The organism is Streptomyces sp. RGM 3693, from assembly GCF_050471125.1.
GTDB lineage: Bacteria > Actinomycetota > Actinomycetes > Streptomycetales > Streptomycetaceae > Streptomyces.
The window spans coordinates 916,575-1,031,917 of the sequence record NZ_JBMPPQ010000003.1 but is presented as its reverse complement, the minus strand read 5'-3'; the positions used below and the strand labels follow the sequence as shown (position 1 = coordinate 1,031,917).

The window sequence follows — 115,343 nt, the reverse complement described above, 5'->3', positions numbered from 1 at the left end:
GGGCTACCGCGGTTCGGCTCCGGTACGCGTCGGCAACGCCGCCACCGACCAACTGCAACTCGACATCTACGGCGAGGCGCTCTACGCCCTGTCAGAGGGGCGCGAGATCGCCATGCGGGCCGGCTACCACGGCTGGAAGAACCTCGCCCGGACCCTGGACTGGCTCGCCGACTCCTGGGACCGCCCCGACGAAGGCATCTGGGAGACCCGCGGCGGGCGCCAGAACTTCACCTTCAGCCGGATGATGTCGTGGGTGGCCTTCGACCGGGGACTGCGCCTGGCGGCCGCATACAGCCGGCCCGCCAACACCGTCGGATGGACCGCCGCCCGCGACGCGATCCTGGAACAGGTGATGCAGCGCGGCTGGGACCCGCGGCAAAAGGCGCTCGTCCAGCACTACGACGGCGCGGTGCTCGACGCCGCACTGCTGCTGCTCCCGCGCGTGGGCTTCCTGGCACCCGAGACGGAGAGTTGGTTGTCCACGCTGGACGCGATCGAACGCACCCTGGTGTCGGACAGCCTCGTCTACCGCTACGACCCGCTCGCCTCCCCCGACGGCCTGCGCGGCTCCGAAGGCACCTTCAGCATGTGCACCTTCCTCTACGTCGACGCCCTGGCCCGGGCCGGCCGGCTCCGCCAGGCGCGCTACGCCTTCGAGAAGATGCAGACCTACGCCAACCACGTCGGCCTGTTCGCGGAGGAAATCGGCCCCAGCGGCGAGCAGTTGGGCAACTTCCCGCAGGCGTTCACCCACCTGTCCCTCATCATGGCGGCCACCACCTTGGACGACGCCCTGGACCGGCAGCGTGACGACACGTCCGGGTGGGACGGCCCGCACGGACGGCTCAGTCCCTGACCCCGGCGATGGTGAGCGGCAGGTGCCGGGGACCGCGTAGGACCGCGTTCTGCCGGTACGGGGGCGGATCCTCGACCAGTTGCGGGTCGTCGAGCCGGCGGACGAGTTCGGTCAGCGCGAGCTGTGCCTCCAGCCGGGCGAGCGGAGCGCCGAAGCAGCTGTGCAGACCGTGGCCGAAGCCCAGGTGCTGGTTGTCGGGGCGGTCGGGGACCAACCGGTCGGGATCGGTGAAGCGCTGCGGGTCCCGGTTGCCGGAGGCCACCATGAGGTAGAGCGACGCGCCCTTGGGGATGACGGTCCCGGCGACGTCGATGTCGGCCAGTGTCGTGCGCTGCGGCAGCATCTGCACGGGCGGCTCGAACCGCAGCAACTCCTCGACCAGCGGCACCACCAGGTCGGGCTCGGCACGCAACCGCTGGAGCACATCCGGGTTCCGCATCAGCGTGAGCATCCCGTTGGTGATGAGGTTGACCGTGGTCTCGTGGCCGGCGATCAGCAGCAGCACCGAGGTGGTGATCATCTCCACCGGCGACATCTGTCCGTCCGGGCCGTGGTCGGCTGCCATGGCGGACAACATGTCGTCCCGGGGAGCCCGCCGACGCTCCTCGATCAGCCCGGCGAGATAGCCCGCGAGGTCGACCCGGGCCTGCCGGACGGCCTGCGCCCTGGCCGCGCGTTCCTCGGCCGTACCGACCGGGTCGAGGCCGGCGGCGATGGTGTCGGCCCACTCGTGGAAGTGCGACTCGTCCTCGCGCGGGACGCCCAGGATCCGGCAGATCACGGTGACGGGGAACGGGTAGGACACGTCGTCGACGAGATCGATCGTGTCGCGTCCGCGCAGGCCGTCGATGAGCCCGGAGACGATCCCGGCCAGCTCGCCGTGCATGTCGAACACCCGGCGCGGGGTGTGCGGCGGACCGAACGGGCGCATGGCCAGCCGGCGCAGCCGGTCGTGCTCCGGCGGATCGAGCCGGAGGAACGACGGCGGCAGGTTGGGATCCTGGTCCTGCCCGGTGGCCTCGGCCGCCTCGGGCGTCAGATTGCGCGAGTCGGAACTGACCCGAGGGTCGTGGAGCAGACCCTTGATCTCCCAATAGGTGCTGACCAGATAGGGACCCGCCGCATCGCGCACCACCGGCGTCCTGCGGAGCTCGGCGTAGAGCGGGTACGGGTCGGGACGGTTGGCGTAGTCGAGGATCCGGTGCAGGAGTGCGACCGACGTCATGGGGGATTCCTTCCAAGGTGCTGCGGCCGGAGGCGACGTGTCGGCGTACCCGGGTCAGGCGCGTCGCGGGGTGAACGAGACGCGCCGGTCGGTCGGGGAATACCCGCTGAGGGTGACGGTGGGCCCGTGGCTGGGCTGCGAGGGGTCCGGGAAGCCGGCCGGGACCGGCTGGAGTCCTTCCGGGCGCCGGTCGACGGTGGCGAACGCGGGCGGGAACGGCGCGGCCTGCTCGATCTGCCGTTCGTAGAAGTCCAGCCACTTCGCCTGGTCGAAGGTGACCGCGGCGATGACCCGCCCCTGGTGGCCGTAGGCCGCGGTGAAGCGGTGCTCGGCGAGTGACCCCTGGGTGACGATGATCTGGTCGGCCATCGGCGGCACGCCGACGGACTTGATGTTCACCCCGAACTGCGCGGACCAGAAGGACGGCATCCACAGATGCGGTCGCCGCTCTGCACTGGCACTGACCATGTTGTGGGCCGCGACCTCCGCCTGTGCGACCGCGTTGCCCCAGTGCTCCAGCGACAGGAACTGGTAGCCGAAGAGCGGATGCGGTGAGCGGGCCACGTCACCGGCGACGAACACGTCGTCCGTGACGATGCCCCGTACGTCGAAGGCGCGGCACCCGGCGTCGCAGGCGATACCCCGCGGGCCGGCGCCCAGCCCGGAGTCCGCGAGCCATTCGGTGTTGCGGGTGGCGCCCAGCGCGACGACCACGACCTCCGCCTCGACCGCGCTGCCGTCCGAGAAGTGCGCCTTGCGCACCCGGCTGGCGGAGTCCCCTTCCAGCCCGGTGACCTGGACCCCGCACCGCAGGTCGACGTCGTGCGCGCGCTGGAGTTCCGCGGCCACCTCGCCGACCACCCCGCCGAGCGCGCCCACCAGCGGGGCCGCCCCGCGTTCCGCCACGGTGACCGGTACGCCCCGCTCACGGCAGGCGGACGCGATCTCCGAGCCGGTGAAGCCGGCCCCGATCACCAGCACCCGGTGCGGACCGGCCGTCAGCCGGCGGTGCAGTTGCACGGCGTCGTCCTGGGTGCGCAGCACGAACACCCCGTCCAGGTCGGCCTCCAGCTCGTGCGGCCACGGGCGGGCCCGGACCCCGGTCGTGATCAGCAGCCGGTCGTAGTCGAGCGCGTCGCCGTCGGCGAGCCGCACCCGCTTGCCCGCCAGATCGAGTCCGGTGGCCGCTGTCCCGAGCCGCCACTGCGCGTCGATCGGGCGCCGCCTCGGCAAGCGTGTGTGATCGGCCGGCACCTTGCCCAGCAGGACCTGCTTGGACAGCGGCGGCCGGTCGTACGGCTCGTGGGACTCGTCGCCGACCATGATGAGCGTGCCCGCGAAACCCTCCGCGCGCAGCGTCTCGGCGGCCCGCAGGCCGGCCAGCGACGCACCGACGACGACGATGCGCCCCTCGCGCCGGAACGCCTCCAGATACCCGTTAATCGACACGGGACGCACCCGCTTTCCCCTCGGCCCCGTCCAGGTCCGCGTAGTCGAGGGTGATGGCCTTCACGGGGCAGGCGTCCGCCGCCCTCCGCACGTTTTCCTGCTGCGCGTCATCGGCCTGCGGGTCGTACATCAGCGCCTCGTCTCCGTGCATGGTGAACACGTCCGGTGCGAGGAAGGCGCACTGGGCGTACCCCTGACACCGGTTGAGATCAACGACAAGCCTCATGAACTCCCCGCTCCTCCGCGACGTGATCGGGCGCCCGGTCGCCGTGCGTGCGGGTGCACCACCGGATCGTGGGCCGGCCCCGGTCCAGCATGGGTAGCGCCGCGGCGCGGCGCACGCCCACCCGGCCGTCGGGGTGAGTCGCGAGCCGTCGCGGCGGGCGCGCACGGGGCACGCAGGGTCGCCGGGGGCTTGCTTGCTCAACTGCCTTGAGAGGGAAGGGTGTTGAGTGGTTGCGGGACGTCAGGGTGGTGGGGGCTACCGGGCGGGGGACCCGTCGGACCCGGCGGGGCCGTTCGGGGGCAAGGGTTGCTCCGCCCAGATGACCTTGCCCTGCGGGGTGTAGCGGGTGCCCCAGCGCTCGGTGAGCTGGGCCACCAGGAACAGACCGCGCCCGCCCTCGTCCGTCGTCGCCGCGTACCGCAGGTGGGGCGAGGTGTTGCTGCCGTCGGCCACCTCGCAGACGAGGCTGCGGTCGCGCAGCAGCCGGGCCTTCACCGGCGGCGAGCCGTAGCGGATCGCATTGGTGATCAGCTCGCTGATCACCAGCTCCGTCGCGAAGGCGAGCTCGTCCAGACCCCACTCGGTGAGCTTGTCGGAGAGGCTGGAGCGCATCCTCGCCACGGCCGCGGGGTCGAACGGCACGTCCCACGTGGCGACGCGGTCCGGGCCGAGTACGCGGGTGCGGGCGATCAGCAGCGCCACGTCGTCCCGCGGACGGTCCGGGAGCAGGCGGTCCAGCACCGCCCGGCAGTTCTCCTCCGGGGACCGGCCCGGATGGGACAGCGCCCCGCGCAGCAGCTCCATGCCCACATCGAAGTCCCGGGTGCGTTCCTCGATCAGCCCGTCGGTGTACAGGACGATCTGGGTGCCCTCGGGCAGGCGCAGCTCCGTGGTCTCGAAGGGCACGCCGCCCAGCCCCAGCGGCGGGCAGGCCGGCAGGTCCGGGAACTCGACGGTGCCGTCGGGGTGGACCAGCGCCGGCGGCGGATGGCCGGCCCGGGCCATGTCGCAGCGCCGGGAGACCGGATCGTAGATCGCGTACAGGCAGGTGGCGCCGGTGATGCCGGTGTCGCTGCCGGTCTCCGCCTCCTCCTGGTCGATCTGGTCGACGAGGTCGTTGAGGTGGCCCAGCAGCTCATCGGGCGTGAGATCGAGGGTGGAGAACGTGTGCACCGCGGTGCGCAGCCGTCCCATGGTCGCCGCGGCGTGCAGTCCGTGGCCGACGACGTCCCCGACGACCAGCGCGACCCGACTGCCGGACAGCGGGATGACGTCGAACCAGTCGCCGCTCACCCCCGACTGGGCGGGCAGATAGCGGTGGGCCACCTCCATGGCGCTCTGCTCGGGCAGGGTGCGCGGCAGCAGGCTGCGTTGCAGCGTCACTGCCAGTGCGTGTTCCCGCGTGTACCGCCGGGCGTTGTCGATGCTCAGCGCGGCGCGCGCCACCAGCTCCTCGGCCAGCGACCGGTCCTCGTCGTCGAAGGGCTCCGATTCCTGCGCGCGCCAGAAGTTGGCCACGCCCAGGATGTTGCCGCGGGCCTTGAGCGGGGTGGTGATCAGCGAGTGGATGCCGCACGCCAGGACGTTCCGGGCCCGTTCCGGGTCCTGCAACTGCCACGCGGGGGTCGTCGACAGGTTCGGGACGACCTGGGAGTGGCCGTTGGCCATCCCGCGGGCCTGGGGCGTGTCGTCCACGAACGTGATCGACGTGCCGGCGGGGAGGAAGGGGTGGTCGGCGCGGATGCCGTGTGCGGCGGTGCGGCGCATCTGCTGGGTGCCGCTCCCGGCCGGCTCGTCGCCGCGCAGGACCGGGGCCGCCAGATCGACGGTGACGAAGTCCGCGAACCGCGGGACCGCGACCTCCGCGAGCTCCTCGGCGGTCCGGGCGACGTCGAGGGTGGTGCCGACGCTCACGCCGGCCTCGTAGAGCAGCCGCAGGCGCTCGTGGGCGACCTCGGCGCGGCCGGAGAGCAGCCGCAGTTCCGTGGAGTCGCGAATGGTGGTGACCGTCCCCATGCCGGCGGCGTGCCGGTCGGTGGGCCGCTGGTTCACCGCGAGGAGCCGGCCACCCGCCTGGTGGATCTCGTCGGTGGCGGCCCGGCCCGACGCCAGGAGACCGGCCAGCCCGGGGGCGAGGCCGGGCAGCTGGGACACCTCCTGCCCCTCGGCGTCCTCGGGCAGCGTGAGCAGCCGTCTGGCCTCGTCGTTGGCCAGCAGCACACGGCCGGTGGCACTGACGATGACCACGCCCTCCCGCACGGCGTGCAGCACCGCCTCGTGGTGTTCGTACATGCGGCTCATCTCGACGGTCCCCAGCCCGCGGGTCTGGCGCCGCAGTCTGGTGGTGATCACCGCCGTTGCGGCCGTGGCGAGCGCCAGTGCCGCGCCGCTGATGCCGAAGATCACCGGGAGGTGCCCGGCGATCGCCCGGCTCACGCTCGCCACCTTCATGCCCGCGGAGACCAGGCCCACGACCGAACCCCGCGAATCGGTGATCGGCACGATGGCCTGCACCTCGTGGCCGAGCGGCCCGTGCACGCTCTCGACGCGGACCCGGCCGGCCAGCGACGGGCCGATGTTGCCGACGAACCGGTGGCCGATCTCCTGGGGCTTGGGGTGGGTGTAGCGGATGCCGTGGGTGTTCATCACCACGATGAAGTCCACGTCAGCCCGTTTGCGGGCCGTCTCGGTGAGGGGCTGCAAGATCTTCGACGGATCCGGGGCCTTCAGCGCGGTCTGGACGCCGGGGGAGTGGGCGAACGTCTCCGCGACGGCCACCGAGCGGTTGCGGGCCTCCTCCTCGGCGTCGTGCCGCGAGGTCAGCAGCAGCGCCGCCAGCGCACCCAGGACGAGCAGCAGTCCGACGGTGAGTTGCAGCAGGAAGACCTGCCCCGCGAGACTCTGCGGGCGTCGTTCGGTCAGTGACCGTACTGTTGCGCGCCGGTATCGGCCGGACCCTGCGGCCATGCTGCTATTTCTAACACTCCCCGGGCAGTACCGCTGCCCTGCCGCCCCTCGTGTCCGTCGTCGGCGCCGCTCGGCCGCCCCGCGCCGGCCCGGAACGGCCCGTCACCCACCGTGACCGCACCGGGACCGGTGGGCCCTCGTCGACGTTGTCGGCACGGGCCCGCCCGGGGAGGACCGTGTCTCGGCCGGCCCGTCACCAGGCGCCTTCTGGGCGGGGGCGTACGTTCGCCACCCGCACCGTGCCGTTGCGGTGGCGGAGGACGGGGGCGCGGGTTCGGGGTTCCAGGAAGCGTTGGGCGCCCCACGGCTTCCCGCCCAGGTTGATGAGTGCGAACGCCGCGGTGCGCCCGCAGGGTTCCAGCCGGCTGACCCATCTGGCCGTCCGCTCCTGACCGGGGGCGATGGTCTCCCAGCCGCCGAAGGGCAAGCCGCCGCTGCCGACGCGGCCGCGCACCTCACGGACGCGCCTCACGGACGTACCTCACGGACGTACCTCTGGGCGAGCTGGTCACCGCGCCTCGTGATCTCCAGCCAGCCGTCCCACCGCACACCGGCGTCGGCCCCCTCGGGCCCGGGGGCCGTCCGTGGCCACCCGGCCACTCGCGGCGCGGGCCACCAGGCCAGGATCCGCCGGATGCGGACGATGACGACCGGGGTGACTTCGCGGCACAGCACCGCAGCTCACCAGCCGGTGCGCACAGCGAGGTGCACCAGCGGGCCCCGATCTTGGTGAGGGCTGGCATGACCCCGGCCACGCATGAGGCCGTCAAGCACGCCGGAATCGACATGACGTCTGGCTGACCAGCTCCGGTTTGACCACCTGAGGCATCTGGCGTGGACGGTGTGGACGGTCAGGCGTGAAACCGAACCCGGTGGCTCCGAGCCCCACTGTCCATGAGTAATGACGTAGAGCTGCGCTTGGTGGTGGTGGTGTGTCCCGCGCTCTGCGTGCGACTTCCGGATAAATGGAGGAGCCCTCCGGTAAGGTTGGTGAGGACTCGTGATGCCTCGGACGGTGGGGAGCAGGATGATTCTTGTAACGGGTGCGACCGGCACCATTGGCCGGTACCTGGTGCGGGAGCTCGCGCAGGCGGACGTGCCGTTTCGAGCGCTGGTCCGGGACGCGCGCAAGGGCAAGGAGTTGGGCTGCGAGTTCGTCGTGGGGGACTTTGACGAGCCAGCGTCAATAGCGACCGCCTTTCGAGGAGTTGATCGCCTTCTGCTCAACAGCGGTGGCGCGCTCCCTGTGCCTGGGCGGCAGCCGATGGTTCGACAGCAAACCGCAGTCATCGACGCGGCACGGGCCGCCGGGGTCTCATGGGTGGTGAAGGTATCGGCGTGGCATCCCGGTCCGGACTCGAAGCTTTCCGTACGCGCGCACTGGGAGATCGAGCGGCACCTCAAGGCGTCCGGGCTGAGGTGGTCGTCGCTCCAGCCCACCGGCTACATGCAGAACTTCTTCACCGGCAAGGGCGGCTTCACCCACAGCCGCGCCCTGACAGGCCCGTATGGCGCGGGACGTGTGGCGTACATCGACGCCTACGACATCGCCGCCTGTGCCGCCGTGCTACTGACAGGCCCGATCAGGGACGGCGAAACCTATGCCCTGACCGGACCGGAGGCACTGACCCACGAGGAGATCGCGGCGAAGCTCGCCGTACCCTTCCACGATCTGACGCGCCGGCAGGCGGCTGAGGGGCTACGGGCGGAAGGGCTGCCCGGCTGGTTCGTGGATGACCTTCTGCAGCTCTACGCAGACATGGCAGCGGGCTTGATGTCCGGGGTGACGACGGTGGTACGGGACCTGATCGGACGTGCACCGCGTACGTTCGACCAGTTCTTGGCGAACGGGTAGTACACGTTCGCTGAGTCGTGGACCCCGGCCTGCCGGTGCCAGCCGTCCGGCGTCGAAAAGCCACGGACACGATGGTCACGCGGCTTGCCGCAGGCGGCTGACTCTTCGGTACCCGCAGCAAGGGTGTCCAACTTTGTCCCGCAGGGCGTACCTGCCGTGCTGGATCCGTCCACGCGCCAAGTGCCGTCCGGCACGGCATCGTTGATCGCCACGGCCGTCAGATCGGGCCCCTGGAATCGAACCGGGATCGGCCGGTCGGAGGTCTGGCGATCGTTGGGGCCGCGGGTATGGAGACGGCGGGTAGGGCGGCTGTCGAGGCACGGGCAGGTGTTGCTCCGGGGCGGCGGCCGTAGCCTGCCGCTGCCCCGGAGGGTGGAGTGGACGGTCGGCGACTGCTTTTAGGCGCCAGGTCTCCGCCGCGCGGGTGGGAGAGGTCGAGACCGCCGGTGGTGAATGCCACGCGGTCCGTGCCCGCCCGGCGCGGCGGGGAACGCGGTTGCCGCGCCCGGCCTCAGGGCCGGTCGAGGGTGATCGAGTTGATGGGTGTCAGGTCGGCCCAGACGCCGTTCTGTGCGGCCATGTCATAGTTGCAGCCAGCGCCGTTGGAACCGGTGCACAGGCGGGCGTGCGCGCCGTCCGACTGGTTGTTGAGGATCCAGTGCCAGCCGTATTGGTTGCTGAGGTTGTGCGCGCCGTAGCTCCAGAAGACGTCGGTGGGGGTGGCGGCCGGGTCTTGGTTCTGCGGATAGACGCAGACCGCGCCGTACGGGCAGCCGGCCCACGGTCCGGATGCGGCCTTGGCGTCGGCGGTGCCGACCGCCAGCGCGGTCAAGGTCACGCTGGCGATCGCGACCGCGCTGACGCGGCGGATCATCGTGCGCATGGTTGTCTCCCTCCCCTGGTGACTGGCTTCGCCAGCCGCGAGCATCGTAAGAGGGGACGAACAGCCTCCGCTGCGTACTTTCGGCCGTATAGGCGTGAATATCGGACCTTGGGGGTGCTGCCGGTGACGGGTCGGCGGCCTATGCCGCACGGCCCGGGCGGCCGTGGGCCAGGACTTCCGCGGCGGCGACGCCGGAGGCGGCGGTGGCGCCGTGTGTGAAGATCCGGACCGCTCCGGGGAGGGAGTCGCTCGGCAGGCCCATCTCGACCACGACGGCATCCGGGCGGGCGGCGGTGAGGTCGGCGAGGGCGCGGCCCATCCACGCGTGCCGGGCGGCGTCCCGGACGACGACGACCAGCGGGCGCCCGGCGGCGGGCGCGAGAGCGTGGTTCGCCAGGGCCGTGGGGCGGGTGGCGAGTTGGTGGTGCGGGACGCGCACGAACGTGGTGCCGGGCAGCCGTTCGCGCAGCGGTGCGGCGACACCCCACGGTGTCTCCTCGCCGATCGCGAGGTTCGTCGAGGGCACCAGCTCCACCACGTGCGGCGGGGCGGTCAGGGGGAGGGTGTCGTCGACCGGGCCGTGGGTCCGCAGGGCGCGACGGGCGGCGACGAAGCCGATGTCGCCGTGGACCGGATCGACCGGGACGTTCAGGCCCAGTTGGCGCGACCACGTGGCGAACGCCCGGACGTGGTCGGCGGCTTCGGCGAGACGCTCTTCGGTGAGCTCCCCGCGAGCGGTGGCGTCGGTGAGTGCGTCGGTGAGGAGGGCGACGGTGGACTCCTCGGCGTTCTCCCCGCCGACGCAGACCGCGTCGGCGCCGGCGGCGACGGCCTTGACCGCGGCGCCGCCGATGCCGTAGCGGTCCGCGACGGCGCCCATCTCGATGGCGTCGGTGACGATGAGGCCGTCGAAGCCGAGCTCCTTGCGCAGGAGGTCGTGGAGGATGCGGGGGCTGAGGGTGGCCGGCAGGTGCGGGTCGTGGGCGGGCACCAGGAGGTGGCCGCTCATGATCGCGCCCACGCCCGCTTCCACAGCGGCCCGGAACGGGGGCAGTGCCTGCGCGGCGATCTCGTCGAGGTCGGCGTCGTAGCTGGGCAGGCCGTGGTGGGAGTCGACGGCGACGTCTCCGTGGCCGGGGAAGTGTTTGGCGCAGGCGGCGACGCCGGCCGACTGGAGTCCCCGGATCCATGCGGTGGCGTGGCGGGAGACGAGGGCGGCCTCCGCGCCGAACGAGCGGACCCCGATGATGGGGTTGTCGGGGTTGGAGTTGACGTCCACGCTCGGCGCGTAGTCCAGGCTGACGCCGGCGGCCCGCAGTTGGCGTCCCAGGTCGTGGGCGACGGATGCGGTGAGTTCGGGGTCGTCCACGGTGCCGAGGGCGAAGTTGCCGGGCCGGGTGGCGCCGGTCGCGGACTCGATGCGGGTGACGTCGCCGGCTTCCTCGTCGATGGCGACGATCAACTCGGGGTTTTCGGCGCGGAGTTGATCGGTCAGCCGGGCGATCTGTTCGGTCGAGACGATGTTGCGGGCGAAGAGCACGACGGAGGACAGGCCGTCGCCGATGTCGCGCAGGACCCAGTCCGGTGCCTCGGTGCCCACGAATCCCGGCTGGAGGACGGAGAGTGCGAGTCGGCGCAACTCCTTGCTGTGCTTGCTGGAGGACATCGACGGGGCCTTCCGGGTCGCGGCGACGCATGGATCGGTGCCTTGGTGTAGACCAGCGGATATTGGCCTAGGCCAATCCGGGATGTCAAGGGATGGCTGGCCCGTTCCCGATCGAGCGGCTTCTGTTGGTGGATCCGATCCGTGACTCCCGTCAACTCCGCCCTTGACACGGCCAGTTGGTCTAGTCCACTTTGTTGGGGCGTGAGTTAAGCAAGTGGCCTGAGTTGCCTGAGGGGCGAATGCGACCGTCCTCGGGGGATGCGCGGGCCGATGTCGAACTCGCCAAGACCATCACTCCTCCGCGGGTGACTGGTGGGCGCATGGACGCGCTCCCCTCACTTCTGGTCGCCCCGACCCTCGTTCTTGTTCACCTCCGGCAACGACATCCGCCGCAGCGCGGATCCACGCTCCCACCGGCAGCGCACTGCGACGGCGCCGTGCCCTCCTCGCTGCGCTACGGGTACCGCTGCGTACGGGCACCGCTGCGTACAGGCACCGCGGCGGGCGGGCGCCGTTCGCGGTGCCGGGCGCACCGGCCCCGGCGCCACCGAGGCGTCCCGCGGCAGCGGACCCGACCAGGAGCCCTCCGCGCCGGCACCCATCGATTCGACCTTTGGAGCGCTGCATGCCAGCGACTGACGGATATCTGCACCGAGCCGCCTCGGACGTGCCGTACTTCAGCACGGACGGCGAGACCTACCTGGCCCGAACACCCCTGCGCGAACTACCCAAGACGCGGAAGCTCCGGGTGCTGTCCGAGGAGGAATTCGCCTTCTGGCAGACCTACGGCTACGTCATCGTCAAGCAGGCGATTCCGGCGTCAGCGGCCCGGCGCCTGCTGGACTTCGCCTGGGAATTCCAGGGCCTCGACCCGGACCGGCCGGACACGTGGTACCAGGACCGGGAGTTCCGCTCGGACCTCGACCGGGACCTGCACGTCTACGGATTCGTCGAGGCGTACCACCACCAGTTCCTCTGGGACAGCCGCCAGACACAGCGGGTCTACGACGCGTTCGTCGACGTGTGGGACTGCGAAGAGCTGTGGGTGACCCTGGACCGGCTCAACCTGAACCCGCCCAACATCAAGAACCGCGACCGATCGCTCATCGCGCCGACGGAACGCGGCTTCGACATCGCGCTCCACTGGGACGTCGACACCTCCCTCGGGGCGCTGCCGCAACGGGTCCAGGGCATCATCGCCCTGAACGACACCGAGCCCGAGTGCGGTGGATTCCAGTGCGCGCCCGAGCTGTTCCGCCGGTTCGAGCGGTGGCGGGCCCTTCAGCCGGCGGACCGGGACCCGATCCGACCCGCCTTCGACCGGACGGAACTCCCTGTCATCCAGCCGGAGTTGGCGGCCGGGGACCTGCTGATCTGGAACGGCCTGCTGGCACACGGGGTCGCGGCCAACACGTCGCAGGACGGAGTCCGCGCGGTCCAGTACCTCTCCATGATGCCGGCGCTGGAATCGCACCGGGAACTCAAGGACTCCCGGGTCGATTCCTGGCGGCACCTGCGGACCCCGGACTGGAACACGACGCTGCTCGGCGACGCGATCCGGTACGAGTCCCTCAGATACGGCACGCCCGACTTGACCGCACTGGGCGCCAGACTCCTGGGTCTGGAGTCGTGGCACGGGCGGGAACTCGCGGAGCCCATAGGAGCTGGCGCATGCGCAGAATCTGTCTGACCCTGCCCACCAACCGGGCCTGCACCGCGATGATCACGGCCATCTGCGCCGAGGCCGCCCACGCGGCCGAGCACTTCGACGTCGAGGTCCACCTGGTGATCCTGGATTCCTGCGCCGCCCCGGTGTTCGCCGAGCACGCACAGGCCGTAGGCGGGGCGCGCCCGGTGCCGCACGTCGTCGTGCACCACCTCGGCGAGGCCGCACAACGGGACTTCCTGCGGCGGGTGATCCGCGACGCCGGTATCGCGAAGCCCGAACTGATGCTGGACCTGATGCTCCCGGCAGAGCCCTCCTACGGGGCCTGCACCAACCGTGCGTTCCTGATCGCCGCCGCCCTCGGGTGCGAGTCCGTCCACCGCCGGGATTCCGACAGCCGCTACCAGACCCTGAACGGGACGCCGGTCTTCCCGATTCACCACGAACTCCGCTCGCTGGGGAAGCGCGCGAGCGACGCCGCGCACGGCGTCTCCACGACCACGCTCGATCCGCGGCACGCCTACAAGTCCGTTGCCATGGTGGGCAGTTCCTTCGTCGGCGAGCTGTCCGTGGACATCGCCGAGATCCACCGGACCGACCCCGATGTCTACACCGACGTGGTCGGTCTGTGGGCGCCCGGTCAGTGGTCGGCCCAGGCCAAGCAGCAGCTCGTCGACGAGTCCTTCCGGGGTGCCGGCACGGAAGCATTCACCCACGACCACTCCGTCCTGACCCTGGTCGACCCCATGCGGGTGGACATGTGCAACATCAGTTTCCACCAGGTGCACGAACGCGTACCGCTGCCGCCCGCCACCAACACCATCGGCAGCGACTACTTCCTCATCCACCTGGTGCACGACGCCACGTTGCCCGGCGTCCTCCACAACCGCAACATCGTCAACTTCTACACCGGCGAGCGCCGGACCGGTCCGGGATTCCTGGCGTACCAGACACGGTTCGCGAAGTTCTTCCTCTCGATGCTCTACTTCTCCTTCGTCTACGACCGGATGGCCCGCGCCAACCAGGCACTGCTCGACGACCACCAGCAGGTCCGGGCCGCGGCGATTGCCGAGATCGTCCGGGAGAGCACCGGACTGGACCCGGCGGAGAACATCGAGCGACTGGACATCCTGGACGCCTCCTACCGCAAACTCGGCGGAAAGTACGCCGCGTTCGCCGACGTCCTGGCGTCCCGCCGCGAGCACCTGCTCCACGAAGCCCGGCAGGACATGGCGGACTTCGCCCTCCTCATCGAAGCCTGGGCGCCACTGACCGGGGCGAGCCGGGCCGCCGGCCCGCCCGGGTGCCGGCGGCAGCCGGACCGAGCACGCCGATGATCAACGACAACGCCGCCCTGCGCGCCGCCCTGGCCGCCGCGACCGAGGACCAGATCGTCTTCGACCTGGCGGGCATCGCGGACAACTGCGCAACCCTGCAACGGGAATTGCCCGGGGTCGCCGTCCGCTTCGCCATGAAAGCCTGCCCCATGGACGCCGTACTCGCCTGTCTGGCCGAGCGGGGGGCGGGCGTCGACGCGGCCGGTCCCCGCGAGATCGCCCAGGCCCTCCGATCCGGCGTACCGGTCGAGCGGATCCACTACGGCAACACCGTCAAGTCCGACCGGGACCTCGCCGAGGCCCACCGGCTCGGCGTCCGGGACTACGCGACGGACAGCCTGGAAGACGTGGCGGCGATCGCCAACCATGCCGCCGGCGCCCGGGTGTTCTGCCGGCTGGCCACCGACGGGGACGGGGCGCTGTGGGGGCTCAGCAACAAGTACGGCTGTTCGCCCGCCGATGCGGTTCGGGTGCTGGCCGCGGCACGGGACGCCGGGCTGACCCCGTCCGGACTGTCCTTCCACGTCGGCTCGCAACAGATGACGGCCGATGCCTGGCACAGGGCCTTCGACCGCACGGCCGCAACCCTGGCGGCCCTGCGCCGACGGGCGATATCCGTGGATCACGTCAACCTCGGCGGCGGTCTGCCGGCCCTCGGCTACACCGACCGGCACGGCAGACCGCTCGACCCGCCGGTGGACAAGATCTTCGCCGTGATCCGGGAGGGCATGGCGCACCTCCGGGAAGTCTGCGGACACCACCTGGACTTCCTGGTGGAACCGGGCCGCTACCTCGTCGCGGACCACGGCGCCATCCGCGCGCAGGTGACCCGGCTGACCAGCCGGGAGCAACCGGACGGCACCCGGGCGCACTGGTTGTACCTGAGCGTGGGGAAGTTCAACGGCCTGTACGAGATGGACCAGTTGCAGTACCGGCTGGTCTTCCCCGCGCACGCCGGTAGCGGGTGTCTGCCGGCCGTCGTCGCGGGCCCCACCTGCGACAGCGACGACGCCTTTGGGTCGGAGCACGGCCTGGTCCAGGTGCCCACGGACCTTGCCTCCGGTGACCCGGTCTGGGTGCTGTCCTGCGGCGCCTACGCCATCAGCTACCTGACCCAGGGCTTCAACGGCTTCCGCCCGCTCCCGTACACCTGGATCCACGGTGCGGGCACCGGACTCGACCGGGCACGGCGACCCGGGCCGCCGGCGCGTGCCCGGGCGTCCGCGGGAGGTGGGCGGTAGATGAGCCACGACGCCCGCATACGACACATAGCGGATGGTGACTGGGACGGCATCACCGCGCTGGAGTCCCGGGCCTATGCCGCCCTCGGCCTCTCGGAGGAGCCGGCCGTGCTGCGGTCCCGCGCCCACGCCTCGCCGGCGACGTGCTTCGCGCTCGCCCTCCCACAGCGGCTCGCGGGCTACCTGTTGGCGCTGCCCTACCCGATGTTCCAGTACCCGGACCTGAGTCGCCCGGAAGGGACCGCGGAAGCGCTCGCCGTCCCGTCGCGCAACCTCCACCTGCACGACCTCGTCATCGCCGCGCCACTCCGCGGCCGGGGGCTCGCCAGGCGGCTCCTGCGCCAGCTGACGGCGACGGCCAGGGCCGGCGGGTACGAGCAGATCTCCTTGGTCGCCGTCGCCGGCAGCGAGACCTTCTGGGGGGCGAACGGATTCGCCCCGTACCACGGGGTGGTCCCCCCGGGCGCCTACGGCGGGCAGGCCGTCTACATGTCCAGGCCGGTGCGGGCGGACCGCGCCGACGGGCCGAGGCCGGCCGGCGCGGCGTTGCGCGGTCCGGCACCACACGACGACAAAGGGGAATGATTCCGGTGTTCCGCGTGCACGATCCGTTCCTGCGGGCGCAGTTGGCGATTGCCGCGCTGTTCTGCTCGCTGGGATTCCAGTACGCCACCTGGGCGGCACGGATCCCTACGATCAAGGCGCACCTCGGTCTGACCGCCGCGGAAGTGGGGGTGCTGCTGATGGCCACCGGGGTGGGCGCAGCGGTGTCGTTCCCCCTGGTCACGATGTTGATGAGCCGGTTGGGGGCGAAGCGCCTGGCGCTGCTGTCGGCGCTCGGCCTGACCCTGTTGCTGTTCGCGTTGGCGGCGGCGCCCAACTACCCGACCGCCCTGGCGGTCATGGGCGTGGACGGCGTTCTCGTGGGATGTCTGAACGTGGCCATGAACGCGCAGGGCGCCGCGCTCGAAGCCAGGCACCAGCGCCACGCGATGGCCAAACTGCATGCGACCTTCAGTGGTGGGTCGTTGGCCGCGGCCGTCCTCGCTTCCGGGATGACCGCGGTGACCTCGGCCGTGGCCGCGCACTTCGCGGTGGCCGCGGCCGTCCTGCTGCTGTTGGTGGGATACGCCGGGCCGGGGCTGCTGACCGATGAGCGGCCCGCGGCGCACAAGGAGCCGAAGCGTCGCGGCCGATGGGTGTTGCCGTCCCGTATGACGCTGTGGATGTGTTGCGCCATGGCGTTCGGCACGGTGACCGAAGGTGCCATGAACGACTGGTCGGCGCTCTACCTGAAGGACGTCGCCCGGGCATCGGCGGAACTGGCACCCATGGGCATCGCCGTCGTCTCGGGCGTGATGGTCCTGGCCAGGCTGTTCGCCGACGGCTGGCGGGGCCGCTGGGGAGATGGGCCCCTGGTCCGTGCCGGCAGCGCACTGGCCGGGGTCGGCCTGGCGCTCGCCCTGTTGAGCGGTGGCGCGGTGCCGGCCCTGATCGGCTTCGCCTGCGTCGGTCTGGGCGTCGCGGCCGTCACCCCGTGCGTCTACGTGGCCGCGGCCGGGCAGGGCGCCCAGGCGCTGACGCTGGTCGCCGCGATGGGCACGCTGGGCCTGCTGGCCGGACCGCCGTTCATCGGCTTCATCGCCAACGCCGTCGGCCTGGTGTGGGGGATGGGCGCCGTCGCCGCCTCGGCGGTCGTCGTGGCGCTGTGCAGTACGCAGATCCGCTGGCCGTCCCGGACGACGCCGGCTCCCGCAGCATCCGGAGAACCCGCCTGATCCGCTCCACCGCGGCCGCGGTCGCACCCCGCCGGGGGCGCGACCGCGGCTGTCCACGGGCTCGAACGCGACCGGCCCGTAGGGCGGTTCAGCAGCTGCCGAGGTCCTGCCAGGCACCCCAGTCACCGGTGGTGCCGGGCTCCTCGCCGGTCGTCCACCACTTGGCCTTCCAGTTGTGTCCCCGGTACGAGACCTGCTGGCCGCCGGTGTAGACCGTGCCGCTGGCCCACGGACTGGCGGTGCACTGGTTGCCGCTCCCGCCGGTGATGGTCAGCGCGTACGCCGTGCTGTGGCTGCCGGACGGACCGGTACCGGTGACGGTGAGGTGGTAGGTGCCGGAGGCGGCGGCCGCGGTGGTGGTCACGGTGAGCGTCGAGGAGCCGCCCGCCGTCACCGAAGTGGGGCTCAGTGCGGCGGTGACACCCGCGGGGGCCCCGCTGACCGTGAGGTCCACCGGCTGCGCCGCGCCGGTCGTCACCGCGGTCCGCACCGTTGCGGTGGCGCGGTCGCCCGCGGCCACCGAGCCGGTGCCGGGACTGGCCGTCAGTGAGAAGTCGTTGGCCGGTGCCGTGCTGCCGCCGGTGAACGGTTCGAAGACGTGGCTGAAGTCCCAGGTGTTCTGCGGGATGCTGGAGCAGGTGTCGCCGGACGGGGCGCCGGGGCAGCTGCCGTTGTCCCGCTGGAGTGCCCAGAACGACAGGGTGCTGATGCCCTTGGCCACCGCCCAGTTGTAGACCTCGGTGGCGTTGGCCGGGGTGAACGTCTCGGCCGGGCCGAAGTCGTCGACGCCGGGCATCTCGATGATGCCGACCATGGCCCACAACTGGGCCGGGGTCTTGTTCGGGTAGAGCGGTGCGAGCTGGTCGTGCAGTCCCTGGGCCGCGGTCTGGGTGTCCTTGGCCATGTCGTGGGTGGCGTTGTCGTAGTAGTCGAACGTCATGATGTTGGTGACGTCCACGCGTGCGCCGTTGCGGACCGCGCTCTGGAGTACGGCGAGTCCGCTGTCGGTGAGCCCGTGGGTGGTCGTCGGCAGGGTGTAGGAGATCTGGACCGTGCGTCCGTTGGCCGCCGCCCAGTCCTGGACGAGCTTGATGGCTTTGTTCCGGCGGTCGACGGCGGCGGTGTTGTCCAGTGAATCGGCCTCGATGTCCATGTCGAGCCGGGTGACGTCGTAGGTCGTGATCACCTTCTCGTAGGTGGCGGCGATCTGGTTGATGTCGGTACAGCTGTCGGCGATTTCGGTGCCGGTGGTGTCCGCGGTGTACCCGCCGAAGGAGGGGATGACGTCACCCCCGTTCGCCTGGATGGTCTTGATGTCGTTGCCGAACGAGGCCGCGGAGATGGGGGTGTCGGTGCTGCCGTTCCAGTAGGCGGTGCAGGAGCCCTTGGTGGCTGTCTGGACGAACGCCATCGTCAGGTGCTTGGCACCGGACTGGGCGGAGAGTGCGGCGGGGCTCTCGCCCGTCCACGACTCGAAGTAGGGAGCGAACACGTGGGCTGGGAGCGGGGTCGCCGCGTGGGCGGCGCCACCGCCCAGAGCGGTCAGGCCGGCCGTGGCCACAGCGGTGACGGTAGCGGTGAGGACTGCTCGGAGGGTGCGCCTGCGTCTCATGACTGTCCCGGGTGTGAGGAGGTTGACCGCCAATTCCCCTTGTAAGCAGCGGTATTGCCTCTGGGATAACCCCGGGGTCAGGGGCATGTCAATGGACTGGACCAAGATAGGACTAGACCAATACCAGCCGGGAATCGCCACGGTCCTGTCCAGCAGCCGCTCGCCGCGCTGGACCACCCACCCGCGCAGGACGGCACGTGGATCGCCTCTCGGGCACGCCGGCCGAGCGCGCCGGACGCACGCACAGCCCGACCCGGCCCGACCCGGCGATCGGGAACGTCGGGTCACACCGTCCGCTCGGGGCGGACGAGGACGGGGAGGGACTGGTGGCCGTTGGTGAGGAAGGACGGCAGGGGGACGAGACGGTCGACGGGCACCGCGAGGGAGAGGTCGGGGAAGCGGGCGGTGAGCATCCGCAGGGCGGTGGTGGCTTCGAGTCGGGCGAGCGTGGCACCGAGGCAGAGGTGGACGCCGTGGCCGAAGGAGAGGTGGGTCTTGTCGGTGCGGGTCGGGTCGAACCGGTCCGCGCTCGGCCCGTGCAGCGCGGGATGCCGGTTGGCGGCGGAATAGGCGGCGAGGATCGCCTGCCCCTTGCGGATGAGGGTTCCGTTCGGCACCGGGATGCCGGCGGTGGCGAACCGCATCGGGAGGAGGGGGACGGGCGCCTGCCAGCGCAAGGTCTCCTCGACGACGTCGCCCCAGGACAGCGCGCCGGACCGGGCGGCGGCGAGGTGCGCGGGATGACTGAGCAGGGCGACCAGCGCCTGGCCTATGAGGTTGACGGTGGTCTCCCGGAGAGTGCCGTAGACCGGCCACGGGCGCCCCTCGACGCCCGACGGTGAGCCCAGGCAGCGGCGCGCGCCAACCACCCGGTACGCGATGGAGTATCGCGCCAGTCACCGGTGCACCGAACCGAGCCGGGGCCACCGCGCGACCGCGGTGGCCCCGGTGGGCCGGCTCGTGCGCCGCGGGATCAGTCGGCCGAGTAGACGCGTGCGCCACCGACGTAGGTCTGGAGGACGCCGGCCCGGGCGATCTCCTCGGTCGGGGCGGTGAAGATGTCACGGTCCAGGACCACCAGATCGGCGAGGTGGCCGACCTGGAGCGTGCCGGCGTCGTCGAGGCCGTTGACGTGCGCCGAACCGGCTGTGTACGCGGCGACGGCGGTGGTGAGGTCGAGGCGCTGCTCGGGGAGGAAGATCCGGTCGTCGGTGCTGTCCGGTTCCCTCCGGTTGACCGCGACGTGCAGGCCGGCGAGCGGATCGGGGCTGCTGACGGGCCAGTCGCTGCCGGCCGCCAGGGTGGCGCCGGCCCGCAGCAGGGAGCCGAACGGGTACTGCCAGCCGGCGCGTTCGGGGCCGAGGAAGGGGATGGTCAGCTCGTCCATCTGGGGCTCGTGGGCGGCCCAGAGCGGCTGGATGTTGGCGATGGCGCCGAGTCGGGCGAAGCGTGGCAGGTCGTCGGGGTGGACGACCTGGAGGTGGGCGAGGTGGTGCCGGGCGGTGCGGCGGCCGTTGGTGGCGCGGGCCGCCTCGATGGCGTCCAGGGCCTCGCGGACCGCGCGGTCGCCGAGGGCGTGGAAGTGCACCTGGAAGTCCAACGCGTCGAGTGCGGTGACGTACTCGCGCAGCGCCGCCGGATCGACGAAGCTCAGTCCGGTGTTGGCGGTCGCACAGCCGCAGGCGTCCAGGTAGGGGCTGGTCATGGCGGCGGTGAAGTTCTCCGCGATGCCGTCCTGCATGATCTTGATCGAGCCGGCCCGGAACCGGCCGTGGGTCAACTCGGCCCTTCGGACGGCGAGTTCGGGGATCTGCTGGGCGTCGCGCTCGCGGTCCCACCAGAGCGCGCCGGTGACCCGGGCGGTCAGGCTTCCGTTGCGGGCGGCGGTCACATAGGCGTCCGAGGGGTCGGCCTGACCGTGGAAGGAGCCGAGCAGGGCGTCCTGCCAGCCGGTGATGCCGAGGGAATGCAGCAGTTCCTGGGCGCGCAGCAGGGCGGCCAGGCGGTCGGCGGCGGTGCGCTGCGGCACCAGCCGGGTGATCAGGCCGGTGGCGCCCTCTTGGAGGACGCCGCTCGGCGTGCCGTCGTCCTCGCGCTCGATCCGCCCGTCGGCCGGGTCGGGGGAGTCCTTGGTGAGGCCGGCCAGTTCGAGGGCGCGGGTGTTGACCCAGGCGCCGTGGTGGTCGCGGTTGGGGAGGTAGACCGGGCGGTCCGGCACCACGGAGTCGAGCAGTTGGCGGGTGGGCAGTCCGCCGGCGAAGCTCTCCAGCGACCAGCCGCCACCGGTGATCCAGGAACGCTCGGGGTGCGCGTCGGCGAACTCGCGGATGCGCCGCAGGTATTCGTCGACACCGACGGTTCCGGTGAGGTCGCACTCGGCGAGCTCCAGGCCGCCGAAGACGGCATGGATGTGCGCGTCCTGGAAGCCGGGCAGCAGCAACTTGCCGGTCAGGTCGACCACTTCGGTGTCGGGCCCGATCAGCTCCCGGACGTCGTCGTGGCCGACGGCCGTGATCCGTTCGCCCGTCACGGCGAGGCTGCTCGCACGGGTACGGGCCGGGTCTCCGGTGTGAATGGGGCCGTGGGTGAAGAGGAGGTCGGCCTTGGTCATAGGGGTACTCCCGTCAGGTCGGGGTCCGCGAACGATCCGCGGGGGCAGGGGGCAGGGGGCAGGGGCAGGGGACGTGGTGGTCGGTCAGGTGCTCGGTATCGTCGCGTCCTCGTCGGAGCGCGGCAGGAAATATGGTGCCCGCCGGCGCCAGCGGGCCCACGCGGCGACCAGCAGACCGGAGACGAGCATCAACGCGACCACCGCCAGCTCGAACCAGCCGTTGTCCGCGGCGAGTGCGAAGTGGTCCGTCGACCGGTAGAAGTCCCAGGCGAGGTATCCGCCGACGGCGAGCAGGACGAGCGCGCCGAGCAGCGGCGCGACGACCACCCGCAGCGCCTCGCCGGGCGCGGTACGCAGCAACGAGCGGAAGCGCACCGCGGCCGCGATCGCGGTGAGGGCGTAGTACAGCGCGACGACGATGCCGATGGCGTTGACCGCGGCGGAGATCAACGCGCCGACGGTGGGGATGACCAGCGACAGCAGGGCCAGGAGGATGGCGATCGCGGTGATGAGCAGGGTGCCGACGGCGGGGGTCCGGTGGCGGGGATGGAGCCGAGTCCACACGGGCCCCACTGTGCCGTCACGGCCCATCGCGTACATGCCGCGTGCGGTGGGGATGACCGAGGCTTGTAGGGACGCCGCCGCCGAGAAGGTCAGGGCGATCAACGGCAGGGCGGCGAGCGGCTGGTGGGCCAGTTTGGTGCCGAAGTACGTCAGCCCGTGCGCGCCGTTGTCGGCCAGTTCGCCCAACGGGAGCACCCGCTGGAAGGCCGTTCCGGCGAAGAGGAAGAGCAGCATCATCAGGGTGAGGGCGATGAAGCCGCCGCGGGAGGCGTCGCGTGCGTCGCGGACCTCCTCGCCGACGCTGAAGACCGATTCGAAGCCCCAGTAGCAGAACACCGCCAGCACCATGCCCTGGGCGAGGGCCGACAGCGAGGGGATGGCGAACGGGTCGAACCACGCCAGCGACCACGGCTGGTCGCCGGCGAACAGGCCGTAGCCGCAGAAGCCGAGCAGCACGGCGTACTCGAAGACCAGCAGGTACTGCTGGAGCCGGGCCGCCAGTTCGAGCCCGCGGACCGCGACCAGGGCGGCGGCGATCAGGACGGTCAGACCGACGAGGGTCGACTGGAGGGTGGAGTCCGGGTCGAGCGTCAGCCCGCCGATGCGGTGGACGGTGGCCTCGCCGAGCAGTTGGAGAACGGCGGAGCCGGTCACCGCGGTGGTGTAGGCCATGAAGACGACGGTACCGACGACGTTGACCCAGCCGGTCAGGAAGCCCAGCCAAGGGTTGAGGGTGCGGCCCACCCAGCGGTAGCTGCTGCCAGCATCGGGTTCGACGCGGTTGAGGCGCCCGTACGCGCCGGCGATGGCGAGCACCGGCAGGAAGGCCACCAGCATGATCGCCGGGAGGTGCAGGCCGACGACCCCGGCCATCAGCCCGAGTCCGATGCCGATGCTGGAGGTGGCCGCGGTGCTCGACGCGGCGATCACCACCGCGCCGCCGACCCCGACCGACCTGGGCAGGCCGGACGGGGGGTGCCCGTCGGCCATACCCGGATGTGTGCTCGTGTCCTTGACCTTGGCTGCCAATGGATCACCGCCGTACTCGTGAGGAATCCGACCGGATGGCCGGTTGGCTCGACATGAAAGCCCCCGCACACTTCTCAGGTCAATGAAGTTGTCGTAAGGTGCGGATCCATGGCCGAACGAGTGGTTCCCGAGCCGCAGCGGCGGCGCAGAAGGCCGACCAAACAAGGCGTCGTGCTCTCCCGGCAATTGATCGTCGAGACCGCACTTCGCCTGGTCGGCCAGCACGGCTCCGAAGCGCTGACGGTCCGGCGGTTGGGCGCCGCGCTCGGCGCCGACCCCAGCGCCGTCTACCGGTACTTCCGCAACACCGACGACCTCCTCCTCGCCCTCGCCGACGAACTCATCGGACGCGCCCAGCACGGCTGGCAACCCACCGGTGACTGGCGCGCCGACCTGCGCGAGATCGGCCTGCGCATCCACCGCGCGTACCAGGCACACCCCCAGGCGGCACTGCTGGCCGCCCACCGGACCACCGGGCGCACCCACGAGACCCGCGCCGTCGAGGCGATCCTCGGCGTGCTCCGCGGGGCCGGTTTCCCGGACCCGGAAGCGGTCCGGATCTATCACGCCTTCGTCGACCAGAGCCTGGGATTCGCCGCCCTGGACGCGGCCGCGCTGGCCCTGCCGGCCGCCGCGCGGACCGCCGATCACCAGGTCTGGCAGGCCAGTTACGGTCGCCTGGCGGCCAGCACCCACCCCAACATCGCGGCCACCGCACCCCTGTTGGCCGCCGACATGCGCCGCAGCGGCTACCCGTACGCGTTGGAACTGCTGTTGGAGGCCACGACGGCCCGCCTACCGCGGCCGACCGAACCGCCTCAAGGGCCCTGATCCGGCCCGCGCCCCGGAGACGGGCGTACTGCGCGGAAGAGGAAGCCGGCCGAGGCGCCGTCCGCCGGTCCCGAACCGACCGTCCCTCAGCTCTCGGCCAGTCGGTGGAGCCTGAGCGCGATCTGTAGTTCCAGTGCACGCTCGGGACTGTTCCACTCGGGGCCGAGCAGGGTCTGGATGCGGTCGAGGCGTTGCACGACGGTGTTGACGTGGACGTGGAGTTCGTCCTTGGCACGGGTCAGGCTCCCACCGCAGCCGAAGTACGCCTCAAGGGTGCGCACGAGTGCGGTGCCGCGCTGGTCGTCGTACCGCAGCAGCGGTCCGAGGACGCTGGTGATGAACCCGTCCGCATCCTTCTCGTCACCGAGCAGCACCCCCAGGAAGCCCAGGTCGGCGGCGCAGGCACCGCCCACCCGCCCCAGCACGCGCAACGCCCGCAGGCAGCGCGCCGCCTCGGCGTGGGCGGCGGCCAGTGCCTGGGGGCCGGCTGCGGGTCCGGCCGCGGCCACCGTCACCGGCGCTCCGGTGAGTTGGGTGAGGTGCGCGGCGGCGGCCCTGGCGGCCTCGCCCGGCGGGGTGCCGTCGTCCATGAGCAGCACGACCACGGCTCCGGCGTGTTCGGCGCTGATGCGCTCGCCGGCGGAGCGGTAGCGCAGCGCGGCCGCGGTGAGCCGCTGGCGGGATGCGGCATCCGCCCCCGCGACCAGCAGCAGATGGGGGCGATCGAGGTCGAAGCCGAGCCGGCGGCCGCGCTCCGCAAGGCCGGCGGGATCGCGGTCCGGGGCGTTGAGGAGATCGGTGATCAGTTCGCCGCGGATCCGGTTCTCCGCCTCGGCGACGGAGCGCCGTTGCAGGAGGAGCAGAGCGGTGACCACGCCGGCCCGCTCGAAGAGCCGCTTGTCGGCGTCGTCGAGGTCGGGCCGGCCGTACAGGACCAGGCTCCCCAACACCTCCTGCCCGGCCAGCACGGCGCACGTCCAACGGCCGTCGTGGAACACCGTCCGGCCGGCGGTCCGGGCGTCCGGCACCACCTTGGCCACCGTGCTGCCGCCGGTGAACGTGGCACCGCCGGGACCCACGGCGGCCAGGGCACGCCCCTCGGGGTCGTGGATCGTGATGGGCCCGTCCAGGAGCCCGGCGACCGCGGCGGCCACCTCCGGCACATCGCCGCCGCGCAACACCAGATCGGTCAGCCGGTCGTGCGCGTCCTCGGCGCGTTGCATGGCGGCGGCGTGTTCCTGAATGACCTTGTTGGCCGCGGCCAGGTCGGCGAGGGCGGCCCGGGTGTGGGTGAGCGCCTCGGCGGTGTCGATGGCGATGGCGGCGTGCGCGGCCAGCGAGCACAGCAGGGCGACCTCGTCGGGGGAGAAGGCCCGGGGTGTGCGGTCGGCGGCGAACAGCACGCCGATGACCTCGCCACCGCCGCCGCTGCCGGACCCCAGGAGCAGCGGTACGCCGAGGATCGCCACCAGCCCCTCGTCCAGGACCCCGGCGTCGATGGTGCGGGTGTGGCGGAAGCGGTTGTCGGTGCGGTAGTCGGGTGTGACGTACGGTTTGGCGTTCTGCGCGACCAGGCCACCGAGGCCGTCGCCCAGTCCCAGTCGCAGCCCCTGGAAGAGCGCGGACACCGAACCGTCGGTGACCCGCATGTAGGTGTCGTCGGCCGCCGCGTCGGGGAGCGTGAGGTACGCGGTGTCGGTGCCGAGCAGCGTCCTGGCGCGGCGGACGATCGACTGGAGCACGGCATCGAGGTCGCGCAGTCCGGCCAGGTCGCCGGCCGTGTCGAACAGCGCGGCGAGCTCCGCCTCGCGCCGTCGGTGCTGGCGCAGCACGCTCCGGATCCGCAGGGCGGTGCGGGTGGCGCTCTCCACCTCCGCCAGGTCCCGCACGCCGACCCCCTCGACGCGCGCTTCGGCGGCGACCACGCCGATCTCCTCGGCGGGGGCACCCTCGCTGAGGAGATCGAGCAGGCGGCGCAGGTACGGAGCGGCGGCGGTGGTGTCTGGGGTCATGTGGCGAGCCATGGTGGGGAAGGAGTGCGACGGGCGACGGGAGGGGCCGGACTTCTCGTCCCATCCCGCCGCAGGATCTCAGGCGGACGAAGCAACTGTCTCCCCCGCAGGCGGAACTGACGAGCCGTCAGTGATCGCATCGACATCGGCCAGGTCACGCCCGCGGGTCTCCCGCGCGACCACCAGCGCACCCACGGTCAGCAGCGCAGCCAGCGTCACGTACAGCGCGATCGGCGTCGCGTTGCCGTACGACGACAGCAGCGCGGTCGCGATCAGTGGCGCCGGCGCTCCCGCCGCCACCGAAGCGAACTGGGCGCCGATGGACGCCCCCGAGTACCGCATGCGGGTGGCGAACATCTCGGAGAAGAAGGCGGCCTGCGGCGCGTACATCGCACTGTGGAACACCAACCCGACCGTCACCGCCAGGACAAGGGCCGGAAAGGACCGGGTGTCCAACAGCGCGAAGAAGGCCCACGCCCATCCATCGACGCCGACCGCCCCCGCCAGGTAGACGGGCTTGCGCCCGATCCGGTCCGACAACGCCCCGAACAGCGGAATGAGGCAGAACTGGATCGCAGAGCCGATCAACACGGCATTCAACGCGGCCTGCTTCTCGACCTTCAGGTGCTCGACGCAGTAGGCGAGCACGAACGTCGTGATCACGTAGTACGAGATGTTCTCGGCCATCCGCGCCCCCATGGCGACCAGCACATCACGCCAGTGGTGGCGCAACACCGCCAGCAGCGGCGGCTGTTCGGCGGTCTGCGCGGCCTTGCGCCGCTCCGCCTTGGCCAGCGCCTCCTGGAAGATCGGCGACTCGTCGACGGAGAGGCGGATCCGCAGACCCACCCCGACCAGCACTGCCGACAACAGGAAGGGAACGCGCCAACCCCACGCGGCGAACGTCGCATCGCTCTGCAGGGTCGTCATCAACGACAGGACGCCGACGGCGAGCAGATTGCCCGCCGGGGCGCCGCCCTGGGGCCACGAGGCCCAGAAGCCACGCCGTTCGGCATCGCCGTGTTCGGAGACCAGGAGCACCGCTCCACCCCACTCACCACCGAGGGCGAAACCCTGGATCAGGCGCAGCACGGTCAGCAGGACCGGCGCGGTGACCCCGATGGTGTCGTAGCCAGGCACGCAGCCGATCAACGCACTGGCCCCACCCATCATCAGCAGGCTGACGACCAGGAGTTTCTTGCGACCGATGCGGTCGCCGTAGTGGCCGAACACCAGGGCGCCCAGCGGTCGGGCGACGAACCCGATGGCATAGGTCAGGAACGAGAGCAACGTGCCCGTCAACGGATCCGACTCCGGGAAGAAGACGTGCCCGAAGACCAGGGCCGCGGCGGAGCCGTAGAGAAAGTAGTCGTACCACTCGATGGTGGTCCCGACGAGACTGGCGGCGACGACTCTCTTGATGCTGCCGGTGGTTGGGGAAGGTGTGGCAGAGGAGGCCATGAGTACCACTTCCGGACTGGGGCGGGGACGATCCGTGTCGCCACACCATAGGAACGCCCAGGTCAACGGCACATGTAGCCCGTCACCACACTTCCCACCCGCCGAATGTGCCCGCCGCCCACCCCACCGTCCAAGCGCGCCCCCTGGGGCCGCCCACGACCTCGCATGTCTGGCCGTCAAGAATGCCGCTTTTGGGTGCACTTTGACTACGGGCAGCAGCCGACGGCGGAACGCGGCCTCCGCCCGGCGGCCGATGTTCCCCGGGAGCCGGAAGGCGCACCAGCACGTGGCGAAGGGCATCCGGCAGTACGCGGCGGTCAGGAAGACCGGCTGGTACCCGCCGTGTCCCGTTCCTGCGAAGGCCCGTTCATCCGCGTCACACCAGCGGGGAGTCGAAGAACGTCTGGCGGCCCGCGATCAGCCCGCTGTCCGTAAGGGTGAAGAAGTCGGCGAAGCGCAGGGACGCGTCCCGCCCGTTCTTCAAGCGGCCCCGGAACTCGCCGTGCACGGCCACGTTCCGCCCGGAGGCGATCAGCTGGTCCAGGCTGTGCAGCCCGGACTCGATGACGCGTTCCTCCGTGTAGAAGCGCTCCAGCCCGTCGTGCCCGACGATGGGCTCGTAGCCGGGACGCAGGTACAGGGCGTCCGGGGCGAACAGGTCGACGAGCCCGCGGATATTGCCGGCGTCCACCTGCCGGTAATAGTCGAGCACCGTCCGCTCTGGGTTCGTGGTGACGGCCTCAGCCGGCAGCGAGACATGGGGGTTCCTTTCATCGTCGAGGGGGATGCCGGCGTGTGCGGACCCGGCGGCTGCCGCGGCCGCACGGGTTTCACCTGCGCGAGCCGGACGGCACAGCGTCGCGGTGCGTGCCCCCGCCGGCCAGGTGCCGTCGTGCGCCCACCGGCGCAGCGCGGGCTTGTCCGTCTTCCCGCTGCCGTTGCGGGGCAGGGCGGGAACGGTCACCAGGACCCGGGGGAGCTTGTAGCGGGCCAGGCGGGCCGAGAGTGCTTCGCGCACGGCGTCCAGCGTGGGCCTGCCGACCTCGGGCACGACCACCGCGGCCACCGTCTCGCCCCAGGTGGAGTCGGGTACACCGATGACCGCAGCGTCCCGGATCCCGGGGAGCTCGACCAGGTGACGTTCGACCTCGGCGGGGTAGATGTTCTCGCCACCGCTGATGATCATTTCCTTGAGCCGGTCGACGACCCACAGGTAGCCGTCCTCATCGAGGTGGCCGATGTCTCCCGTGCGGAACCAGCCGTCCTCGGTGAACGACTGGGCGGTGGTCTCCGCGTTGTTCCAGTAGCCCGGAGTGACGTTCGGTCCGCGGACCAGGATCTCGCCGCGCACCAGGGGCGCGGCCGGCCGCGCAGTGTCGGCGGGGTCGGCCACCCGCACCTGCGTATAGGGCATGGCCACGCCGGCCGAGCCGGTCCGCGCCTCCGTCTGCTCGGGTGGCAGGTAGGTGGCGAACGGAGCCGTCTCCGTCAGCCCCCAGGCCTGCTGGAGCAGCACCCCGTGCCCGGCGTACCGGCGGATCAGCCGCGGGGGGACCGGAGCTCCCGCGACCACCGCGCACCGCAGCCGGGAGAGGTCGGCCGCGGGGAACTCCGGCAGGTCCGCCAGCGCTGAGAACATGGCGGGCACCCCGAAGAATCCGGACACGCCGTGGGTCACGAGCGCGTCCAGGCACACGCGGGGATCGAACGCCCGGTGCACGACCACGGTGCCGCCGCGCAGCAGCGTCGGCAGGGTGAGCGCGTTCAGCCCGCCGATGTGGAACATCGGTGCCGCGACCAGCACCACGTCGTCCGGCCGCGTGTCCAACAGCGACCACACGTTCGCGCAGTTCCACCACAGGTTCCCGTGCGTGAGCATGACGCCCTTCGGACGGCCGGTGCTGCCCGAGGTGTAGAGGAGCGCCGCGAGCGTGTCCTCGCAGGCCGGGACGGACTCCGTGTTCAGCGGCGGCCACGCCCCGGGCGCCTGGCCGTCCTCGCCGACGGCCAGCACCGCCTTCACGGCGAGACCGGGTACGACGGCTTCGGAGAGCGCCCCCTGCCCCGCCTCGGCTATCAGGACCCGCGGATCACAGTCGGCCAGCACGTCCGCCACCTCGTCCGCGGCCAGCCGGTGGTTCACCGGGACGAACACCGCCCCCACCGCCGAGCAGGCCAGCAGTGTCGCGATCAGCGCCGGACTGTTGAGGCCCAGGTAGGCGACCCGGTCGCCGGCCCCGACCCCCGTTTCCAGCAGTGCGCGGGCCAGCCGTCCGCAACGGTCGTCCAGCTCGCGGTACGACACCTCCGTGGTCGGGGATCCCGGGCTACCGGAGGCGGTCGACCGGTAGGCGAGCGCGACGGCGTCCCCGCGGTGCACGGCATGGCGGCGGACAGCGGCGGCAGGACTGAGTTCGGCTCTGGTGCCGGCTGTGGAGGCGACGGTGTGCACGGAAGCTCCTGGGGCGACGAAAGGGGGCGGTGTGCGGCGAGGTCGTCCCGTCGGCGGTCCGCCCGGTTGGTTACGGAAGGTCGGCGACGGCGGCCTGCAGGTGACCGGACGCGATCAGCCCGGCCACCCGCTCGACGTCTTCGGCCAGCGGACGGTCCGCGTCGAGGAAGAGGGACACCTCGCGGACCGCTTCGTACGCCGCCCGGGTCGCCGGGCTCAGCCGCTGCGCGCCCCGCAGGTCGGCTGCCTGGCACAGGGCCAGCAGGTGGATCGCGGTCACCTGCTCGATCAGTCCGGCCACCGCGTACGCGTCCCTGGCGGCGATCGTGCCCATGCTCACCTTGTCCTGGTTGTGTGCCTCGGTGGAGCGTGAGAACGACGTCGCCGGCATGGTGTTCTTCAGGGCCTCGGCTACCAGGGAGGACGCCGTGATCTGCATGCCCTTGAAGCCGTGGAACAGGCCGGCCTGGCCGTCGCCGGGTTCGATCCACGGGATGAGGTTCGGGGTGAGCCCGTTGTTGAACTTCTCGTCCACGACGAGCTCCAGCTGACGGTCCAGCAGATCGCCCACGCTAGCGAGCGCCGTCTTCAGTGAGTCCATCGCGACACCGACGTGACCGCCGTAGAAGTTGCCCCCGTTGCGGGCCACCCCGGCCTCCGCATCGAAGAGCGGATTGTCGTTCGAGGAGTTGATCTCCGTCGTCATCCATTCAGCCGCCCACACCAGCGCGTCGGCGAGCACACCGTTCACGTGCGGCGCGCAGCGGATCGAGTACCGGTCCTGGATCGGCTTGTCCAGTTCCCGGAAGTCGACATCGCCCGGAATGGCTGCCTCCCGCTCGGTCTGCTGGTCGAACGACTGCGAGCCCTTCAGCAGCCGCCGGACCCGCGCCGCGCTCCCGCGGGTCCCGGCGTGCGGCTTCTGCTCGAACAGGAAGTCCGCGAAGTGCGCCGGATTGCCGCGCAGCACCTGACTGGTCAGTGCCGTGCACAGGTCGGCCGCGAAGCCGATCCGCGCTGCCCGGTCCATCGCCATGGCCGCGAAACCGGACATGAAGGAGGTGCCGTTCACCAGGGCCAGCCCCTCCTTGGCTTCCAACACCACCGGCTGGAGCCGGGCCGCCGCCAGGGCGGCACCCGCATCCGTCCGCTCGCCGCGGTGCAGTACCTCGCCCTCGCCGGTCATCACGCGGCCGATGTAGCTGAGCGGCACCAGGTCGCCGCTGGCCCCCACCGAACCCCGTTCCGGGATCAGCGGCAGGATGTCCTCAGCGAGGCAGTCGAGGAGCAGCCGCACGACCTCGGGCCGCACCCCCGAGTGACCGCGCGCCAGGCAGTTGGCGCGGATCAGCAGCGTGGCCCGCACCACGTCCGGCGGGGCGGCCGGGCCGACCCCGCTGCCGAGGAACCGCAGCAGGTTGCGCTGCAGCTCCTGGGTCTTCACCTCGGAGATCTGACGGGTGTTGCTGTCGCCGAACCCCGAGGTCACCCCGTAGATGGGGATGCCGGTGGCGATGAGTTCCCGCTTCAGCTCCCGCGAGCCGGCCATGCGCCGGTCCGCCTCCTCGGGCACGGAGGCCCGCAGGCCGGGCACGCCCCGGCCCACAGCGGCCACCGTGTTCAGGGACAGGGTGTGCCCGTCGACCAGTATGTCCGTCACCGGCGGGGGTGCCAGGGCTGCGGAGTCGTCCACGTTCTGCGTCCAATCGTGCGAGAGGGGGTGCGGTAGGGGAGGACCGGTCCGGTCAGGAGAAGTGCTTGAGGAGGGAGGCGTTCACCGCTGCCGGGTTCTCCAGGTAGCCGTAGTGGCCGCAGCCCGCCACCTCCTCGAAGGTGCACCCGGGGATCGCCTCCGCCACCTCCCGGCCCAGGTCCGGAGGGGCGATGACGTCGTCGGAGAACGCGATGACGTGGCAGGGCGTACTGATCCGGGCGCACCGCGCGAGGTGGTCGCCGTCCAGCTCCAGGTCCAGCTGCGCGCGGACACCGGGCCCGGCGGGCTGCGCGTACTCGAAGACGTCCAGCCAGTCTCGGACCGCCGACTCGTCGGCGAGCGTCGCACGGGACAGGTTCTCCAGCGCCGTGGAAACGGCCCTCTGCCGCGGCGGCACATCCACCTGCCGGTCGTACAGGAGGCGTTCCGCCTCGCGCATGGCCCGCCGCATCGTGTCCATGCGGCCCGTCGTGCCGATGAGCACGGCCCGGGACACCAGCTCCGGACGGTCCATCAGGAGCTGCTGTACCACGTGGGCCCCCATCGAGAAGCCGACCACCCGGCAGGGCCCCGGGGCGAGCTGCTCGAGCAGGCCCGCCACGTCACCGGCGAGGTCGTGCAGGGTGTAGGGCTCGGCGGCGCCGGTGCTCGGCGGGATGCCCCGGTTGTTGAACGTGATCGCCCGGTAGCCCGCCTCGACGACCGCGGGCACCTGGTGCAGGTGCCACGGCCGCCGGTCGGCGCCGGTCCCCATGACCAGCAGGACCGGCTCGCCGGCGCCCTGGACCTCGTACTCCAGGACAACCCCGTTGCTCTGCAGCAGAGGCACGTCAGCCCCGCATCGCTTCCACGAGGCTCTTGGGCCGCATGTCGGTCCAGTTCTCGTTCACGTAGTCCAGGCAGTCCTTGCGGTTGTCCGCGCTGAACACCACCACCCAGCCGGCCGGCACCTCGCGGAAAGCGGGCCACAGCGAGTGCTGGTTCTCGTCGTTGACCAGGACGCAGAAGGCGGCGCCGTCATCCTCGAAGGGGTTCGTCATGTCATGCTCCGTCACTCGGAATCGGAAAGGGGAGAAGGGGAGAAGGGGAGGGAGAGTGCGGCACGCGTGGCGCGTCATCCCTCTCCATCGATTCTGCGAGGCCGCGACCGGGCGTCCAAGAGATCTCGCTGGCAGGGGGTGGCGCCGACAGCAAACTGCCAGCCGGCGCCACCAACAGCCCTTGCCAGGCCGCATCGTTCAGATCAGGACGTGCCCGGCGTCCGACCGGTGGGACCGGGACCGGCGCAGGTCGGCGGCGACGAAGGTCCGCTGCAGCCAGCGGTCCGAACCGTCGTACCGCGGCGTGAACCGCGACCGCCCGTGCACCGCTACCCGGTTGTCCACGACGACCAGGTCCCCCGTCGTCAGCACCTGGGTCTGCCCGACCGACTCGAAGGCGTCCGCGAGCTCGGTGAGCGCCCGTTCCGCCCGGCCGGTCAGCGGCCGGGTCGCGGCCAGGTCCACCCGAAGGTCCGGATCCTCCACGGCACCGGTCAGCACGGCATGCGCCTGCGCCTGCTCGCCGCCACCGCCGAACGACGGTGGCGCCGCCGTCGTGAACTCCGCCGCGTGCAGGGCCTCCCGGCACTCCGCCGACAGCAGCGGAAGCACCTCGCGCACGCACGCCGTGCTGGTCCCCGCGACCCGGTCGTGATCGGGCCGCAGGCAGATCAGCAGCACGTAGTCCGGCCGGTGCGGATGGAATGCGTTCTCGTTGTGGAACGACAACCGGACCGAGCCCGCGTTCCCCTGGAACTTCTCCTGGCCGGCCACCGGGACGACGTCCTGCACCATCGCACCGGACTTCTCCGGCGCGAACGCGATCGGATCACCCAGACCCGACGCGACCGCCATGATCAGCGCGGCCGGCACGGTCGCCTGCCGCTGCACCGACGCGCTGTGGCCCGGCGTCACCGGAAGCTCCTCGACCGCCACTGGCAGCCCGCGCAGCAGCAGCGTGCCACGGCTTCCCGAATGCCGCCGGAACGTCCGCACGGCGTGCCGCAGCGACAGCGGCAGCTCCTCCCAGGCCGCCCCCGCGGCCGAGATCCACTTGTCGTCGTCCACCACCGCGTCGGCCGTGGCCACGAGGCGCAGCGCCACCTCGCGGGCCGCCGCGGCCTCCGCCGGGTCCAGTTCGTGCACACCGGTGCGGGCGGGGACAGGTATCGAGGTCGTCATGTGATGTCGTTCCTTAACTCGTGGTGGTGGGCCTGCGGCGAGGCGTGAGGGCGGGGCGCTTGGGGGCCCCGGCCGGGGCGGCCGCGGTGTGCGGGGCGATGCCTGCGACGGTCGGCGCATCGAACAGGGCCCGGATGGACAGCTCGGTACCGAGCCGGCTGCGGACCCGGCTGACCAGGCGCGTCGCCAGCAGTGAATGCCCGCCCAGCTCGAAGAAGTCGTCGTCGATGCCGACCTTCGCCAGCCCCAGCACCTCGGCGAACAGGTCGCACAGGACCTCCTCGTGCGGGGTCCGCGGCCCCCGGCCGCTGCCCGCCGCGGGCGCGTAGTCCGGTACCGGAAGCGCCTTGCGGTCGAGCTTCCCGTTCGCCGTCAGCGGCAGCCGGTCCATGACCACGAACGCCGCAGGCACCATGTAGTCCGGCAGGGTCCCCCGCAGCAGGCTCCGCAGATCCTCCGGGTGGGGGAGCGAAGGACCGTCCGTCAGTACGACGTACGCGGCCAGCCGCCGGTCCCCGGGCCGGTCCTCCCGCACGATCACCGAGCACTGCGCGACCGCCGGGTGCGCGCCGAGCGCGGCCTCGATCTCACCGAGCTCGATCCGGAACCCGCGTACCTTGACTTGGTCGTCGGCCCGGCCCAGGAACTCCAGCGTCCCGTCCGTGTTCCGGCGCACCAGGTCACCGGTGCGGTACATGCGGGCCCCGGGTGCCCCGAACGGATCGGCCGTGAACCGCTCCGCCGTCCGGCCGGGCTGGTTCACGTATCCACGGGCCAGGCCATCACCGGCGACGTACAGCTCACCGGCCACGCCAGCCGGGACCGGGCACAGCAGGTCGTCGAGCACGTACACGCGGGTGTTGCGCAGCGGCGACCCGAGCATCGGGCGGTCACCATCGGACGTGTGGTGCCCCAGCGAGTCGACCGTGCACTCGCTCGGCGCGTAGTAGTTGCAGCCGCACAGCCGCGGGTTGTCCCGCAGCTCCTGCCACAGGGTGTCACCGATCGCCTCGCCGCCGACCATCACCATCGAAAGCTCCGTGCGCCCCTCCTCCAGGAGCCCGTACTCCACCAGCTCGGCGAAGTAGGACGGGGTCACGTCGATGAAGTGCACCGACTCTTCGGCGATGTAGTCGACCAGCTTCTTCGCGTTCCGCGCGACGTCGGTGCTCAGCACGTGCAGCTGGTGCCCGCTGAACAGCCACATCAGCGGATCCCACGACGCGTCGAAGGAGATCGAGGCGATCAGCGCGGAGTTCACCTGACCCGGCTGCCGGTGGTGGGCCTCGGTGTGAAGGTAGTCCTGGTGGCTGTGGAACACGTTCGCGAGGGAGCCGTGCGTCACCATGACGCCCTTGGGGCGTCCGGTCGACCCCGACGTGTAGATGGTGTACACGGGGTGGTCGGGGTGGACGAGGACCCCAGGGTTCCCGGAGGGCAGGCCGCCGGTGTCGGGCAGCGAGGTCAGCGTCAGCAGCGGCTCGGTGTTGGCGAGCATGTACGCGATGCGGTCGGCCGGGTAGTCCGGATCGATCGGCAGGTAGGCCGCGCCGGACTTCAGGGTGCCCAGGAGACCGACCACCATGTCCAGCGAACGCGGAATGTTCAGCGCCACCGTCCGCTCAGGAGCGGCGCCCCGTCCGATCAGGTAGTGGGCCAACCGGTTGGCACGCTCGTTCAGTTCCTCGAAGGACAGCGTGACGCCCTCGAAGGTCACGGCCGGCGCCTGCGGCGTCCGCCGAACCTGCTCTTCGAAGACCTGCGCCAGCAACGGCACCGCGGCACCGGCAGGCGTGTTCAGGCCGGTACCCAGGCCGGTCAGCCGGATCAACTCCGCCTCCGGAACCATCTCCAGCGTGTGGAGGGGCGTGTCGGGGTGTTCGGCGGCGGCGGAGAGGAGCCGGGTGAGGTAGGTCGTGATCCGTTCGGCCGTGGCGCGGTCGAACAGGTCGGTGGCGTACTGGAGGCCGCCGCTGATGCCGGCGGGCGCGGTGCCGTCGTCGTGGGACTCGGCGATGTTGAACGCGAGGTCGACCAGCGCGGGAGCCTCGGCACCAGATGCGGCTTCGAGTTCCAGGCCCGGCAGTTCCAGGGTGGCGCGCGAGGTGTTGTGGTACGCGAGCATGACCTGGAAGAGGGGGTGGCGGGCGAGGGTGCGTTGGGGGTTGAGGGCTTCGACGAGGGATTCGAAGGGGAGGTCCTGGTGCGCGTAGGCGGCCAGATCCGTCTCCCGGACTCGGGCGAGGAGGTCGCGGAAGGTGGGGTTGCCGGTGGTGTCGGTGCGCAGGACGAGGGTGTTGACGAAGAACCCGACGAGGTTGTCGAGGGCGTCGTCGGTGCGTCCGGCGATGGGGATGCCGATGGGGATGTCGTTGCCCGCACCCAGCCGGGTCAGGGTCGCAGCGATGGCGGCCTGGAAGACCATGAACATGCTGGTGTTCGTCGACCGTGCCAGCGCCGTGAGCCGGGCGTGGGTGTCCGTGTCGATATCGAACAGGGCGAGTGCGCCGTCGTGGGAGGGCTCCGCCGGGCGGGTCCGGTCCACGGGGAGCGTCAGTTCTTCCGGTGCTCCGGTGAGGTTCCGCTTCCAGTACTCCAGCTGGCGTGCGAAGAGGGACTCGGGGTCGGAAGCCTCGCCGAGGAGGTCCCGCTGCCACAGGGTGTAGTCGGCGTACTGGACCGGGAGTTCCTCCCACCCGGGGGCACTGCCGTCCTGGAGACGTGCGGTGTAGGCGTGCCCGAGGTCCTTGAGGAACGGCGCGGTGGACCAGCCGTCCGAGGCGATGTGGTGCGTCAGTACCAGCAGCACCCACTCGCCCTCTCCGAGCTGGAAGAGGGTCACCCGCAGGGGGATCTCGGCCGCGAGGTCGAACACATACCGGCAGGACTTGGCCAGTCGGGCCGCCAGTTCGTCCTCCGAGCAGGCCACCGTGCTGAACGGGACGGGATGTCCGGCGGGGCGGATGTCCTGGAACGGCGCGCCCTCACTCTCGCCCATCACGGTCCGCAGCACTTCGTGCCGGTCCACCACGTCACAGACGGCGGCGGTGAGGGCGGTCTCGTCGAGCACGCCCTTCAGGCGCATGACGAACGGCATGTTGTACGCCGCAGCGGCGTCGCCGTACCGGCTCAGGAACCACAGCCGGCGCTGCGCAAACGACAGCGACAGCCGCTCCGGGCGCGACCGTGTCGCGAGCGGGATCCGCACCTTCGAGGAGCCGTCCAGCCGGGCCGCCAGCTCGGCGACCGTGGGCGCCTCGAACAGCACCCGCAGTTCGAGCTCCTGGCCCAGCACCGTACGGACGCGGCTGGCCAGCCGCGTCGCGAGCAGGGAGTGCCCGCCAAGGGCGAAGAAGTCGTCGTCGGCCCCGACGCCCTCCACGCCGAGCACCTGCGCGAACAGCCCGCACAGGATCTCCTCCAGCGGCCCGTTCGGCTTCTGACCCGAGCCGGCAGCCACCTCGGGCTTCGGCAGGGCCTTGCGGTCCAGCTTGCCGTTCGGGGTGAGGGGCAGCCGGTCCAGGGCGACGAACGCCGACGGGACCATGTACTCCGGCAGCACCCGCTGGAGGTGCGTCCGCAGGTCCGCGACCAGCGGTGCCGTGTCCACCGCCCGGTGCGGGGCGTTCGTCCACAGGTCCGGCCGGAAGGTGCCGGTCCCCACCTCCGCGGCCGGGCTGTACACGCCCGCCCACGCCCGGTCCAGGTCCCCGGACGCGCCGCTGGCGGCGTCCCCGGACACGAAGACCGCATCCAGCCGACCGGCGCCGCCCGTCGCGGACCAGGTGACCGCCACCCGGTACCCGTGGGCCGCCGCAATGGCCTCCAGCTCCGCATGCGTCGGTGCGGCCGGACGGTCCCCGGCGGCCTCGCCGTCAGTACCCTCCGGCGCGTTGCCGGCCTCCAGGGTCCGCAGCGCCGCGAGGTGCCCGACCAGCCGGGCGTTGGGCACGTCGACGACCCGCAGGGTCTCCGGCCGCCGGTCGGCCAGCACGGCCGCCAGCCCGTCGACACCACTCAGATCCCGGCCCCACAGCAGCTGCGGCGCCGAGTCCACCGCTACCGCGGCGACGCACTGCGGTCGCAGCACGACGTCGTACCGGTAGCGGGTGAGCTCGTTGTCGTACCCGCAGTCCTTGGTCCGTACGTCCACCACGGCCCCCGGTCCGGCGAAGCCCGCGAAGAACTCGGGGTCGACGAGCAGCTCCTGTTCCCGGGCCATGCCCTGCTCGACGGCGCGCAGCAGCGTCGTCGCGTCCGCCCCGGGCTCCGCGTGGTGCAGGGCCACGGAGGCGGCGAAGCTGCGGTGCAGACGCCGGTGGCGGACGTCACCGATGAACACCGAACCGCCCGGGGCGAGCAGGCGCGAGACGCTCTCCAGCACCTCGGCGAGGTAGGTCCCGCTCGGGAAGTACTGCACCACCGAGTTCAGCACGACCGTGTCGAAGTAGCCCTCCGGCAGCCCCGTCACGTCGTGGGCTGGCTGCGTGCGCAGCTCCACCCGCCCGGCCAGCGAGGCATCCCGCGCCACCTGCTCCCGCAGGGTGCCGATGACCACGGGGGAGATGTCCGTACCCCAGTACGCCTCGCAGTGCGGGGCCACATGGGCCAGGATCAGACCCGTGCCGACACCGATCTCGAGCACGCGGCGCGGCCGGAGCGCGCTGATGCGGTCCACGGCCGCGGCACGCCACTGCCGCATCTCGTCGGCGGGGATCGGGTCACCACCGTAGCTGTCGTTCCAGATCCCGAAGTCCTCGCCCAGCAAGGTCGACGCGGGGTTCTCGTAGTAGGCGTCGTACGCGGCGGACCAGTTCTCGATCTGCTGCTGCTCCTCGTCCTGGTCGCGTCCGCTCCGGCGGGGCACCACGTAGGCCGTGATGCGCTTGTCGCCGTCCTGGTCCTCGCGAACCACCACGGCGCTCTGCTCGACCAGACCGGAGCCCGACAGCACGGACTCGATCTCGCCCAGCTCGATGCGGTGGCCGCGCACCTTGACCTGGTGGTCGGTGCGCCCGAGGTACTCCAGACGTCCGTCCGTACGCCACCGCGCCAGGTCGCCGGTGCGGTACATGCGCGAGCCGGAGGAGCCGAACGGATCGGCGAGGAACCGCTCCGAGGTCAGGTCAGGGCGTTGGTGGTAGCCGCGGGCCACACCCGTGCCCGCGATGTAGAGCTCACCCGAGACTCCTGCCGGAACCGGGTGCAGCGACCGATCGAGGACGTAGACGCGGGTGTTGGCGAGCGGCGTGCCGATGGGCACGGCGACCGAGCCCTCGCCCTCGCCGGCCACGCGATCCGCCGTCGACCAGATGGTGGTCTCGGTCGGGCCGTAGACGTTGAGTACGTCGCCTTCGCCGGCCGTGCGGAGGTGGTCGGCGAGGGCGGGGGACAGGGCTTCGCCGCCGGTGAGTTTGCGCAGGCCGTGGAGGGCGTGCGGGGCGTGGGCGGTGAGCATCTGCCAGGTGGTGGGGGTGGCCTGCATGACCGTGATGTCGTGGGAGGTGATCAGGCTGGCCAGCGCAGCGGGGTCCTTCGCCTCCTCGGAGGCGGCGATGACCACCCGGGCACCCTGTGTGATGGGCCCGAGCAGCTCCAGGTGCGCGATGTCGAAGGCGACTGTGGTGACCGCGAGCCATCGGTCGGCGGGGGTGAGGGAGACACGCTGCCGGATGGCGGTCAGGAGGTTGGCGAGGTTGCCGTGGGTGACGACGACGCCCTTGGGGTGGCCGGTGGAGCCCGACGTATAGATCACGTACGCCGGGTCCGCCGGGAGCGGGGCCGTGCTCTGCACCGTCACCTCCTGCCCGGGTACGCCGCCCAGGCCGTCGAGGCCGTCGAGGAGGAGGTGGGCCGGCCCGTCGGGGCCGGGAGCCGGCAGGACCCCGCTGTCGAGGACGTCGCGGCAGGTCAGAACGGTCTGCGGGGTGGCGTCGGCGAGTACGCCCGCGATCCGCTCGGCCGGGTAGCCGGGATCCACGGGCACGTACGCGGCGCCGGACTTCAGCACCGCCAGCACGGCCACCAGCAGTTCCGGCGACCGCGGCAGCGCCACCGCCACCAGCCGCTCCGGACACGCGCCGAGCGCGGACAGGCGCCCCGCCAGCCGGCCCACCCGCCCGGCCAGCTCCCCGTAGGTCAGCTCACGGCCGCCGCACGACACCGCGATCGCGTCCGGCGTCGCCGCCGCACACGCCTCGAACCGTTCGGTCACCGATCCGGCGGCATCCGCCAGAGCCGTGTCGTTCCACCCCTCCAGAACCAACGACCGCTCCCGCGCCGTCAGCACATCGAGCCCGTCCAGACGGCTTTCGGGGGCCTCCGCGACCGTGCTCAGGATGTGGACCAGGCGCTCGGCCATGGCTTCGACCGTGGCGGCGTCGAACAGGTCGGAGCGGTAGTCCAGGCTGCCTTCCATGCCTTCGTGGTCGCCGGACTCCCCGCGGCGCTCGCTGATCGCGAGCGACAGGTCGAACTTCGACACCGTGAAGTCCAGCGGCTCCTGGCCCACGCGTAGTCCGGGGAGCGCCAGGGAAGCCCGGGCGTTGTTCTGGAACATGATCATGACCTGGAACAGCGGGTGCCGGTCGAGGGACCGCTCCGGGTTGAGCACCTCCACCAGGCGCTCGAACGGCAGGTCCTGGTGCGCGTACGCGGCCAGGTCCGACTCCCTTACGCGGCCCAGCAGTTCAGCGAAGGTGGGGTTGCCGGAGAGGTCTGTGCGCAGGACGAGCGTGTTCACGAAGAAGCCGACGAGATCGTTGAGCGCGTCCTCGTTCCGGCCGGCCACCGGCGTGCCGATGGGGATGTCCGTGCCCGCGCCGAGCTTGGACAGCAGTACCGCGAAGGCGGCCTGCACGACCATGAACATGCTGGTCCCGTTCTGGCGCGCCAGGGAGTCCAGCCGCGCGTGCATGTGGGCGGGCACGTGCAGCCGAACGGAGCCGGCCCGGTCGTACGAAATGCGCTCACCCCGCCGGTCCACGGGCAGGTCGATCCCTCCGGGAATCCCGTCGAGCTGCCGCTTCCAGAAGTCCAGCTGCGTGGACGCGAGGCTGTCGGGGTCGTCCTCGCTGCCCAGCAGCGTGCGCTGCCACAGCGCGTAGTCGACGTACTGCGCGGGCAGCGGCTCCCAGGCCGGCGCGCTGCCGCCGGCACGGGCGGCGTAAGCCGTGGACAGGTCGCGGGCGAGCGGGGCCATGGACCATCCGTCGGCAGCGATGTGGTGCACGACCAGCAGGAGGACGGCCTCCGAGGCGCTGGTCGTGAACAGCCGGGCGCGGACCGGTATGTCGACGGCCAGGTCGAATCCGCCGCGCGCCTCCTGCGCGAGCACCGCGGGCAGCTCCTCCTCGGACACCTGTGTCACCGGGAGAGTCGCGGAGACCTCGGACAGGACGTGCTGCCAGGGACGTCCGTCGGTCTGCGGGAACAGGGTGCGCAGGCTCTCGTGCCGCATGATCACGTCGGCCACGGCCGCCCGCAGCGCCTCGGCGTCCACGTCGCCACTCAGCCGCAGTGCCAGCGGAACGTTGTAGGTGGCGCTGGTGTGGTCCAGCTGGTTGAGGAACCACAGCCGCTGCTGGGCGAAGGAGACCGGCGGCGTGGCCGGGCGTTCGCCGACAACGACCGAGGGGCGGGCCGTCCCGGTGTCCGCGGCGGACTCGGAGATCAGACGTGCCAGCGCGGCGACGGTCGGACGCTCGAACACGGCACGGATGGAGAGGTCCGCCTTCAGTACGGAGCGGATCCGGCTGGTGAGGCGGGTGGCGAGGAGGGAGTGGCCGCCGAGACCGAAGAAGTCGTCGTCGACGCCCACGGCGGGCAGGCCGAGGATGTCGGCGAACAGGCCGCACAGGATCTCCTCCTGCGGCGTGCGCGGCGCCCCGCCCTGGCCGCCAGCCTGCTCGGGTGCCGGCAGCCTCTTCGTGTCCAGCTTGCCGTTGTCCGTGAGCGGCAGCGCGTCCAGCGTGACGAACGCCGCCGGAACCATGTACTCGGGCAGGAAGCCCTGCGCGTGCTCCCGCAGGCGGGCCAGGTCCACGGCCGGAGCCGACTCGCCCGGCACCACGTAGGCCGTCAGCCGCTTGTCGCCCGGCTGGTCCTCCCGCACGATGACCGCGACCTGATCGACGCCCTCGTACGACATCAGGGCGGCGCTCACCTCGCCGAGCTCGATGCGGAAGCCGCGGACCTTCACCTGGTCGTCGACGCGCGAGACGAACTCCAGGACGCCGTCGGCGTTCCAGCGCATGAGGTCGCCGGTGCGGTACATGCGTGTGCCGGGCTCGCCGAACGGATCGGCGACGAAGCGCTCGGAGGTCAGGTCGGGGCGGCCGGTGTACCCGCGTGCCAGCAGGTCGCCGGCGATGTAGACCTCGCCCGCGATGCCGATGGGGGACGGCCGCAGGTGCTTGTCGAGGACGTACATCCGGACGCCGTCCATGGGGCGGCCGATCACCACGACACCGTCGTCGATGGGGTTGTCGGGGTTGATTTGGTGGGTGGTGCAGCCGACGGTGGTTTCGGTGGGTCCGTATTCGTTGAGGATGGTGACGTTGGGGTGGTTTTGGCGCCAGTTGCGGAGGTTGGTGCCGTGGAGGGCTTCGCCGCCGAGGACGATGTGGTGGGTGGGGGAGTGGGTGGGGGGGAGTGTGGTGAGGAGGTCGAGGTGGCTGGGGGTGGCTTTGAGGAAGGTGGTGGGGGTGGTGGGGGTGGTTTCGAGGTCGGTGATGTGGAGGTGTCCGCCGGTGGTGAGGGTGCCGTGGAGGACGGTGACGGTGAGGTCGAAGGTGAGGGGGGAGTGGAGGGTGGTGGTGTGGTTGAGGCTGGGGTAGAGGGTGCGGCAGTTGTGGAGGTAGTGGGTGAGGTTGTGGTGGGTGATGGTGACGCCTTTGGGGCGTCCGGTGGAGCCTGAGGTGTAGATGGTGTAGGCGGGGTTGTGGGGGTGGGTGGGGATGTTGGGGTTGTGGGTGGGTTGGTGGGTGGTGTTGGGGAGGGTGGTGAGGGTGAGGAGGGGGTTGGTGTTGTTGAGCATGTAGGTGATGCGGTCGGTGGGGTGGTCGGGGTCGAGGGGGAGGTAGGCGGCGCCGGTTTTGAGGGTGGCGAGGGTGGCGGTGATGAGGTCGATGGAGCGGGGGAGGTTGAGGGCGATGTGGTGTTCGGGGTGGGCGCCGTGGTGGATGAGGTGGTGGGCGAGTTGGTTGGCGCGGGTGTTGAGTTCTGCGTAGGTGAGGGTGGTGTTGTTGTGGGTGAGGGCGGGGGCGTCGGGGGTCCGCTCGACCTGAGCCTCGAACAACGCCATGAGCGTCAACTCGCCCTTGTCCAGGCGGATCTCACCCGTGACGTCCGGCTCCGTCGAGCTGCCGGCACTCCACTCACGCGTCAGCTTCAGCTGTTCTTCGGGGGTGAGGGGGGTGGTGTGGGTGAGGGGCTGTTCGGGGTGGTGGGCGATGGTGGTGAGGAGGTGGGTGAGGTGGTCGGTGATGCGGTGTGCGGTGGCTTCGTCGTAGGTGTGGGGGTTGTAGATGAGGCGGAGGCGGAGGGTGTCGTCGGTGGGGTTGTGGGCGGCGACGAGGTTCAGCGGATAGTGCACGCCGTCATGGGCTTTGGTGCTGGTGACCTTCAGACCCGGCGCCGGCGAGGACAGGGCATCCGGCTGGGTGGGGTAGTTCTCGAAGACGAGTGTGGTGTCGAAGAGTTGGGGGTGGGGGGTTTGGTTGGTGATGGTGGTGAGGCTGGTGTGGTGGTGGTCGAGGAGGGTGGCCTGTTGGTTTTGCAGGCGGTGCATGAGGGTGAGGAGGGTGTCGTTGGGGTGGGTGGTGGCGCGGGTGGGGATGGTGTTGATGAAGAGGCCGATCATGTCTTCGATGCCGGGGATTTCGGGTGGGCGGCCGGAGACGGTGGTGCCGAAGACGATGTCGTTGTTGCCGGTGTAGTGGGTGAGGAGGAGGGTCCAGGCGGTTTGGATGGCGGTGTTGAGGGTGAGTCCGTGGGTGCGGAGTTGGGTGCGGAGGGTGTGGGTGGTGTGGGTGGGGAGGGTGGTGTGGTGGGAGTGGGGTGGTGTGGGGGTGTGGTGGGTGGTGTGGGGTGTGAGGAGGGTGGGTTGGGTGAGTCCGTTGAGGTGGTTGTGCCAGGTGGTGGTGGCGGTGTGGGGGTTTTGGTGGGTGAGCCAGGTGAGGTAGTTGCGGTAGGGGGTGGGGGTGGGGAGGTGGGTGTCGTTTCCGTTGGTTTGGTAGAGGGTGAACAGTTCGCGGATGGCGAGGGGTATGGACCATCCGTCGAGGAGGATGTGGTGGTTGGAGATGAGGAGGTGGTGGGTGGTGGGGGTGAGGTGGGTGAGGGTGATGCGGATGAGGGGGGGTGTGGTGGGGTTGAAGCGGGTGGTGCGGTCGGTGTTGATGATGTGGGTGAGTTGGGTGTGTGCGTGGGTGGGGGTGAGGTGGGTGAGGTTGTGTTCGGTGAAGGGGATGGTGACGTGGCGGGGGATGATTTGGATGGGGTTGTCGGTGCCGCGGGTGCGGAAGGCGGCGCGGAGGTTGGGGTGGCGGTTGATGAGGGTTTGGGCGGCGTTTTTTAGGGCGTTGGTGTTGAGTTCGCCTTCGAGGGTGAGTTCGAGCTGTACGGCGTAGACGTCGGGGGTGTTGTTGTCGGTGTCGTAGAGGGCGTGGAAGAGCAGCCCTTCCTGCAACGGAGACAGCGGCAGGATGTCCTCGATCTGGGACTGCGACTTGGACGGGGACTTGGACTGCATGATCAGGACACGCTCCACTCAGCTTCGAGCTGGTCGATTTCGTTTTGGTTGAGGGTGACGAGGGGGAGGTCGCTGGGGGTGGGGGGGGGGGTGGTGTGGGTGGTGGTGTGGGTGGTGATGGCTTGGAGGGCTTGGGTGTAGAGGGCCGCGAGCTCCTCGACGTGGGCGGGCTCGATGACCGTGTGGGGCCAGGAGAAGTGGGTGGTGAGGCGAGGGCCGTCGGGGTGGTCGTGGGTGGCGGCGTTGATGGCGAGGGTGTGGGGGGTGGGCATGTGGTCGTGGGGGTTGTGCGGGTTGAGGCGGCTGGTCTCGGGGGCGGTGGCGAAGTGGCCGGCGCCGTCCGTGTTCTGACTGTGTGAATCGGGTTCGGGCTTGGTGTTGGTGCGGCCGAGGTAGTTGAAGCTGATGTGGGGGGTGGGGTGGGTGGTGAGGGTGTGGTGGGGGGTGAGGTGGCGTAGGAGGCCGTAGCCGATGCCGTCGTCGGGGATGGTGCGTAGGTGTTCCTTGATGGTTTTGATGGTGTGGGTGAGGTTGGTGGTGGGGGTGTGGATGTCGTGCCAGGTGGTGGGGGTGGTGGGGAGGCGGACGGGGTGGAAGGTGGTGAACCAGCCGGTGGTGCGGGTGAGGTCGGCGTTGGTGTGGGTTTCGTGGCGGCCGTGGGTTTCGAGGTCGATGAGGGTGCCGTGGGTGGCGGGGTGGCCGTGTCGGCGTCGCCATTCGGTGTGGGCGAGGTGGAAGGCGGTCAGGAGGATGTCGTTGATGCCGGCGTTGTAGGCGGCGGGGACGGTGGTGAGTAGGGCGTGGGTCAGGTCGGGGTCGAGGGTGTGGGTGTGGTGTTGCTGGGTGGCGGTGGTGTCGGTCGCGGGGTTCAGGGGGCGGGTGCCGGGTGTGGGGTCGGCGGGGGTGAGGACCTGGCTCCAGTAGCGGCTTTGGTTGTGGACGGGTTCGGTGGGGGCGAGGTGGGTGAGTTGGTGGGCCCACTGGCGCAGTGAGGTGCCTGCGGCATCGAGGTGGGGGGTGTGGCCGTGGTGGTGGGCGTGGTAGGCGGTGGCGAGGTCGGGCAGGAGGATCCGCCAGGACACGCCGTCGACGGCGAGGTGGTGGACGGTGATCAGCAGGCGGCCGCTGTCGCCCGGTCCGGCGTCGAAGAACACGGCCTGGACCATGCGGCCCTGTGCCGGGTCCAGGCGTGAGGCCGCGGCCTGGACGTGGGTGTCCAGGACGGTGATCCGCTCCTCGTGTCCGGCGGGCAGGAGGGTGCGGGTCAGGATCCCGCGGGCGGTCGCGGAAGTTCCCGGTGCCGGCGGCGGGATGTGCAGGGTGTGGGTGTTCTGGCCGGTGTCGTGGTCCAAGCGGGCGCGGAGGCTGTGGTGGTGGTCGAGCAGACTTGTGAGCGCGCGGTCGATGGTGTCGAACGATGCCCCGGGCGGGGTGGTGACCAGGACGGACTGGTTGAAGTGGTCGATCGGGCCGCCCAGTTCGAGCAGCCAGTGCATCACCGGGGTCAGCGGCATGTCCCCCCACGGCTCCCACGCCTGCTGCGAGCCAGTGCCGGCGCTATCCGTTTCGTCGGTGGCGGCGGTGGCGAGTTCGGCGACGCTCTGGTGGAGGAAGACGTCCTTCGGACGCAGCACTAGACCGTGCCGGCGGGCGCGGGAGACCAGTTGGATCGAGGTGATCGAGTCACCGCCCAGTTCGAAGAACCGGTCATGGACACCGACCCGTTCCAGTCCCAGCACCTGCGCGAACAACGAGGCCAGGATCTCCTCGCGCGCATTGCGCGGGCCGTCGCCGGCCGTGGCCGCACCAGGGGTTGCTTCGGGAGCGGGCAGGCGGTTGCGGTCGAGTTTGCCGTTCGCCGTCAGCGGCAGCGCGTCCATCACCACGAACGCGGAGGGGACCATGTAGTCGGGCAGGACCTCAAGCAGCGCCTGTCGCAGCCGGCCCGCCTCCACCACCGTTCCGGCGGACGGGACGATGTAGCCGGTCAGGCGTTTGTCACCGGGGCGGTCCTCCCGCACGATGACCGCGGACGCGGCGACACCCGATACCCGGGACAGTGCCGCCTCGACCTCGCCGGGCTCGATCCGGAAACCCCGGACCTTGACCTGGTCATCGGCCCGGCCCAGGAAGTCCAACGTCCCGTCCGCCCGCCACCGCACCAGATCCCCCGTGCGGTACATACGCGACCCGGCCGGCCCGAACGGATCCGCCACGAACCGCTCCGCGGTCAGCCCCGCACGACGCAGATAACCGCGTGCCAGACCCGCACCCGCCACATACAACTCACCCGCGACACCCACCGGCACCACCGACAACGACCCGTCCAGCACATACACCCGCGTATTCCCCACCGGAACACCAATAGGAATGCGGTCGTCGAGGTCGGAGACGGCGGTGAGTGTGTGGTGGACGGCGCACAGCGTGGTCTCGGTGGGCCCGTAGCTGTTGGTGACGAGAATGCTGGGGCTTGCGTCGAAGATGCGCTTGACGACCTGCGGCGACATGCTCTCGCCGCCACTCCAGATCTCCCGGACGCCGGTCAGGCACGCAGGGTGCTCCTCCACCAGCAGTCGCAGTACGGAGGCCGCCACCATGAGGCCGGTCACCTCGTGGTCGGTGATGGCCCGGGCGAGCGTTTCCATGTCCATGTCGCCCGCAGGCGCCACGACGATGACGCCACCCGTCAGCAGCGGACCCCACAGCTCGTACGTGGAGGGGTCGAACGTGCTCGGGGAGTGCATCAGGACCTTCGCGCGCGATTCCGCGCGCCAGCACGGGTCGTCGACAAGGGCCAGCACGTTGGTGTGCGTGACCGACACACCCTTGGGAACACCGGTGGAGCCGGATGTGAACATCACATAGGCCACCTGGTCCGGGGCGGACGTGATCCTGGGGTCGGAGTCCGACTCATCGGCCAGCCCGCTGATGCCGTCCAACACGACGGACTTCACCGGAAGCGAGGGGGCGAGCCGATCGGGACGGTCGACGAGAACGGTCCGGGCAGCGGTCTCCTCGAGAACCTGACGGATGCGCTCTGTCGGAAGCCGGTCGTCCAGCGGCACGTACGAGCCACCTGCCTTGATGACCCCCAGCACCGCGGCAACGGACACCACGGAGCGGTTCACCAGTACGGCCACGCGGTCCTCGACGCGCACGCCCTCCCGGATCAGCCGGTTCGCGACCCGGTTCGACAGCAGATCCAGCTCGGCGAAGGTCGCACGGCCATCCGCTGAATCCACGGCGATCTCTGCCGCGCGGGTGAGAGCCTCCGCGGCAAACCGTGCCTGGAGCGATCCTTCGATCACGGTGGCCCCGTCGGCGTTGTGGCCATGGGCCGAGACGAGTGCCTGCTGCTCGTCGGCCGAGAGGGTCTCCAGGGTGTGGAGGGGGGCGTCGGGTTCGTGGGCGGCGGCGGTGAGGAGGTGGGTGAGGTAGGTGGTGATGCGCTCGGCCGTTGCACGGTCGAACAGGTCCGTCGCGTACTGGAGCGCTGCCTCGATGCCGGCGGACTCGATGTTGCCGCCGCGTTCGGCCACTGCGAAGGTGAGGTCGGTTTTGGCGGTTGTGGTGGTGGGCGGGAGGATGTCCGCGGTCAGGCCCGGGAGGGCCAGCTGGGCCTGGCTGTTGTTCTGATAGGCCAGCGTCACCTGGAAGAGGGGATGCCGCGCCAGGCTCCGCTGGGGGTTGACGGCCTCGACGAGGGATTCGAAGGGGAGGTCCTGGTGCGCGTAGGCGGCCAGATCCGTCTCCCGGACTCGGGTGAGGAGGTCGCGGAAGGTGGGGTTTCCGGTGGTGTCGGTGCGCAGGACGAGGGTGTTGACGAAGAATCCGACGAGGTTGTCGAGGGCGTCGTCGGTGCGTCCGGCGATGGGGATGCCGATGGGGATGTCGTTGCCCGCGCCCAGTCGGGTCAGGGTCGCGGCGATCGCGGCCTGGAAGACCATGAACATGCTGGTGTTCGTCGACCGCGCCAGCGCCGCCAGCCGGGCATGGGTGTCCGCGTCCACCTCGAACGCGGCAAACTCGCCCCGGTGCGAGGGCTCTGCCGGCCGCGGCCGGTCAGTGGGCAGCGCCAGTTCCTCCGGTGCCCCGGCCAGGTTTTCCTTCAGGTATTCCAACTGGCGGGCGAAGAGGGACTCGGGGTCGGCGGGGTCGCCGAGGAGGTCCTGCTGCCAGAGGGTGTAGTCGGCGTACTGGACCGGGAGTTCATCCCACCCGGGCGCGCTGCTGTCCCGAAGACGAGCGGTGTATGCCTGCCCCAGGTCGTTCAGGAACGGGGCCGTCGACCAGCCGTCCGAGGCGATGTGGTGCATCAGCACCAGCAGCACCCACTCCTGCTCTCCGATCTGGAAGAGGGTCACCCGCAGCGGGATCTCCGCCGCGAGATCGAACACGCGTAGGGACGCGTGCGCCAGACGATCCGCCAGCTCCTCCCGCGTGCACGGCAGCACCTCGAACGGAACGGGCTGTCCGGCCGGCCGGACGTCCTGGAACGGCTCCCCCTCCCCCTCACCGATCAGCGTCCGCAGCACCTCGTGCCGGTCCACCACATCACCAACCGCAGCCTCGAGGGAAGCCACGTCCAAGGTGCCGGTCAGACGGACCGCCAGGGGAATGTTGTAGGCGGTGCCGAGAGTTCCCAGGCGTCCCAGGAACCACAGCCGGCGCTGTGCGAACGACACCGGCACACACCCCGCACGCCCTGCCCGCCCCGCACGGGCAGCCGTCACCGGCAGCCGCTCACTGGCACCGCCGTCCATGCCCTGCACCAGGCCCGCCACCGTCGGCGCATCGAACAACGCCCGCAGGTGCATCTCCCAGCCCAGCACCGACCGCACCCGGCTCGCCAACCGCGTCGCCAGCAGCGAATGCCCGCCCAGATCGAAGAAGTTGTCATCGATCCCGACCCGCTCCACACCCAGCACATCCGCGAACAACGAGCACAGGACCTCTTCCCGCGCATCCCGCGGACCACGACCGCCGCCCTCACCCCCGTACTCGGGCACCGACAGACCACGACGGTCCAGCTTCCCGTTCGCCGTCAACGGCAACGCGTCAAGCACCACGAACGCCGACGGCACCATGTACTCCGGCAGCACACGCCGCACCAGCGCACGCAACTCACCCACCACACTCGAACCCGCAACACCACCGGCCGGCACCACATACGCCACCAGCCGCTTGTCACCCAGCCGGTCCTCACGCACCACAACCACCGCATGAGCCACCGACCCATGCCCCACCAACACCGACTCGATCTCACCCAGCTCGATCCGGAAACCACGCACCTTCACCTGGTCATCCGAACGAGCCAGATACTCCAACTCCCCATCACCACGCCACCGCACCACATCACCCGTGCGATACATCCGCGCACCCGCAGGACCAAACACATCCGCCACAAAACGACCCGCCGTCAAACCAGGCTGACCCACATACCCACGAGCCACACCAGCACCCGCGACATACAACTCACCCACCACACCCACAGGCACCGGACGCAAACCCTCATCCAGCACATACGCACGCATGTTGCGGACAGGGCGACCGATGGGGACGTTGCCGTCGTCGATGGGGTTGTCGGGGTTGATTTGGTGGGTGGTGCAGCCGACGGTGGTTTCGGTGGGTCCGTATTCGTTGAGGATGGTGACGTTGGGGTGGTTTTGGCGCCAGTTGCGGAGGTTGGTGCCGTGGAGGGCTTCGCCGCCGAGGACGATGTGGTGGGTGGGGGAGTGGGTGGGGGGGAGTGTGGTGAGGAGGTCGAGGTGGCTGGGGGTGGCTTTGAGGAAGGTGGTGGGGGTGGTGGGGGTGGTTTCGAGGTCGGTGATGTGGAGGTGTCCGCCGGTGGTGAGGGTGCCGTGGAGGACGGTGACGGTGAGGTCGAAGGTGAGGGGGGAGTGGAGGGTGGTGGTGTGGTTGAGGCTGGGGTAGAGGGTGCGGCAGTTGTGGAGGTAGTGGGTGAGGTTGTGGTGGGTGATGGTGACGCCTTTGGGGCGTCCGGTGGAGCCTGAGGTGTAGATGGTGTAGGCGGGGTTGTGGGGGTGGGTGGGGATGTTGGGGTTGTGGGTGGGTTGGTGGGTGGTGTTGGGGAGGGTGGTGAGGGTGAGGAGGGGGTTGGTGTTGTTGAGCATGTAGGTGATGCGGTCGGTGGGGTGGTCGGGGTCGAGGGGGAGGTAGGCGGCGCCGGTTTTGAGGGTGGCGAGGGTGGCGGTGATGAGGTCGATGGAGCGGGGGAGGTTGAGGGCGATGTGGTGTTCGGGGTGGGCGCCGTGGTGGATGAGGTGGTGGGCGAGTTGGTTGGCGCGGGTGTTGAGTTCTGCGTAGGTGAGGGTGGTGTTGTTGTGGGTGAGGGCGGGGGCGTCGGGGGTCCGCTCGACCTGAGCCTCGAACAACGCCATGACGGACGGCTCGCCGTCCAGGGACACGATGTGGCCGGTGCTCCACTCGCTGGTCAGCATCCGGCGCTCGTCGGCGTCGAGGACGTCCACGTCAAGCAGTAGCCGGTCGGGATCGGCTGCAACGGCCGCGATGATCCGGGTGAGGTACCCGACGAGACGCTCGGCCGTGGCGCGGTCGAACAGGTCGGTGGCGTACTGCAGGGCGCACTCCACACCGTGCGGTGCACCCCCGTCGTGTGCACGCTCCAACGCGAAGAATTCGAGGTCGAACTTCATCTGGCCGGCCGGCGGGCGCTCTACGTCTGAACGGAGGCCATGGAAGTGCTCCGTCCTCGCAGGCTCGTTCCGGTACGCGAGCATGACCTGGAAGAGGGGGTGGCGGGCGAGGGTGCGTTGGGGGTTGACGGCTTCGACGAGGGATTCGAAGGGCAGGTCTTGGTGGGCGTAGGCGGCGAGGTCGGTGTCGCGGACTCGGGCCAGGAGGTCGCGGAAGGTGGGGTTGCCGGTGGTGTCGGTGCGCAGGACGAGGGTGTTGACGAAGAATCCGACGAGGTTGTCGAGGGCGTCGTCGGTGCGTCCGGCGATGGGGATGCCGATGGGGATGTCGTTGCCCGCGCCGAGTCGGGTCAGGGTCGCGGCGATGGCGGCCTGGAAGACCATGAACATGCTGGTGTTCGTCGACCGTGCCAGCGCCGCGAGCCGGGCGTGGGTGTCCGTGTCGATGTCGAACAGGGCGAGTGCGCCGTCGTGGGAGGGCTCGGCCGGCCGCGGCCGGTCCACCGGCAGCGCCAGCTCCTCAGGCGCCCCGGCCAGGTTGTGCTTCCAGTACTCCAGTTGGCGTGCGAAGAGGGACTCGGGGTCGGAAGCCTCGCCGAGGAGGTCCCGCTGCCACAGGGTGTAGTCGGCGTACTGGACCGGGAGTTCCTCCCACACCGGAGCGGCGCCATCTTCCAGGCGTGCGCTGTAGGCGAGCCCGAGGTCCTTCAGGAACGGGGCCGTCGACCAGCCGTCGGCGGCGATGTGGTGGGTGAGGACCAGCAGCACCCACTCGCCCTCGGCGACCTGGAAGAGGGTCACCCGCAGCGGGAGCTCGGTAGAGAGGTCGAACACGTGCCGGCAGACCTCGGCCAGCCGGCCCGCCAGCTCGTCCTCCGTGCAGGCCACCTTCTCGAACGGGACGCTCTGGCCGATGGGCCGGATGTCCTGGAACGGCTCCCCCTCCTCCTCACCGATCAGCGTCCGCAGCACCTCGTGCCGGTCCACCACATCACCGACCGCCGCCCGCAGCGCACCCTCGTCGAGAGTGCCTGCCAGGCGGACCGCCAGGGGAATGTTGTACGCCGCACCCGCGACACCGAACCGGCCCAGGAACCACAGCCGACGCTGCGCAAACGACAGAGGAATCATCAGAACTCCATACGTTGGTAGGCAACACGAAGAGTCCGGTTGCACTTGTCACACGCATGGATGCCGACCGGGCAGTGTTCGCCTGAAACTGAGAGTGCCGGGCGAGAGATCGCCACAGAAGGAAGAGAGGAAGAAGGAAGGCGCGGTGAGATTGTCCGGGGGACTGCCGGTTACTGCCAGCCGTTGTTGTTCTTCATGTCGGCGGCGGGCTCAGTGCTCGACGTGGCGGTCGTGGCCATGTGGTCCAGTTTGGCCGACTGCGACAGCACCGTGAGAGAGAGGGTCGCGGCGGCGACGGCGGCTCGGACGACGAAGAGCTTGTGGATGGCAGTCATGTTGGTTCCCCGTGGTTGCTCGAATTGTGCGGTGTCCCGCTGATGACTGCATTCTTTGCAACGAGCGAGGGGGTGTTAAGGGTTTCCGGCGACAGGGTCCTGTCACGGCAGCTCGTTGACAGGGTGTTGCCGGGGGCCTGTGTCTCCTGCCCCCGGCCCCCCGGGCCAGCACGGGCCAAAGGAGGGAGCGAACGTGGCCGTACACGACAGCAACCGGCCCCGGGGAGGGGCCGGTTCCGGGTAGAGGTCCAGGAGGCAGAGCGCCCGGGCCGAGCTCTCCGCGCGCGCTAGGTCGGGAGCCATGAGGAAGAACACCGCACTGAGGTACGTTCCCTCGCACTGCACGAAGACGTGTTGCAGGTAGTGCTCATCGGTGGAGTGCCCGCGTAATCGGTGCCTGACGCTCTCGGCATCTGGCGCGTCGAGGTATTCCATATGGGCTTGAACGAAGTACATCTGATCCTTGCTCATCCAGAAGACAGTGCGAATGACAGGGGTGATGTAGAGGAAATCGAAGCGGCCGTGGCCGGCCGGCCTCGTTTCCACACCTGATCATTCGGAGTGCGGGGTGTGGAGGAAGGTCCGGTCGAAGTGGACCGGAAACGGGCGCGAACAGCGTCGGGCCGAGGTAGGGCCCGGTCGGAATGCACCGCGCGGGCCAAGCGGCACGTACAGCATTGCCACTTGGCCGCCCGGTCCAATCCTTCCACTGGAATGAGAGTCTTCTTCAAGCGGGAAGCGAGGTGCGCAAAGCGGTATTTACGTGTGCGACGACAGCGTCCGAGGTGATCCCGTTCCGGGCCAGCAGATGCCCGTGGCCACCGGTGCCGGCGGCGAAATGGTCCCTGACCGCCACCGGCCGCACCGAGCAGCCGCCCACCAGACGGCACACGGACTCGGCCACCGCGGATCCGAGCCCGCCGGCCGCCCAGTGCTCTTCGATGGTCACGATGCCGCCCGGCCTGCGTGCCGCGGTGGTCAGGGCCTCCGTGTCCAGGGGTTTGACGCTGTGCATGTTCAGAACGGTCACCTCGATGCCCTCCTGCGCCAGACGGTCCGCGGCATCCAGGGCCGTCAGGACCGGCAGGGAGCCCACCGCGACGAGCGTGGCGGCCGCGCCCTCGCGGAGCTGCTGCGCACGGCCGATCACGACCGGCGGAACGTCCTGGGCGAGATCCGGCGTGGCTTTGCGCCCGAGCCTCACGTACACCGGGCCGGGGAGCGCGTGCGCCTGAGACAGGAGCTCCAGCGTCGAGGGTCCGTCGGCGGGGGTGACCACCGTCATGTTCGGGAGCATGCGCATCACGCCGAGGTCCTCTAGCGAATGGTGCGTCGCCCCGAGGTGGCCCGCGGAGAGCCCGCCGTGCGTCGCGACGATGCGCACGGGCAGGTTGTTCAAGGCGATGTCGAGCTTGACGGCTTCCAGCGCGCGCGTCGCGGCGAACGTCGCCATGGTGTTCACATACGGAATGCGACCGGCCTTCGCGAGTCCCGCCGCGACACCCATGAGTCCCTGCTCGGCGATGCCCACGTTGACGTAGCGCGAGCCCTCGTCCCCCCACTCGACACCGTTGAACAGGCCGGTGTCGCTGTCGAGACAGACGACGCGCTCGTCCCGCCGCATCAGCTCCACCAAGGCATCCCGGTAGATCTCCCGCCCTGCCCGGGGCGCGGCCCGCTCCGCGGGGGAAGCCTGCCGGTCATGGCCGGCAACCGGCACCGTGGTCGTCGTCATCACAGGGCTGAGCTCCTTTGCTGTTCGCTGTCGAGCAGACGCAACGCCCGTTTCACCTGGCGGTCCGTCAGCCGTGCGTAATGGCTGCGCGCCTCTCCCTCGACCTGGGGGAAGCCGCGCCCCTTCACGGTGCGGGCGATCACCACGGTCGGCAGCCCGTCACCGCGCGGCACCGTGCCGAACGCGGCGCGCAGTTCGGCGGGGTCGTGCCCGTCGACCTCGTGCACAACCCATCCGAATCCGCGCCACCGCTCCGCGAGGCACGGCTCACCCATGGCGGCCGTGACCGGACCCGTGATCTGCAGGCCGTTGGCGTCGACGACGGCGACCAGCCGGTCGAGGCGCAGGGCGCTCGCCATCATCGCGGCCTCCCACACCGATCCCTCCTGCAGTTCCCCGTCACCGAGGAGGACGAAGCAGCGGCGGTCGGTGCCGGACAGGCGGAAGTCGAGGGCCGTTCCCACGCCCAGGGCCAGCCCGTGGCCGAGGGAGCCGGTCGGCATCTCGACCCCGGGTACCGACGGGTTGGGGTGTGCGGTCAGCTGGGAGTCGGGGCTGCCGTAGCCGGAGAGGAGCTCGTCGGGGAAGAAGCCGCGCCCGGCGAGTGCGGCGTAGAGTCCCAGCGCCCCGTGGCCCTTGCTGAGGATGAGGACGTCCCGGTCCGGGGCCTCGGGAGCGTCAGGGTCGATGCGCAGCACCGCGTGGTAGAGGGTGGCGAGGATCTCGGCCATGGAAACCGAGCCGCCCAGATGGCCGCCCTCCGGGTTGGCGCACATCTGCGCGACCTGCCGGCGCACCCGGTGGGCGTGCTCGCGCAGCAGCGCGTCCGGCGCGAAGGTGTCCGGGCGGACGGTCTGCGGGGGTGTGGTCGTGGTCATCTTGAGCCGCCTTCCGGGACGACCGCCGTTACGGGGGCGGATGCTTCGGTGTTCCGCCCGGTTTCGAGCCGCTGCCCGATGTCCTCCAAGGCCGACGCGAGGATGCCGATGCCGTTGAGGTACTCGGAGAGCAGGATGTGCTCGTCGTCGGCATGGTCCAGGGCGCTGTCTCCCGGCCCGTACGTGGCCATCGGGACCTGCCACGCCTCGGCGAGCGTGTTCATGTCCGAGGTCCCGGACTTGACCTTCATGCGCGGTCTGGCCCCTTGCGCACGGATGGCCGCCGACAGGGACTGCACCACCGGGTCCCCGCGACCAGTGCGGCAGGCGGCCACCGCACCCACGACATCGAGGGTGCCCTGCGGGGACAGCAGACGCCGCAGCTCCGCGACGAGCCCGTCGGAGTCATAGCCCAGCGGTGTGCGGATGCTGTACTCAGCCTCCGCAGACACCGGATCACCGGCGACGGACACCAGCGTCGCGGTGGGCTGGTCGAAACCGCCCGCGCGGGGATCGGCGGGATCGGAGCCGAGGACGGAGAGCAGGGTGCGCCAGCCCGCCGCAACCTGCTCGGCGGCCTGCGGGGCAGGGCTGCTCGGATGCGTAGCGGGGCACTCCACCCGGTAGCGCAGGTCGAGCTTGCCCTTGTACCCGAGGACGACCGTGTCCCAGCCGCTCGGCTCACCGATGATCAGGGCCTCCGGGCGGTGGTGGGTCTCCCGGACGAACACGGCGCCCCGCGACCCCGGGGTCTCCTCCTCGACCGCGCCGATCACCAATAGGCGGCCGCGGAACCCTGCGGCATTGACCGCCGCGCAGATCATGGTCGCCAGCGGCCCCTTCGCGTCGACCGCGCCGCGTCCGTACAGGCGGTCGCCCTCGACGCGGACGGGAACGCCGCCGCTGACGGTGTCCAGGTGGCCGAGCAGCATCACCGTGGGTCCGTCCCCGCGGACGATCTCGCCGACGGCGTTTCCCGCTTCGTCGACGCGGGCCGCGGTGAACCCCAGCTCCGTCATCGCGGCGACGATGTGCCGGGCGAGCGGCGCCTCCCCGCACGAGGGGGACGGGATCCGCAGCATGCTGCGCAGCAGACCGATCGCGTACGGCTCCGGGCAGGGCACGGCATCACGGCGTGCGGGGACGACCTCGATCATCTCTGGTCTCCGTTCGTGCCGGGGGAGTCGAGGACGATCCGGGTGACACCGCGGGTGAGCGCGGAGCGTACGGGATCGACAGCCCGGCCGTCCCCGACGAGCACCCGCCGCACCCCGCCGGCCAGCGCCTCACGCGCCGCCACCAGCTTCAGGCCCATACCGCCGCCCGTGTGCGGCGGAGCCCCGTCAAGCGGGACCCGGCACTCGGCCAGGACCGAGGTCTCGTCGGCCGGGTCGGCGAGAACACCCGGGGCGCCCGTCAGCATCACCAGGACGTCGGCCGCGAGCGCGGCGGCGATGGCCGCCGCCACCCGGTCGGCGTCCGCGTTCACCGGGCGGAAGTCCTCGGCCAGTGCCGGCGGGGACACCACCGGGGTGTGGCCGTCGGCCAGCAGGGTCCGCAGCAGGCCGGAGTTGACCGAGGCCACCCGGCCGCTGTGCTGGTCCCTGACCACCTGGGGGCGGCCGTCGACCACGGCCCGGTGCGCCGTCTTGCGGCGGGCCCGCAGCAGTCCGCCGTCGACGCCGGTGAGGCCGACTGCGGACACGCCAGCCGCCGCGAGTTCCGTCACCAGGCGCGGCTTGGTCACCCCCGCGAGCGCCATGTGCAGCACACGCAGCATCGGCTCGTCGGTGTAGCGGGTCGACACGCCGTCGGGGGCGACCAGCCTCCGCTGCTGCAGTCCCACCCGCTCGGCGAGCGCGTCGATGTCGGCCGACCCGCCGTGCACGAGGACGACGCCCCACCCCTCGGCCGCCAGCGCCGCCACGTCCCGGCACACGGCCGTCTGGTCCACGGCGGCATTGCCGCCGCATTTGACCACGATCGTCTTCTGTCGCATCGCCCGTTCTCTCGGATCTCGTATCGGTCCCGAACCCGCGGCCCACGGTGTGCGGTCCACGCCGTGCGGCCCGCTCAGTTCGGGTGCAGGCCCGTGAATTCCAGGCCGGTCTCCTCCGGCCAGCCGAACCGCACGTTCAGGCACTGGACCGCGTTGCCCGCACCGCCCTTGACGAGGTTGTCGAGAGCGCCGACGAGCACCAGCTCGTCATTCCGCTCCGACACGGCGAAGCCGACGTCGCAGAAGTTCGACCCGGAGAGGATCTTCGGCTCGGGCAGCCGGTAGGCGCCCCGCTTGTGAGCCACCACGCGCACGAACGGTTCGTCCCGGTAGGCGGAACGGAAGGCGGCTCGTACATCGGCCTCGGTCGCCTCGTCCACGAGCCGGGTCCGCGCCAGCACCTGCACCCCGCGGACCGCCTCCACCCCGGTCGCCGTCATCCGCACCGACAGGCCGGTGGCCTGTGCGATCTCCGCCTCATGACGGTGACCCGTCGGGGCGAAGACCCGCATCGCGCCACTGCGCTCGGCGTGCAGATTGGCCGGACCCGCCGACACCCCCGAGCCGCTGGAACCGGTACGTGCGTCCACCCGTACCGTGCCGTGCACCAGGCCCGCCTCGACCACCGGCCGCACGGCCAGGATCCCGGCAGCCGCCATGCAGCCGGGGACCGAGATGCGGTCACTGCCGGCCAGCTCCTTGCGGTGCCACTCGGGCAGCCCGGTGGTGAACTCCGGGATCAGCGCGGTCTGCGCGTGCGCGGCCCCGTAGTACGCCTCGTACACGGCCGGGTCCCGGAGCCGGAAGTCTCCCGACAGGTCGACCACCACGTCCGCCAGCGCCAGGTACTCGGGCATCCTGAGCATGGTCATGGTGTGCGGCATGGCCAGAAACAGCACGTCGTAGCGGGCACCGCCCGCACCCAGCCGCTCGTGGGCGACGAACCGCAGCTCCGAGCGACCCCGCAGGTTCGGGTGGGGGCCGTCGACCCGCCGGCCGGCGAGGCTGTCCGACGAGACGGCCGCCACCTCGACGTGCGGGTGGCTGAGCAGCAGACGCAGCAGTTCGCCGCCGATGTAGCCGGAAGCCCCGGCGATGGCTGCCCTCAGCATGTGGCGGCCCTCTCCTTCAGATGGTCCAGGACGGCGTCGGCCACCGGCACCGAGTCGCCGAGAGCGCGCTGGAATCCGGTGAACTCCACGCCGTGGTTGACTTCCAGGACGAACAACGCGCCGTCGGCGTCCTCGATGAGATCGACCCCCGCGATGTCCGCCCCCACGCACCGGGCCGACTCGGCCGCGAGCTTCTCGATCTCGGCGGTCACCGTGCAGGGCACCGTCTCCGCTCCCCTCGCGACATTGGTGCGCCATCCGCCGCCGCGCCGGTACACCGCTCCGACGACCCGGCCGCCGACGACCACGGCCCGGATGTCCCGGTCCGGTTTGGCGATCAGCTCCTGTACGTAGACGAGGTGCGAGGACGGACCGGGAAGGGCCGAGATGTACTCCATGACCGTCTCGGCGGCCTCCCGGTCCGGGAGCCGGCTCACGAGCCGCCCCCACGATCCGGTGAGCGGCTTCACCACGGCCGGATAGCCGATCGCCTCCAAGGCGTCCAACGCTGCCTCCGGCGTCAGCGCGAGTGCCGTACGGGGCGCGGGCAGCCCGGCCGCCCGCAGTGCCAGCGAGGTGCGGTACTTGTCCCCGCACACCTCCGTCGCGGCCGCCGAGTTGACGACCACCGCGTCCACCGACTCCAGGACCCGCGCCGCGTACACGGCCCGGGCGTGCCCGATCTCGCGGTTGAGCACCACGCGGCGGGTCCGCTCCGGTCCGGGGGACGGCACCGGATCCGCGTCGAGCGCCTGCCAGAGCCGCCGGCTGTCGACGACCTCGCACCGCAGCCCGTGCCGGTCGAAAGCGTCGAGTATCCGCTTCTCGTCCGTGCGGACCCGGGAGGCCACCATCGCGAAGGAGGCATCCCCACCGCCTGCCGTCACTCGCCCCAGTCCTCTTCGATCTCGGGAGCGAGCACCACCTGGAGCGGATCCACCGAAAGGATCTCCAACTCCGTGGAGCAGTCGCCGCACTCGACGATCTCGCTCACCCGCGGCGCATCGCCGACGACGACGGACGCCTCGCACTCAGGGCACGCAATCACTTGTCACTCCTTGCCATTGGTGTGGTTGGTGTGGTCGGTGTGGTCCGGACCGGATCCACGGATCGGCCGGCCGGCCCTCGTGTCCAGCCCGTGCCGAACGAGCACCAGTAGAGCCCGCACGGCACACCGTCCACGTCCACCGCCCCGATGAACCCGAGCGGAGCCGCCGTGTCGACATCCGGGACCCCGGCGTAAGCACAGCGTCGACACCCACTCCGCGCCCCGTTGCACTACCCGTCCCCATCCGGCCGTGTCTGGCAGCTAGTTGCCGGGGGGACGTCCTGACAACTCGCCCTCATGGTGATCGCGCCGGCGGACGACAAGACTTCCTGCCACGAGGACCCGAAGCAGCCGTGCCGTCCGGCAGGCCCGGGATTCCGCCGCACACTCGGCCCCGGCAATCGACGAACGGGCCTCTTCGCCAACGTGGGAGACATCGGAATGGGAAACTCTCTGCTGCCGCTGCTGGCCGCGCAGTCCGGCATCTGGTATGCGCAGAAGCTGGCCGCGGGCGAGCCCCTCTTCCGACCGGGTGAGTACCTGGAGATCCACGGCCCCGTCGACACGCTCGCCTTCCGGGCCGCCCTGCAGCAGGCCGTCGACGAAAGCGAGACGCTGCGGCTGAAGTTCGTCGAATCGGCCGACGGCCCCATGCAGTACGTGGCCCCGCACGTGGACGCGGACGCCCACATCGCCGACCTCAGCGCACTGCCCGACCCGCGCGCGGCCGCCGAGCGCTGGATGAACGAGGACCTGGGCCGGGTGCCCGACCTCCTCATCGAACGGCCTTTCTCCTTCGCGCTGTTCAGGCTCTCGGCCGACCGGCACCTCTGGTACCACGGCTACCACCACATCGTCATGGACGGGTTCGGAGCGGCCCTGTTCGCGCGCCGGGTTGCCGAGCTGTACACGGCCGCGATCGGCGGCGAAGCGGCATCGGAACGCCGGTTCGGCGGGATCGGGGAACTCCTCCTTGAGGAGAAGGAGTACGACTCCTCCGACCGGTTCAGGCAGGACGAGGAGTTCTGGCAGGGGGAACGCGACGCCGACCCGGCCCGGGAGCACAGCAGTTGGCCCCCGCTCCCGGGCACGTCGGACTTCGAGCGCTTCACCGCCACCGTCTCCGCCGACGTCACCCACTCCCTGCGCTCCCTGAGCGCGGATCTCGGCGTCAGCCTGTCCCGGCTGCTCATCGCCCTGACCGGCCGCCACCTCCAGGCGACCTCCGGCACCCGGTGCGCGGCCATGGAACTCCCCGTCACCGCCCGTACCACGCCGCTCGCCCGGAACACCCCGGCGATGATGATGAACGGTGTGCCCCTGACGCTCACCCTGCCCCCCGGCATGGTGCTGCCCGAACTGCTGCGGCACACCGCCGACCAGGTGAAGAGCGTGCTCCCGCACCAGCGGTTCCGGGGCAAGTACCTGCGCCGCGGCAGCGGCCTCCGGCCGGTCGTCAACATCATGCCCTTCGACTACTCGCTCACCTTCGGCGGCCACCCCGTCACCGCCCACAACATCTCCAAGCGGCGCGTCGAGGGCCTGTCGATCTCCACCTACACCCGCACCGCCGACGGGCCGCTCCTCATCGACTTCGACGTCAATCGCGGCCTGCTGGAGAGCGAGATCCCCGCGGCGCAGCCGGAACGCCTCGTCCGGGTGCTGGAGCAGGCCGCCGAACTCGCGGGCACGCCCGAGCACACGTCGTTCCCGGTCGACGGCCTCGACGTGCTGGGCACGGTGGAGCGGTCACGGGTGCTCGACGGGTGGAACGACACGGCTCTGGCCGATGCGGCCGGGTCGGTGGTCGGCCGGTTCGACGCGTGTGTCGCGGCGGCGCCGGAGGCGGTCGCGGTGTCCTGCGGCGATCAGGAGATGACGTACGAGGAGCTGGCGGAGCGGGCCGACCGACTGGCCCGGCAGCTTACCGCGCGGGGCGCGGGCCCGGAGCGGCTGGTGGCGGTGGCGCTGCCGCGCTCGCCAGGGCTGCTGGTGGCTCTGCTGGCGGTGCTGAAGTCCGGCGCCGCGTACGTGCCGGTCGATCCGGGCTACCCGGCCGACCGGATCGGGGGCGTGCTCGCCGACGCCGCCCCGCAGGCCGTGCTCACCTGCCGCGAGGTACACGACACCGGTGTCCTGCCGGCGCCCGGCCCGGACGGACCCGCCCACCTCCTCGTCGACCACCACGGCAACCTGGACGACACCGATGACCTCGGCGGCCTGCCGGAGCCGGACCCGGGGACGCGGATCCTCGCCAACCACCCGGCGTACGTGATCTACACCTCGGGCTCCACCGGCCGCCCGAAGGGCGTCGTCGTCACCCACGCGAACTTCGCCCACGTCCTGACCGCCAGTCAGCAGCGGCTGCCCCTCACCGCCGCCGACCGTTGGCTGGCGCTGGCGACCGTGGCCTTCGACATCGCGCACTTGGAGCTGTTCGCGCCGCTCACCCAGGGGGCCCGGGTGGTCCTGGCAACCACGGAGGAGGCCAAGGACCCCGCCGCGCTGGCCGGCCTGATCGCCTCCCACGACGTAACCGTCATGCACGCGACGCCCACCACCTGGCAGATGATCGTCGCCCAGGCGCCGCAGGCACTGCACGGCCTGCGCAAGTTCGCCGGTGGCGAAGCCCTGCCTCCGGCCCTCGCTGATCAGCTGCGAGCAGCCGAGGGCAGCGCCTACAACCTGTACGGCCCGACCGAGACCACCATCGTCGCCACCGCCAGTCGTCTGACGCCGCACGACCCCGGCATCTCGATCGGCACACCGCTGGCCAATATGCGTGTGTATGTGCTGGATGAGGGTTTGCGTCCGGTGCCTGTGGGTGTGGTGGGTGAGTTGTATGTCGCGGGTGCTGGTGTGGCTCGTGGGTATGTGGGTCAGCCTGGTTTGACGGCGGGTCGTTTTGTGGCGGATGTGTTTGGTCCTGCGGGTGCGCGGATGTATCGCACGGGTGATGTGGTGCGGTGGCGTGGTGATGGGGAGTTGGAGTATCTGGGTCGTTCGGATGACCAGGTGAAGGTGCGTGGTTTCCGGATCGAGCTGGGTGAGATCGAGTCGGTGTTGGTGGGGCATGGGTCGGTGGCTCATGCGGTGGTTGTGGTGCGTGAGGACCGGCTGGGTGACAAGCGGCTGGTGGCGTATGTGGTGCCGGCCGGTGGTGTTGCGGGTTCGGGTGTGGTGGGTGAGTTGCGTGCGCTGGTGCGGCGTGTGTTGCCGGAGTACATGGTGCCGTCGGCGTTCGTGGTGCTTGACGCGTTGCCGTTGACGGCGAACGGGAAGCTGGACCGTCGTGGTCTGCCGGTGCCCGAGTACGGGGGTGAGGGCGGCGGTCGTGGTCCGCGGGATGCGCGGGAAGAGGTCCTGTGCTCGTTGTTCGCGGATGTGCTGGGTGTGGAGCGGGTCGGGATCGATGACAACTTCTTCGATCTGGGCGGGCATTCGCTGCTGGCGACGCGGTTGGCGAGCCGGGTGCGGTCGGTGCTGGGCTGGGAGATGCACCTGCGGGCGTTGTTCGATGCGCCGACGGTGGCGGGCCTGGTGCAGGGCATGGACGGCGGTGCCAGTGAGCGGCTGCCGGTGACGGCTGCCCGTGCGGGGCGGGCAGGGCGTGCGGGGTGTGTGCCGGTGTCGTTTGCGCAGCGGCGGCTGTGGTTCCTGGGGCGCCTGGGGACGCTGGGCGCCGCCTACAACATTCCCCTCGCGGTCCGCCTGGCAGGCACTCTCGACGAGGGTGCGCTGCGGGCGGCGGTTGGTGATGTGGTGGACCGGCACGAGGTGCTGCGGACGCTGATCGGTGAGGGGGAGGGGGAGCCGTTCCAGGACGTCCGGCCGGCCGGACAGAGCGTTCCGTTCGAGGTGCTGCCGTGCACGCGGGAGGAGCTGGCGGATCGTCTGGCGCACGCGTCCCTACGCGTGTTCGATCTCGCGGCGGAGATCCCGCTGCGGGTGACCCTCTTCCAGATCGGAGAGGGTGAGTGGGTGCTGCTGGTGCTGATGCACCACATCGCCTCGGACGGCTGGTCGACGGCCCCGTTCCTGAACGACCTGGGGCAGGCATACACCGCTCGTCTTCGGGACAGCAGCGCTCCGGGCTGGGAGGAACTCCCGATCCAGTACGCCGACTACACCCTCTGGCAGCAGGACCTCCTCGGCGACCCCGCCGACCCCGAGTCCCTCTTCGCCCGCCAGTTGGAATACCTGAAGGAAAACCTGGCCGGGGCACCGGAGGAACTGGCGCTGCCCACTGACCGGCCGCGGCCGGCAGAGCCCTCGCACCGGGGCGAGTTTGCCGCGTTCGAGGTGGACGCGGACACCCATGCCCGGCTGGCGGCGCTGGCACGGTCGACGAACACCAGCATGTTCATGGTCTTCCAGGCCGCGATCGCCGCGACCCTGACCCGACTGGGCGCGGGCAACGACATCCCCATCGGCATCCCCATCGCCGGACGCACCGACGACGCCCTCGACAACCTCGTCGGATTCTTCGTCAACACCCTCGTCCTGCGCACCGACACCACCGGAAACCCCACCTTCCGCGACCTCCTCACCCGAGTCCGGGAGACGGATCTGGCCGCCTACGCGCACCAGGACCTCCCCTTCGAATCCCTCGTCGAGGCCGTCAACCCCCAGCGGAGCCTGGCGCGGCATCCCCTCTTCCAGGTGACGCTGGCCTATCAGAACAACAGCCAGGCCCAGCTGGCCCTCCCGGGCCTGACCGCGGACATCCTCCCGCCCACCACCACAACCGCCAAAACCGACCTCACCTTCGCAGTGGCCGAACGCGGCGGCAACATCGAGTCCGCCGGCATCGAGGCAGCGCTCCAGTACGCGACGGACCTGTTCGACCGTGCAACGGCCGAGCGCATCACCGCCTACCTCACCCACCTCCTCACCGCCGCCGCCCACGAACCCGACGCCCCCCTCCACACCCTGGAGATCCTCTCGGAGCAGGAACGCCGACAGGTCCTGGGGGAGGGGATCGTCCCGGACCGCGGACTGAACACGGACGTCCTGCCGTCCCTGTTCGAGGGGCAGGTGGCGAGTCGTCCGGACGCGGTTGCGGTGACGTTCGAGAGTGTGTCGCTGAGCTATGCGGAGCTGAATGCGCGGGCGAATCGTCTGGCGCACCATCTGATCGCCCGGGGGGCGGGTGCGGAGCGGACGGTGGCGCTGATGCTGCCGCGTTCGCTGGACATGGTGGTGGCGATCCTTGGTGTGCTGAAGTCGGGGGCGGCGTACTTGCCGATCGATCCGGAGTACCCGGCGGAGCGGATCGCGTACATGCTGGAGGACGCCCGGCCGCTGTTGACCCTGGACGCGCTGCCGGACCACGACGGGTTTCCGGAGACGGATCCCGGTGTGCGGATCCACCCGCACCACCCGGCCTACACGATCTACACCTCGGGCTCCACGGGCCGCCCCAAGGGCGTCATCGTCACCCACCAGAACGCCTGCCGGCTGTTCGCTGTCACGCAGGAGCTCTTCTCATTCGGTCCGGACGACGTGTGGACGCTGTTCCACTCCTACGCCTTCGACTTCTCCGTGTGGGAGATCTGGGGCGCACTCCTGCACGGCGGCAGACTGGTCGTCGTTCCGCAGCTCGTCACCCGGTCTCCCGCGAGCTTCCTCGACCTGCTCGTCGGCGAAGGGGTGACGGTCCTCAACCAGACGCCCTCCGCGTTCCGGCAGCTCACCCAGGCGGCGCGGGAGAACCGGACCCTCGCGGACGCGCTGGTGCTGCGCCGAGTCGTGTTCGGCGGCGAGAAGCTCGAACTGCCCGGGCTGGCGGACTGGTACGAGATCCGGCCGGCGGATGCTCCGCTCCTCGTCAACATGTACGGAATCACCGAGACGACGGTGCACGTCAGCTATCTGTCGTTGGCCGAGGAGATGACCCGCGCCGGGGGCGCCAGCCTCATCGGACGGGCCCTCGGCGATCTGCGCACCTACGTGCTCGACGATCTGCTGTGCCCGGTTCCGGTCGGCGTGGCGGGTGAGCTGTACGTCGCGGGACCCGGCCTGGCCCGCGGCTACCGGGACCGCGCGGCGCTCACCGCCACACGGTTCGTCGCCGACCCCTTCGCCCCGGGCGGTGGCCGTATGTACCGGACCGGCGACGTGGTGCGCTGGACCGCCGGCGGCAGCCTGGAGTTCGTCGGTCGTGCCGACGACCAGGTCAAGGTGCGCGGCTTCCGGATCGAACTCGGCGAGATCGAGGCCGCGCTCGGCGGTGACTCCGAGGTCGTCCACTGCGCGGTGATCGTGCGGGAGGACCGCCCCGGCGACCAGAGGATCGTCGCGTACGTCGTCCCCGGCGAGGGCTGCGGGGCCGATCCAGCCGGGCTGCGCCGTCGGCTTGAGAAGATGCTGCCCGACTACATGGTGCCCTCGGCGTTCGTCCTCATGGAGCGGCTGCCGCTGACGGCCAACGGGAAGCTCGACCGCAAGGCGCTTCTGGTGCCCGGCCACGCGCCCGCCGCGGTCGGTGGCCGGGGCCCGCGCACCCCGCACGAGGAGGTCCTCTGCGACCTGTTCGCCGAGGTGCTGGGGCTGGAGGAGGTCGGTATCGACGACGACTTCTTCGACCTCGGTGGTCACTCGATCCTGGTGACCCGTCTGGTCAGTCGCGTCCGCAACCAACTCGGCGTCGAGCTGCCCATCCGTGCGATGTTCGACACCCCCACCGTGGTCGGCATCGCCTCGCACATCGCCAGGCCGCAGGCCCCCAGGCGGCCTGCCCTGACAGCGCGACGCCGGCCCACCGCAGCCCGGTAACGGCTCTTCGGCGCGGCTCTTCCCCCTCTCACGTGATTCCTGTGGAGTTCTGATGATTCCTCTGTCGTTTGCGCAGCGTCGGCTGTGGTTCCTGGGCCGGTTCGGTGCGGCGGGTTCGGCGTACAACATGCCGTCTGTCATCCGTCTGACCGGCACCTTGGACGTGGCTTCCCTCGAGGCTGCGGTTGGTGATGTGGTGGACCGGCACGAGGTGCTGCGGACGTTGATCGGTGAGGGGGAGGGGGAGCCGTTCCAGGACGTCCGGCCGGCCGGACAGCCCGTTCTGTTCGAGGTGCTGCCGTGCACGCGGGAGGAGCTGGCGGATCGTCTGGCGCACGCGTCCCTACGCGTGTTCGATCTCGCGGCGGAGATTCCGCTGCGGGTGACGCTCTTCCAGATCGGGGAGGGTGAGTGGGTGCTGCTGGTGCTGATGCACCACATCGCCTCGGACGGCTGGTCGACGGCACCGTTCCTCAAGGACCTGGGGCAGGCATACACCGCTCGTCTTCGGGACGGCAGTGCTCCGGGCTGGGATGAACTCCCGGTTCAGTACGCCGACTACACCCTGTGGCAGCGCGACCTGCTCGGCAATCCTTCCGACCCGGAGTCCCTGTTCGCGCAGCAGCTGGAGTACTGGAAGCACAACCTGGCCGGGGCGCCTGAGGAGCTGGCGCTGCCGGTGGACCGGCCGCGGCCGGCCGAGCCCTCCCACGACGGCGCACTCACCGTGTTCGAGGTGGATGCGGACACGCACCGCCGTCTTGCTGCGCTGGCGCGATCGACGAACACGAGCATGTTCATGGTCTTTCAGGCGGCGATCGCCGCGACGCTGACGAGGCTGGGTGCGGGTGCCGACATCCCGATCGGCATTCCCATCGCGGGACGCACCGATGACGCCCTGGAGGAACTGGTCGGGTTCTTCGTCAACACTCTCGTTCTGCGAACCGACACCGCGGGCAACCCCACCTTCCGGGATCTCCTGGCCCGTGTCCGTGACACCGACCTGGCCGCCTACGCCCATCAGGACCTGCCCTTCGAGTCCCTTGTCGAAGCGGTCAACCCTCAGCGGAGCCTGGCCCGCCACCCCCTCTTCCAGGTCATGCTCGCGTTCCACAACACCTCGCGCGCCACCCTGGAACTGCCGGGCCTGGAGCTCGAAGCCGTACCGGGCACTGAAGCAGCGGCCCTCTTCGACCTGGCGTTCAACATCGCCGAGACCCACGACGACGGCACCGCGCCCGCCGGCATCAGCGGGGGCCTCCAGTACGCCACCGACCTGTTCGACCGCACCATGGCCGAGCGGATCACGACGTACCTCACCCGCCTCCTCACCGCCGCCGCCGAACACCCCGACAGGCCCCTCCACACCTTGGAGATCTTGTCGGCCGACGAGCGCAGCAGGCTCGCCGAGATCGGCACGGGCCCCACGACACCGAACGCCGCACCCCGCCTCCTGCTCCCTGCTCTGTTCGAGGGGCAGGTGGCCTGTCGTCCGGATGCGGTCGCGGTGACGTTCGAGGGTGTGTCGCTGAGTTACGGGGAGGTCAATGCTCGGGCGAATCGTCTGGCGCACTATCTGATCGGTCGGGGGGCCGGTCCGGAGCGGACGGTGGCGTTGATGCTGCCGCGTTCGCCGGAGATGGTGGTGGCGATCCTGGGCGTGCTGAAGTCGGGTGCGGCGTATCTGCCGGTGGATCGGGAGTATCCGGCGGAGCGGATCGCGTACATGTTGGAGGACGCGCGGCCGCTGCTGACCCTGGATGCGCTGCCGGACCTCGACGGCCTGCCGGAGACCGATCCCGGCGTGCGGATCCATCCCGACCACCCGGCCTACACGATCTACACCTCGGGCTCGACCGGCCGCCCCAAGGGCGTCGTCGTCACCCACAAGGGCATTCCGAACCTCGTCTCCAGCAAGATCAAGGGATTCGCGGTCAGTCCCGGAGACTGCATGCTCCAGTTCGCGTCGCCTGGCTTCGACGCCGCCTTCATGGAGATCAGCGTCTCGCTGCTGGCGGGCGCGACGCTGGTGCTCGCACCGACGGAGAAGCTGCACGACGCGGAGGCACTCACCGAACTCCTCGCACGTGAGGGCGTCACCCACGCGCTGATCCCTCCGGCCCTGCTGTCGGCCCTGACCCCGGAGCGGATGCCGGACTTCACCCTGATCGTGGCAGGCGACGCCTGCTCCGCCGACGCCGTGGAGACCTGGTCCCGCGGGCGGCGCATGATCAATGCCTACGGGCCGAGCGAGTACACCGTGTGCGTGTCCATGAGCGCCCCGCTCAGCGGATCGGCGAAGCCGCCGATCGGTGTTCCGGTGGGGAATACGCGGGTGTATGTGCTGGACGGGTCGTTGTCGGTGGTGCCGGTGGGTGTCGCGGGTGAGTTGTATGTGGCGGGTGCGGGTCTGGCACGCGGTTATCTGCGTCGTGCTGGGCTGACCGCGGAGCGGTTCGTGGCGGATCCGTTCGGGCCGGCCGGGTCGCGTATGTACCGCACGGGGGATCTGGTGCGGTGGCGGGCGGACGGGACGTTGGACTTCCTGGGCCGGGCCGATGACCAGGTCAAGGTCCGGGGTTTCCGGATCGAGCCCGGCGAGGTCGAGGCGGCACTGTCCCGGGTATCGGGTGTCGCCGCGTCCGCGGTCATCGTGCGGGAGGACCGCCCCGGTGACAAACGCCTGACCGGCTACGTCGTCCCGTCCGCCGGAACGGTGGTGGAGGCGGGCCGGCTGCGACAGGCGCTGCTTGAGGTCCTGCCCGACTACATGGTCCCCTCTGCGTTCGTCACCCTTGACGCGCTGCCGCTGACGGCGAACGGCAAACTCGACCGCAACCGCCTGCCCGCTCCCGAAGCAACCCCTGGTGCGGCCACGGCCGGCGACGGCCCGCGCAATGCGCGCGAGGAGATCCTGGCCTCGTTGTTCGCGCAGGTGCTGGGACTGGACCGGGTCGGTGTCCATGACCGGTTCTTCGAGCTGGGCGGTGACTCGATCACCTCGATCCAACTGGTCTCCCGCGCCCGCCGGCACGGTCTGGTGCTGCGCCCGAAGGACGTCTTCCTCCACCAGAGCGTCGCCGAACTCGCCACCGCCGCAACCGACGAAACGGATAGCGCCGGCACTGGCTCGCAGCAGGCGTGGGAGCCGTGGGGGGACATGCCGCTGACCCCGGTGATGCACTGGCTGCTCGAACTGGGCGGCCCGATCGACCACTTCAACCAGTCCGTCCTGGTCACCACCCCGCCCGGGGCATCGTTCGACACCATCGACCGCGCGCTCACGAGTCTGCTCGACCACCACCACAGCCTCCGCGCCCGCTTGGACCACGACACCGGCCAGGACACCTACCGCCTGCACATACCCCGGCCCGAGCCGGGCACCCGCGCCAGCGAGCGCCAGGTCCTGTCCCGTATCGAGCTGCCCGCCGGACACGACGCCCGCGTCGACGTGCTGGACACCCACGTCCAGGCCGCGGCCTCACGCCTGGACCCGAAGGGCGGGCGGATGGTCCAGGCCGTGTTCTTCGACGCCGGACCGGACGACAGCGGCCGCCTGCTGATCACCGTCCACCACCTCGCCGTCGACGGCGTGTCCTGGCGGATCCTCCTGCCCGACCTCGCCACCGCCTACCACGCCCACCACCACGGCCACACCCCCCACCTCGATGCCGCAGGCACCTCACTGCGCCAGTGGGCCCACCAACTCACCCACCTCGCCACCACCGAACCCGTCCACAACCAGAGCCGCTACTGGAGCCAGGTCCTCACCCCCGCCGACCCCACACCCGGCACCCGCCCCCTGGACCCCGCGACCGACACCACCGCCACCCAGCAACACCACACCCACACCCTCGACGCCGACCTGACCCACGCCCTACTCACCACCGTCCCCGCCGCCTACAACGCCGGCATCAACGACATCCTCCTGACCGCCTTCCACCTCGCCCACACCGAATGGCGACGCCGACACGGCCACCCCGCCACCCACGGCACCCTCATCGACCTCGAAACCCACGGCCGCCACGAAACCCACACCAACGCCGACCTCACCCGCACCACCGGCTGGTTCACCACCTTCCACCCCGTCCGCCTACCCACCACCCCCACCACCTGGCACGACATCCACACCCCCACCACCAACCTCACCCACACCATCAAAACCATCAAGGAACACCTACGCACCATCCCCGACGACGGCATCGGCTACGGCCTCCTACGCCACCTCACCCCCCACCACACCCTCACCACCCACCCCACCCCCCACATCAGCTTCAACTACCTCGGCCGCACCAACACCAAGCCCGAACCCGATTCACACAGTCAGAACACGGACGGCGCCGGCCACTTCGCCACCGCCCCCGAGACCAGCCGCCTCAACCCGCACAACCCCCACGACCACATGCCCACCCCCCACACCCTGGCCATCAACGCCGCCACCCACGACGGCGAAGAAGGCCCCCGTCTCACCACCACCTACTCCTGGCCGGCCACCCTCCACGACCCCGCCCACATCCAGGAGCTCGCGGCCCTCTACACCCAAGCCCTTCAAGCCATCACCACCCACACCACCACCCACACCACCCCCACCCACACCCCCAGCGACCTCCCCCTCGTCACCCTCAACCAAAACGAAATCGACCAGCTCGAAGCTGAGTGGAGCGTGTCCTGATCATGCAGTCCAAGTCCCCGTCCAAGTCGCAGTCCCAGATCGAGGACATCCTGCCGCTGTCTCCGTTGCAGGAAGGGCTGCTCTTCCACGCCCTCTACGACACCGACAACAACACCCCCGACGTCTACGCCGTACAGCTCGAACTCACCCTCGAAGGCGAACTCAACACCAACGCCCTAAAAAACGCCGCCCAAACCCTCATCAACCGCCACCCCAACCTCCGCGCCGCCTTCCGCACCCGCGGCACCGACAACCCCATCCAAATCATCCCCCGCCACGTCACCATCCCCTTCACCGAACACAACCTCACCCACCTCACCCCCACCCACGCACACACCCAACTCACCCACATCATCAACACCGACCGCACCACCCGCTTCAACCCCACCACACCCCCCCTCATCCGCATCACCCTCACCCACCTCACCCCCACCACCCACCACCTCCTCATCTCCAACCACCACATCCTCCTCGACGGATGGTCCATACCCCTCGCCATCCGCGAACTGTTCACCCTCTACCAAACCAACGGAAACGACACCCACCTCCCCACCCCCACCCCCTACCGCAACTACCTCACCTGGCTCACCCACCAAAACCCCCACACCGCCACCACCACCTGGCACAACCACCTCAACGGACTCACCCAACCCACCCTCCTCACACCCCACACCACCCACCACACCCCCACACCACCCCACTCCCACCACACCACCCTCCCCACCCACACCACCCACACCCTCCGCACCCAACTCCGCACCCACGGACTCACCCTCAACACCGCCATCCAAACCGCCTGGACCCTCCTCCTCACCCACTACACCGGCAACAACGACATCGTCTTCGGCACCACCGTCTCCGGCCGCCCACCCGAAATCCCCGGCATCGAAGACATGATCGGCCTCTTCATCAACACCATCCCCACCCGCGCCACCACCCACCCCAACGACACCCTCCTCACCCTCATGCACCGCCTGCAAAACCAACAGGCCACCCTCCTCGACCACCACCACACCAGCCTCACCACCATCACCAACCAAACCCCCCACCCCCAACTCTTCGACACCACACTCGTCTTCGAGAACTACCCCACCCAGCCGGACACGCTCGCGCAGGTACAGAGCGGCGGGCTCAAGGTGACGGGAAGCGATGGGAACGACGGCGTGCACTATCCGCTGAACTTCGTCGCCGCCCACAACCCCACCGACGACACCCTCCGCCTCCGCCTCATCTACAACCCCCACGCCTACGACGAAGCCACCGCACACCGCATCACCGACCACCTCACCCACCTCCTCACCACCATCGCCCACCACCCCGAACAGCCCCTCACCCACACCACCCCCCTCACCCCCGAAGAACAGCTGACCCTCACCACGACCTGGAACACCCGCCAGGACCGCAGGCCCGGTGCGGACGCCACCATCCACCGGCGCTTCGCCGAGATCGCCGAACGACGGGCGGACGAGCCGGCCTACCTCTCCACACGCGGCGACCTCACGTTCGGGGAGATCGACGAGCGCGCGAACCGCCTCGCCCATCTGCTGCTGGGGCTCAGGGGAACCGCCGCCGGGCAGGCCGCCGAGCGTCCCGTCGCGATCCTCATGGACCGCTCCGCCGAGCTGCTCGTGTCCATGCTCGCCGTCCTCAAGACGGGCGCGCCGTACCTCTTGCTCGATGCCCGCTCACCGGTCGTCCGTCTGTCCGCCGTCCTCGCGGAGAGCGGTGCCGAGCTGCTCCTCACCGCCCCGCTCGTGGAGGACATAGGCTGGCGCGCGGACCTCGCCCCGGGCGTCCGGCAGTTGGAGTTCGCCCGGCTCGACCTCGACGCCGAGCCCGCCACCGCGCCCGATCTAGGGGTCCGTCCGGACCAGCTGGCGTACGTCATGTACACCTCGGGCTCCACGGGTGTTCCCAAGGGCGCGGCGCTGACGCACCGCAACGTGCTGCGCCTGGTCGAAGCGGACCCGTACGAGCCCGCCCCCGGACGTGGCGACCGCATGCTGTTCCACTCGCCGCACGCCTGGGACGCGTCCACCTGGGAGCTGTGGACGGCGCTGCTGCGCGGGCACCAGGTGGTCGAGGCCCCACCCGGCCGGCTCGGTGTCCAGGACATCGCCCGCCTGCTCACCGACCACGGCATCACCCGCATGTGGTTGACCGCCGGCCTGTTCAGGCTCATGGCGGACGAGCACCCGCGCGCCTTCGCCGGTATGCGGGAGGTGTGCACCGGCGGCGACGTGGTACCGGCCACGGCAGTCCGCAAGGTCCTCGACGCCTGCCCCGAATTGGTCGTGGTCGACGGTTACGGGCCGACCGAGGCCACCGTCTTCACCACGCACCACCGGATGCGGGCCACGGACACTGTCCCCGACAACGTGCCCATCGGCGGCCCGATCCCCAACATGCGCACCTATGTGCTGGACACCGCCCTGCGCCCCGTCCCGATCGGCGTGACCGGCGAGCTGTACATCGGCGGCGAGCAGGTCGGCCGCGGCTATGCGAACCGGCCGGACCTGACCGCCGAGCGCTTCGTTGCCAACCCGTACGGGCCGGCCGGGACGCGCATGTACCGGACCGGAGACCTGGTGCGCTGGCGCGCCGACGGCACGCTGGAGTTCGTGGCCCGGTCGGACGCCCAGGTCAAGCTGCGCGGCTTCCGCATCGAACCGGCCGAGATCGAGGCGGCGCTCGCCTCCCACCCCGCGGTCGGCCACCACGCCGTCGTGGTTCGGGAGGACCGTCCCGGGGACAAGCGGCTCGTCGCCTACGTGACCCGGGCCGACGGTCGTGGCACTCCGGACGGGGACCGCGGCGAGGAGAACGAGGCGCTCGGCACGGCGCTGCGCTCCCACCTGCAACAGAGCCTGCCCGAGTACATGGTGCCGTCGGCCTACGTGGTGCTGAACGCGCTTCCGCTCACCACCAACGGCAAGCTCGACCGCGAGGCGCTCCCCGCCCCCGTACGGGCGGAGGCGGTGCGCACCGCCCCGCGGACCGCGCAGGAGGAGACGCTCTGCCAGGTGTTCGCGGACGTGTTGGGTGTGGAGCGTGTCGGCATCCACGACAACTTCTTCGAGCTCGGCGGCCACTCGCTGCTGGCGGCGCGGCTGGCCGGCCACGTGCGCACCGCCTTCGGCATCGACCTGCCGCTGCGCACGTTGTACGCGGCCCCGACCCCCGCCGCGCTCGCCGGGGTGCTGGGCGAGGGAGCCGTAGCCCGGGACTTCGCGTTCCGCACCGTCCTCCCGCTGCGGGAGACCGGCAGCCGCACCCCGCTGTTCTGCGTGCACGCGGCCGGCGGGCTGGCCTGGCGGTACGCCGAGTTCCTCCAGCATCTTCCGAAGGAGCAGCCGGTTTACGGGATCCAGGCATCCGGCCTCATCGCGGACGGGCTGCCCGAGTCGATCGAGGAGATGGCCGCCGCGTACCTGCGGGCGGTCCGCGAGATCCAGCCGGAGGGCCCGTACCGGCTGCTCGGCTGGTCCTTCGGTGGACTCGTGGTACAGGAGATGGCCGTGCAGCTCGCGGAGCACGGGCAGGAGACCGAACTGCTGGTGGTCCTCGACTCGTTCCCCGCGGTCGACGAGGAGCGTGCCGAACTGCCGGACCGGCAGGACGTCGTCCGCAGCCTGTTCGAGGTGATCGGCATCGACCCGGACGACGGCGTGAGGCCCGACGGGGACGGTGCGCGGGACGTCCTGCGCGACACCGACAGCACCTTCGGCCGGCTGCTCGGCGACCACCTGGAGGCGCTCGTGGAGATCACTCGCAACAACGTCGGCCTCCGGCAGGGCTTCCGCCCCCGCCGCCGCGAAGGTCCCATGACCCTTGTGCTGGCCGAGCACCAGGACACGTCCGCCGACGATCTGGTCCCGCTCTGGGACCCGTACTGCGCGGGCCCGGTCGACGTCATGCACGTCGCCTGCCCCCACGCGCGGATGATGGACCCCGGTCCCGCCGCCGACATCGCCGGCTCCATCGCCAAGATCCTCGAAACCCTCGACGAGACGCCGGTGGCGTCGGAAGGCACGGAACGATGAAGGACCTCTACGACATCGGTGAGCTGCCGCTCCTGGGCGAGGTGCCCAGCCACATGCACGCGGCGCTGATCAGGCCCGAACGCTACGGGGAGCCCTCGCGGGCGATCGCGACGGAGGTCGTCCCCGTGCCCGAGGTCGCACCGGGCAAGGTGCTCGTCCTGGTGATGGCCGCGGGTGTGAACTACAACAACGTGTGGGCGTCGCTCGGCAGCCCCGTGGACGTCGTCGCGGCCCGCCGCAAGGCCGGCCACCCGGAGGACTTCCACATCGGCGGGTCCGACGGCTCCGGCATCGTCTGGGCGGTGGGCGAGGGCGTCAAGCAGGTCAAGGTGGGCGACCAGGTGGTCATCGCGCCCGTCGTCTGGGACGAGACCGCCGCGGACATCCGTCTCGGCGCCGACCCGATGACTTCGACCAGCGCCCTGGCGATGGGCTACGAGTCCAACTATGGATCCTTCGCCCAGTTCACGCTGCTGGACGAGTACCAGTGCCACCCCAAGCCCGCGCGGCTGACGTGGGAGGAGGCGGGCTGCTTCATGCTCACGGCGGCGACCGTCTACCGCCAGCTGCGGGGCTGGGCGCCGCACACCGTGGAACCGGGCGACCCCGTCCTCATCTGGGGCGGGGCCGGCGGACTCGGTTCCATGGCCATCCAGATCGTCCGGCAGTTCGGCGGCACCCCGGTGGCGGTGGTGTCCGACGAGGACAAGGCCGAGCACTGTCTCCGCCTCGGAGCCCGCGGCGTGATCAACAGGAAGGAGTTCGGCCACTGGGGCCGGATTCCCCCCGCCGACGATCCCGTCGCGTACGCGGAGTGGATGAACGGCATGCGCGCGTTCGGCAGGGCCTTCTGGGACGTGCTGGGGGAACGCCGGTCGCCGCGGATCGTCCTGGAGCACCCCGGTGAGGACACCATCCCCACCTCCATCTACCTCTGCGACAACGCCGGCATGGTCGTCACGTGCGGCGGCACCAGCGGCTACCGGGGCGACGTGGACCTGCGCTTCCTGTGGATGCGGCAGAAGCGGTTCCAGGGGTCTCACGGCGCGAACACCGCCCAGTTCCGCGCCGTGGCCGAACTCGCCGCCCAGGGCGGGCTGGACCCTTGCATGTCGCTCGCCGTGCCCTTCTCCGGGATCGCCGACGTGCACCAGCTCATGTACGAGAACCAGCACCCCTCCGGGAACATCGCCGTACTCGTTGGCACCCCGGAGCCGGGCCGACGCGATGTGCCCCGGCCGGCGCGGGCGCGCGCATCCGGCTGATCCCCTCCGTGTACACGCATCCCCGCACACCGCGGAACGACCCAGGAAGCGACCAGACAGTGCCCACGACTCCCACGTCCACGACTCCCACGTCCACGACTCCCACGTCCACGACTCCCACGTCCGGGACTCCCGCGACGAAGCCTTCGACACCGGCAGGCGGCAAGCTGGCCATGTTCGGCGGATCCCGCACCGTCCCGCGCACCGCCCGCATCGCGAAGTGGCCGGTGGTGACCGAGGAGGACGAGCTGGCGGTGAGCCGCGTCCTCGCCTCCGGCCGGTTCACCCTCGCCGCCCACGGCGAGGAGGAGATACCCGCCCTGGAACAGGAGTGGGCCGCGGAGGCCGGCACCCGGCACTGCGTGGCGGTCGCCAACGGAACGGCCGCCCTGAGCCTGGCGCTGGCGGCCGTCGGCATCGAGCCCGGGGACGAGGTGATCGTCCCGGCGCTCAGCTTCGTGGCCACCGCCGCGGCGCCCATGCACCTGCTGGCGGTCCCCGTGTTCGTCGACGTCGATCCGGACACCTTCAACATGACCCCGGCCGCGGTGGAGGCCGCGATCACCCCCCGTACCCGTGCCGTCGTCGTCGTCCACCTGCACGGCCTGCCCGCGGACATGGACGAGATCAACGCCATCGCCCGCAAGCACGGCCTCGCTGTCGTGGAGGACGCGGCGCAGGCCCACGGCGCCCACTACCGGGACCGTCCGGCGGGCGGGCTCGGCATCGTTGGCGCCTTCAGCCTCAACGTGAGCAAGAACCTGGCCACGTGCGGAGAGGGTGGCCTGGTCACCACCGATGACGAGGGTCTGGCCAGGAAGGTCGCGGCGCTGCGCCAGTTCGGCGAGCTGTCGGGCGCGGACACCCCGCGCACGTACATCTCCCACGTGCTCGGCTGGAACAACAAGCCCAACGCGATCCAGGCCGCGTTCACCCGCAGTCAGCTGCGCCGGTTCCCCACCGACCGCCGGCGGCGCGAGCAGAACATCCGGCCCTTCCTGGACCGGGTGGCGTCCCTGCCCGGGTTCCTCGCCCCGCACCATTCCGCGGACCGCACCCATGCCTGGCACATCCTGCGCTTCCGCGTGGTCCCCGCCGCATTCGGCCTGGAGGACCGGTACGCCGGGCCGTTGCGGGCGGTGGTGCAGCGGGCGCTGCGCGCGGAAGGGGTACCGGCCGCCCCCTACCAGTCCCTGCCGCTGCCTGCCCAGCACATGTTCCGTGCCGACAGCGGGTTCGACGCCTGGCCATGGAAGCTGGCCGGCACCCGGCCGCAGCCGGGTGGGCCCGACGCGTTCCCGGCGGTGTTCCGGGTGATCGAGGACTCCTTCGCCATTCAGAAGGCCCATCTGCATCCGGACGCCGGCCCGCTGCTCGCCCACTACGCGGACGCCTTCGAGAAGGTCTGGCAGCACCGGGACGGCCTCGCGCGGCTCGCCACGACCCTGCCGTACACCCATCCGTGGGAGGAGGCGTCCACCGCCGGCGTGGCCGAATGGGAGAGCGCCTTCCCCTCCTGAACCGGCGGCGGACCGCTGTCCGCTACCGGACCCAGCCGCGCGCGGTGGCCAGTACCCCGGCCTGGAACCGGCTCTTGGCGCCGAGCTGGGCCGCCAGCTTCGCCGTGATCCGGCGGCTGGTGCGCACGGACACGCCTAACTTGCGGGCGATGGTGTCGTCGGTGTGCCCGTCGGCCAGCAGATGGAGGATCGCCGCCTCCTGGGGCGTGAGCTCCTTCTCCTGCTCCGTTGCCGGGGCCGCGGCTTCGACCGGCGTCGCGGCCTTCCAGACCCGCTCGAACAGGTCGCACAGGGCACTGACCACACCGGTGCTGTGCAGCAGCAGTGCACCTGCCTGGGTCGTCTCCGGGTCCAACGGCACGATGGCCGTGCGGCGGTCGTAGATCACCATGCGGGGCGGCAGGACGGCGGCGGTGCGGACTTCGGCACCGGAGTCCACCAGCCAGCGTGCGTAGTCCAGGGTGGGACGGTCGTTGACGATGCTCTCGAGGTAAACCGTGCGCATCCGCACATTGCGGCCGAGCACCCTGCTGTCGAGGGGGCGGCTGGCCTCCATGTTCGCCGCGGTCTGGGCCCCGGACGGAACGAAGCCCATGATCTCCGAGGAGCACTTGGCGGCGAGGGCCTCGATCTTGAACCGGATGCTGTCGATGTTGGTGAGCCGCTCGACGTCGGGGTCCTGCCGGCCCTGCTTGGTGTGCTGGAACTCGGCGATCACCTCCTCCAGCGCGGCCCGGCTGGCGGAGATGCGCTTCTGCTGCCGCAGCAGGTCCGCTTCCTGACGGGCCAGCAGCGACGCGAGTCCGACCTCGGGGTCGACCGCCCGCACTTCGCCCGGGGCCTCCCAGGAAGGCCGGATCAGCAGCAGCCGGCCTAGCTCGTCCAGGCAGTCGTGGATCTCCTGCGGGTCTAGGCGGAGCCGGTCCGCGAGCTGCTCGACATCGGCCCCCGGGGCCTTGAGTATCTCCCAGTAGACGGCTTCCGCCTTGCTTTCCAAGCCCAGTTCCGCAAACACGTTTACATCCCCCTTGTGATCCACTCCTGGCAACCCGGTTGGCTAGGTCCAACGACGAACCCGGCACCGTCTTCTGATAAACCAGCAGTTGATCAAGTTCAACCCGATAAACCCGCCACTTCAACCCGATAAACCCGCCACCGCCAAACGACGACGTTCGCGGGCTAGGGGGGACTGGCAGCTTGCTGTCCGGGCGAGGTCCTGACACGGCAGCTCATGGCCATGGCGGGCCGCGCCGACAAGACTTCCCGTATCGCGGGGAGCAACCGAGGACCCGGTCCCGGAATACCGCTGCCCCTGAATCGAATTTCGGACTTTCTTGACCACGGATGGGGAGCATGGGCACGTCTGGGAACCTTCGGCTTTCGTCCGCCGCGCAGTTCGGGAACCGTCCCGTGCCGGCTGGGCGTCCGGGCGTCGGCGGAGCGGGATCCGGCCGGTGATCCCGTTCCTGTGGCGCACCGTGCGCCCGTTCCCCGTGGCGCTGGCGTTACTGATCGTCCTGCAGATCGCGGCGGCGGCCGCCGGCCTCCTCCTGCCGTACCTCAACGCGCGGATCATCGACCGCGGAGTGATGGCCGGATCCAGCGGTCACGTCCTCGGTCTGGCGCTGGCCATGCTCGGGCTGGCCGCGCTCGAGGTCGTGCTGGCCGTCGGAGGCGTCTACGCGGGTGCGCGGGTTGCCCTGGCAGCCGCCCGCGACCTGCGCGTTTCGGCGTTCGAGCGGGTGCAGGAGCTGTCCTGCCAGGAGTTCGCCGGCTTCGGCGCGCCGTCCCTGCTGGCGCGGACCACGAACGACGTCTATCAGGTCCAGCGGGTGCTGACGATGGCCCTCGCGTACATGGCGACGGCTCCGGCGACCTGGATCGGCGGCGTGGCCATGGCGGTCCGCCACGATGCGCAGCTCTCCGTGATCGTACTGGCGGTGGCCACCGTGCTCGGCTCGCTGACGACGGTGGTCATCCGCCGGATGCGCCCCCATTCCCAGGCATTGCGGCGAGGTGTGGACGCCGTGAACCGCGTGGTGCGGGAGCAGCTCGGCGGTATCCGCGTGATCCGGGCCTTCGCCAAGGACCCCCAGGAACAGAAACAATTCGGCCAATCGAATGCCGTCCTCGCCGACACCACCCTCGGGCTCGCGCGTCGGAGCCGGGGCTCAGCCCTACTTCGTCCGGCAGTGGGCCTCCACGGGCGCGGTCACCGTGCACGCCGAGGAGACGTACAGCAGCCATCTGCTCGTGAAGGCCCTCGGCCGGGAGCGGCAGTCGGCGCGGGAGTTCGCGGAATGAGCTACGTGCTGGTCGCGGTCGCTGGGGCGGTACAAGTGGCCTCCGGCTCGCTGTCGATCGGCCAAGTGCAGGCGTTCATCGAGTACTCCGGCCAGTTCTCCGCCCCGCTGTCGCATCTGGCGGGGATGGCCAACATGGTGCAATCCGGCGTCGCTTCCGCCGAGCGGGTCTTCGAACTCCTGGACGCGGAGGAACAGATCCCGGACCCCCGTCCGGCGGCCACGCTGACGCGGCCCGCCCGGGGCCGCGTCTCGTTCGAGAAGGTCTCCTTCCGCTACGCGGCGGACCGGCCCTTGATCGAGAATCTGTCACTGACGGCCGAGCCCGGCCTCATGAGCAGGCTCACGAGTGTGGTCTTGCTTCTACGAGGTGACCCGTGGCCGGATCACTCTGGACGGTGCAGACATCACCGAGCTGCCCAGGGACCAGCTGCGTTCCGCGATCGGAATGGTCCTGCAGGACACCTGGCTCTTCGGGGGCACCATCGCCGAGAACATCGCCTACGGTCCCCCGCGCCCCGACATCACCCGCGCCGACGTCGAGCGGGCCGCGCGCGTCGCCCAGGCGGACCGCCTCATCCGCACCCTGCCCCTCGGCTACGACACCGCGATCGATGAGAGGGCAGTGGGCTGAGCGCGGGCGAGCGGCAGCTGATCACCATTGCCCGGGCGTTCCTGTCCGACCCGGTGGTCCTCGTCATGGACGAAGCCACCAGCTCGGTCGACGGCCGCATCGAACTCCTCGTTCAGCAGGCCATGGGCCGTCTGGCCGTCGGCCGTACCCGCTTCGTCATCGCCCACCGGCTCTCTACCGTCCGCCACGCCGACACGATCCTCGTCATGTCGGACGGTTCGATCGCCGAACAGGGCACGCACAACGAACTGCTCGCCGCCGGAGGGACGTACGCCGCACTCCACCGCGCCCGGTTCACGCCGGACCGCTCCCGCTCCGCCACACCCAGAACCACCTGACGAAAAGATCGCCGCCATGCTGAGTCGCATTCTTGTCTGCGAAGAACTGCCGCTGATGAGAGAGGGGTTGCACACGCTCCTGGACGCGTTGCCCGACATCGACGTGCTCGCCTCCACGCAGAGCCAGATGGAGACGCTCCAACTGGCCCGGACGCGCAGGCCCGACGTGGTCCTGATCGGCGTGTCCGAGGTGGCGGCCGCCGTACGCCTCGTGCGCCGCCTCGGCGACGAGGCCCGCCCCCCGTGCACGGTGCCCGGGTCGGTGGTCTTCCACGCCCGGGGCGACGACCAGGGCGTGGCCGAACTGCTGAGGGCCGGCACCAGGGGCCTGCTGAACCGGGACGCCACCAGCGCGGAAGTGATCGCCGCCACCCGCGCCGTGGCGCGCGGACGGATCGCGGTGGGCCCGGACGTCGTCGACAGCCTCGTCGAGTGGTTCCGGGACGGCGGCGCCGCACCCGGCCTCGACCCCGGCCCGGAGGCCGGGTCGCTGACCGGGCGGGAGCGGCAGGTGCTCTCCCTTGTCGGCCAGGGGCTTTCGGTCGACGACATCGCCGAGGAGCTGTACATCGGCGAGAGCACGGTACGCACCCACCTGCACCGCATCCGCCACAAGGTCGGCCTTCGGGACCGGGCCCAGCTCGTCGCCTTCGCCTACCGCACGGGCCTCGTGCGCCATGTGGTCTGACGGCCGCCGCGGAATGGTCCATGACCCCGGTGAGCCGTCCGGCCGTCCGCCGAGCGAGCGCCGGTCGGGGCCGCAACGTCAGGGGCCCGGTCGGCGGGCCGCACGCGTCCGCACCCGAGGTCGTGGACCGTTCCGTCGCCGACTTGGTGCGTAGCCGACGCAGACTGCTGATCGGATCTGGACCACGATTGGCGGCGTGTAACGGGGGCAAGTTCGCGTGGGCCGCGGGTCTGAAGGCCAGTCCCTGACGAGCGACGAGCGACGAGCGACAGCGACGTGCGGCTTGCTCGGCGCACCGTGTGTGCTGTGGCCCGAATGCCGGGCCGTGCCAGGCGCCTACTCAGCAAACCCAGTCGTTCGGTCTGCTGTCTCAGCGGACCTCCGGCCAAGTGGCAAGTAAGCCGTGCCTGAACGGTGTTGATCGCGGCGTTGGGATGCAGGCGGCATCGGTGCAGTGGTCCGCAGCGGCAGACCGGGCACAGTGGTACGCGTACTCATCGTGTGGCCTCGTTCAGCGCCGAGGCGGCGTGCTGGCGGGCATGGGGGCGCGGGCCGATGACGCCTTCGGCGGCCAGTCGATCGTGGACCTCGTCGACGAGCCCGTGCAGCACCTTGATCTGGGACTTGGTGAACAGCAGCACGGCGACGATCAGTACGATGCCAGGCAGTTGGGACAGCAGGAACGACTCGTTGAACTTGTCGACGTCGAAGCTGTAGACGACGATCACGCGCAGCACGGCGTCGACCAGTGCGGCGAGTCCGAACGCCGCCGTCACCATGCGCTCACGAGCGCGGAACGGCTGGGAGCGTTCCCACGCCTGCTCATAGGCGATGGTGCGGTCGGGGTCGCCGTCGGTGGCCATTGGGGTGGCCGCCACATAGACCAAGGGCCGCCCGGCAACACAGGTAAGGAGCAGGTAGACGGCGGCGAGCAGGGTGTAGAAGGACGGTTTGGCCGCGACCAGGCGCGGGTCGTCGGATATGAACAGCAAGACTACGGTCAGCGCCATTTCGAGGACGACGAGCAGGCCGATGACGTCGAGTTTGCGCCGCTGAATGGTGTGGATCAGCGTCCACACGCCACCCGCCGCGCCGGCGAGGGTCAGCGCCCAGACCTGGCTGAAGCCGGCCAGTTGGTGCAGGACGTAGAAGCCCGCGATGGGGATGACCAGGTCGAGCACCATCGGGGCGAGGGCTCGGAACTTCCGTGCTGGGTGCGGTGACTTGGATGCCTGGGTGTTCATGCAATGGCTCCCGTGATGAGCTTTCCAGTGTGAGGCTGCGACATATCCGCAGTGCGCGACTGTTGCATAGAATTATCATGGAAACGTGCTGGTCAAAGACGTGCGAGCGCGAGAGCGACGTTCCGTGGCCGAGCCGCTCCCGCGCCGGAGGCCGCCGTCCCGGCGCACTGTGCGGGTTGCCTGGGACAGTCAGCGTCCCGCCCTCACAAGCCACTTCCTACGGCAGTCAGGCACTACGTCCACGACCGGACGCCACATCACGCGCAGCGGCCCCTCGTCTCGTGCAGTGCAGTCTGCCCAGTTCAGCGACCTCCGAGCGACCGATCGACATGTACCGCAAAGACGTTGCACTTCGCGATGGACTGGCCCAAGTGCCGTAGCAAGCAACGTTTGCCCTGTTGGTGATGTGCCGTGACCCCTGACCAGGGGCGACACCTCTCCGGCGTCGGCGGTATGGGAGGCTGGGCCAGTGCCTGTAACTCTCCGCCCCCTGGACGCCCGACACTTCTCTGCCTGGCTGGAGCGCAGTCGAGCCGAGTACGCCAAGGATCTCGTTGCTTTGGGGCAAACGTCCGAGGACGCCTACCGGCATGCGGACGAGACCATGGCTCGCTCCTTTCCGTCCGGGACACCGACCCCGGAGCACGTGGTCTTCGACGTGGTCGACGATGCCGGGGTAACCGTCGGTTACCTCTGGATCGGACCGGACACGAGTGACGACGCCGGCGCCTGGTGGATCTGGGACATCGTGATCGACGCCGACAAGCGTGGTCGGGGCCTCGGACGTATAGCCATGCTCCTCGGCGAGGAATACGCCCGGGCGCAGGGCGCTCATACCCTGGGTCTGAGCGTTTTTGGGTTCAACACAGGCGCGCGTGGCCTTTACGAGTCGCTCGGCTACGAGACGACCTCGGTGAAGATGCTCAAGAGACTCGACTGAGTCTCAGGCGACGTTGGCCCTGTCGACGACGGAGCGCAGGCGCCGGCCGTCGACGTAGCGGTTTCGCCAGACGATGTAGCGGCGGACCATGCTGCCTTGTTCCTTGTGGCTGGCGTGGTCGGTGCCGTCGAGGGTGAAGTAGCGCAGGGCGGTGAACTGGGCTTCGATGCGGTTGAGCCAGGAGCTGTTGGTCGGGGTGTAGGCGATCTCGACGTTGTTCGCTGCGGCCCAGGTGCCGACTCGCTGGCACTTCTTCGTGGTCAGGTGCGGGGAGAAGTTGTCACAGACGATCGCGATACGGACCCCGGACGGGTAGAGGGTTCGCAGGTAGCGGCAGAACTCCAGGAACTGGGTGCGCTTCTTGACCGGCTTGATGTGGCCGTAGAGCTTGTCCTTGGCCAGGTCCAGGGCGGCGAACAGGTGCCGTACTCCGCCGTAGCGGTTGTAGGTCGCCCATCGCCTGCGGCGTGGTTCACGGTCAAGGTCCTTGTGTTTGCCCCCGTGTTCGGCCCACTGGCGGCCCGGGTGGGGCATCAAGTTGAGCGGTCCGAACTCGTCCATGCAGAGGACGACTTCGGGCTCGTCCGCCTCGGGTATGACCTCGCCGTCGGCGATGGTATAGAGGTGTTCGACGCGGGCCTTCTTGGCCGCGTAGTCGGGGTCGCGGGAGGTCTTCCAGGTCTTCAGGCGTTGAAAGGAGACGCCTTCCTCGCGGAGCAGGATGCGCAGGCCCTCGTGGCTGATGTCGTCGACCACCCCCTCGGCGACCAGGAAGTCCGCCAGCTTGGTCAGGCCCCAAGTCGAGAATGGCAGGTCGTGTTCGGTCGGCTTGGACTTCGCGATCTTCTTGATCTCGCGCCGCTCGGACAGGGTGACGGCCACGCGCCGCCCGGCACAGCACCGGGACGGCGCGTCACATCACAACAGGGCAAACGTTGCTTGCTACGGCACTAGTGCGATGCGCCAGAAATCCCGAGCTTAAGTTTCTTGTTGGTTGTTGGTGTCTGGAGGAGTGATCCTGGTGAGGTAGTCGGCGAGGGATTTGAGGATCTCGTCGGCGGTTTTGGTCCACTTGAAGGATCTGGGGTTCTCGTTCCAGGTGTCGATCCAGGCCCTGATGTCGGCTTCAAGGGCTTTGACGGAGGTGTGGACGCCGCGGCGGATGAGCTTGTCGGTCAGCAGTGCAAACCAGCGCTCAACCTGGTTGATCCAGGAGGAACCGGTCGGGGTGAAGTGGATATGGAAGCGCGGATGCCTTCCCAACCATGCCTTGATCTCGGGGGTGTTGTGGGTTGCGTAGTTGTCACATACGAGGTGCACGTCGAGTCCGGCGGGGACCGCCTTGTCTATCGTGATCAGGAACTTCTTGAACTCAATGGCCCGGTGACGGCGGTGGAGTTCGCCAATGATGGTGCCGTCGGCGATGTTGAACGCGGCGAACAGGCTGGTAATGCCGTGCCGCAGGTAGTCGTGTGTGCGGCGTTCGGGCATCCCAGGCATCATCGGCAGGACCGGCTGGGACCGGTCCAGTGCCTGAATCTGGGCCTTCTCGTCCACGCATAACACCACGGCTTTCTCGGGCGGGTTGTGATACAGGCCGACGACATCGACGACCTTCGCGACGAACTGCGGGTCGGTGGAGAGCTTGAAGGAGTCCTGCAGGTGAGGTTTGAGGTCGAACCTCTTCCAGATCCGACCGATGGTGGACTTTGACAGTCCGGTGTGGGCGGCCATGGAGGCACGTGACCAGTGCGTGTCCTTGCCTGGCGTGGACTCCAGGGTCGCCACGACGACGTCTTCGACCTGGTCGAGCAGGATCGACGGTGGCCGGCCCACCCTGGGCTCATCGACCAGCCCGTCCAGCCGATGGGCGATAAAGCGGGCTCGCCATCGGTTCACCGTCTGGTGGCCGACGCCGAGTTCGGCAGCGACCTGCTTGTTGGTCCCGCCCTCCGCACACCGCAGCACGATCTTCGCCCGCAGAGCCAGGAATTGAGCGGTCTTCGCCCGCCGCGACCAGCGCGTCAGCTGGGCCCGCTCGGCCTCGCTGAGCACCAACTCCGCCTTGCGTCGACCTGGCCGCGACTCATCTGCAAGTCCTGCCATCCGCTGGGCGGCAAACCGTGAACGCCACTTCCTCACGGTGTCTGTGGTGACCTTGAACTTTGCTGCTACGCGCGCATTGGGCATCCCGTCCGCACAGGCAAGGACGATGCGCGCTCGTTCAGCAAGACGCGGCACGACCGCTCCGCCCGCCCAACGCAGCAACTCCGCGCGTTCCCTACCGGACAGCGCAACTTCGACAGCACGAGGTCCTCGAGACATAAAAACAGGCTACATACTTAAGCTCAGGATTTCTGGCGCATCGCACTAGTGCGATGCGCCAGAAATCCCGAGCTTAAGTTTCTTGTTGGTTGTTGGTGTCTGGAGGAGTGATCCTGGTGAGGTAGTCGGCGAGGGATTTGAGGATCTCGTCGGCGGTTTTGGTCCACTTGAAGGATCTGGGGTTCTCGTTCCAGGTGTCGATCCAGGCCCTGATGTCGGCTTCAAGGGCTTTGACGGAGGTGTGGACGCCGCGGCGGATGAGCTTGTCGGTCAGCAGTGCAAACCAGCGCTCAACCTGGTTGATCCAGGAGGAACCGGTCGGGGTGAAGTGGATATGGAAGCGCGGATGCCTTCCCAACCATGCCTTGATCTCGGGGGTGTTGTGGGTTGCGTAGTTGTCACATACGAGGTGCACGTCGAGTCCGGCGGGGACCGCCTTGTCTATCGTGATCAGGAACTTCTTGAACTCAATGGCCCGGTGACGGCGGTGGAGTTCGCCAATGATGGTGCCGTCGGCGATGTTGAACGCGGCGAAGAGGCTGGTAATGCCGTGCCGCAGGTAGTCGTGTGTGCGGCGTTCGGGCATCCCAGGCATCATCGGCAGGACCGGCTGGGACCGGTCCAGTGCCTGAATCTGGGCCTTCTCGTCCACGCATAACACCACGGCTTTCTCGGGCGGGTTGTGATACAGGCCGACGACATCGACGACCTTCGCGACGAACTGCGGGTCGGTGGAGAGCTTGAAGGAGTCCTGCAGGTGAGGTTTGAGGTCGAACCTCTTCCAGATCCGACCGATGGTGGACTTTGACAGTCCGGTGTGGGCGGCCATGGAGGCACGTGACCAGTGCGTGTCCTTGCCTGGCGTGGACTCCAGGGTCGCCACGACGACGTCTTCGACCTGGTCGAGCAGGATCGACGGTGGCCGGCCCACCCTGGGCTCATCGACCAGCCCGTCCAGCCGATGGGCGATAAAGCGGGCTCGCCATCGGTTCACCGTCTGGTGGCCGACGCCGAGTTCGGCAGCGACCTGCTTGTTGGTCCCGCCCTCCGCACACCGCAGCACGATCTTCGCCCGCAGAGCCAGGAATTGAGCGGTCTTCGCCCGCCGCGACCAGCGCGTCAGCTGGGCCCGCTCGGCCTCGCTGAGCACCAACTCCGCCTTGCGTCGACCTGGCCGCGACTCATCTGCAAGTCCTGCCATCCGCTGGGCGGCAAACCGTGAACGCCACTTCCTCACGGTGTCTGTGGTGACCTTGAACTTTGCTGCTACGCGCGCATTGGGCATCCCGTCCGCACAGGCAAGGACGATGCGCGCTCGTTCAGCAAGACGCGGCACGACCGCTCCGCCCGCCCAACGCAGCAACTCCGCGCGTTCCCTACCGGACAGCGCAACTTCGACAGCACGAGGTCCTCGAGACATAAAAACAGGCTACAGACTTAAGCTCAGGATTTCTGGCGCATCGCACTAGTGCGATGCGCCAGAAATCCCGAGCTTAAGTTTCTTGTTGGTTGTTGGTGTCTGGAGGAGTGATCCTGGTGAGGTAGTCGGCGAGGGATTTGAGGATCTCGTCGGCGGTTTTGGTCCACTTGAAGGATCTGGGGTTCTCGTTCCAGGTGTCGATCCAGGCCCTGATGTCGGCTTCAAGGGCTTTGACGGAGGTGTGGACGCCGCGGCGGATGAGCTTGTCGGTCAGCAGTGCAAACCAGCGCTCAACCTGGTTGATCCAGGAGGAACCGGTCGGGGTGAAGTGGATATGGAAGCGCGGATGCCTTCCCAACCATGCCTTGATCTGGGGGGTGTTGTGGGTTGCGTAGTTGTCACATACGAGGTGCACGTCGAGTCCGGCGGGGACCGCCTTGTCTATCGTGATCAGGAACTTTTTGAACTCAATGGCCCGGTGACGGCGGTGGAGTTCGCCAATGATGGTGCCGTCGGCGATGTTGAACGCGGCGAACAGGCTGGTAATGCCGTGCCGCAGGTAGTCGTGTGTGCGGCGTTCGGGCATCCCAGGCATCATCGGCAGGACCGGCTGGGACCGGTCCAGTGCCTGAATCTGGGCCTTCTCGTCCACGCATAACACCACGGCTTTCTCGGGCGGGTTGTGATACAGGCCGACGACATCGACGACCTTCGCGACGAACTGCGGGTCGGTGGAGAGCTTGAAGGAGTCCTGCAGGTGAGGTTTGAGGTCGAACCTCTTCCAGATCCGACCGATGGTGGACTTTGACAGTCCGGTGTGGGCGGCCATGGAGGCACGTGACCAGTGCGTGTCCTTGCCTGGCGTGGACTCCAGGGTCGCCACGACGACGTCTTCGACCTGGTCGAGCAGGATCGACGGTGGCCGGCCCACCCTGGGCTCATCGACCAGCCCGTCCAGCCGATGGGCGATAAAGCGGGCTCGCCATCGGTTCACCGTCTGGTGGCCGACGCCGAGTTCGGCAGCGACCCGCTTGTTGGTCCCGCCCTCCGCACACCGCAGCACGATCTTCGCCCGCAGAGCCAGGAACTGAGCAGTCTTCGCCCGCCGCGACCAGCGCGTCAGCTGGGCCCGCTCGGCCTCGCTGAGCACCAACTCCGCCTTGCGCCGACCTGGCCGCGACTCATCTGCAAGTCCTGCCATCCGCTGGGCGGCAAACCGCGAACGCCACTTCCTCACGGTGTCTGTGGTGACCTTGAACTTTGCTGCTACGCGCGCATTGGGCATCCCGTCCGCACAGGCAAGGACGATGCGCGCTCGTTCAGCAAGACGCGGCACGACCGCTCCGCCCGCCCAACGCAGCAACTCCGCGCGTTCCCTACCGGACAGCGCAACTTCGACAGCACGAGGTCCTCGAGACATAAAAACAGGCTACAGACTTAAGCTCGGGATTTCTGGCGCATCGCACTAGCGGTATTGCGCGCTGCTCAACTCCCGGCGCCTGACCGGGGTTCGCCGCACGAGGCGACCTGCTGTCTCATCAGGGTGAGCACCTTGGTGCGCCGCCCTGCCGGGAGCGTGACGAGGACCGGCCGTCTGTGGGCCAGGCAGGTTGCCCGCCCCGTCCGCCCATCACGCCCCGGAAGCGCGGCGGCCGGTGTGTGTCGAGGCAGGTGAGCAACCACCCTTCGGTCCGCTGCTTCAGTTCGATGTCGTACGCCCTGACCAGCTCGACGTCGGCCTCATCGATCACCCGGTGACCGAGCACGTCGGCGCGCCAGCAACCCCTCGCGCGGCCCGGCAGGGCGTCTGTCTCGCAGGAGAAGGACTTCTATCAGGTTGACTGGCCGATGGGTCGCACGGCCGTGCCGGCGCCGCATCGCGTACGGGGTTCCGGCCAGCCGGTCCAGGCGCTGGCACCCGACCTGGAAGCCGGTCATCGCCCCACGCAGGTGGGAGGGGATCGCCGAGGCCCCGACGATCACGTGGAACAGGGTGCGCCACTGCGCGCCCGGAGCCATCAGCAGCACCGAGCCGATGTTCAGCGAGATGCCCCAGGCCACGAACAGGGATCTCTTGAGGGCCACTAGTGCCGGAATCCGCCCATATGCGGCGTTGGTGGCGGTATCGCGGCGGGCGGCCGCGGTCGGTTCCCTCGTGTGGCGATCCCCATAGACGCCTGCTTGATTGCGTGATCTTGCAACTGTCGTGGAGCCCAATGCGTCCCACCGGTCAACGACACATCAGCCGGATGAGCCGACCGGACGGATTGGGCACATGCAAGAACAGCAAGCCGGAGCGACGGACAGTGGCCGGGTACGGCGACAAGGCCGGCAGCCCGAACGTCCCTCCTGGAAGGTGTCGTCGCCCGCCACGACGTACCGCGCTTCTCCGGCGGACGGAGGAATCAGGCGCACCGGCCGTCGAGGGTGCCTGGTGGGCCTGACCCTCGGAGCCGTACTCACAGTCGCCGCCGTCCTCGGCGTCGTCTGGTGGCTGCTCCGGCCGCCCGCACCGCCCACTATTCCCCTCCAGTACCTGCCGACCGTTCAGTCGGCCACCAAGACCTGCCCGGAACTGAGCGTTCCGCTGCTGGCCGCGCAACTCGACGCGGAGAGCCACTGGAACCCGCGGGCGGACTCCGGCCAAGCTCAGGGCATCGCGCAGTTCTACCCGTCGACCTGGGCGGAGTGGGGCAAGGACTACACCGGCGACGGCAAGGCCGATGTGTGGAACCCCGCCGACGCCATCCCGGCCCAGGGCGCCTACATGTGCCACCTGTTCAAGGAGATCAAGGGAATACCCGGCGACCCCACACGGCTCGCACTCGCCGCGTACAACGCAGGCCCCGGCGCGGTGCTCAAGGCCCAGGGCATCCCGCAGATCCCCGAGACACAGAACTACGTCAACCGGATCGAGGCACTGATCCCGAAGTACACCCAGACCTACGCCAAGCAGATCAGCGCGTCGCCCAGCCCGCCGGGCAACTGATGACCACACGGTACCGAGCGCCGTACCCCGAGCGGTGCACGGGACGCGGCGTGCGAAGCGGATGCCGAGTGCCCTCTGGCTTCCTCCGGGGCGGCGACCGCCGGTTCCGTGCTGCTTCCCGTGGTGCACCGCCACAGAGCGCGGGCCGACGGCTGTCCGCCCCTCGGTGATGGGTGCGGAGCCCACTGCGACGGCGGGTCTTGTGACGCACCGGTACGGCCATGCAACGCGTTCGGCTGCTCAGCTGCTTGCGAGACGGGGTAGATCCGCCTCGACCGCGATACGGGTGCCCAGCCTTGGAGAGCTCCCCGCCTCCGTGGACGATGACGCCGGAGGAGGCCAGCAGGTATGAGTGATCGAGTCAACCGCCGGGGCGGAGCGGCCACTTCACCCCCCGTTGTCGCAGCTGAGGCGATCTTGGTGGGGCGGGTGTGATCACGGCCTCGGAGCCGTCATGGGCAACTCTTGTCACCGGTCTCAGCCCGCGTCCACCGCGGCCAGTGTGCTGCCGGCGAGCCGTTTGCGCGGCGGTGCCGGGGGTTAGGGTATTTGCATGGGAGCGCAAGTTGAGGCGTGGGATGCGGCTGGGGCCGAGCGGGCGATCGCGGTGCTGAAGGCGGTGGCCGATCCGACGCGGTACCGGCTGTTGTGGGCGCTGAGCCGGCAGGAGTTTCCGGTCGGCAGCTTGGCGGAGATGGTGGGCGCGCACGTGGCCGCGGTCTCGCAGCACCTGGCGAAGCTCCGCACGGCGGGGCTGGTGGTCACGCGGCGGGAGGGTACGCGGATCTACTACCGGGTGGCCGGCCCGCATGTGCGGGGACTGCTGGAGGAGGCGTCGCTGGTGGCGTCGGCGGCGCCGTCGGAGGGCGCCGAGCCGGTGAGCGGGCAGGAGGCGGCGGCCGCGGTGGCGCAGGAGCAGCCGGCGCGGGCGGCCGGTCGCCGGGCGCGGGCCCGGCGGCCCGCGACGGCGGAGTAGCGGCCGCGGCTCACAACGGGGTGCCGGCGTCGTCGAGGCGGTACTCCTGGGGGTCGGCGTCGTAGGAGTACAGCTCGGCGTAGCGGCCCCAGTCGGTGGCGGTGTCCAGCTGCTGGTCGATCTGTTCGCTGGTGTAGTGGTGGGCGAGCAGGTCGCGGAAGAACCCGGCGCGCAGGGTGCGGTTCGGGTTCTGCCGAAGGCTGGTGGTGATCAGTTTGACCAGGGGGATCTCCAGTGCGGCGGGGGCGAAGATCGCCTTGGACTGCTGGACGTCGGCGTCGGCGAAGGCGGTGCCGCGTTCGGTGAGGACGAGGTCGTCCTGGCTGATTTTGGCCAGGCCGAGGAGGTCGAGGGCGTCGACGATGGGCAGGATGTCGTCGATCTCCAGGCCGAGTTCTTCGGCGAGGTCGGCGAGGTCGCAGCGGCCTCCTCGGTGGTCGACCATTTCGGCGAGGCCGGAGAGGGCGTCGACGCTGGTGGTGGGCAGCGGGGTGTTGGCGTAGGTGCGCTTCTCGCGTTCCATGGCCTCGGTGCGGCCGGGGAGGCGGGTTTCCTTGGGGCGGCCGGTCATGGTGCGGTAGACGCGGTCGATGAGGTCCTCGAAGGCGGCCGCGTCGCGGTCGCGGGGGCGGTCGAGGGCGACGTCGAAGGTTTCGCGGATGGTGCCGGGGCGGGAGCCGAGGACGACGATGCGGTCGGCCATCAGGACGGCCTCTTCGATGTTGTGGGTGACCAGGACGATGGCGCGGGTGGGGAACTGGCCCGATTCCCACAGTTCCAGCAGTTCGCCGCGGAGGTTCTCGGCGGTGAGGACGTCGAGGGCGGAGAAGGGTTCGTCCATCATCAGCACGTCGGGTTCGACGACGAGGGCGCGGGCGAAGCCGACGCGCTGGCGCATGCCGCCGGAGAGTTCCTTGGGGTAGGCGGATTCGAAGCCGTCGAGGCCGATGAGGTCGATGGCCTGGAGGGCGGCCTTGGCGCGCTGGTCGGTGGGGACGCCGCGGGCTTCGAGGCCGATTTCGACGTTCTGCTGGACGGTGAGCCAGGGCAGCAGGGCGAAGGTCTGGAAGACCATGGCGGTGCCGGGGTTGGCGCCGGTCAGCGGGGTGCCGCGGTAGGCCACGCTGCCGCTGCTGGGTGGGATGAGGCCGGCCAGGCAGCGCAGCAGGGTGGACTTGCCGGAGCCGGACTTGCCGAGCAGAGCGACGATCTCCCCGGCGCGGACGGTGAGGTCGATGCCGGTGAGGACCGGGAGTTCGCCGTCCGCGCCGGCGTAGGACTTGGTCAGGGCCTCGGTGGACAGCAGGACGTCGCCGTCGGCCGGGCGGGTCCGGTGCTGCGTCTGCGGGGTGCCGCCGGTCCGGCGGGTGCGGAGGTTGCGGAGGGCGCTGAGGACCATGGGGGCTCCAAGGCTGTCGGGCGGCGGGTCAGGCGGCGTAGCGGGTTACGGCCAGGCGGTACAGGCGGCGCCAGAAGAGGCGGTTGAGGCCGACGACGTACAGGCTCATCACGGCGACGCCGGCGATCAGGTGCGGGAAGTCGCCGTGGGCGGTGGCGTGGGAGATGTAGGCACCCAGGCCGGTGGCGGTGAGGGTGGTGGCGCCGAACGGGACGATCTCGGAGACGATCGAGGCGTTCCAGGCGCCGCCGGAGGCGGTGATGCCGCCGGTGACGTACGAGGGGAAGATGCCGGGGAGGATCAGTCGCCGCCAGCGTTGCCAGCCGTGGATGCCCAGGTCGTCCATGGCTTCGCGGAGGTCGGTCGGGATGGACATGGCTCCGGCGATGGTGTTGAAGAGGATGTACCACTGGGCGCCCAGCGCCATCAGCAGGACACCGCCGACGTCGAGGGACAGTCCGGTCCTGAGGAAGAACCAGACGGCGAGCGGGAAGAGGAAGTTGGCCGGGAAGCTCGCCAGGACCTGGACCAACGGCTGGGCGATGCGTGTCAGTTTCGGGGAGAAGCCGATCCGGACCCCGATGGGGACCCAGACCAGGGTGGCACCGGCGACCACCACGATCACCCGGGCGAGGGTCGCCAGGCCCAGCAGCAGGGGTTCACCGAAGACGCCGAGCCCGGTGCGGTCGCGCAGGTAGCCGATGAGGTCGATCAGGCCCCAAAGGATCATGCCGCCGGCCACGACGGCGAAGGCGATGTCGCCGGTGCGCTGCCGGCGCCGGTCGGCGAGCAGCGGTCGGTCGTCGGTGCCGAAGATCCGGCCCGCCCGGGCCAGTTCCCGCCCCAGGGGCCGCAGCAGGCGTCCGGCCAGCGCGGGCCAGTGGGAGCGGCGTAGGAAGTCCAGGACGTAGGAGCGCTGGACCTCGCTCGCCTCGGACTGCTCGTTCTTGAACTTCTCCACCCAGGCCGTCAGCGGGCGCCAGAAGAGGAAGTTCACGCCGATGACCATGACGGCCATGGTGACGATCGCCCAGCCGACCTTTCCCAGGTCGCCGTCGGCGATGGCCGCACCGGCGTAGGAGCCGACGCCGGGCAGGGCGTAGTCGCGGTTGTTGACGCTGATGGCCTCGGAGGCGACGAGGAAGAACCAGCCGCCGCCGAAGCTCATCATGCCGTTCCACACCAGTCCGATCGCCCCCGCCGGCAGTTCCACCTTCCAGAAGCGCATCCAGCGGGTGAAGCGGAACGAGCGGGAGAGTTCGTCCAGTTCGCGTGGGAGGGAGGTGAGGGAGTGGTAGAAGCCGAAGGTCATGTTCCACGCCTGCGAGGTGAAGATCGCGAAGATCGACGCGCACTCCAAGCCCAGCATCGAACCGGGGAACAGGGCGATGAACCCGGTCACCGCGACGGTGAGGAAGCCCAGCACCGGCACGGACTGGAGGATGTCCAGGGCCGGGATGAGGATCCGCTCCAATCGGCGGCTGCGGGCGGCGGCGTAGGCGTAGACGAAGGTGAAGACCGTCGAGACCGCGAGCGCGACGAACATCCGCAGCAGGCTGCGTGCGGCGTCGTAGGGCAGTTGGCCGGGGTCGGTGTCGACGTTGACGTGCTGGCCGGTGGCGAAGCGGACCGTGGTGCCCTGGCCCACCCGCAAGGTGGCGTACAGCAGGACCAGCACCGCGGCGGCGACCACCACGTCCACCCAGCTCATTCGGGACATCCGGCCGGCGACCCGGGAGGGCAGGGAGGCCCGCACGACCTCCGGGCGCGTGGGGAACGACGACATCACATCAACCTCCGACCACACTGTGGCCCCGACACCGCCCGCACCGCGCCCGTGGCGGACGGCCATGGTGCGAGTACGGGGCGGATTTCCGGCCCGGCGTGGGAGAAAACAGACAGGGAAGGACGCCTGCCGCAGGGGACGTGCCACGGCGCGTGCGGCGGGATCGAGACGAACGGGCGAGGCGCTACGGGCTTGGCCACGGATGCCGGGTCGATGCCGGGGAGAGTGGCGGACGCGTCAGTGGCTGCCGGTGAGGCAGCGGGGACTGAGGGGGTCTTGACCCATGGCTGCCTCCGTTCCGTGATGCGGTTCCACGGCGCCGGCCAGATGCCGCATCCGAAGTGCGGCGGGACGTGCGCCGTGAGCAGTCTGCCGCTTATTGCATCCATACGCAAATAAACGCGGTGCCGGCATGGTCGTACCCTTGGGGCTATTTGCGCATACGTGCAAATGTATGGATAAGTGCAGGCCAAGGCTTTGGGGGTGCGAGGTCGGTGTCGGAGCGCCCGCCGGCCGTCGGGCGCCGGCTCTACTTGCGTCGATGTGCAAATAGGTGCAGACTCTGAGGCGTTCAAAAGAAGGCACCTCGTTCGGTGAGGCGTCTGCAACGGACACAGGCCACTGACCCCACGACGTCGAGAGACGCCCAGGGTCAGGACAGGTCTCCCCGGCCCAAGGGGTGACCCCAAGTGGCTTCCCCCGTGGGGGATCACGCCGTGCAGTGCCAAAGCTCTGACGAGTTGGGGTGTACCGGTCGGGTTGACCGGTCCGCTCCTTGCCGAGTCGTACGGCGCCCCCGCGCGCCCCGGCCGGGAGGAGGCGAGAGACATGGACCGCGGTCCTCATAGTCCGGGCCACAGTAGGCCCGACCTCCGCCTGCCCTCGCTCCGTCCCGGCACGCGGTAACCACCCTCTGCGCGCTCCTCGCGCCCCTGCCCCGGCACCCGTGCGGCCTGCCGCCGCCGCGGGTCGTCGGCCTGCGCGCTGAGGGCAACGGGTTGCCCCCGCTTGCCCAAAACCTCCCCCTCGGGGGAACGGGAGGCCCTGCCATGACCGAAACCGCGCTCAGCAATCCGACCACTCCGGCACCGCGCGCCGCCGTCCTCGACGACGCCCACGTCGGCGACATCCGCGGCGCCCTGGGCACCATCAAGCAGGACGACACCGCCCCGCGCCACGGCCTGTCCGCGAAGCTCAAGACCCTGCTCGCCATCATCGGTCCCGGCCTGATCGTGATGGTCGGCGACAACGACGCCGGCGCCTTCGGCACCTACACCCAGGCCGGCCAGAACTACGGCACCCGCCTGCTGTGGACCCTGCTGCTGCTCGTCCCGGTCCTGTACGTCAACCAGGAGATGGTGCTCCGGCTGGGTGCCGTCACCGGGGTGGGGCACGCCCGGCTCATCCTGGAACGGTTCGGGAAGTTCTGGGGCGCGTTCTCGGTCATCGACCTGTTCCTGCTCAACGCGCTGACCATCGTCACCGAGTTCATCGGCGTGACCCTCGCCGTCGGCTACCTCGGACTGCCGAAGACCGCCAGTGTGCTGGTCGCCGCCGCGGTGGTGATCGTTGCTGCCTCCACCGGGTCCTTCCGCCGCTTCGAACGCACCGCGGTCCTGCTGTGCCTGGGCTCCCTGCTGCTGATCCCGATCTACTTCATCGCCCACCCCGCCACCTCGCAGATGGCGCACGACTTCGTCGTCCCCGGCCTGCCGGCCCACTCCCAACTCTCCGACGTCATGCTGCTGATCATCGCGATCGTCGGCACGACCGTGGCGCCCTGGCAGCTCTTCTTCCAGCAGTCCTACGTCATCGACAAGCGCATCACCCCGCGCTTCATGCGCTACGAGAAGGCCGACCTGTGGCTCGGCATCGTCATCGTGGTCATCGGCGCGGCGGCGATGATGGGCTTCACCGCGGTCACGTTCGCCGGTACCGGCGGCTTCGGGAAGTTCGACGACGCGGCGGGCGTCGCACACGGCCTGGAGGCGTACGCGGGCAAGACCGCCGGCGTGCTCTTCGCCATCGCGCTGCTCGACGCCTCGATCATCGGCGCCTCGGCGGTTTCGCTGTCCACGGCCTACGCGCTCGGCGACGTCCTGGGCCTCAAGCACTCCCTGCACCGCGGCATCAAGGGCGCCAAGGGCTTCTACGCCGTCTTCGCCGGCCTCATCCTCACCGCCGCGATCATCGTGATCATCCCCGGCTCCCCGCTGGGCCTGCTCACCGAAGGCGTCCAGACCCTCGCCGGCGTCCTGTTGCCCTCCGCCTCGGTCTTCCTGCTCCTGTTGTGCAACGACCGTGCCGTACTGGGCCCGTGGGTCAACGGCAAGGCCATGAACGTCTTCACCTCCTTCGTGGTCGCCGTCCTCGTCACCCTCTCCGTCATCCTGACCGCCGCCGTCCTCTTCCCCGACCTCACCTCCGCCGCGATCCTCGACATCATGGCGATCTGCGGCGTCGCCGGCCTGCTCGCCCTCGGCTACGCGGAACTGCGCCGTCGACGCAAGGGCTGGAGAAGCAGCGGCCGGCCCATCGACCGCACCGGCAGGGAAACCTGGCGGATGCCCCCGCTGGACCAACTGCCGGCCCCCGTCCTCTCCACCGGCCGCAAGGTCGGCCTGACCGCCCTGCGCACCTATCTGCTGGTCGCCATGGCCCTGGTGATCGTCCGCATCGTCCAACTCGCCATGGGCGCCTGACCACCCACCCGATCAGGTGGCGGCGGGTCCTCCCCACCCGCCGCCACCGAAACCCCCGTACGAAGAAGGGAGGGCCCATGCGCCTGCTCCCGCACCTCACCGGCCCCCGACCCATCGCGTCGCCCCTATGCCCCCGCCCCACCACCAACCACCGTCCCGGCCCGCGCCCCACCGGCCACATCTGCCCGCGGATCCGTTTGACCCTGCACGACGGCACCGAGCGGGACTACCTCCTCGACGGGCCGAGCAACTGCCCGCGCCCCCAGGGCCCGCACGCCACGTACGAACCGCGAGTACACCTCGCGTACGTCCTCGCCCGCCAGGGCCATGACGCCCGCTGGCTCGCCCGTTTCGCCGACCTGCCGCTGCCGGCCGCCGAGCGCGTCACCGAAGCCGCCGCCCGGGCCAGCCGCACCTGATACGGCCCGTGCGCCGCACGGGGCCCATCAGGTCCGCACGGGCGCGGTAAGCCCGCACACCGCCGAACCGTTCGCCCACCCGCGGCCAGTCCGCCTGGACTGCCGCGCCACTCTACGGAGGTGACTCCCACATGTCCGTCTTCACCGCTGTCCACATCCGCCACACCGCCACTGCCGTCCACGGCCGGAACACCGGCCACAGCATCCTCGGCGCGCTCGCCATCGTGGTCCGACGCATCGCCGACAGCCCCCTCGACGGCCCCGTACTGCATACGCTCCGCGGCCTGACGACCGTGCCCGAGCCCACCCCCGAGGAGCGCCCCGCCCGCCCACACGCCCACTGGCACACCGTCCTGGACCCCCAGGGCCGTCGGCGCCTCGAAGCGCACTGGCACGTGATTCCCTGACTCCCGCCCCCTGCGCACGGAAGACAGCGGTCCGGCAGCCCCTTCCCGCCGGACCGCTTCGGCGCACCGCCGCGCGAACCCCGCACCGCCCGCTGCTGTCTTCACGTCAGTTACCGGAAACCAGAGCCGATACCGCGAGGCGGTCGTCGACGCGGGAGGTGCCCGCGGAGAAGTGCCGGGCTGGAGGGATGGGGAGCACGCCGCCATCCACGGGCAAAAGAGGGATGAGGGCGTGGTGGCTCTCACCGGTGCTGCGGCGTCGATCTGCGGTACGGGTCAGGAAGTCGGGCTGCGAGGGCATTACGCTCGTTCCACGCCGGACCGGCCCCCGACGGTCGGCGATGGTTCGGCGACGTTACGCGCTGCTCTGCTTGCTGAGGACGGGCATGCGACGCGCACTCTGGCGGCCAGCGTCGCCCATCTTTCCTGAACAACCGCGCCCGGCCGTGGAGCCGTGAACGCCCCCTCGTCGGAGGGGGCGTTGTTGCCTTACTTGGCTGCGCGCTTCTTGCGTGCTGGCTTCGAAATAGGAGCCTCGGACTCGCGTGCGCCGGCTACGAATGGCTTGACGGCTTCTTGAAGCCTGGCCACGTTTTCGGCGCCAAGGTCAGCCTCATACCACTTGAGATCAAGGATCTGACGGATGCCGATCTGCTTCGTGCCGTCTTCGTTCATCTCCTCGGTTTCGTACTCCTCGTCCACCATCGCAGGCACAGCGAACCGGACCGTCGAGACGCCGTCCGTTACCTCGGGATTGAGGTCATCCTGGAGAATCGATCGCCAGTAAGTCGCCTTCTTGATGATCTGGTTGCCGACCGGAATGGGAGTGATTACCTCCTGAACACCCGGCTCGCCCTTCTGCGACTCATCAACCTGGATGGTTTCTTTAACGGACATGTTGGCGCCCCTTTCCTGTATGGTGCGCCTCAAACTTTAGCGGAAATAGGCGAGTTGAAGCCAATCGGGTTTCAGGAGCGGCTATCTCTCGCGAGTGAGAGGGCAAGCCGGCCGATCGCTGATGGAATCCCAGACGTTTCCCCTGGAAGGCTTCCACTTTGCGAGTTTTCAGTCGCGCTCATTGGTGAACTTCTCCGCCAAGCCCCCACAGTTCCTTGATGCCGATTTGCCTAGATTCGCGCTCCTGAAGCGGTTGCCGTTAGTGCCCAGGGGTTGCGTCTCGTGATGATGGTCCAAGATGGCGTTGGTTCAATACTCGCCGGATCGGAGGCGATGGGGTTCGGGTCTGGGTGCGTCGCAGCAAAGGTGAGCGTGCGTCAGGCTTCCCGTTTTGGGAGGCGGCCGGTTCGGTGCAGTTCCTCAATGACGCGTTGCTTCAGCTTGCGGATGTCGGCGGCGCTGAGGCTGTCCGCTACGGCGATGGCGGCGTTGGTTACGGCCTGCGCCACATCTGCTTCCAGGTCGCCATCGGCGACGGGTGAGGCGACGGCACTGTCGCTGAGGGGTGTGGTAGCGGTGGGCTCACCGCCGCGGAGGACCTCTTGACTTGAGCCGGGCGCCCGCTGGAGCACTTTTTCGACTTTGCCGTAGGTGAGGTCTCGAACGGGCCGGCCGTCTTCGACCTTCATGTAGGTGTTGATCGTGGCGTTTGATGCCTTTGCTACGTCGATCTTGTTCATGCCCAGCTCGACTCGTCGACGCCTGACGCCCTGTCTGGTCAGAGGCCACTGTCTCGGGACGTCATCGTGCTCGCGGTATCTCGGCGGGGGCGTTACGTGGACCAGTAGGGGTCACGCACATCCGGGGTGTAATCCGGACCCTCGCTGGGAGCCTTGGGAAACTTATCGCCTTCTCTCCTTCGATGTCACCGCTGGGCCCATCAGACAGGGCGCCAATGCCAGCGGAAATGTCTACGTCGCCGGCACCGCCCACCGTAAATCCAACGACGCGGCCGTCGGATGCTTTACCGGAGAGTGAAGGGGCTCGGGAGTTTGAGGAGCTGATCTCGAACCTCTCCTTCTTCCAGTGTTCACTGACGGCTGTGAGCAGCTCAGTCATCTTCTTCTCTGAGATTTTGGTGCGTACATAGCGATGTCTGCCGACGTGTACTTCGCCGGTCGGCTTGTTCGTGAAGGAATTCTTCACTTCCGACATGTGGGCCGGACCTTCTCGCCATTTGAGGTTGGGTTGTACCGCCTTGAAGATTTTGTCCAGAAGCGAGTCGACCTGCTTGACGGCCTGCGGTACGCCGATAGTCGGCTCGGGTTCCCCGCCGCGCAATGTAGAGCACGCGCTGAGACTGCTCAATGCGAGGATGGTGATGACGGCTATAAGTGGAAAAGTTTTTCGGCGCACCATTTTTATCTCCTAGCCTGAAAGGGGACTTTTTCGGGTGCTTCAGTGGAAGGCACATGTTGGCATCCACTCGGCCTTTGTAGCCTCCGAGTCGATGGGTCAGTTGTCCCTATTCTTGCTTGGCGTTTTCGAGCGCGGAGAAGCGAAGGTTTTCGAGGTCGCGGATAGCCAGAGTCACTGGGCGTCATCCAAAGGGGGTGGCCTGTCGGACAGTGTGCTGCGCCGCCGGTCGAGCGAACGACTTCGCAGTCTGCTCGTCGTTGTGCTCGTAGTTTCCCGCAGACGCCCTTAGTGATCGTGCGACCTCACCGCATTCTTTTTTGACATCCTCAAGTCGGTCGTGCCAGGACTGATGGGTTTTCAGCAGCTCCGCAACCATGTCGAGGTTCTCGGTCTGCCCCGGCACGGCCTGGTGGTGCGCGCTCAAACTGCCCAGGGCAGTTCCGACACCGGCTTGCATCTCTTCGCTGTGTCCAGCGGTCGCACGCAATGCGGCTGGGGCGACGTTCGTGGTCGACATACTTCCCCCGATTCCCCGTTGTTCTCGTACTCCTGGTACGTGAGGGTGCGCCATCGAACCCTCGCCGTTGCCAGTCCGTCACCCTATGCGATGAGCCCTGGGCAGTCTGGGTGCCACGGAGTGCGATCTAGCCAATGCGCGAGGCCCGGTGTCCGAGATCAGCCCAACCCGGCCCAGGCTGCCCACAGCTCAGGCTGGCTCCTGTTCCCACTGGGGGGTTGGGCGGGCCGCGGCTCCACGGCCTACGACCATCGAAGGCCGGCCGAGGGGCGTCAGGTCCATTGCGCGACACAGGCGCTGCCGCGCGGCTGTTGCTGCGGATTCGGTGTCGGCGAGCACTGTATAGACCACCGTCGGCATATCGGCATTCTGCCTCCAACGCAATGTAGTTGGAGGTGAAACGCACCGAATTCACCATCCCGGACAGGCTCCGGGATTGTCGGGCGCCCGCTGCACAATGGCGACAGCTCACCACATAGTCACGGTCCCGCCACGAGGAGCCCGCCATGAACGACGCTGTCATCGACGACAACTACAAGTGGCCAGCCTGCACCGTCTGCGGACGGGACCTGAGGGAGGCGGAACTCGGCCGCCAAGCGTGCCGCCCGTGCCAACGACGCGTCGATGACAACCTCGAAGCGCTCGCCGACCCCCACGGGCTGTACGCCTCACTCGCCCGGGCCCTCGCCCCCCCGGGCTGGCAGCGGCGACGTCCGTGTCTCGGGAGGTGCTCGTACCGCGCCGCTGCCGCTCCGCCTCGAACCGCTCAGCCTGTTGCGCCCGCGGCGTCGTCGTCACCGCTTTGCAGACCTGGCTCGTCGACTGGCACGAGCACCTCGGTTGGACCCACCCGCGGTGGCAAAGCAGCCTTCAGCAACAACTTGACCAGGTCGTAAAGGCACTCCGCAACAACCTCGAATGGGTAGCCACCGACCACTCCGCGTTCCGGGAATTCGCCACCGAAGTCGCGGCGCTCACCCGACCCTGCCAGCGTCGAGCCACCGGCGAGCGACCCGAGCGGCGCATCACCGCCGCATGTCCCTGCGGCGGGACCCTGCACATCACGATCTCCACGCCCGGTGCCACGGTGCACTGGATGCAGCACCCAATACAGCCGTGCCGATTTCCTCGAACTACCCCTTGTGCGACGAGACATGGCCGCCTAGCGAATCGTCTCATTTGGTGAGTCGATAGCCACGTCAGTACCACATCGCTTGTCACGGCATGGGAGTGGCTCCATCGATCAACCCATGCCTATATGCCGTCAGCCCGACAACAGGGGCCGCGTGATCGCGCCGGCGACGTTGCGGGCTGAGCGGGTTCGAACTCCGGCCGTTGGCTGAGCCTCCCAGAGGAGCCCAGCCAGCGGCCTTGCGTTTCGACTACGGGTCGGGCGGACTCCCGCAGCCCGGTCCTACGAGGTCGAAAGGCTCTCGGTCCGAACTGTGTAGTGGAGGCTGGGCGCAGGTGCCATTGCCCGCTGTTCCCCGCCTTCCGCGCGTACCGGGCTTGCCTCGCTCTGTGTGCTTTCCCTGCCTTCCTTGCCTTCCCTGCCCTCTGAGCCTCCGCCCTTGTGAGCGTCGTCTCCCTTGTCTCTGCTGCCTTCTCTCCCCTCTGAGCCTCCGCCCTTGTTTTCGTCGCCGCCCTTGATCTCGGCGGTGTTATCGCAGCCCGCGGAGGAGCCCATCCTGGTGCTCTGTGCACCCGGGGAGCCCTCGCCGCCGATCGCGTTGCCCAGCAGGCCGTTGGCGACCCCGACCTCGCCGAGGACGTCGACGTTCGTGTCGTGCGACCGGCACTGGCTGCCCTGCCTGATGTCGAAATCGGTGCCGCCCCGCCCGCCGGCGGCGTGGGCGGTGCCGGCTCCGACGAAGCCGAAGCTGCCGAGTGCGACAGCCGCGACGGCGGCCTTCTGAAGCTTGCGCATTTCTTCTCCGATGGTCGAAGGGTGCAATCTGTGATATTGCGACTTCTTACAGTCACAAGAGGTTAATACGAGACAAGCCGCAGGTGTTCGGCGGCGCGCCGGATCCAGGGCCGTGGCGAATGAGTGGCTGTACCGCGACAGGTGTAGACGCACCACCCCAACAGCCCAACCTGGAGCTGGCGAAAGTGTTGGGCGGGACGGAGCTGAAGCCTCAGGTCTTGGAGGCCCCGAGCAGGCTGACCGGGAGTACGGCGTCGAATAGCGTCATCTGCCACCACAGACTCGCCAGGTGAGATGACCTCTAAGACGTCATCTCATTTGGCTAATCTCCGGTAGCAGATGAGGGTGCAGGCGATGCTGGTGAAGGCGAGGAAGTGGTCGGCCTTGCGCTCATAGCGGCGGTGGAGCCGGCGGCAGCCGGCCAGCCACGACATGGTCCGCTCCACAGTCCAACGGTGCCGCCCCAGGCGGGTGGAGCTCTCGATTCCCCTGCGGGCGATGCGATGGGTGATGCCCCGGCCGCGTAACCATCGGCGCAGGTGGTCGTAGTCGTAGCCCTTGTCGGCATGCAGCTTTCCGGGCCGACGTCGCCTGGGGCCGCGGCGCGAGCGGATGGGCGGGATACCCCGCACCAGGGGTTCGAGGGCCTGACTGTCGTGCAGGTTCGCCCCCGAGATCCCAACGGACAGGGGCAGACCGGTCCGCTCTGTGATCAAGTGGATTTTCGAGCCGTACTTGCCCCGGTCCACAGGATTCGGACCCGTCAGGTCCCCCTTTTCAACGCCCGCATGTTCACCGAGTCGATCGCGCACCTCGACCAGTCCAACTCCCCACGGGAGCCGAGTTCATCGAGGACCAGACGGTGCAGCTTCGCCCACACCCGGGCTCTGCTCCACTCGGAAAACCGCCGATGGGTCGTCGCTCCCGACGGCCCGAAGGACGCGGACGGCAACTGCTGCCAGGTACAGCCGGACGTTGCCACGAACACGATCGCGGCCAACACCTCCCGGTCGCCGTGCCGACGCCGTCCGCCGCCCTGAGGACGCATCGGCGCCTCCGGCACCACCCGCTGGAACAACTCCCACAACTCGTCCGGCACCAGCCGCTCAACAATCCCCACCACAGCCAGCAGTCTACCGATGCAGCCAAATGAGATGACGTCTAAGAAGCTGTTGTCTTTTCGCGCTTGAGGGCGGCGTTTTCGCTGGTCGGGCATAGCAGTGGCGGTCCGGTGGGAGTGGTGGCGTGTCGTGTCATTGCTCCTTGGGAGGTTGTGGATGCCGTCGGTCGTCGGACTGCTGGAACAGCAAGAGGCCGCCGCTCGCCGTCGAGTCGACGGGCTGCGTGAGGAGGCCGACCGCATCCAGGCCGAACTCGCCGCGGCCGAAGTGGAATGGCAGGAGTGGGTGATCGCTCGCAGGCGGGTCGATACGGTGCTGGCTCCGGATGGCGGCAGCATCGCCGGCATGGAGGTCACCCCGGATCCACAGAATGCGGACGCGCCGCCGACGCCCCGGGATGCGGCGAAGGCAAAGTCGCAGGTGCCGGTGTGGCACCAAGGGCTGGCCTGGTCGGCGCTGTCCGTGGACTACCAGCGCATCCTGCAGACTCTCACGGACCGGCACCGGCTCGGCCAAGGGCCGCTGACCTGCCAGGAGATGACCCAAGCGTTCGGCATGGACGTGGTGCCGGCGCGGGTGGAGGCACTACGGTCGAAGGCGAAACGCCTGGTCGCGCGCGGCTGGCTGGCCGAGCCGGCGCCGGGCCGCTTCACCCTCGCGCAGGGCGTGGCCTCGCCAGGCGACGGGTCATGAGCAGGATCATCGACCAGTAGACCATCGCCTCGGCGCTGGTGGTGCGCCGCTCGAAGTCGCGCACCAGGCGGCGGGTGCGCATCAGGTGGGCGAAGAGGCGCTCGACGATCCACCGCTTGGGCAACACCACGAAGCCACGCATGTCATCGCTGCGCTTGACGATCGCCAGCACCAGGGCCAGCGCGGCCAGGCAGTACTCGACGAGGCTGCCGGTGTAGCCGCCGTCAGCCCAGACCAGGGCCAGCCGGTGGTGCGCGGCGGTCACCTGCTCAAGCAGCACCTGGGCGGCGGCGCGGTCGCCGGTGTCCGCGGCGGTGACCATCACGCCGAGCACAAGCCCGAGCGTGTCGACCACGACGTGCCGCTTGCGCCCGTTGATCAGCTTCCCGCCGTCAAAGCCGCGACTGTCCGAGCCGACGACAGCGTCCGCCTTGACCGACTGCGAGTCGATCACCCCGGCGGTCGGCTCGGCATCCCGGCCCAATGTCTCGCGCAGGCGATCCCGCAGCCGGTCGTGGAACTCCGTGACCAGCACGTGGTCGCGCCAGCGACGGAAGAACGCATACACACGGTCCCACGGCGGGAAGTCGGCCGGCATCGCGCGCCACTTGATGCCGTTGTCCACGAGATAGCGAACCGCGTCCAGCATCGTCCTATGACAGTACGCCTCTGGCCGACCGCCCCGGCCACGCATCCAGCCCGGCACCGGCAGCAGTGGCCGGATGGCCGCCCACTCCGCGTCCGTCATGTCCGTCGGATACCGGCGCCGCCGCTCGGATCGGTCAGCCGCGTTGCCGTACACGTGCGCGAGGCAATCACACGACAGAGCAGCCGAGTTGGACTGCCCGGCCAACGACACGGAAGACTGCGGCACCGGGGCCTCCTGATGCTCTATGGATTCGACACCCACGAGCTGTTCAGGAGGCCCTACCTTCATGCTCTCGCCACGGCAGGATCACCCAACCGGGAACCCGAGTTCGACCAGCACTGCTCAAGATCGAAAAGACAACAGCTACTAATAACTCCAGCCGTAGTTGGCGGCGGCCCGTATGGTCGTTGTGGCTTGATCTCAACCGTGGTTCATGTCTGAGGCTGCTTTGAGGCGTTGACCGCGACCTGGGACGCGTCCCGGAACCCCTAGGGTGCTTCTGATGGCTCTTGGACGGTGTCTCGGAGCCAGATGATGATCGCTGCAACAGTCAGGGTGCCGTTGAAGACGTAGTCACGTTTGTCGTACCTGCTGGCGACAGCGCGATGCTGTTTCCATTTGCTGACGCATCGCTCGACGGAACTGCGGTGGCGGTACTGGGTCTTGTTGAAGGCCGGAGGACGTTCGCCGGCCCGGCCCTTCCGCTGGCGGTTGGCCCGCTGGTCATCGGGCTGGGCGATGGTCGCCTTGATGCCCCGTCATCGCAGGTAAGCACGGTTGTCGTAGCTGGAGTACGCCTTGCCACCGCGCACGCGATCCGGTCGGCTGCGCCGTCGGCCCGGTCCACACCGCCGGATCCGCAGGCCCTCCAGCACACGGATGAACATGGGGCTGTCGCCCCGCTGGCCTGGAGAGGTCTGCCAGGTCAGCGGGCGGGCCCGGTCGTCGGCCAACAGATGGACTTTGCCGGTCAGTCCGCCTCACGAGCGTCCCAGCGCCTCACGCCCATCAGCTTCCACACGCGAACCGCCCCCTTTTGCGGAAAGTCCCGCGGCGGCCGGCGGCCGGCGGCCGGCGGCGGTCACCAGCCGCGTGCTGATGCGCCCGGCAGGACGCCGCACCGCCTCCGCCGTGGTGCGTCCGAGCCGGGCGTCGGCCGCGGACGATCAGAAGGCCCCTTCTCCCTGGGGAGGGACCTTCGTCGTTCGCGATCACGACTACGCCGTTGGTCACCTCCGAATTTTCGGAGGTCGGGCTGCGAGCGCCTCGGGCCAGCCGCCGCGGTTGCTTCTCCAGAACGGCAGGACAGGCGTCGGGCCCTGGGAAGCACAGCCGGGGCCCGACGCTATGGATACCAGCCTGCTCAACGGCGTGGGCCAGGCCCTGTCACGCAGCGGCATCAACAGCGCCGTCAGGTCGCCCACCCGGGGGACACCAGCCGCCCACCCCGCCCGCGGCCAGCCGGGACGCTACGTTGAGAGCACACGCCGCCGCAGCTGAAGGACGGTCCAGTGAGTGAAGTCCCCGCCGACTACGCCCAGGGCATCGACCCCGAACGAGCCCTGAAGTACGCCATCCAGCACCTCAAGGACGACCGCGCCGAAATCATCGAAGGGGTCATCGAGACCGTGCCGCCCAGCTGGGACCACGAAGCCGTAGCTGACACCCTCCGCGAACAGATCCGCGGCCGCGCCCGCGAACTCGGCTGCGTCATCGGCTCCGGCAACCTCGACCTGCCCGGCTCCCCCAACTGGTACATCCCCGACCTGGCCGTCGTCCCCGCGGCCGCGGCCAAGGGCGCCGGCGCCCTGCTGCCCGCCGACACCCTCCTCGTCGTCGAGGTCACCTCTGAGTCCAACGGCGACACCGACCGCGTCGTCAAACGCAAGCGGTACGCCGAATACGGCGCGCCGCTGTACCTGCTGGTGGACCGTCAGGAACGGTCGGTGACGCTGTATGCCGAGCCGGGCCGCCTGGGCTACACCCGCGCCGACGGCCCCCACCCCTACGGCACCACGATCCGCCTGCCGGAGCCGTTCAGCCTGGACCTGAATACCACCGACCTCTGACACTCGCCCCCGGGCGGGAACTCTGGCCTGCCCCAACGTCCACGCCATTGTTGTCCGCGCCGAGGCCGACGACCGCTCGATGGCGCCGTGGATCGGCGCTGTCGAGCACGAGCTCAAGCGGGTGGCGTGACCGAAGACCACACGCCAAGCCACTGCTCGGCGCCGTACGCCTCGAACCGCTCCAACTCGGTGAACCCCAGCTTCGCCGCGAGGCGCATCGAGCGGGCGTTGGCGGTCTGGGTGTAGAGCACCACCGGCTCACCGGGCAGCGCGCCGGCGAACCAGTCGAGTGCCGCTGTGCACGCCTCGGTGGCGTACCCGCGTCCCCACGCCTCCGGCAGGAACAAGTAACCGAGCTCGGTCTCCCCGGCCTCCGGACGGCGGATACCCGGACGCTCGGGATCGTGCGGGTCGAGCTGGATCGTGCCGATCAACGCTCCGTCGAGCTCGACCACGTAGAAGCCAGGGCGCCGCCCCGGCACCTCGGGCATCGTGCGTTCGAGCTCGGCACGCGGTCGAGGGCCACCGAGGTAGGTGCCCACCTCTGGCGAGGCGTTCAGCTCGATGCACGCCGCACGGTCCCGGGCCTCGGACTCGCGGAGTACGAGCCGCTCGGTCTTGATCGGGGCGGGCGGCCAGGCGAGGGGTCTGGGGTCAGCCATACCAGCCAACCTAGGCAGCAGGCTGGGAAGCGATCAAGACTTGCCGACCGATCAAGCCACCGGCCCGGGGCCTCACCCTCACCAACGGGGCCGGGCCGGCACTAGAGTTCGTCTCCCCGATCTAGCGTCATTCCGGTTCCTGCTCGAACGCGAGGTGCGGTGGCCGGCGTCACTGCGTGGGGGCGATCGAATCGAGGAATACCAAGGCCCTGGGCGGCAGTTCAGCCGGCGAAACCCGCTATCTCCCGGCTGCGGCCAGCCCACTGGATCACGTACGGCATGGCGACACCGGACACGACGAAGATGGCACCCATAAGGAGCCAGCCGGGCGTCCCCCAGGTCACGCAGAGCAGGCCGAGCAGGCTCGGTGCGACGACGTAGCACAGACCCATGCCCATGCCGAACACCCCGGAGTACTGGCCCTGGGCATGCACGGGAGCGAGCCGGAAGCGGAGCTCCAGTGATCCGGCCGCATGCCACAGCGAGCCCACCGTGTGCACCGCAACGCCGGTCATCATGATCGTCACGGCGGCCCAGCCGGGTACTCCGGAGGCTGTCGCGATGACGGACATGCCGATCAGGAAGGCGAGGCCGGCGCGGCGGATGGCCTGCCCCGCGGTCGTGCCTGCGCCGCGCAGCTCCGCCCGCCCGCATCCCGATCGTGCTAAAGAGAGCCGCCTGGTACGACGCACCGCGACCCTGCAGACACGCAGGGCATACGAAAGGGGCCGCTCCCACCATGTGCCCTCCCGATCCGCCCCACGTCCCGGCCGCCACGCCCACCCCCGGGCCGCCCACGCCCTCTCCTCCGGCGGACCCGGAATCGGATCCCACCGTTTGGCGTACCCGGTTCCTGAACCTGCTCGACCGCATCCCCACGCCGACCGCGATCAGCACCACCGAAGGCGAGATCACCGTCGCCAATCCGGCCATCGCGGCACTGTGGGGCCTACCTCCGGGGCGTCTGGCGGGTCGTAACCTCCTGGACCTATTCACCCCCACCGAGGAAGGTCAACTGGCCAGGGTCGAGACGGCGTTGGCCAAGGGGCGGCGCTCCCGCTATCCCGTACGCGTACGTTGGACGGCCGACGCGGCGACGCACTCAGGGCAGCTCACCATCGAGCCGGTCAGTGACCCCGGCGGCGACCCGCCGCCGCTGCTGGCCACCCTGCACATCGACGAGCGGCCGCCCACACCGGACCGTGGGACGGACGTACCGCTCCTCAGCGCACAGGAGTCCCGCATCCTGGCGTTGATCGCCGCGGGCTGCACCACATCCGTGGTCGCTCGTACCGTCGGCCTGACTGACGACGGCGTCAACTACCACCTCACCCGCCTGGGCCGCCGCCTGCACACCCCCAACCGCACCGCACTCGTCGCCCGGGCATACGTCCTGGGCTTTCTTTCCCCCACTGCCTGGCCACCCGAACCCCACCCCTGAGAGGGGCACGGAGCGGAGTGGAGCACGGCATACGGTGACCTCCACACCACCGGCCTCGCCAGGGCAATGCCCCTCCCTGCTCGTCTCAGAGGAGTGCGTCCCCTTCACGTCCTTCAGCACGAGGGTGCGAGGGAGCACGACGAAGCCCTTGGCGTCGTCGCTGCGCTTGACTGTCTCCAGCGTGAGCTGGGGTTTCTCCCCGGCCCAGTCAACGAGCTTGCCGGCGTAGTCGCCGTCGCCCCACACACCAGGGTGATCCTCTCGTAGAGTTCACGCAGGAACTCCAGGGAGGGGCGGGCACCGTCGCGGTCCTGGACGCTGGCGGCGGTGACCAGCACGACCAGGAGCAGGCCGATCGTGTCCACGATCACGTGGCGCTTGCGGCCCCCACCTTCTTTCCCGCGTCCCACCCGCGCGTCTCGGCACCGACGGTCTCCGCCGCGCGCACCGACTGCGAGTCGATGACCGCGGCACTCGGTTCGCTCTCGCGTCCCTCGGCCTGGCGGAGCTGTTCGCGCAGGTCGTTGTGGAAGGCAAGGGTGAAGCTCTCACGGTTCCAGTGGGTGAAGATCGCGTGCAGGGTTTTCCGGGGAGTGCCGTAGCCGACAGGCAGGTTGCGCCACTTGTTGCCGATGTCGGCGATGTAGCAGAGCGCGTCGACAACCAGGCGACGGCAGTACTTCTCCGGATGCCCGCCGTAGCCGTCCAGCCAGGCAGACCCGGGCAGCAGCGGCTCGATGGCGTGCCACTCCGCGTCCGTCATGTCCGAGGTGTACTGGCGGGGACATACGGGGCGCTCGGCGCCGTGGCCGAAAGTCAGGCCACGCACGAACAGTGGGTTTCCTCATCCGCCGTGACAGCGGCGGGCATGGGCGCGTGCAACGGCATGACAGGACCTCTTGATGCGGCTGAGCATTGTGACACCTCCGCTGCTTTCAAGAGGCGCTGCTCGTGCGGCTCGCTTCACGAGTTCCGGTCGCACCGCTCAAACGATCAGTTCACGGGAAGGCCCTGAGGCTTGTGGGGGGACGGTCGGGGCGGCGCGAGGGTCAGCCCGTTGCCAGAGCATCACCTTGTCGGGTCTGTCAGTGCCACAACGACCGCATGCAGAACCCTCGCCCGGTCCGTGCCGGGGGCACTGCGGGCGATGCGTAGGGCGTGTTCGGGGTCGCTGACGGCCACCCTCGTGGCTACGACGGCCAGTGCGTCTGCTCGGGCGTCTTCGACCGCGTATGCCGCGTATTTCGCCTGGTTGATCAGGCGCTCGGCGCGGTCGGGATCCTTGGTGGCCACCACCGTGACCAAGTCGATGTGCGCTGTCATTCGGCAGTACTTGTCAGTGATGGTGCTCAGCAAGGACTCGGCGCGATCAGGATCCCTCGTGGCCAGCGCCTTCACCATGGCAGCCCGAGCCTCCATCCTCGCCTGCCGGCCCTTGATGATCGCGTTCGCGATGGACTCGGCGAGGTCAGGGTCACTGGCCGCCACCACCGTGACGACGGTGGAAAGTGCTTGGGACCGGATATACCTGTCGGAAATTGCGTTCGAGATGCGTTCGGCGCGCTGGGGTTCGCTGGCAGCCGCTGCTTTGGCCACGATGGTAAGTGCTTGCAACCTCCAGGATTTGTCAGGGATTGCGTTCGCCATGAATTCGGCAAGGTCGAGGTCGCTGGCGGCCACCACTGTGAGCAGAGAGGCAAGTGCTTTCGACCGGAGGTACTGCTTGGGGATTGCGTTCGCCATGGACTCGGCACGGTCGGGGTCACTGGCCGCCACCGCCGTGATCACGCCGACCAGCGCCATCTCTCGGAAGCACCCATTACCGATCGCACTCGCGGCGTTCTCTGCTCGGTCGAACAGAAGCCTCGCACGCACGGAGTCGAAAGCAGCCGCCGCGCGGGCCACCAGCGCCGCGGCCCCGGCCGTCCGGCTCCTGGCTCGGCTCATGGTTGACCGGACCGACCCTGCAGCTCGGAAGGTTCCCACCGGGTGACGTTCACGGCGTCTCCGATGGAGATCTCTCCAGGCTGGAGCACGGCGTACTTGGCACCGAACGCGACACCGCCTTCGGCTGCCCGGCGATACGTGGCGAGGGTGCGCAGCGGTTCCGGGCCCGCCTTGGCTGCGGTTTCCTGGTTCACCATCACGACGGCGCAGCGGATGGCGAGTTTGGCGTACGCCAGTTCGGCGTCGCCGATGCGGATGCGGAAGGCGCGGTCCTCGGTGTGCGGCTCGTCCCAGCCGTCGACCACGATGTTGGGTCGAAAGCGGGGCATGGGCAGTGCTTGCGCGCCGCGTGCCACAAGCTTGCCGTTGAGCAGGTCCAGGCTGGCACGGGAAATGAGGTGCACGGCGCAGCTGTCGGCGTAGCCGGACGTGCCCGGCGTCCTCCCGTCGGTGATGCGGTGATGTTCCGGCGGCACGCGCACCAGTCGGCTTCCCGCGCCCAGGACGTCCGATAGCCACTCGGCGGCCGGGGTTCCCTGGTCGATTCCTTGGTACCGGGTTCCGAAGAGGTCGATGTCTTGTCGTGGGCCGGTGGTGTCCACGTCGACCCGCACCGACCCGTAGTCCTCCGTCCGTAGCGTGAGGTACTCACCGTCCGCGCTGACATCGGGTGCGATCAGCGCAAGTCGTGGATCCCGGCGCTGAGTTCTGAAGACCCCTTGTTCGCTGACGACCAGGAAGCTGCGGTCGTGCGCGAGCCCGGCCGGCATCACGGTGGCGGCTTCTGTCGATACTGCGGCGCCGCCCTTCACCGGGTAGTACAGCAGGCCGGCGACCTTTGCCATGCTTCGTCCTTTGATCACGAGCGGACACTCAGCGCAGGGGCGTGGTGAGTTGCTGAGCGCGGGGTTTGCGGCCGTCGGCCCATGGGCGGGGCGCCAGCGTGGCTGGTGACGGTCATCGGCGGCGACCGCGGACAGGTCCAGAACCACAACGCCCGTGACTTCCCCACCGAACGGGCGGCGCGGAGCTGATGGTTCGGTGGGCGTCAGATGGCGACCGGTTCATCGGCGAGGTAGGGCGGGGCGGGCTCGTACTGGATGTACTGGCGCACGGCGCGGGCGTGGTCGCGGCCGTGGAGGCGGCCGATGAGCCACAGGGCCATGTCGATTCCGGCCGAGACGCCCTGACTGGTGATGAGGTTCTCGTCGACGACGTAACGGGCGTCGCGGACCACGGTGACGTCGCCCCGGGCCTGGAGGGTGTCCTCGAACAGGTAGTGGGTGGCGACCCTTCGGCCGCGGGCCGGGCCTGCCTCGTGCAGCAGCAGGGCCCCGGTGCACACGCTGGTGGTCCATGCGGTGCTGGCGGCGGTCTTACGGATCCAGTCGATGAGCACGGGGTTGGACACTTCGCGACGGGTCCCGTTGCCGCCCGGGACCAGCAGGACGTCCAGCGGAGGGTGGTCGTCCAGGGTGTGGTCCGGCAGGACCCGCATGCCCTTGTTGCAGCGGACGGCGCCGGGGTGTTCGGCGATGAGCAGCGCGGTGTCGGCGTGTTCGCGCAGCATCGAGGAGGCGGTGAAAACCTCCCACGGCCCGGTGAAGTCCAACTCCTCCGCCCCGTCGAAGATCAGTATCCCGTAGGTGGTCATAGGTGCTCCTTGGTGGATCGGAATCGGTCGCGGTAGTCGGACGGTGCAACGCTCAGATGCCGGTGAAAGGCGCGGCGCAGCGTCTCGGCGGTGCCGAAGCCGTACCGACGCGCGATGGTCTCGATGGGGTGGGCGCTCTCGGCCAGCGCCCGCTTGGCAGCCTCGATGCGTACGCCCTCGACATACGTCGCGGGTGGGATGCCGAGCTCGGCTGTGAACCGGCGCTGGAGATGCCGGGGACTCAGACCGGCGTGCGCAGCGAGATCGTTGATGCCATGCCTGGCACCGGGATCAGAGTGGATCGCCGTGACCACGGCGCGGATGGGGTCGCTGGCCGGCTGCGCGGACCACAACGCCACGCTGAACTGCGACTGGCTGCCAGGGCGGCGCAGAAACAACACCATCTCCTGCGCGACGGCGTGGGCGACCTCCCGGCCCAAGTCGTCCTCCACCAAGGCGAGTGCGAGGTCCATCCCCGCCGTCACCCCGGCTGACGTCCACACCCGCCCATCCCTGAGGAAGATCGGATCGCAGTCGACGACCAGTTCCGGATGCTCGCGGATGAGTTGCTCCTCGCGCGCCCAGTGAGTGGTCACCCTCCGCCCGTGCAGCAGTCCGGCGGCGGCCAGTAGGAATACCCCGCTGCACACCGACGTGACGCGCCGAGCGGTGGCCCCCGCGGTGGCAATCCAACGTGTCAGCGCCGGATCGTGCCGAGCTTGGTCGATTCCGCCGCCGCCAGCCACCACCAACGTGTCGATCCCAGCAGGGTTCAGATCGGCCACACCGTAGGGAGCGTGTACCGAAAGTCCGCTGCCGGACCGCACTGGACCCGGCAGCGGTGCCGTGATCTGGCAGGAGTACCCGCCGGTGAGCTGGTCGGCGTGCTGGAACACCTCGTACGGGCCGAAGAGGTCCAGAGGCTGGAAACCCTCGAAGATGACGAAGACTATGCGGCGCTGCTTCACCCCTTCACTCTGTGATCCGACGCCGGTGGCGTCAACGACGGATACCCCACACTTCGCGCCATGCCGGAGCGGAAGTGAACGACAAGGCCACGGCTGGGCTGAACTGGTTCAACGTGTTGAGCTTCGAACCGGCGACGTTCGCGGTATTCGTCAGCGACGTGCGCACCGGCGGCTACGACAGCTGACCTGCATCACGGGCGCCGCCCCCGAGGTACTGGGGCGGGCGTCTTCGTGTGCGAACTCGAACCTACCCACTGTGTCTGACCACGCGGAAGCGCTCTCGAACCCAGGGGCTGTGCGGCAACGCTGTTGAGCCCGCGCGCGATCGGATGCAGGGCGGACCGATGCTCCCTTGGGCACCTGGCCGGCGAAAGCTGCTGGATCGGGTCCAGCCATGTTCAGTCCGCTGCCGATGGTGTGGGGTAACCCGAAGCAATCCGGACACGGCACCGCGCGGTACAAGCGCGGGGGCAGCCGATCGCCGAGGGCCTGCCGCCGTTCCGGTTGCGCACCGATGACGTGCGGTCAAGGCCCAGGGTGAAACTGGTTCACTCCCACTGCCGCCCAAAGCAAGGGCCTTCAAATGGATGCCGACGCAACTTGCGTTTCGTGTTTCGTCGGGCTGTAGGAGGTGCCATCTGTATGGATGGTCTGGTCGGTGAAGAACCTGATCAAGAGATCCGTAACGTCCTCCGCGCGCTCCAGCGCAGCCCAGTGGTCTGATTCCGTGAAAGTCACGAAACGGCTTCCTTCGATGGTGTCCGCAAAAGTGCGCTGCTGTTCAGGCGTAGAGAGAGTGTCGTGCTCCCCGCAGAAAACCAGGGTGGGAACGCCACGCAGACCGCCAGTCGGGGTCAACGTCTCCATAGTTGACCGGTTCAAGACATCGAATCCATGCGGGATGCGAGTGACGGCATGTGTCATCAGACGCTTGACATAGCGGTGCACCAACTTTCGGTGCCTGATCGTGCGGCTTTCGTCGTAGCAGAGAGAGAGGCTCAGTGCGAGGTCGACAAATGCGTGTGCATCTCCAGAGGCCATACGAGCTGCCGCTTGACGCCACAGGGCGAATTGGCGATCACTGATTTCCACGGGCACACCACCCAGCATCAAGCGTGCAACCCGGTCAGGGTGGCGCTGAGCAAAGGTGAAGGCCAGTGTGGAGCCGAAAGAATAGCCGAAGATGTTGGCTCGGCTGGCCCCGACG

At 69.5% G+C, this 115,343-nt stretch carries 75 protein-coding genes, 4 pseudogenes and 1 riboswitch (2 of these 80 cut by a window edge); of the genes and pseudogenes, 25 read left to right on the top strand and 54 right to left on the bottom strand.

Annotated elements, in window-relative coordinates:
• Positions 1-856: the final stretch of a glycoside hydrolase family 15 protein gene (locus tag ACO0M4_RS32865; protein WP_430374720.1), read on the top strand. It extends 1,007 nt beyond the left edge of the window; only the last 856 of its 1,863 coding nucleotides appear in the window; the start codon falls outside the window, past its left edge; it ends in the stop codon at positions 854-856.
• On the opposite strand, the gene ACO0M4_RS32860 is transcribed toward ACO0M4_RS32865, so the two are convergent.
• The 5 genes from ACO0M4_RS32860 to ACO0M4_RS32840 all read right to left on the bottom strand — a co-directional run bounded on the left by ACO0M4_RS32860 (position 846) and on the right by ACO0M4_RS32840 (position 7,195).
• Complete coding sequence (locus ACO0M4_RS32860; RefSeq protein ID WP_430374719.1) at positions 846-2,081, bottom strand: cytochrome P450; 1,236 nt, start codon at positions 2,079-2,081, stop codon at positions 846-848. The two genes, ACO0M4_RS32865 and ACO0M4_RS32860, sit on opposite strands and share 11 nt — an antisense overlap.
• 54 nt (positions 2,082-2,135) lie before the next feature.
• A complete protein-coding gene (locus ACO0M4_RS32855) occupies positions 2,136-3,530 on the bottom strand; it encodes an NAD(P)/FAD-dependent oxidoreductase (protein WP_430374718.1) in 1,395 nt (464 codons plus the stop codon).
• A complete protein-coding gene (locus ACO0M4_RS32850) occupies positions 3,520-3,756 on the bottom strand; it encodes a ferredoxin (protein ID WP_430374717.1) in 237 nt (78 codons plus the stop codon). Before ACO0M4_RS32850 ends, ACO0M4_RS32855 begins: the two co-directional genes overlap by 11 nt.
• Before the next feature lie 255 nt (positions 3,757-4,011).
• Positions 4,012-6,723 (bottom strand): SpoIIE family protein phosphatase, encoded by a 2,712-nt coding sequence (locus ACO0M4_RS32845; RefSeq protein WP_430374716.1) that lies wholly within the window; start codon positions 6,721-6,723, stop codon positions 4,012-4,014.
• 193 nt (positions 6,724-6,916) lie between these two features.
• Entirely contained in the window at positions 6,917-7,195 is a 279-nt protein-coding gene (locus tag ACO0M4_RS32840) for a hypothetical protein (protein ID WP_430374715.1), read from the bottom strand.
• A gap of 555 nt (positions 7,196-7,750) precedes the next feature.
• Here ACO0M4_RS32840 and ACO0M4_RS32835 point away from each other — a divergent pair.
• Positions 7,751-8,578 (top strand): SDR family oxidoreductase, encoded by an 828-nt coding sequence (locus ACO0M4_RS32835; RefSeq protein ID WP_430374714.1) that lies wholly within the window; start codon positions 7,751-7,753, stop codon positions 8,576-8,578.
• Positions 8,579-9,089: 511 nt separating this feature from the next.
• On the opposite strand, the gene ACO0M4_RS32830 is transcribed toward ACO0M4_RS32835, so the two are convergent.
• Both ACO0M4_RS32830 and ACO0M4_RS32825 read right to left on the bottom strand, forming a co-directional pair.
• The gene (locus ACO0M4_RS32830; RefSeq protein ID WP_430374713.1) at positions 9,090-9,461 is read right to left on the bottom strand and encodes a hypothetical protein; all 372 of its coding nucleotides are present in this window, start codon (positions 9,459-9,461) and stop codon (positions 9,090-9,092) included.
• Between the two features lie 139 nt (positions 9,462-9,600).
• Entirely contained in the window at positions 9,601-11,127 is a 1,527-nt protein-coding gene (locus tag ACO0M4_RS32825; protein WP_430374712.1) for a glycoside hydrolase family 3 N-terminal domain-containing protein, read from the bottom strand.
• 625 nt (positions 11,128-11,752) lie between these two features.
• On the opposite strand from ACO0M4_RS32825, the gene ACO0M4_RS32820 reads away from it, so the two are divergent.
• Genes ACO0M4_RS32820 through ACO0M4_RS32800 form a run of 5 tightly spaced genes read left to right on the top strand, consistent with a single transcriptional unit; the run spans position 11,753 to position 17,149 of the window.
• Positions 11,753-12,817, top strand: a complete 1,065-nt coding sequence (locus ACO0M4_RS32820) for a phytanoyl-CoA dioxygenase family protein (protein WP_430374711.1) — start codon at positions 11,753-11,755, stop codon at positions 12,815-12,817.
• Complete coding sequence (locus ACO0M4_RS32815) at positions 12,799-14,130, top strand: DUF6271 family protein (protein WP_430374710.1); 1,332 nt, start codon at positions 12,799-12,801, stop codon at positions 14,128-14,130. The genes ACO0M4_RS32820 and ACO0M4_RS32815 overlap by 19 nt, the downstream gene beginning before the upstream one ends.
• Positions 14,127-15,371 carry a type III PLP-dependent enzyme gene (locus tag ACO0M4_RS32810; RefSeq protein WP_430374709.1) on the top strand — a complete coding sequence of 415 codons (1,245 nt, stop codon included), beginning with the start codon at positions 14,127-14,129 and terminating at the stop codon, positions 15,369-15,371. Before ACO0M4_RS32815 ends, ACO0M4_RS32810 begins: the two co-directional genes overlap by 4 nt.
• On the top strand, positions 15,372-15,956 hold the full coding sequence (locus ACO0M4_RS32805) for a GNAT family N-acetyltransferase (protein ID WP_430374708.1): 585 nt from the start codon (positions 15,372-15,374) through the stop codon (positions 15,954-15,956).
• Between the two features lie 5 nt (positions 15,957-15,961).
• Complete coding sequence (locus ACO0M4_RS32800) at positions 15,962-17,149, top strand: MFS transporter (RefSeq protein WP_430374707.1); 1,188 nt, start codon at positions 15,962-15,964, stop codon at positions 17,147-17,149.
• 88 nt (positions 17,150-17,237) lie between these two features.
• On the opposite strand, the gene ACO0M4_RS32795 is transcribed toward ACO0M4_RS32800, so the two are convergent.
• The 4 genes and pseudogenes from ACO0M4_RS32795 to ACO0M4_RS32780 form a co-directional block, all read right to left on the bottom strand.
• Positions 17,238-18,761 carry a chitinase gene (locus ACO0M4_RS32795; RefSeq protein WP_430374706.1) on the bottom strand — a complete coding sequence of 508 codons (1,524 nt, stop codon included), beginning with the start codon at positions 18,759-18,761 and terminating at the stop codon, positions 17,238-17,240.
• Positions 18,762-19,045: 284 nt separating this feature from the next.
• Positions 19,046-19,552 (bottom strand): annotated as a pseudogene (locus tag ACO0M4_RS32790) (cytochrome P450); the annotation flags it as partial.
• Positions 19,553-19,734: 182 nt separating this feature from the next.
• Positions 19,735-21,372: an amidohydrolase gene (locus tag ACO0M4_RS32785; protein ID WP_430374705.1), complete on the bottom strand. Its 1,638-nt coding sequence runs from the start codon at positions 21,370-21,372 to the stop codon at positions 19,735-19,737.
• Positions 21,373-21,456: 84 nt separating this feature from the next.
• Entirely contained in the window at positions 21,457-22,926 is a 1,470-nt protein-coding gene (locus ACO0M4_RS32780) for an APC family permease (protein ID WP_430374704.1), read from the bottom strand.
• Between the two features lie 147 nt (positions 22,927-23,073).
• Between ACO0M4_RS32780 and ACO0M4_RS32775 the strand changes: the two genes are divergently transcribed.
• Entirely contained in the window at positions 23,074-23,796 is a 723-nt protein-coding gene (locus tag ACO0M4_RS32775; RefSeq protein ID WP_430374703.1) for a TetR/AcrR family transcriptional regulator, read from the top strand.
• An 86-nt stretch (positions 23,797-23,882) separates the two neighbouring features.
• On the opposite strand, the gene ACO0M4_RS32770 is transcribed toward ACO0M4_RS32775, so the two are convergent.
• The 17 genes from ACO0M4_RS32770 to ACO0M4_RS32690 form a co-directional block, all read right to left on the bottom strand.
• Positions 23,883-25,808, bottom strand: a complete 1,926-nt coding sequence (locus ACO0M4_RS32770; RefSeq protein WP_430374702.1) for a helix-turn-helix domain-containing protein — start codon at positions 25,806-25,808, stop codon at positions 23,883-23,885.
• Between the two features lie 78 nt (positions 25,809-25,886).
• On the bottom strand, positions 25,887-27,269 hold the full coding sequence (locus ACO0M4_RS32765) for an MFS transporter (RefSeq protein ID WP_430374701.1): 1,383 nt from the start codon (positions 27,267-27,269) through the stop codon (positions 25,887-25,889).
• A 376-nt stretch (positions 27,270-27,645) separates the two neighbouring features.
• The gene (locus ACO0M4_RS32760) at positions 27,646-29,721 is read right to left on the bottom strand and encodes an AMP-binding protein (RefSeq protein WP_430374700.1); all 2,076 of its coding nucleotides are present in this window, start codon (positions 29,719-29,721) and stop codon (positions 27,646-27,648) included.
• Positions 29,722-29,791: 70 nt separating this feature from the next.
• On the bottom strand, positions 29,792-31,414 hold the full coding sequence (locus ACO0M4_RS32755; RefSeq protein WP_430374699.1) for an HAL/PAL/TAL family ammonia-lyase: 1,623 nt from the start codon (positions 31,412-31,414) through the stop codon (positions 29,792-29,794).
• A 52-nt stretch (positions 31,415-31,466) separates the two neighbouring features.
• The gene (locus tag ACO0M4_RS32750; protein WP_430374698.1) at positions 31,467-32,264 is read right to left on the bottom strand and encodes an alpha/beta fold hydrolase; all 798 of its coding nucleotides are present in this window, start codon (positions 32,262-32,264) and stop codon (positions 31,467-31,469) included.
• A gap of 1 nt (position 32,265) precedes the next feature.
• A complete protein-coding gene (locus ACO0M4_RS32745) occupies positions 32,266-32,475 on the bottom strand; it encodes an MbtH family protein (protein ID WP_430374697.1) in 210 nt (69 codons plus the stop codon).
• Between the two features lie 198 nt (positions 32,476-32,673).
• Positions 32,674-33,657 (bottom strand): TauD/TfdA family dioxygenase, encoded by a 984-nt coding sequence (locus ACO0M4_RS32740; RefSeq protein ID WP_430374696.1) that lies wholly within the window; start codon positions 33,655-33,657, stop codon positions 32,674-32,676.
• Between the two features lie 13 nt (positions 33,658-33,670).
• Positions 33,671-44,410 carry an amino acid adenylation domain-containing protein gene (locus ACO0M4_RS32735; protein ID WP_430374695.1) on the bottom strand — a complete coding sequence of 3,580 codons (10,740 nt, stop codon included), beginning with the start codon at positions 44,408-44,410 and terminating at the stop codon, positions 33,671-33,673.
• 2 nt (positions 44,411-44,412) lie between these two features.
• On the bottom strand, positions 44,413-52,218 hold the full coding sequence (locus tag ACO0M4_RS32730; RefSeq protein WP_430374694.1) for an amino acid adenylation domain-containing protein: 7,806 nt from the start codon (positions 52,216-52,218) through the stop codon (positions 44,413-44,415).
• A gap of 170 nt (positions 52,219-52,388) precedes the next feature.
• Positions 52,389-52,553 (bottom strand): hypothetical protein, encoded by a 165-nt coding sequence (locus ACO0M4_RS32725; protein ID WP_430374693.1) that lies wholly within the window; start codon positions 52,551-52,553, stop codon positions 52,389-52,391.
• Between the two features lie 727 nt (positions 52,554-53,280).
• Positions 53,281-54,288, bottom strand: coding sequence for a transketolase family protein (locus ACO0M4_RS32720; RefSeq protein ID WP_430374692.1), 1,008 nt, complete (start codon positions 54,286-54,288; stop codon positions 53,281-53,283).
• Positions 54,288-55,166 (bottom strand): transketolase, encoded by an 879-nt coding sequence (locus ACO0M4_RS32715; protein ID WP_430374691.1) that lies wholly within the window; start codon positions 55,164-55,166, stop codon positions 54,288-54,290. Before ACO0M4_RS32715 ends, ACO0M4_RS32720 begins: the two co-directional genes overlap by 1 nt.
• On the bottom strand, positions 55,163-56,323 hold the full coding sequence (locus ACO0M4_RS32710; RefSeq protein WP_430374690.1) for a M20/M25/M40 family metallo-hydrolase: 1,161 nt from the start codon (positions 56,321-56,323) through the stop codon (positions 55,163-55,165). Before ACO0M4_RS32710 ends, ACO0M4_RS32715 begins: the two co-directional genes overlap by 4 nt.
• The gene (locus ACO0M4_RS32705; protein WP_430374689.1) at positions 56,320-57,165 is read right to left on the bottom strand and encodes a [LysW]-aminoadipate kinase; all 846 of its coding nucleotides are present in this window, start codon (positions 57,163-57,165) and stop codon (positions 56,320-56,322) included. The genes ACO0M4_RS32710 and ACO0M4_RS32705 overlap by 4 nt, the downstream gene beginning before the upstream one ends.
• A 74-nt stretch (positions 57,166-57,239) precedes the next feature.
• A complete protein-coding gene (gene argC, locus ACO0M4_RS32700) occupies positions 57,240-58,277 on the bottom strand; it encodes an N-acetyl-gamma-glutamyl-phosphate reductase (RefSeq protein ID WP_430374688.1) in 1,038 nt (345 codons plus the stop codon).
• The gene (locus ACO0M4_RS32695) at positions 58,271-59,164 is read right to left on the bottom strand and encodes a RimK family alpha-L-glutamate ligase (RefSeq protein ID WP_430374687.1); all 894 of its coding nucleotides are present in this window, start codon (positions 59,162-59,164) and stop codon (positions 58,271-58,273) included. The genes argC and ACO0M4_RS32695 overlap by 7 nt, the downstream gene beginning before the upstream one ends.
• Positions 59,161-59,325, bottom strand: a complete 165-nt coding sequence (locus ACO0M4_RS32690; RefSeq protein WP_356943724.1) for a lysine biosynthesis protein LysW — start codon at positions 59,323-59,325, stop codon at positions 59,161-59,163. The genes ACO0M4_RS32695 and ACO0M4_RS32690 overlap by 4 nt, the downstream gene beginning before the upstream one ends.
• Positions 59,326-59,766: 441 nt before the next feature.
• Here ACO0M4_RS32690 and ACO0M4_RS32685 point away from each other — a divergent pair, with 441 nt between their 5' ends.
• The 5 genes from ACO0M4_RS32685 (at position 59,767) to ACO0M4_RS32665 (ending at position 77,602) form a co-directional block, all read left to right on the top strand.
• Positions 59,767-66,102 carry an amino acid adenylation domain-containing protein gene (locus ACO0M4_RS32685; RefSeq protein WP_430374686.1) on the top strand — a complete coding sequence of 2,112 codons (6,336 nt, stop codon included), beginning with the start codon at positions 59,767-59,769 and terminating at the stop codon, positions 66,100-66,102.
• 52 nt (positions 66,103-66,154) lie between these two features.
• Positions 66,155-70,774, top strand: coding sequence for an amino acid adenylation domain-containing protein (locus ACO0M4_RS32680; protein ID WP_430374685.1), 4,620 nt, complete (start codon positions 66,155-66,157; stop codon positions 70,772-70,774).
• A 2-nt stretch (positions 70,775-70,776) separates the two neighbouring features.
• Positions 70,777-74,817, top strand: a complete 4,041-nt coding sequence (locus ACO0M4_RS32675) for an amino acid adenylation domain-containing protein (protein ID WP_430374684.1) — start codon at positions 70,777-70,779, stop codon at positions 74,815-74,817.
• Positions 74,814-76,082, top strand: coding sequence for a crotonyl-CoA carboxylase/reductase (gene ccrA / locus ACO0M4_RS32670; RefSeq protein ID WP_430374683.1), 1,269 nt, complete (start codon positions 74,814-74,816; stop codon positions 76,080-76,082). Before ACO0M4_RS32675 ends, ccrA begins: the two co-directional genes overlap by 4 nt.
• Positions 76,083-76,255: 173 nt before the next feature.
• A complete protein-coding gene (locus ACO0M4_RS32665) occupies positions 76,256-77,602 on the top strand; it encodes a DegT/DnrJ/EryC1/StrS family aminotransferase (protein ID WP_430374682.1) in 1,347 nt (448 codons plus the stop codon).
• Positions 77,603-77,624: 22 nt separating this feature from the next.
• Here the strand turns inward: ACO0M4_RS32665 and ACO0M4_RS32660 are convergent, their stop codons facing one another.
• Complete coding sequence (locus ACO0M4_RS32660) at positions 77,625-78,617, bottom strand: LuxR C-terminal-related transcriptional regulator (RefSeq protein ID WP_430374681.1); 993 nt, start codon at positions 78,615-78,617, stop codon at positions 77,625-77,627.
• Positions 78,618-79,056: 439 nt separating this feature from the next.
• Here ACO0M4_RS32660 and ACO0M4_RS32655 point away from each other — a divergent pair.
• The 3 genes and pseudogenes from ACO0M4_RS32655 to ACO0M4_RS32645 form a co-directional block, all read left to right on the top strand.
• Positions 79,057-79,719: pseudogene (locus tag ACO0M4_RS32655) on the top strand (ABC transporter transmembrane domain-containing protein); the annotation flags it as partial.
• Between the two features lie 34 nt (positions 79,720-79,753).
• Positions 79,754-80,877: pseudogene (locus ACO0M4_RS32650) on the top strand (ABC transporter ATP-binding protein); the annotation flags it as partial.
• A gap of 16 nt (positions 80,878-80,893) precedes the next feature.
• Entirely contained in the window at positions 80,894-81,565 is a 672-nt protein-coding gene (locus ACO0M4_RS32645) for a response regulator transcription factor (RefSeq protein WP_430374680.1), read from the top strand.
• A 494-nt stretch (positions 81,566-82,059) separates the two neighbouring features.
• On the opposite strand, the gene ACO0M4_RS32640 is transcribed toward ACO0M4_RS32645, so the two are convergent.
• On the bottom strand, positions 82,060-82,809 hold the full coding sequence (locus tag ACO0M4_RS32640; protein ID WP_430374679.1) for a VC0807 family protein: 750 nt from the start codon (positions 82,807-82,809) through the stop codon (positions 82,060-82,062).
• Positions 82,810-83,278: 469 nt separating this feature from the next.
• On the opposite strand from ACO0M4_RS32640, the gene ACO0M4_RS32635 reads away from it, so the two are divergent.
• Positions 83,279-83,749, top strand: a complete 471-nt coding sequence (locus ACO0M4_RS32635) for an N-acetyltransferase family protein (protein WP_430374678.1) — start codon at positions 83,279-83,281, stop codon at positions 83,747-83,749.
• 3 nt (positions 83,750-83,752) lie between these two features.
• Here ACO0M4_RS32635 and ACO0M4_RS32630 read toward each other — a convergent pair.
• The 5 genes and pseudogenes from ACO0M4_RS32630 to ACO0M4_RS32610 all read right to left on the bottom strand — a co-directional run.
• Positions 83,753-84,622: pseudogene (locus ACO0M4_RS32630) on the bottom strand (IS630 family transposase); the annotation flags it as partial.
• A 105-nt stretch (positions 84,623-84,727) separates the two neighbouring features.
• The gene (locus ACO0M4_RS32625) at positions 84,728-86,074 is read right to left on the bottom strand and encodes an IS630 family transposase (protein ID WP_430369505.1); all 1,347 of its coding nucleotides are present in this window, start codon (positions 86,072-86,074) and stop codon (positions 84,728-84,730) included.
• Positions 86,075-86,147: 73 nt separating this feature from the next.
• Entirely contained in the window at positions 86,148-87,494 is a 1,347-nt protein-coding gene (locus tag ACO0M4_RS32620; RefSeq protein WP_430369505.1) for an IS630 family transposase, read from the bottom strand.
• Positions 87,495-87,567: 73 nt separating this feature from the next.
• Complete coding sequence (locus tag ACO0M4_RS32615; RefSeq protein WP_430374677.1) at positions 87,568-88,914, bottom strand: IS630 family transposase; 1,347 nt, start codon at positions 88,912-88,914, stop codon at positions 87,568-87,570.
• Positions 88,915-89,234: 320 nt separating this feature from the next.
• On the bottom strand, positions 89,235-89,579 hold the full coding sequence (locus ACO0M4_RS32610; RefSeq protein WP_430374676.1) for a hypothetical protein: 345 nt from the start codon (positions 89,577-89,579) through the stop codon (positions 89,235-89,237).
• A 349-nt stretch (positions 89,580-89,928) separates the two neighbouring features.
• Here ACO0M4_RS32610 and ACO0M4_RS32605 point away from each other — a divergent pair, with 349 nt between their 5' ends.
• On the top strand, positions 89,929-90,483 hold the full coding sequence (locus ACO0M4_RS32605) for a lytic transglycosylase domain-containing protein (protein WP_430374675.1): 555 nt from the start codon (positions 89,929-89,931) through the stop codon (positions 90,481-90,483).
• A 553-nt stretch (positions 90,484-91,036) separates the two neighbouring features.
• Complete coding sequence (locus ACO0M4_RS32600; RefSeq protein ID WP_430374674.1) at positions 91,037-91,459, top strand: ArsR/SmtB family transcription factor; 423 nt, start codon at positions 91,037-91,039, stop codon at positions 91,457-91,459.
• A gap of 10 nt (positions 91,460-91,469) precedes the next feature.
• On the opposite strand, the gene ACO0M4_RS32595 is transcribed toward ACO0M4_RS32600, so the two are convergent.
• Both ACO0M4_RS32595 and ACO0M4_RS32590 read right to left on the bottom strand, forming a co-directional pair.
• The gene (locus ACO0M4_RS32595; protein ID WP_430374673.1) at positions 91,470-92,858 is read right to left on the bottom strand and encodes a nitrate/sulfonate/bicarbonate ABC transporter ATP-binding protein; all 1,389 of its coding nucleotides are present in this window, start codon (positions 92,856-92,858) and stop codon (positions 91,470-91,472) included.
• A 28-nt stretch (positions 92,859-92,886) separates the two neighbouring features.
• Positions 92,887-94,644, bottom strand: a complete 1,758-nt coding sequence (locus ACO0M4_RS32590) for an ABC transporter permease (RefSeq protein ID WP_430374672.1) — start codon at positions 94,642-94,644, stop codon at positions 92,887-92,889.
• 578 nt (positions 94,645-95,222) lie between these two features.
• A riboswitch (M-box (ykoK) riboswitch) is annotated at positions 95,223-95,396 on the top strand.
• A 297-nt stretch (positions 95,397-95,693) separates the two neighbouring features.
• On the opposite strand from ACO0M4_RS32590, the gene ACO0M4_RS32585 reads away from it, so the two are divergent.
• The 3 genes from ACO0M4_RS32585 to ACO0M4_RS32575 all read left to right on the top strand — a co-directional run bounded on the left by ACO0M4_RS32585 (position 95,694) and on the right by ACO0M4_RS32575 (position 98,172).
• Positions 95,694-97,346, top strand: a complete 1,653-nt coding sequence (locus ACO0M4_RS32585; protein ID WP_430374671.1) for an NRAMP family divalent metal transporter — start codon at positions 95,694-95,696, stop codon at positions 97,344-97,346.
• A 77-nt stretch (positions 97,347-97,423) separates the two neighbouring features.
• A complete protein-coding gene (locus ACO0M4_RS32580) occupies positions 97,424-97,765 on the top strand; it encodes a hypothetical protein (RefSeq protein ID WP_430374670.1) in 342 nt (113 codons plus the stop codon).
• Between the two features lie 131 nt (positions 97,766-97,896).
• Positions 97,897-98,172, top strand: coding sequence for a hypothetical protein (locus ACO0M4_RS32575; RefSeq protein WP_430374668.1), 276 nt, complete (start codon positions 97,897-97,899; stop codon positions 98,170-98,172).
• Between the two features lie 489 nt (positions 98,173-98,661).
• Here the strand turns inward: ACO0M4_RS32575 and ACO0M4_RS32570 are convergent, their stop codons facing one another.
• From ACO0M4_RS32570 to ACO0M4_RS32540, 7 genes are all read right to left on the bottom strand, one after another.
• Entirely contained in the window at positions 98,662-99,069 is a 408-nt protein-coding gene (locus tag ACO0M4_RS32570; protein ID WP_430374666.1) for a hypothetical protein, read from the bottom strand.
• Between the two features lie 377 nt (positions 99,070-99,446).
• Entirely contained in the window at positions 99,447-99,809 is a 363-nt protein-coding gene (locus ACO0M4_RS32565) for a hypothetical protein (protein WP_430374665.1), read from the bottom strand.
• A 61-nt stretch (positions 99,810-99,870) separates the two neighbouring features.
• Positions 99,871-100,488: a hypothetical protein gene (locus ACO0M4_RS32560; protein WP_430374664.1), complete on the bottom strand. Its 618-nt coding sequence runs from the start codon at positions 100,486-100,488 to the stop codon at positions 99,871-99,873.
• A gap of 181 nt (positions 100,489-100,669) precedes the next feature.
• On the bottom strand, positions 100,670-101,005 hold the full coding sequence (locus ACO0M4_RS32555) for a hypothetical protein (protein ID WP_430374663.1): 336 nt from the start codon (positions 101,003-101,005) through the stop codon (positions 100,670-100,672).
• A gap of 766 nt (positions 101,006-101,771) precedes the next feature.
• Positions 101,772-102,065 carry a hypothetical protein gene (locus tag ACO0M4_RS32550; protein WP_430374662.1) on the bottom strand — a complete coding sequence of 98 codons (294 nt, stop codon included), beginning with the start codon at positions 102,063-102,065 and terminating at the stop codon, positions 101,772-101,774.
• Between the two features lie 354 nt (positions 102,066-102,419).
• Entirely contained in the window at positions 102,420-102,932 is a 513-nt protein-coding gene (locus ACO0M4_RS32545) for a hypothetical protein (protein WP_430374661.1), read from the bottom strand.
• 314 nt (positions 102,933-103,246) lie between these two features.
• Positions 103,247-104,046, bottom strand: a protein-coding gene (locus tag ACO0M4_RS32540; RefSeq protein WP_430371350.1) for an IS5 family transposase whose coding sequence is annotated in 2 segments (ribosomal slippage) — positions 103,247-103,707 and positions 103,707-104,046 — 801 coding nt in all. Because the reading frame shifts where the segments join, the coding sequence is not laid out codon by codon here.
• Positions 104,047-104,209: 163 nt separating this feature from the next.
• On the opposite strand from ACO0M4_RS32540, the gene ACO0M4_RS32535 reads away from it, so the two are divergent.
• Complete coding sequence (locus ACO0M4_RS32535; RefSeq protein WP_430369027.1) at positions 104,210-104,746, top strand: hypothetical protein; 537 nt, start codon at positions 104,210-104,212, stop codon at positions 104,744-104,746.
• Here ACO0M4_RS32535 and ACO0M4_RS32530 read toward each other — a convergent pair.
• Positions 104,703-105,494, bottom strand: coding sequence for an IS5 family transposase (locus ACO0M4_RS32530; protein WP_430369028.1), 792 nt, complete (start codon positions 105,492-105,494; stop codon positions 104,703-104,705). The genes ACO0M4_RS32535 and ACO0M4_RS32530 overlap by 44 nt on opposite strands.
• Positions 105,495-106,906: 1,412 nt before the next feature.
• Between ACO0M4_RS32530 and ACO0M4_RS32525 the strand changes: the two genes are divergently transcribed.
• Complete coding sequence (locus ACO0M4_RS32525; protein WP_430374660.1) at positions 106,907-107,464, top strand: Uma2 family endonuclease; 558 nt, start codon at positions 106,907-106,909, stop codon at positions 107,462-107,464.
• Between the two features lie 113 nt (positions 107,465-107,577).
• Here the strand turns inward: ACO0M4_RS32525 and ACO0M4_RS32520 are convergent, their stop codons facing one another.
• Entirely contained in the window at positions 107,578-108,126 is a 549-nt protein-coding gene (locus tag ACO0M4_RS32520; protein WP_430374659.1) for a GNAT family N-acetyltransferase, read from the bottom strand.
• Between the two features lie 221 nt (positions 108,127-108,347).
• The gene (locus ACO0M4_RS32515) at positions 108,348-108,818 is read right to left on the bottom strand and encodes a hypothetical protein (RefSeq protein WP_430374658.1); all 471 of its coding nucleotides are present in this window, start codon (positions 108,816-108,818) and stop codon (positions 108,348-108,350) included.
• Between the two features lie 47 nt (positions 108,819-108,865).
• Here ACO0M4_RS32515 and ACO0M4_RS32510 point away from each other — a divergent pair, with 47 nt between their 5' ends.
• Entirely contained in the window at positions 108,866-109,567 is a 702-nt protein-coding gene (locus ACO0M4_RS32510; RefSeq protein WP_430374657.1) for a helix-turn-helix transcriptional regulator, read from the top strand.
• A 113-nt stretch (positions 109,568-109,680) separates the two neighbouring features.
• Here ACO0M4_RS32510 and ACO0M4_RS32505 read toward each other — a convergent pair whose 3' ends face one another.
• From ACO0M4_RS32505 to ACO0M4_RS32475, 7 genes are all read right to left on the bottom strand, one after another.
• Positions 109,681-109,932, bottom strand: a complete 252-nt coding sequence (locus tag ACO0M4_RS32505) for a hypothetical protein (protein ID WP_430375344.1) — start codon at positions 109,930-109,932, stop codon at positions 109,681-109,683.
• A 2-nt stretch (positions 109,933-109,934) separates the two neighbouring features.
• Positions 109,935-110,396 (bottom strand): transposase, encoded by a 462-nt coding sequence (locus ACO0M4_RS32500; protein ID WP_430374656.1) that lies wholly within the window; start codon positions 110,394-110,396, stop codon positions 109,935-109,937.
• A 239-nt stretch (positions 110,397-110,635) separates the two neighbouring features.
• Complete coding sequence (locus ACO0M4_RS32495; RefSeq protein ID WP_430374655.1) at positions 110,636-111,514, bottom strand: hypothetical protein; 879 nt, start codon at positions 111,512-111,514, stop codon at positions 110,636-110,638.
• Positions 111,511-112,359, bottom strand: coding sequence for an MOSC domain-containing protein (locus tag ACO0M4_RS32490; RefSeq protein WP_430375343.1), 849 nt, complete (start codon positions 112,357-112,359; stop codon positions 111,511-111,513). The genes ACO0M4_RS32495 and ACO0M4_RS32490 overlap by 4 nt, the downstream gene beginning before the upstream one ends.
• Before the next feature lie 203 nt (positions 112,360-112,562).
• On the bottom strand, positions 112,563-113,168 hold the full coding sequence (locus tag ACO0M4_RS32485; protein ID WP_430374654.1) for a DJ-1/PfpI family protein: 606 nt from the start codon (positions 113,166-113,168) through the stop codon (positions 112,563-112,565).
• Positions 113,165-114,136: a GlxA family transcriptional regulator gene (locus tag ACO0M4_RS32480; RefSeq protein WP_430374653.1), complete on the bottom strand. Its 972-nt coding sequence runs from the start codon at positions 114,134-114,136 to the stop codon at positions 113,165-113,167. Before ACO0M4_RS32480 ends, ACO0M4_RS32485 begins: the two co-directional genes overlap by 4 nt.
• 579 nt (positions 114,137-114,715) lie before the next feature.
• Positions 114,716-115,343: the 3' portion of an alpha/beta fold hydrolase gene (locus tag ACO0M4_RS32475; RefSeq protein WP_430374652.1), read on the bottom strand. It continues 269 nt past the right edge of the window; 628 of the gene's 897 nt are visible here — the last part of the coding sequence; the start codon falls outside the window, past its right edge; it ends in the stop codon at positions 114,716-114,718.

Bases quoted from the DNA above. Each gene is read 5' to 3' on its own strand.
- ACO0M4_RS32620 (WP_430369505.1), bottom strand. From the start codon at position 87,494: ATGTCTCGAGGACCTCGTGCTGTCGAAGTTGCGCTGTCCGGTAGGGAA.
- ACO0M4_RS32595 (WP_430374673.1), bottom strand. From the start codon at position 92,858: ATGGTCCTCAGCGCCCTCCGCAACCTCCGCACCCGCCGGACCGGCGGC.
- argC (WP_430374688.1), bottom strand. From the start codon at position 58,277: ATGCTGAGGGCAGCCATCGCCGGGGCTTCCGGCTACATCGGCGGCGAA.
- ACO0M4_RS32725 (WP_430374693.1), bottom strand. From the start codon at position 52,553: ATGACTGCCATCCACAAGCTCTTCGTCGTCCGAGCCGCCGTCGCCGCC.
- ACO0M4_RS32740 (WP_430374696.1), bottom strand. From the start codon at position 33,657: ATGACGACCTCGATACCTGTCCCCGCCCGCACCGGTGTGCACGAACTG.
- ACO0M4_RS32850 (WP_430374717.1), bottom strand. From the start codon at position 3,756: ATGAGGCTTGTCGTTGATCTCAACCGGTGTCAGGGGTACGCCCAGTGC.
- ACO0M4_RS32510 (WP_430374657.1), top strand. From the start codon at position 108,866: ATGTGCCCTCCCGATCCGCCCCACGTCCCGGCCGCCACGCCCACCCCC.
- ACO0M4_RS32775 (WP_430374703.1), top strand. From the start codon at position 23,074: ATGGCCGAACGAGTGGTTCCCGAGCCGCAGCGGCGGCGCAGAAGGCCG.
- ACO0M4_RS32575 (WP_430374668.1), top strand. From the start codon at position 97,897: ATGTCCGTCTTCACCGCTGTCCACATCCGCCACACCGCCACTGCCGTC.
- ACO0M4_RS32675 (WP_430374684.1), top strand. From the start codon at position 70,777: ATGCAGTCCAAGTCCCCGTCCAAGTCGCAGTCCCAGATCGAGGACATC.
- ACO0M4_RS32825 (WP_430374712.1), bottom strand. From the start codon at position 11,127: ATGTCCTCCAGCAAGCACAGCAAGGAGTTGCGCCGACTCGCACTCTCC.
- ACO0M4_RS32645 (WP_430374680.1), top strand. From the start codon at position 80,894: ATGCTGAGTCGCATTCTTGTCTGCGAAGAACTGCCGCTGATGAGAGAG.
- ACO0M4_RS32565 (WP_430374665.1), bottom strand. From the start codon at position 99,809: ATGAACAAGATCGACGTAGCAAAGGCATCAAACGCCACGATCAACACC.
- ccrA (WP_430374683.1), top strand. From the start codon at position 74,814: ATGAAGGACCTCTACGACATCGGTGAGCTGCCGCTCCTGGGCGAGGTG.
- ACO0M4_RS32520 (WP_430374659.1), bottom strand. From the start codon at position 108,126: ATGGCTGACCCCAGACCCCTCGCCTGGCCGCCCGCCCCGATCAAGACC.
- ACO0M4_RS32570 (WP_430374666.1), bottom strand. From the start codon at position 99,069: ATGTCCGTTAAAGAAACCATCCAGGTTGATGAGTCGCAGAAGGGCGAG.
- ACO0M4_RS32765 (WP_430374701.1), bottom strand. From the start codon at position 27,269: ATGGCCTCCTCTGCCACACCTTCCCCAACCACCGGCAGCATCAAGAGA.
- ACO0M4_RS32685 (WP_430374686.1), top strand. From the start codon at position 59,767: ATGGGAAACTCTCTGCTGCCGCTGCTGGCCGCGCAGTCCGGCATCTGG.
- ACO0M4_RS32590 (WP_430374672.1), bottom strand. From the start codon at position 94,644: ATGTCGTCGTTCCCCACGCGCCCGGAGGTCGTGCGGGCCTCCCTGCCC.
- ACO0M4_RS32545 (WP_430374661.1), bottom strand. From the start codon at position 102,932: ATGCGCAAGCTTCAGAAGGCCGCCGTCGCGGCTGTCGCACTCGGCAGC.
- ACO0M4_RS32495 (WP_430374655.1), bottom strand. From the start codon at position 111,514: ATGAGCCGAGCCAGGAGCCGGACGGCCGGGGCCGCGGCGCTGGTGGCC.
- ACO0M4_RS32600 (WP_430374674.1), top strand. From the start codon at position 91,037: ATGGGAGCGCAAGTTGAGGCGTGGGATGCGGCTGGGGCCGAGCGGGCG.
- ACO0M4_RS32795 (WP_430374706.1), bottom strand. From the start codon at position 18,761: ATGAGACGCAGGCGCACCCTCCGAGCAGTCCTCACCGCTACCGTCACC.
- ACO0M4_RS32845 (WP_430374716.1), bottom strand. From the start codon at position 6,723: ATGGCCGCAGGGTCCGGCCGATACCGGCGCGCAACAGTACGGTCACTG.
- ACO0M4_RS32490 (WP_430375343.1), bottom strand. From the start codon at position 112,359: ATGGCAAAGGTCGCCGGCCTGCTGTACTACCCGGTGAAGGGCGGCGCC.
- ACO0M4_RS32720 (WP_430374692.1), bottom strand. From the start codon at position 54,288: ATGACGACGACCACGGTGCCGGTTGCCGGCCATGACCGGCAGGCTTCC.
- ACO0M4_RS32805 (WP_430374708.1), top strand. From the start codon at position 15,372: ATGAGCCACGACGCCCGCATACGACACATAGCGGATGGTGACTGGGAC.
- ACO0M4_RS32665 (WP_430374682.1), top strand. From the start codon at position 76,256: ATGTTCGGCGGATCCCGCACCGTCCCGCGCACCGCCCGCATCGCGAAG.
- ACO0M4_RS32485 (WP_430374654.1), bottom strand. From the start codon at position 113,168: ATGACCACCTACGGGATACTGATCTTCGACGGGGCGGAGGAGTTGGAC.
- ACO0M4_RS32705 (WP_430374689.1), bottom strand. From the start codon at position 57,165: ATGCGACAGAAGACGATCGTGGTCAAATGCGGCGGCAATGCCGCCGTG.
- ACO0M4_RS32835 (WP_430374714.1), top strand. From the start codon at position 7,751: ATGATTCTTGTAACGGGTGCGACCGGCACCATTGGCCGGTACCTGGTG.
- ACO0M4_RS32555 (WP_430374663.1), bottom strand. From the start codon at position 101,005: ATGTCGACCACGAACGTCGCCCCAGCCGCATTGCGTGCGACCGCTGGA.
- ACO0M4_RS32815 (WP_430374710.1), top strand. From the start codon at position 12,799: ATGCGCAGAATCTGTCTGACCCTGCCCACCAACCGGGCCTGCACCGCG.
- ACO0M4_RS32780 (WP_430374704.1), bottom strand. From the start codon at position 22,926: ATGGCCGACGGGCACCCCCCGTCCGGCCTGCCCAGGTCGGTCGGGGTC.
- ACO0M4_RS32860 (WP_430374719.1), bottom strand. From the start codon at position 2,081: ATGACGTCGGTCGCACTCCTGCACCGGATCCTCGACTACGCCAACCGT.
- ACO0M4_RS32730 (WP_430374694.1), bottom strand. From the start codon at position 52,218: ATGATTCCTCTGTCGTTTGCGCAGCGTCGGCTGTGGTTCCTGGGCCGG.
- ACO0M4_RS32625 (WP_430369505.1), bottom strand. From the start codon at position 86,074: ATGTCTCGAGGACCTCGTGCTGTCGAAGTTGCGCTGTCCGGTAGGGAA.
- ACO0M4_RS32785 (WP_430374705.1), bottom strand. From the start codon at position 21,372: ATGACCAAGGCCGACCTCCTCTTCACCCACGGCCCCATTCACACCGGA.
- ACO0M4_RS32820 (WP_430374711.1), top strand. From the start codon at position 11,753: ATGCCAGCGACTGACGGATATCTGCACCGAGCCGCCTCGGACGTGCCG.
- ACO0M4_RS32710 (WP_430374690.1), bottom strand. From the start codon at position 56,323: ATGATCGAGGTCGTCCCCGCACGCCGTGATGCCGTGCCCTGCCCGGAG.
- ACO0M4_RS32735 (WP_430374695.1), bottom strand. From the start codon at position 44,410: ATGCAGTCCAAGTCCCCGTCCAAGTCGCAGTCCCAGATCGAGGACATC.
- ACO0M4_RS32530 (WP_430369028.1), bottom strand. From the start codon at position 105,494: ATGACGGACGCGGAGTGGGCGGCCATCCGGCCACTGCTGCCGGTGCCG.
- ACO0M4_RS32745 (WP_430374697.1), bottom strand. From the start codon at position 32,475: ATGACGAACCCCTTCGAGGATGACGGCGCCGCCTTCTGCGTCCTGGTC.
- ACO0M4_RS32580 (WP_430374670.1), top strand. From the start codon at position 97,424: ATGCGCCTGCTCCCGCACCTCACCGGCCCCCGACCCATCGCGTCGCCC.
- ACO0M4_RS32810 (WP_430374709.1), top strand. From the start codon at position 14,127: ATGATCAACGACAACGCCGCCCTGCGCGCCGCCCTGGCCGCCGCGACC.
- ACO0M4_RS32560 (WP_430374664.1), bottom strand. From the start codon at position 100,488: ATGGTGCGCCGAAAAACTTTTCCACTTATAGCCGTCATCACCATCCTC.
- ACO0M4_RS32770 (WP_430374702.1), bottom strand. From the start codon at position 25,808: ATGACCCCAGACACCACCGCCGCCGCTCCGTACCTGCGCCGCCTGCTC.
- ACO0M4_RS32640 (WP_430374679.1), bottom strand. From the start codon at position 82,809: ATGAACACCCAGGCATCCAAGTCACCGCACCCAGCACGGAAGTTCCGA.
- ACO0M4_RS32715 (WP_430374691.1), bottom strand. From the start codon at position 55,166: ATGACCACGACCACACCCCCGCAGACCGTCCGCCCGGACACCTTCGCG.
- ACO0M4_RS32535 (WP_430369027.1), top strand. From the start codon at position 104,210: ATGCCGTCGGTCGTCGGACTGCTGGAACAGCAAGAGGCCGCCGCTCGC.
- ACO0M4_RS32830 (WP_430374713.1), bottom strand. From the start codon at position 9,461: ATGCGCACGATGATCCGCCGCGTCAGCGCGGTCGCGATCGCCAGCGTG.
- ACO0M4_RS32680 (WP_430374685.1), top strand. From the start codon at position 66,155: ATGATTCCTCTGTCGTTTGCGCAGCGTCGGCTGTGGTTCCTGGGCCGG.
- ACO0M4_RS32615 (WP_430374677.1), bottom strand. From the start codon at position 88,914: ATGTCTCGAGGACCTCGTGCTGTCGAAGTTGCGCTGTCCGGTAGGGAA.
- ACO0M4_RS32585 (WP_430374671.1), top strand. From the start codon at position 95,694: ATGACCGAAACCGCGCTCAGCAATCCGACCACTCCGGCACCGCGCGCC.